The sequence below is a fragment of the Clostridioides sp. GD02367 genome, assembly GCF_045900275.1.
Lineage (GTDB): Bacteria > Bacillota > Clostridia > Peptostreptococcales > Peptostreptococcaceae > Clostridioides > Clostridioides difficile_A.
Genome location: NZ_JBJODK010000001.1, coordinates 57,672 through 173,014, shown reverse-complemented (window position 1 = coordinate 173,014; position 115,343 = coordinate 57,672). Strand labels below are relative to the sequence as shown.

The 115,343-nt window shown below is 29.5% G+C and carries 85 protein-coding genes and 3 riboswitches (2 of these 88 cut by a window edge); of the genes, 72 read left to right on the top strand and 13 right to left on the bottom strand.

The genetic code is table 11. The features are described 5' to 3' along the window. From Q3223_RS00665 to Q3223_RS00615, 11 genes are all read left to right on the top strand, one after another. Nucleotides 1-1,314, top strand: the 3' portion of a protein-coding gene (locus tag Q3223_RS00665; protein ID WP_054277422.1) for an AbgT family transporter. It extends 189 nt beyond the left edge of the window; only the last 1,314 of its 1,503 coding nucleotides appear in the window; its start codon lies off the left edge, out of view; the stop codon is at nucleotides 1,312-1,314. A gap of 72 nt (nucleotides 1,315-1,386) precedes the next feature. Continuing rightward, nucleotides 1,387-2,643 carry a serine hydroxymethyltransferase gene (gene glyA, locus Q3223_RS00660; RefSeq protein WP_231301506.1) on the top strand — a complete coding sequence of 419 codons (1,257 nt, stop codon included), beginning with the start codon at nucleotides 1,387-1,389 and terminating at the stop codon, nucleotides 2,641-2,643. 451 nt (nucleotides 2,644-3,094) lie between these two features. After that, a complete protein-coding gene (locus Q3223_RS00655; RefSeq protein ID WP_223152625.1) occupies nucleotides 3,095-4,696 on the top strand; it encodes a GGDEF domain-containing protein in 1,602 nt (533 codons plus the stop codon). Next, on the top strand, nucleotides 4,689-6,272 hold the full coding sequence (locus Q3223_RS00650; RefSeq protein WP_284182310.1) for a diguanylate cyclase: 1,584 nt from the start codon (nucleotides 4,689-4,691) through the stop codon (nucleotides 6,270-6,272). Before Q3223_RS00655 ends, Q3223_RS00650 begins: the two co-directional genes overlap by 8 nt. A 5-nt stretch (nucleotides 6,273-6,277) precedes the next feature. Then, nucleotides 6,278-7,546 (top strand): GGDEF domain-containing phosphodiesterase, encoded by a 1,269-nt coding sequence (locus tag Q3223_RS00645; protein ID WP_167640015.1) that lies wholly within the window; start codon nucleotides 6,278-6,280, stop codon nucleotides 7,544-7,546. Nucleotides 7,547-7,595: 49 nt separating this feature from the next. Then, a complete protein-coding gene (locus Q3223_RS00640; RefSeq protein ID WP_407811452.1) occupies nucleotides 7,596-9,242 on the top strand; it encodes a peptide ABC transporter substrate-binding protein in 1,647 nt (548 codons plus the stop codon). 26 nt (nucleotides 9,243-9,268) lie between these two features. Then, nucleotides 9,269-10,225 (top strand): ABC transporter permease, encoded by a 957-nt coding sequence (locus Q3223_RS00635; RefSeq protein ID WP_054271411.1) that lies wholly within the window; start codon nucleotides 9,269-9,271, stop codon nucleotides 10,223-10,225. Next, the gene (locus Q3223_RS00630; RefSeq protein WP_054271410.1) at nucleotides 10,209-11,204 is read left to right on the top strand and encodes an ABC transporter permease; all 996 of its coding nucleotides are present in this window, start codon (nucleotides 10,209-10,211) and stop codon (nucleotides 11,202-11,204) included. Before Q3223_RS00635 ends, Q3223_RS00630 begins: the two co-directional genes overlap by 17 nt. Next, on the top strand, nucleotides 11,182-12,186 hold the full coding sequence (locus Q3223_RS00625) for an ABC transporter ATP-binding protein (RefSeq protein WP_054271409.1): 1,005 nt from the start codon (nucleotides 11,182-11,184) through the stop codon (nucleotides 12,184-12,186). Before Q3223_RS00630 ends, Q3223_RS00625 begins: the two co-directional genes overlap by 23 nt. After that, nucleotides 12,170-13,129 (top strand): ABC transporter ATP-binding protein, encoded by a 960-nt coding sequence (locus Q3223_RS00620; protein WP_407811451.1) that lies wholly within the window; start codon nucleotides 12,170-12,172, stop codon nucleotides 13,127-13,129. Before Q3223_RS00625 ends, Q3223_RS00620 begins: the two co-directional genes overlap by 17 nt. 180 nt (nucleotides 13,130-13,309) lie before the next feature. Next, nucleotides 13,310-16,084 carry a calcium-translocating P-type ATPase, PMCA-type gene (locus Q3223_RS00615; RefSeq protein WP_054271407.1) on the top strand — a complete coding sequence of 925 codons (2,775 nt, stop codon included), beginning with the start codon at nucleotides 13,310-13,312 and terminating at the stop codon, nucleotides 16,082-16,084. An 84-nt stretch (nucleotides 16,085-16,168) separates the two neighbouring features. Here the strand turns inward: Q3223_RS00615 and Q3223_RS00610 are convergent, their stop codons facing one another. Beyond that, on the bottom strand, nucleotides 16,169-16,708 hold the full coding sequence (locus Q3223_RS00610; RefSeq protein ID WP_407811450.1) for a prolyl-tRNA synthetase associated domain-containing protein: 540 nt from the start codon (nucleotides 16,706-16,708) through the stop codon (nucleotides 16,169-16,171). A 544-nt stretch (nucleotides 16,709-17,252) separates the two neighbouring features. Between Q3223_RS00610 and Q3223_RS00605 the strand changes: the two genes are divergently transcribed. The 5 genes from Q3223_RS00605 (at nucleotide 17,253) to Q3223_RS00585 (ending at nucleotide 25,719) form a co-directional block, all read left to right on the top strand. After that, nucleotides 17,253-18,347: a polysaccharide deacetylase family protein gene (locus Q3223_RS00605; protein WP_407811449.1), complete on the top strand. Its 1,095-nt coding sequence runs from the start codon at nucleotides 17,253-17,255 to the stop codon at nucleotides 18,345-18,347. Between the two features lie 77 nt (nucleotides 18,348-18,424). Continuing rightward, the gene (locus Q3223_RS00600; RefSeq protein ID WP_407811448.1) at nucleotides 18,425-20,044 is read left to right on the top strand and encodes an alpha/beta hydrolase family protein; all 1,620 of its coding nucleotides are present in this window, start codon (nucleotides 18,425-18,427) and stop codon (nucleotides 20,042-20,044) included. A gap of 225 nt (nucleotides 20,045-20,269) precedes the next feature. After that, nucleotides 20,270-21,448, top strand: a complete 1,179-nt coding sequence (locus tag Q3223_RS00595; RefSeq protein WP_054271403.1) for a cation diffusion facilitator family transporter — start codon at nucleotides 20,270-20,272, stop codon at nucleotides 21,446-21,448. A gap of 125 nt (nucleotides 21,449-21,573) precedes the next feature. Beyond that, a riboswitch (cyclic di-GMP riboswitch) is annotated at nucleotides 21,574-21,659 on the top strand. A gap of 112 nt (nucleotides 21,660-21,771) precedes the next feature. After that, entirely contained in the window at nucleotides 21,772-24,687 is a 2,916-nt protein-coding gene (locus Q3223_RS00590; RefSeq protein WP_407811447.1) for an SrtB-anchored collagen-binding adhesin, read from the top strand. 184 nt (nucleotides 24,688-24,871) lie between these two features. Beyond that, nucleotides 24,872-24,957, top strand: a riboswitch (cyclic di-GMP riboswitch). Nucleotides 24,958-25,056: 99 nt separating this feature from the next. After that, nucleotides 25,057-25,719: an anthrax toxin lethal factor-related metalloendopeptidase gene (locus Q3223_RS00585; protein WP_407811446.1), complete on the top strand. Its 663-nt coding sequence runs from the start codon at nucleotides 25,057-25,059 to the stop codon at nucleotides 25,717-25,719. Nucleotides 25,720-25,836: 117 nt separating this feature from the next. Here Q3223_RS00585 and Q3223_RS00580 read toward each other — a convergent pair whose 3' ends face one another. Continuing rightward, nucleotides 25,837-26,799: a DMT family transporter gene (locus tag Q3223_RS00580; RefSeq protein ID WP_054271400.1), complete on the bottom strand. Its 963-nt coding sequence runs from the start codon at nucleotides 26,797-26,799 to the stop codon at nucleotides 25,837-25,839. Between the two features lie 166 nt (nucleotides 26,800-26,965). Continuing rightward, a complete protein-coding gene (locus Q3223_RS00575; RefSeq protein WP_167639998.1) occupies nucleotides 26,966-28,156 on the bottom strand; it encodes a pyridoxal phosphate-dependent aminotransferase in 1,191 nt (396 codons plus the stop codon). A gap of 304 nt (nucleotides 28,157-28,460) precedes the next feature. Between Q3223_RS00575 and bilQ the strand changes: the two genes are divergently transcribed. The 4 genes from bilQ to Q3223_RS00555 all read left to right on the top strand — a co-directional run bounded on the left by bilQ (nucleotide 28,461) and on the right by Q3223_RS00555 (nucleotide 31,763). Continuing rightward, nucleotides 28,461-28,907, top strand: coding sequence for a bilirubin utilization transcriptional regulator BilQ (bilQ, locus tag Q3223_RS00570; protein ID WP_054271398.1), 447 nt, complete (start codon nucleotides 28,461-28,463; stop codon nucleotides 28,905-28,907). 1 nt (nucleotide 28,908) lies between these two features. Continuing rightward, nucleotides 28,909-30,003, top strand: coding sequence for a bilirubin reductase (gene bilR / locus Q3223_RS00565; RefSeq protein ID WP_407811445.1), 1,095 nt, complete (start codon nucleotides 28,909-28,911; stop codon nucleotides 30,001-30,003). Nucleotides 30,004-30,093: 90 nt separating this feature from the next. After that, nucleotides 30,094-30,627, top strand: a complete 534-nt coding sequence (bilS, locus tag Q3223_RS00560) for a flavodoxin family protein BilS (RefSeq protein ID WP_407811444.1) — start codon at nucleotides 30,094-30,096, stop codon at nucleotides 30,625-30,627. A gap of 302 nt (nucleotides 30,628-30,929) precedes the next feature. Continuing rightward, nucleotides 30,930-31,763 carry a MerR family transcriptional regulator gene (locus Q3223_RS00555; RefSeq protein WP_407811443.1) on the top strand — a complete coding sequence of 278 codons (834 nt, stop codon included), beginning with the start codon at nucleotides 30,930-30,932 and terminating at the stop codon, nucleotides 31,761-31,763. Between the two features lie 92 nt (nucleotides 31,764-31,855). Here the strand turns inward: Q3223_RS00555 and Q3223_RS00550 are convergent, their stop codons facing one another. Then, nucleotides 31,856-33,217, bottom strand: coding sequence for a hypothetical protein (locus Q3223_RS00550; protein ID WP_219672881.1), 1,362 nt, complete (start codon nucleotides 33,215-33,217; stop codon nucleotides 31,856-31,858). A gap of 262 nt (nucleotides 33,218-33,479) precedes the next feature. On the opposite strand from Q3223_RS00550, the gene Q3223_RS00545 reads away from it, so the two are divergent. Genes Q3223_RS00545 through Q3223_RS00535 form a run of 3 tightly spaced genes read left to right on the top strand, consistent with a single transcriptional unit; the run spans nucleotide 33,480 to nucleotide 35,824 of the window. After that, entirely contained in the window at nucleotides 33,480-34,652 is a 1,173-nt protein-coding gene (locus Q3223_RS00545) for a M20 family metallopeptidase (RefSeq protein WP_074180148.1), read from the top strand. 13 nt (nucleotides 34,653-34,665) lie between these two features. Further along, entirely contained in the window at nucleotides 34,666-35,313 is a 648-nt protein-coding gene (locus Q3223_RS00540) for a nucleoside recognition domain-containing protein (RefSeq protein ID WP_054271393.1), read from the top strand. A 1-nt stretch (nucleotide 35,314) separates the two neighbouring features. After that, nucleotides 35,315-35,824, top strand: coding sequence for a nucleoside recognition domain-containing protein (locus Q3223_RS00535; protein ID WP_054271392.1), 510 nt, complete (start codon nucleotides 35,315-35,317; stop codon nucleotides 35,822-35,824). A gap of 221 nt (nucleotides 35,825-36,045) precedes the next feature. On the opposite strand, the gene Q3223_RS00530 is transcribed toward Q3223_RS00535, so the two are convergent. Beyond that, nucleotides 36,046-37,158, bottom strand: a complete 1,113-nt coding sequence (locus Q3223_RS00530) for an alanine racemase (RefSeq protein ID WP_231301223.1) — start codon at nucleotides 37,156-37,158, stop codon at nucleotides 36,046-36,048. Between the two features lie 315 nt (nucleotides 37,159-37,473). Between Q3223_RS00530 and Q3223_RS00525 the strand changes: the two genes are divergently transcribed. The 3 genes from Q3223_RS00525 to Q3223_RS00515 all read left to right on the top strand — a co-directional run bounded on the left by Q3223_RS00525 (nucleotide 37,474) and on the right by Q3223_RS00515 (nucleotide 41,775). Continuing rightward, nucleotides 37,474-38,007, top strand: coding sequence for a dihydrofolate reductase family protein (locus Q3223_RS00525; protein WP_054271390.1), 534 nt, complete (start codon nucleotides 37,474-37,476; stop codon nucleotides 38,005-38,007). 250 nt (nucleotides 38,008-38,257) lie between these two features. Then, a complete protein-coding gene (locus Q3223_RS00520) occupies nucleotides 38,258-39,985 on the top strand; it encodes an ABC transporter ATP-binding protein (RefSeq protein WP_054271389.1) in 1,728 nt (575 codons plus the stop codon). Further along, nucleotides 39,985-41,775 (top strand): ABC transporter ATP-binding protein, encoded by a 1,791-nt coding sequence (locus Q3223_RS00515; RefSeq protein WP_054277394.1) that lies wholly within the window; start codon nucleotides 39,985-39,987, stop codon nucleotides 41,773-41,775. The genes Q3223_RS00520 and Q3223_RS00515 overlap by 1 nt, the downstream gene beginning before the upstream one ends. 145 nt (nucleotides 41,776-41,920) lie before the next feature. Here Q3223_RS00515 and Q3223_RS00510 read toward each other — a convergent pair whose 3' ends face one another. From Q3223_RS00510 to Q3223_RS00500, 3 genes are all read right to left on the bottom strand, one after another. Continuing rightward, nucleotides 41,921-42,229: a hypothetical protein gene (locus Q3223_RS00510; protein ID WP_021385744.1), complete on the bottom strand. Its 309-nt coding sequence runs from the start codon at nucleotides 42,227-42,229 to the stop codon at nucleotides 41,921-41,923. 261 nt (nucleotides 42,230-42,490) lie between these two features. Then, a complete protein-coding gene (locus Q3223_RS00505) occupies nucleotides 42,491-43,039 on the bottom strand; it encodes a hypothetical protein (RefSeq protein WP_176702559.1) in 549 nt (182 codons plus the stop codon). A gap of 94 nt (nucleotides 43,040-43,133) precedes the next feature. Continuing rightward, complete coding sequence (locus Q3223_RS00500) at nucleotides 43,134-43,805, bottom strand: GntR family transcriptional regulator (RefSeq protein WP_054271386.1); 672 nt, start codon at nucleotides 43,803-43,805, stop codon at nucleotides 43,134-43,136. 391 nt (nucleotides 43,806-44,196) lie between these two features. Between Q3223_RS00500 and garR the strand changes: the two genes are divergently transcribed. From garR to Q3223_RS00485, 3 genes are all read left to right on the top strand, one after another. Further along, the gene (gene garR / locus Q3223_RS00495; RefSeq protein ID WP_054271385.1) at nucleotides 44,197-45,087 is read left to right on the top strand and encodes a 2-hydroxy-3-oxopropionate reductase; all 891 of its coding nucleotides are present in this window, start codon (nucleotides 44,197-44,199) and stop codon (nucleotides 45,085-45,087) included. A gap of 137 nt (nucleotides 45,088-45,224) precedes the next feature. After that, nucleotides 45,225-46,607 (top strand): GntP family permease, encoded by a 1,383-nt coding sequence (locus Q3223_RS00490; protein WP_054277391.1) that lies wholly within the window; start codon nucleotides 45,225-45,227, stop codon nucleotides 46,605-46,607. Nucleotides 46,608-46,678: 71 nt separating this feature from the next. Further along, the gene (locus Q3223_RS00485; protein WP_407811442.1) at nucleotides 46,679-48,115 is read left to right on the top strand and encodes a four-carbon acid sugar kinase family protein; all 1,437 of its coding nucleotides are present in this window, start codon (nucleotides 46,679-46,681) and stop codon (nucleotides 48,113-48,115) included. A gap of 96 nt (nucleotides 48,116-48,211) precedes the next feature. On the opposite strand, the gene Q3223_RS00480 is transcribed toward Q3223_RS00485, so the two are convergent. Both Q3223_RS00480 and Q3223_RS00475 read right to left on the bottom strand, forming a co-directional pair. Next, nucleotides 48,212-49,066, bottom strand: a complete 855-nt coding sequence (locus Q3223_RS00480; RefSeq protein WP_054271382.1) for a putative ABC transporter permease — start codon at nucleotides 49,064-49,066, stop codon at nucleotides 48,212-48,214. A gap of 271 nt (nucleotides 49,067-49,337) precedes the next feature. Further along, nucleotides 49,338-49,661 (bottom strand): DUF1540 domain-containing protein, encoded by a 324-nt coding sequence (locus Q3223_RS00475; protein WP_054271381.1) that lies wholly within the window; start codon nucleotides 49,659-49,661, stop codon nucleotides 49,338-49,340. Nucleotides 49,662-49,863: 202 nt separating this feature from the next. Here Q3223_RS00475 and Q3223_RS00470 point away from each other — a divergent pair, with 202 nt between their 5' ends. From Q3223_RS00470 to Q3223_RS00370, 21 genes are all read left to right on the top strand, one after another. Continuing rightward, nucleotides 49,864-50,493 (top strand): hypothetical protein, encoded by a 630-nt coding sequence (locus Q3223_RS00470; RefSeq protein ID WP_054271380.1) that lies wholly within the window; start codon nucleotides 49,864-49,866, stop codon nucleotides 50,491-50,493. A 252-nt stretch (nucleotides 50,494-50,745) separates the two neighbouring features. Continuing rightward, nucleotides 50,746-51,255: a crossover junction endodeoxyribonuclease RuvC gene (gene ruvC, locus Q3223_RS00465; RefSeq protein ID WP_074180156.1), complete on the top strand. Its 510-nt coding sequence runs from the start codon at nucleotides 50,746-50,748 to the stop codon at nucleotides 51,253-51,255. Next, nucleotides 51,248-51,850, top strand: a complete 603-nt coding sequence (ruvA, locus tag Q3223_RS00460) for a Holliday junction branch migration protein RuvA (protein ID WP_054271379.1) — start codon at nucleotides 51,248-51,250, stop codon at nucleotides 51,848-51,850. Before ruvC ends, ruvA begins: the two co-directional genes overlap by 8 nt. A gap of 89 nt (nucleotides 51,851-51,939) precedes the next feature. After that, on the top strand, nucleotides 51,940-52,959 hold the full coding sequence (gene ruvB, locus Q3223_RS00455; RefSeq protein WP_054277388.1) for a Holliday junction branch migration DNA helicase RuvB: 1,020 nt from the start codon (nucleotides 51,940-51,942) through the stop codon (nucleotides 52,957-52,959). A gap of 317 nt (nucleotides 52,960-53,276) precedes the next feature. Continuing rightward, the gene (gene queA, locus Q3223_RS00450; RefSeq protein WP_219672886.1) at nucleotides 53,277-54,302 is read left to right on the top strand and encodes a tRNA preQ1(34) S-adenosylmethionine ribosyltransferase-isomerase QueA; all 1,026 of its coding nucleotides are present in this window, start codon (nucleotides 53,277-53,279) and stop codon (nucleotides 54,300-54,302) included. Nucleotides 54,303-54,313: 11 nt separating this feature from the next. Beyond that, complete coding sequence (locus Q3223_RS00445; RefSeq protein ID WP_407811441.1) at nucleotides 54,314-54,799, top strand: phosphate-starvation-inducible PsiE family protein; 486 nt, start codon at nucleotides 54,314-54,316, stop codon at nucleotides 54,797-54,799. Between the two features lie 78 nt (nucleotides 54,800-54,877). Beyond that, nucleotides 54,878-55,999 carry a tRNA guanosine(34) transglycosylase Tgt gene (gene tgt, locus Q3223_RS00440; RefSeq protein ID WP_054271376.1) on the top strand — a complete coding sequence of 374 codons (1,122 nt, stop codon included), beginning with the start codon at nucleotides 54,878-54,880 and terminating at the stop codon, nucleotides 55,997-55,999. A gap of 132 nt (nucleotides 56,000-56,131) precedes the next feature. Further along, nucleotides 56,132-56,425, top strand: a complete 294-nt coding sequence (gene yajC, locus Q3223_RS00435; RefSeq protein WP_054271375.1) for a preprotein translocase subunit YajC — start codon at nucleotides 56,132-56,134, stop codon at nucleotides 56,423-56,425. Nucleotides 56,426-56,483: 58 nt separating this feature from the next. Then, nucleotides 56,484-56,846, top strand: a complete 363-nt coding sequence (locus tag Q3223_RS00430) for a TIGR04086 family membrane protein (protein ID WP_407811440.1) — start codon at nucleotides 56,484-56,486, stop codon at nucleotides 56,844-56,846. Between the two features lie 65 nt (nucleotides 56,847-56,911). Then, nucleotides 56,912-57,055 (top strand): six-cysteine ranthipeptide SCIFF, encoded by a 144-nt coding sequence (gene scfA, locus Q3223_RS00425; RefSeq protein ID WP_009891067.1) that lies wholly within the window; start codon nucleotides 56,912-56,914, stop codon nucleotides 57,053-57,055. Nucleotides 57,056-57,408: 353 nt separating this feature from the next. Then, nucleotides 57,409-59,304, top strand: a complete 1,896-nt coding sequence (locus Q3223_RS00420) for a cell wall-binding repeat-containing protein (RefSeq protein ID WP_054271373.1) — start codon at nucleotides 57,409-57,411, stop codon at nucleotides 59,302-59,304. A 484-nt stretch (nucleotides 59,305-59,788) separates the two neighbouring features. Next, a complete protein-coding gene (locus Q3223_RS00415; protein WP_167639976.1) occupies nucleotides 59,789-61,192 on the top strand; it encodes a cell wall-binding repeat-containing protein in 1,404 nt (467 codons plus the stop codon). 219 nt (nucleotides 61,193-61,411) lie between these two features. Then, nucleotides 61,412-61,497: riboswitch (cyclic di-GMP riboswitch) on the top strand. 121 nt (nucleotides 61,498-61,618) lie between these two features. After that, entirely contained in the window at nucleotides 61,619-67,546 is a 5,928-nt protein-coding gene (locus tag Q3223_RS00410; protein WP_407811439.1) for a M60 family metallopeptidase, read from the top strand. Between the two features lie 211 nt (nucleotides 67,547-67,757). After that, nucleotides 67,758-69,632 (top strand): cell wall-binding repeat-containing protein, encoded by a 1,875-nt coding sequence (locus Q3223_RS00405; RefSeq protein WP_407811438.1) that lies wholly within the window; start codon nucleotides 67,758-67,760, stop codon nucleotides 69,630-69,632. 369 nt (nucleotides 69,633-70,001) lie between these two features. Beyond that, nucleotides 70,002-71,591, top strand: coding sequence for a cell wall-binding repeat-containing protein (locus Q3223_RS00400; RefSeq protein ID WP_407811437.1), 1,590 nt, complete (start codon nucleotides 70,002-70,004; stop codon nucleotides 71,589-71,591). Nucleotides 71,592-71,820: 229 nt separating this feature from the next. Then, nucleotides 71,821-73,407 (top strand): cell wall-binding repeat-containing protein, encoded by a 1,587-nt coding sequence (locus Q3223_RS00395; protein ID WP_407811436.1) that lies wholly within the window; start codon nucleotides 71,821-71,823, stop codon nucleotides 73,405-73,407. A 209-nt stretch (nucleotides 73,408-73,616) separates the two neighbouring features. Beyond that, a complete protein-coding gene (gene slpA, locus Q3223_RS00390; RefSeq protein WP_407811435.1) occupies nucleotides 73,617-75,800 on the top strand; it encodes an S-layer protein SlpA in 2,184 nt (727 codons plus the stop codon). Nucleotides 75,801-76,049: 249 nt separating this feature from the next. Then, nucleotides 76,050-78,395, top strand: coding sequence for a preprotein translocase subunit SecA (secA, locus tag Q3223_RS00385; protein ID WP_407811434.1), 2,346 nt, complete (start codon nucleotides 76,050-76,052; stop codon nucleotides 78,393-78,395). Between the two features lie 425 nt (nucleotides 78,396-78,820). Continuing rightward, nucleotides 78,821-80,692, top strand: coding sequence for a cell wall-binding protein Cwp2 (locus Q3223_RS00380; RefSeq protein WP_167640336.1), 1,872 nt, complete (start codon nucleotides 78,821-78,823; stop codon nucleotides 80,690-80,692). 105 nt (nucleotides 80,693-80,797) lie between these two features. Further along, on the top strand, nucleotides 80,798-81,505 hold the full coding sequence (locus Q3223_RS00375; protein ID WP_167640335.1) for a PIG-L family deacetylase: 708 nt from the start codon (nucleotides 80,798-80,800) through the stop codon (nucleotides 81,503-81,505). A 32-nt stretch (nucleotides 81,506-81,537) separates the two neighbouring features. Further along, complete coding sequence (locus Q3223_RS00370; RefSeq protein WP_167640334.1) at nucleotides 81,538-83,370, top strand: cell wall-binding repeat-containing protein; 1,833 nt, start codon at nucleotides 81,538-81,540, stop codon at nucleotides 83,368-83,370. Nucleotides 83,371-83,421: 51 nt separating this feature from the next. Here Q3223_RS00370 and Q3223_RS00365 read toward each other — a convergent pair whose 3' ends face one another. Then, a complete protein-coding gene (locus tag Q3223_RS00365; protein ID WP_407811433.1) occupies nucleotides 83,422-83,817 on the bottom strand; it encodes a GtrA family protein in 396 nt (131 codons plus the stop codon). Between the two features lie 232 nt (nucleotides 83,818-84,049). On the opposite strand from Q3223_RS00365, the gene Q3223_RS00360 reads away from it, so the two are divergent. The 21 genes from Q3223_RS00360 (at nucleotide 84,050) to Q3223_RS00260 (ending at nucleotide 112,541) form a co-directional block, all read left to right on the top strand. Continuing rightward, nucleotides 84,050-86,461, top strand: coding sequence for a cell wall-binding cysteine protease Cwp84 (locus tag Q3223_RS00360; RefSeq protein WP_407811432.1), 2,412 nt, complete (start codon nucleotides 84,050-84,052; stop codon nucleotides 86,459-86,461). Nucleotides 86,462-86,669: 208 nt separating this feature from the next. Continuing rightward, complete coding sequence (locus Q3223_RS00355; RefSeq protein WP_407811431.1) at nucleotides 86,670-88,247, top strand: cell wall-binding repeat-containing protein; 1,578 nt, start codon at nucleotides 86,670-86,672, stop codon at nucleotides 88,245-88,247. Nucleotides 88,248-88,356: 109 nt separating this feature from the next. After that, a complete protein-coding gene (locus tag Q3223_RS00350; RefSeq protein ID WP_223152596.1) occupies nucleotides 88,357-89,508 on the top strand; it encodes a DUF5009 domain-containing protein in 1,152 nt (383 codons plus the stop codon). A 249-nt stretch (nucleotides 89,509-89,757) separates the two neighbouring features. Then, a complete protein-coding gene (locus tag Q3223_RS00345; RefSeq protein ID WP_054271360.1) occupies nucleotides 89,758-91,782 on the top strand; it encodes an N-acetylmuramoyl-L-alanine amidase in 2,025 nt (674 codons plus the stop codon). A gap of 219 nt (nucleotides 91,783-92,001) precedes the next feature. Further along, nucleotides 92,002-92,688, top strand: coding sequence for a sugar transferase (locus Q3223_RS00340; protein ID WP_021385677.1), 687 nt, complete (start codon nucleotides 92,002-92,004; stop codon nucleotides 92,686-92,688). A gap of 96 nt (nucleotides 92,689-92,784) precedes the next feature. Beyond that, complete coding sequence (locus Q3223_RS00335; protein ID WP_054271359.1) at nucleotides 92,785-93,840, top strand: cell wall-binding repeat-containing protein; 1,056 nt, start codon at nucleotides 92,785-92,787, stop codon at nucleotides 93,838-93,840. Nucleotides 93,841-93,953: 113 nt separating this feature from the next. After that, nucleotides 93,954-95,510, top strand: coding sequence for a murein biosynthesis integral membrane protein MurJ (gene murJ / locus Q3223_RS00330; RefSeq protein WP_054271358.1), 1,557 nt, complete (start codon nucleotides 93,954-93,956; stop codon nucleotides 95,508-95,510). A 45-nt stretch (nucleotides 95,511-95,555) separates the two neighbouring features. Next, entirely contained in the window at nucleotides 95,556-97,262 is a 1,707-nt protein-coding gene (locus Q3223_RS00325; RefSeq protein WP_284182283.1) for a phospho-sugar mutase, read from the top strand. Between the two features lie 21 nt (nucleotides 97,263-97,283). Further along, the gene (locus tag Q3223_RS00320) at nucleotides 97,284-98,357 is read left to right on the top strand and encodes a mannose-1-phosphate guanylyltransferase (protein WP_054271356.1); all 1,074 of its coding nucleotides are present in this window, start codon (nucleotides 97,284-97,286) and stop codon (nucleotides 98,355-98,357) included. An 11-nt stretch (nucleotides 98,358-98,368) separates the two neighbouring features. Next, nucleotides 98,369-99,091, top strand: coding sequence for a glycosyltransferase (locus Q3223_RS00315; RefSeq protein WP_284182282.1), 723 nt, complete (start codon nucleotides 98,369-98,371; stop codon nucleotides 99,089-99,091). Between the two features lie 15 nt (nucleotides 99,092-99,106). Next, nucleotides 99,107-100,264: a hypothetical protein gene (locus Q3223_RS00310; protein WP_054271354.1), complete on the top strand. Its 1,158-nt coding sequence runs from the start codon at nucleotides 99,107-99,109 to the stop codon at nucleotides 100,262-100,264. Nucleotides 100,265-100,266: 2 nt separating this feature from the next. Further along, nucleotides 100,267-101,106 (top strand): glycosyltransferase family 2 protein, encoded by an 840-nt coding sequence (locus Q3223_RS00305; protein ID WP_074178800.1) that lies wholly within the window; start codon nucleotides 100,267-100,269, stop codon nucleotides 101,104-101,106. 14 nt (nucleotides 101,107-101,120) lie between these two features. After that, on the top strand, nucleotides 101,121-102,296 hold the full coding sequence (locus Q3223_RS00300; RefSeq protein ID WP_054271352.1) for a CDP-glycerol glycerophosphotransferase family protein: 1,176 nt from the start codon (nucleotides 101,121-101,123) through the stop codon (nucleotides 102,294-102,296). A 28-nt stretch (nucleotides 102,297-102,324) separates the two neighbouring features. Further along, nucleotides 102,325-103,074 carry a glycosyltransferase family 2 protein gene (locus tag Q3223_RS00295; RefSeq protein WP_054271351.1) on the top strand — a complete coding sequence of 250 codons (750 nt, stop codon included), beginning with the start codon at nucleotides 102,325-102,327 and terminating at the stop codon, nucleotides 103,072-103,074. 21 nt (nucleotides 103,075-103,095) lie between these two features. Further along, nucleotides 103,096-104,004 (top strand): glycosyltransferase family A protein, encoded by a 909-nt coding sequence (locus Q3223_RS00290; RefSeq protein WP_284182281.1) that lies wholly within the window; start codon nucleotides 103,096-103,098, stop codon nucleotides 104,002-104,004. Between the two features lie 47 nt (nucleotides 104,005-104,051). Further along, nucleotides 104,052-104,804, top strand: a complete 753-nt coding sequence (locus tag Q3223_RS00285) for a glycosyltransferase family 2 protein (protein ID WP_054271349.1) — start codon at nucleotides 104,052-104,054, stop codon at nucleotides 104,802-104,804. A 26-nt stretch (nucleotides 104,805-104,830) separates the two neighbouring features. Then, on the top strand, nucleotides 104,831-106,126 hold the full coding sequence (locus Q3223_RS00280) for a UDP-glucose/GDP-mannose dehydrogenase family protein (RefSeq protein WP_054271348.1): 1,296 nt from the start codon (nucleotides 104,831-104,833) through the stop codon (nucleotides 106,124-106,126). 5 nt (nucleotides 106,127-106,131) lie between these two features. Next, a complete protein-coding gene (locus tag Q3223_RS00275) occupies nucleotides 106,132-107,223 on the top strand; it encodes a glycosyltransferase (RefSeq protein WP_219672929.1) in 1,092 nt (363 codons plus the stop codon). A gap of 83 nt (nucleotides 107,224-107,306) precedes the next feature. Continuing rightward, the gene (locus Q3223_RS00270; RefSeq protein WP_284182280.1) at nucleotides 107,307-109,220 is read left to right on the top strand and encodes a nucleoside-diphosphate sugar epimerase/dehydratase; all 1,914 of its coding nucleotides are present in this window, start codon (nucleotides 107,307-107,309) and stop codon (nucleotides 109,218-109,220) included. Between the two features lie 198 nt (nucleotides 109,221-109,418). Beyond that, nucleotides 109,419-110,126: a C40 family peptidase gene (locus Q3223_RS00265; RefSeq protein ID WP_054277358.1), complete on the top strand. Its 708-nt coding sequence runs from the start codon at nucleotides 109,419-109,421 to the stop codon at nucleotides 110,124-110,126. Nucleotides 110,127-110,426: 300 nt separating this feature from the next. Continuing rightward, nucleotides 110,427-112,541, top strand: a complete 2,115-nt coding sequence (locus tag Q3223_RS00260) for a cell wall-binding glycosyl-hydrolase Cwp19 (RefSeq protein WP_284182279.1) — start codon at nucleotides 110,427-110,429, stop codon at nucleotides 112,539-112,541. 191 nt (nucleotides 112,542-112,732) lie between these two features. Here the strand turns inward: Q3223_RS00260 and Q3223_RS00255 are convergent, their stop codons facing one another. Both Q3223_RS00255 and Q3223_RS00250 read right to left on the bottom strand, forming a co-directional pair. Then, nucleotides 112,733-113,698 (bottom strand): LCP family protein, encoded by a 966-nt coding sequence (locus Q3223_RS00255; protein WP_054271343.1) that lies wholly within the window; start codon nucleotides 113,696-113,698, stop codon nucleotides 112,733-112,735. Nucleotides 113,699-113,983: 285 nt separating this feature from the next. Further along, on the bottom strand, nucleotides 113,984-114,940 hold the full coding sequence (locus tag Q3223_RS00250; RefSeq protein ID WP_054271342.1) for an LCP family protein: 957 nt from the start codon (nucleotides 114,938-114,940) through the stop codon (nucleotides 113,984-113,986). 368 nt (nucleotides 114,941-115,308) lie between these two features. Between Q3223_RS00250 and Q3223_RS00245 the strand changes: the two genes are divergently transcribed. After that, nucleotides 115,309-115,343, top strand: partial view of an HAD family hydrolase gene (locus Q3223_RS00245; RefSeq protein WP_054271341.1) — the 5' end (the start) only. 754 nt of this gene lie beyond the right edge of the window; the window shows 35 of its 789 coding nt (coding positions 1-35); the start codon lies at nucleotides 115,309-115,311; its stop codon lies beyond the right edge, outside the window.

Below are 115,343 nucleotides of genomic sequence, written 5' to 3'. Positions count from 1 at the left end.
TCCTATTTAGGTAGTATAGTTACAAATTTCCAGTCATTTGCTCCATTAGGATTAGTATTGGTTACAATGCTTGGAGCAGGTGTTGCTGAGAAATCCGGATTTATGGAAGTGTTAATGAAAAAGGGGATAAGTAAAGTTCCACAAAAACTTGTAACTGTAGCAATTGTATTTGCAGGTATGTTATCACATACAGCAGCAGATGTAGGATTTATAATATTACCACCACTTGCAGCACTTGTGTTTTTAGGAATTGGAAGACATCCTCTTGTAGGTATGTTTGCAGCTTTTGCAGGTGTTGCAGGAGGATTTGCAGCAAATGTTATGCTTAGTACCACAGATGTATTGCTAGCTGGATTTACAATACCCGCAGCTCAGATGATGGATCCATCTTACCAAGGCAATCCAGCGATGAACCTTTATTTTGCTTTTATATCAGCAATAGTTTTAACTTTCGCAGGAGCATTTGTAACTGAGAAATTTATAGCTCCTCGTTTTTCAAAATATAATGATTTAACAAATAATAAGGATATACAAGAATTGAGTGAACTTGAAAATAAGGGTATAAAATACGCTTTATTGTCATTGTTAGTAGTAGTAGTAGTGATAGTTGTTTTATGTATAGGTGACAATGCATTTATGAAAGATCCAGAGACAGGTTCTATACTATCCAGTAATGCACCTTTAATGAAAGGCATAGTTCCTATAATCACTATCATATTTTTAACTCCAGGATTAGTATATGGAAAAGTAAGTAAGAAGATAAAAAACGACAAAGAATTAGTATCTATGATGGGTAGTAGCATGAGTGATATGGGTGGATATATAGTCCTAGCATTTATAGCATCCCAGTTTATTAATCTATTTAATCTTAGTAACTTAGGAACAATTTTATCAATCACAGGAGCAAAATTACTGGCAGAATCGGGGATACCTAGTTATGGATTGATAATAGGATTTATATTGTTATCCGGATTTATCAATTTATTTGTAGGAAGTGCTTCTGCAAAATGGGCTATTTTAGCACCTATATTTGTTCCAATGTTTATGCTACTAGATTTCAACCCAGCATTAACTCAAATAGCTTATCGTATTGGAGATGCTTCAACAAATCCAATAAGTCCACTTTTCCCATATTTCCCAGTTATATTAGCTTTTGCTAGAAAATATGACAAGGATATAGGTATAGGTACTGTCATATCGAATATGATTCCATACTCAGTAGTATTTACATTAATAGAAATAATAATATTATTGCTATTCATGGGTATTGGCATACCGTTAGGACCTGGTGGAGGAATATCTTACATTTTATAGACATTTATAATAAATTTATTAATAAAGATTAAACCAATAAAATATATTCTTTAATTAAGAAGGGGTGTTATTATGTTAAAAACAACAAAAATTTCAGACCCAGAGCTATATAACATTGTGGCTGGGGAATTAGTTAGACAAGAGCATAATATTGAAATGATAGCTTCTGAAAGCACAGCACCAACAGAAGTACTTGAATTAAGTGGATGTGTATTTACAAATAAAACTGAAGAAGGTTATCCAGGTGCTCGTTTTCAAGCAGGTTCTGAAGAAGCAGATAAACTTGAAACTCTAGCAATCAAACGTGCAAAAGAAGTATTTGGAGCAGAACATGTAAATGTACAGCCATATTCAGGCTCTACAGCCAATTATTGTGTATATTCATCAATATTAAAACCAAATGATACTGTTTTAAGTATGCGTCTTGACCAAGGTGGACACTTAACACATGGTAGTACAGTTAACTTTTTACATGATATTTATAAATATGAGTTTTATGGAGTAGACCCAAGTACTGGACGTATAGATTATGATGCTCTTGAAGCAAAGGCAAAAGGATGTAAACCAAAGCTGATAATTGCAGGAGCAAGTTCATATCCAAGATTAATAGACTATGAAAGAATATCAAAGGTTGCAAAAGAAGTAGGGGCTTACTTTATGGTAGATATGGCACATGTTGCAGGATTGGTAGCTGCAAAAGTAATTCCTAGCCCTGTACCTTATGCAGATTTTGTTTCTTCATCTACAACAAAAACTTTCTGTGGACCAAGAAGTGGTATTGTACTTTGCAAAGCTGAACATGCAAAGAAACTTGATAAAGGTGTTTTCCCAGGAACATTAGGTTCTATACATCTTAATACAGTTGCAGCGAAAGCCTTTTCGCTATTATACTTGAGTACAGATAAATTTAAACAAATAATGGAACAAGTGGTAGTAAATGCTCAAACATTAGCATCTGAACTTATTTCACATGGTTTTAGCATTGTAAGTGGAGGAACTGATAACCATATAGTTATGGTTGATTTAAGAAGCAAAAATCTTACAGGAAAACAATTTGAAAAAGCTCTTGAATATGTAGGAATAACAGTTAATAAAAATGTTATTCCTGATGACCCACAGTCACCATTTGTAACTAGTGGTGTTCGTATAGGTCTTACATCAATATCTCAAAGAGGCCTTAAAGAGAAAGAAGTTATACAGATAGCAGGAATAATGAATAAGGTAGCAGAAAATATTGATAATAAAGAAGTATTAGATGATTGTAAAGAGGAAGCTCAGGAGCTTATATCTAAGTTCCCATTATATCCAGAAGGGTATTTTGAAGATTAAGTATATTGATTTATATAACCCACAACTTATAAAGCCTATAACATAAAACCTAATAATATATAATTACTATAAGGGGATGCCTCAAAATAAAATTTGAATCATCTCCTTTTTTTGTATAAAATTTGTACAAAAAATAAAAACATGCTTATTGATTACTTTTAATTTATGTGATACTTGCTCTGTAAAAAAGCAAAACTAGATTATAATTGTGGCAAATAAAGGTATTATAAACACATGGTACTATAATTATAAACTAAAATAATTATTATACCAATACAGTTCTTATAAGAATCTATAAGTTATTGATATCTAAGGCAAAAAAGGTATATTAATTACTACAAGAGATAATCATATATCTGCTTAATACTTATGAGACACAAATTGATATCTCATTGTGGAAAGCTATACTTGCGTGTTATAATGTTATAAAAAATGAATTTGGAGTAATGTCATGATTGAAAACTATACTTTGTGTGAAATTGAGGAATTAAAGAGAAAAATACATGAAAACATTAATGTAAACGATGATGTTGTTTGTGGGCTTTGTGATAAACTGATTTCGCTTGCAAAAGAAAGTAAAGATTGGCAAAGTGTGGCTTTTGGATATATATGGCGTGCCGATTATTATTTCTATGTAGAATCAAATATGAAATGTGTATCAAAAGAATTGGAGTACGCACAAGAGTATATCAATGAAAAGAATCCAAGTGAGTTATTAGAAAAGTTTTATTCATTATATAGTTTACTTTTTTCAAATTCATATGATAAACAATCTGCATTTAAATACACTTTAAAAGCTCTGGATGTTTCTGAAAAATTAGATATCAAATACCGAATTGGTATGAATTATGGAAATATTAGTGCTTATTATTTGGACTATGAACTATATGATGAAGCATTGCTTTATTTAGATAAAGCGATGGAAGTATTACGTTCTTTGCCAAATACAAAACCGCGCTTTCTGAGAATACTATTAATTAATTTCATTAATGTATATTTAAAATTAGGTAAACTTGAATTTATGAAATCAACTATTGAAGAATTGAGTTCACTTCCCTTTGAAGATAAAGATTTAAAATTATATGTTGATTATGCATATTTGCTTTATTATTCAGAGATAAAGGATGAAGAAAAGAGTTTATATTATTTACAGGAAATGTTCAATGATGGAATTATGACTTTTCCAAATCGAATTTATATCATAGAGTTTTTGATGAATGCATTGGAATCAATGATACATATTAAAAATCAAATCAAATCAAGTGAATTGTTACAAGCCTTACGAGAGCTAATAAAAGAAGATGAGCCAGAGCCTTTATTGAAGTTGTGTAAGTTGAATATTCAGTACTCACAGAGGTTTGAGACAAAACAAGAACTATATTACCATTATCGTGAGTACTACGATTTATATTTAAAAGCACAGGCTCAAGTAAATCTATTAAAAATCGAAGGTTTAGTTGCAAAAATTGAATTAAATGATACCTATACTAAGTATAATCAATCAAAAAAAGTATTAAAAGAATTGTATGACCTTGTAAATTATGATGAATTGACTAATATATATAATCGTTATTATTTTAATATTAAGCAAGATGAAATTATCAATAGCAATAAATATACAAATATCGGTCTTGCAATATTTGATATTGATTACTTTAAAGAATACAATGATTATTATGGGCATTTAGCAGGAGATGAAATATTAAAACAAGTAGCTAGTACCTTAAAAGAGAAGGCAAATGAACAAATGGCAATCTTTCGCTATGGTGGTGACGAATTTATCTGCCTTAGTTGGGATTTGAACTTTGAACAAATGGATGAATATGTGAATCAAATAAAAGAAGCAATAAAAGAAAAAAATATTGAACATATACATTCACGATGTTCAAAAATAATAACATTGTCAATTGGCTATGGAAATAAGACCGTTTCAACTAAAGTGGATTTACTTAATTTATTTGATGAAGTGGACAAAGCACTATATGTTGTAAAGAATAATGGTAGAAATAACTCTAAATCAATAATTTCTATGGAAGGGGTGCATAATGAATAACTATAATGTACTATTTGAACAAATTCAATTGATAATTGAGCGAATTCAGCACCGTTTCGAACATAGTCTTAGATTTAATAAACATGATTGTGATAGATTATTGACGATATCAGAACAGTTAAACTGTTTCTATGGACAAGCATTAGCTCATGTGTATTTAGCACAATATTTTCAAATGAAATGGGATGTAGATGCTTATAATTTTCATTCAGAGAAGGCAAGAGAACTCGCTGAGAATAAAAACTATTTTGATGTTTTAATTGAATATTTTAAAATAGAGGGTTTGCGAAATATTACTATTTGTGACGAAATAGCAGCACTTACTATATATTTAAAAGGTATTCAAACTGCTTATAAAATTAAAGATAAAAAATCATGTGCTATTTTCTATAGCAATATTGCAGACATACTTTACACAAGTGGTGTATATACAGTTGCAGAACAATTCTATACAAGAGCATTAGATGTTATAAAAGAGGTTCCTATGAAAAATGTGGTCTTTTATTATAAATCTATACTTGTCAACCTATTACATCTTTATTGTGTCCAAGGGGAATTGGATAAAGCTAGAAAATATCATGAGGAATGTTTAAGTGTAAAATGTGAAGTTGGCATTTTACCTTTGTTATTTATGGAAGGGGAAATACGTCTCTTATTATTAGAAAATAAGGAAATAGAAGCATTACATAAAATAGATAATTTGATAAAAAAGTTGATTAAAAGTAAAGAGGATGCGTTTTTACTGAAATCTATTTATTTAAATCTGATGGAATTTTTACTTTTGTTGAAGAGAGAAGAAAATGCAGCATGGTGTTTAAAACAATTAGATACACTGTATAAAAATGCAGATCAGGATATAATGATAAAGATTCAAGAATTACATGTCCAATATGCAATTTTATTTGGTCATGAAACTGATGAACTTTATGAAACTTTTTACGAGACTATATTAAAAGGGGAAATGGCAAGTAAAATATCAACAAGAGAAAGCTTTAAAAGCCTTATTTCTCTATATGAAACAGAAAAAGAACAGAATCTCATGTTGAAAAAGCAAGCTAGTTTACAAGTAGTAGCAGATATAGATGAACTTACAAAAATTTATAATCGAAGATACAGCAGTAAAGTTATCAGTAAATTAATCCAAGATGATGGGACTTTATCTATTGGATATGTTATGGTTGATATAGATTTTTTTAAAGAATATAATGACTACTATGGTCATTCAAAAGGCGATGAGGTAATAAAAGAAGTTGCTAATTTATTAAAGAAGAACTTGCCAGACAATGCTTTTACTGCACGATATGGAGGAGATGAATTCACATGCATATTTGTAGATAGAAGTGATGATGAAATTATTACATTTGTTAAGTCAGTTCAAAAAGAACTGAAAGACAAAAACATTGTACATTTAAAAAGTAAAAATTCCAAACAACTTACTTTATCTTTTGGGATATATAATGAGATGCATGTGCATGGTTGTGATGAATTAACTCTTATTAAAAAAGCTGACTTAGCTTTATACCAATCTAAAAAGAAGGGAAGAAATGTATATACAATTTATAAACAAAGGAGTTAATCGTGATGGAAATGGAAAATAATATCACCTTAAAATATGATACTTCATATATTTTGGAAAAATATTGTGATATAAAAGGTAGCGAGGAAAAATATGCATTAATACAACTAAACATTAAAAATTTTCGTTATTTTAATACAAATTATGGAAGTAAAGCAGGAGATGAAATCCTGACATTGGTCTTTCAAAAAATAATGATGTTTTTGGAAGAAAAAGAATATACTGGATACCTATATGCAGATAACTTTGTTCTTTTGTTAAAGTGCGATGATTCTAATTATCTTATATATGAACGATTGATACCACTAATAGACATATTGTACCGCATAGATGATGAGCGAATTTATAGAAATCTTTTTATGTCTATGGGGGTTTATGTGATTGTTGACCCAAAAGTCACATTTTATGATGCATTAAATTATGCAAATCTGTGTAGAAAAGAAAGTGAAACTTTATTTAATAGAAGTTCCTGTGTAGAACTTTATGAGGAATCTTTTTATAAGAGTTATATGAATCGTATGAAACTGGAAATAGATACAGCCAATGCATATAAAGATTATGAATTTGTTACATATCTACAACCAAAAGTTAGTTTAATAAGTGGAGAAGTCATAGGTGCAGAGGCACTACTTCGTTGGTTTGATAAGGACGGAAATAGTATTCCATTATATAAATTTCTTCCTATTTTGAACCAAAATAGCTACATTATATTAATTGATATTGATACTTTTGAACAGATGTGTCAGTATCTGGATACAAGAATAAAAAACAATCAGAAGGTTGTGCCAATAAGTTTTAATATTTCAAAGTCACACTTTTATTATCCAGGAATTGTTCAAGACTACATTGATGTGTTTGAAAAATATAATATTCCAAAGAAATATATTGAAATCGAATTTATGGAGTCAATTTCTTTAAATGATACTGAGCGCTTGAAAAAAATAGTATCAGATTTCAAGGAATATGGGTTTACATGTTCACTAGATGATTTTGGAGATGGATATTCTTCTTTTAATGTATTGCTTAATGCTCGTTTTGATATTATCAAGATGGACCGTCAGTTTTTTTTAAACAACTTAAATGGTAATAGCAGTTTAGTAATAAAGACCATTATAGATTTAATTCATTCTTTAAATATGAAAGTGATTGCTGAAGGTGTAGAGTCTGAAGAACATATAGAGTGTTTAAAAGAATATGGGTGTGATATGGTTCAAGGCTATTATTACTATAAACCTATGTCAATTGATTCATTTAATATGATATTGGATTCATAGAGTGACTTTAAGGAATTATAAAAATTAATTATTTGTGAGGGGGAGAAATATGAGATTCAAAAAGATTATAACTCTATTAGTAGTAGCTATGCTTGCACTTAATTTGGCTGCGTGTGCTACATCTAAGCCAGGAGATACTACACAAGGTTCAGTGTTTCAGGGGACTCAAGGAAAGGATATGGTAACATTAAATGTTACATCAGAGCCTACAGAATTGAATCCAATGAGAATGAGTGATACTATTGCCCAAAGTATTCTCTATCATTGTATGTCTGGGTTTACAAAGTTGAATGATAAGGATGAACCAGTAGCTGATTTAGCAGAAAGTTGGGATATAAATGATACTGACACAACTTATACAATGCACTTGAAAAAAGATGCAAAATGGTCAAATGGAGACTCAGTAACTGCAAACGATTTTTACTATTCTTGGATTACACAGATGAAACCTTCTACTGGAAGCATATTTGCTGCATATCTATATAAGAATATTAAAAATGGAGAAGCTTTCTATAAAGGAGAGGTTGACGAATCACAGCTTGGATTAAAGGTGCTAGATGACTATACATTAGAAATTCAATGGTCTCATCCAATGCCTAATGGTTTGTTTTATTTGTCACAACCATACTTCTTGCCAATAAATCAAAAGGCATATGAGAAAATTGGTGATAAACAGTATGCTAAGGATGCTGATAAAATGGTGACAAATGGAGCATATAAAATAACAGAATGGGTACATGATGACCATATTACAATGGAAAAATCTGAGGAATATTATAATTCATCAAAAATTAATATTCCTAAAGTAAAATTGGTTATGATAGGAGATGCAAATACTAGTTTGAATGCATTTACTGCTGGAGAAATTGACCTTTGTAGCCTATATAATGAACAAATTAGACTTGTGAAAGAAAAAAGTAAAGATGCTATTCAATCATATATAGATGGAGGGTCTTGGTATTTAAGTTTTAATACACAAGATAAGTATCTCTCTAACATAAATTTAAGAAAAGCACTTTCATATTCTGTTGACGTGCAGAGTCTGCTTGATAATGTAATTAATGACGGTTCTATAGCAGCGGATGGTTTTGTACCAGATGTTATAAAAGGTGCTGAGGGCACAAGTTATGCAGAAAAACGTGGTAGCCTATTTAAATACAACAAAGGTAAAGCAAATGAATACCTTGATAAGGCATTACAAGAACTTGGTATAGATAAAAAAGATATTAAACTTGTATTTTGGGCATCAGATACAACATATAATCAGAATCAGGCTGCCTATCTGCAACAACAATGGAAGGAAAATCTTGGACTGGATGTAGAACTTAAATTTACAGCAGTGAAAGCTTTGTCTGAAGCAATGACAAATGGTGATTACAGCTTTGCGATGGATGGATGGGGACCTTCTGAAAATGATGCAATTACATTTTTGGAAAACTATACAACAGAAAATATGAATAATCATGTAAAGTATTCCAATCCAAAGTATGATAAGTTGATTGAGGATTCTATTAATGAGAGTGATTCTAAAAAACGTCAAGAGATATTGATACAGGCAGAAAAAATTCTAATAGATGATATGGTTATAGGACCAATGTATTTTACATGTACTACTTATGCTGTCTCTGATAAATTAGTTGGTCTAGTACGTACACCATTTCAATTCTTTAACGTTTTAAATGCACATATTAAATAAATAAAAACAGGACAGGAGTAGACAATATGTCTTCACAAATGAGATATATCGGTAAGCGCCTTCTTTATTCGGTACTTACTGTTTGGGTTTTGATTTCCATTACATTTTTACTGATGCAGATGCTTCCAGGAGACCCTTTCTCTGGTGTTAAGGTACTTAATCCTGATGTAAAAGCAGCTTTAGCCACAAAGTATGGTTTAGATAAGCCTATATTGGAGCAGTATGGAATATATGTGAACAACTTGATACATGGAGACCTTGGTTCCTCAATTGTATCTGGTCGTCAAGTAACAGATATCATAGCCCAGGCATTCCCAGTTTCTTTAGAACTGGGAATACGGGCTTTGATTTTTGCAATCATTTTGGGTATTTTGTCAGGGATAGTAGCAGCTTTGAAGCATAGAACAAAGTGGGACACATTGACGATGATTTTGGTACTTCTTGGAGTGTCTGTTCCATCATTTATTATGGGTGCGCTATTACAATATTTTTTTGGAATCGTATTATTTCAATTTACAGGTATTCGTTTTTTTGCAATTATAGGATGGGGAAGTGAAAATAGTAAGATTTTACCTGCATTTGCGCTAGCTTTTGGCTCTATGGCGAGTATTGGAAGATTAATGCGTTCTAGTATGCTTGATGTACTTAGTCAAGACTATATTCGTACAGCAAAGGTGAAAGGAATTAAGAAAAAAGACATTGTCCTTCATCATTGTTTACGTAATGCATTAATGCCAGTAATAACAGTTCTTGGTCCTATGACAGCAGTCCTATTGACTGGGACATTTGCTGTGGAGTATGTATTTTCTATTCCAGGTCTTGGAAAATACTTTGTAGACTCAGTGCAGGCCAATGACTATCCAGTAATTATAGGAACAACATTGTTCTTTGGTGTGTTTCTTGTGTTGTGTAACCTAATCGTGGATATTTTAAATAGTTATATAGACCCCCGTGTGAAATTAGGAGGTGAGGAAAATCGATAGTAATAAAAGAATACTTGTTAATGAAGATTTTGCTTTTGCTGATGGTTGCAATTCAGATATGTGTAATAACAAGCTAGTACGCCCATCTATGAGCTTTGCAAGAGAGACTATATTCATATTGTGTCACAATAAAATTGCAGTAGTATCGTTTATAATGATGCTTATTTTGATTATAGGTTCAGTGTGTATTCCGATATTTTGTAATTTTGATTTTGCATCTCAGAATGTGGCGTATGCAAATAAACCTTTTTTTAGCAAAGACCCAACTAGTGGTCTTACTCATATCTTTGGTACAGATAATCTCGGGCGTGATATTTTTGTACGTATTTGGTATGGGACACGAGTATCACTTTTAGTAGCAGGAGTTGTAGTTATTATAGATGGAATAGTAGGAGTAGTATATGGTAGTATTTCTGGATATATAGGTGGAACTGTTGATAATGTAATGATGCGTATATTGGAAATCATTAGTGGGATTCCATATCTTGTTGTTGTTCTTTTACTTATGGCAGTGCTTCCACAAGGAATTGGAACCTTGATTATAGCTTATACACTTGTGGGATGGACTAGTATGGCACGATTGGTGAGGGTGCAAGTAGTTTCTCTTATGGAGAGAGAATTTATAATTGCTGCAAAAACTATGGGAGCAAGTATGAGACGAATTATTTTCTGCCATCTAATTCCTAATATGTTGGGGATAATAATTGTCCACATGACATTGAGTATTCCAGAAATTATATTTACAGAAGCATTCTTATCAATGTTGGGAATGGGAGTTCCACCACCATATCCATCACTGGGAATCATGGCAAATGAAGGTGTTGCTGTTTTTCAGACTTATCCAGTAAGGTTTGCAGTGCCAGGACTCTTCATTTGTCTGATAATGCTTTCTTTTAATCTCTTAGGAGACCAACTTCAAGATGCCATAAATCCTAGATTAAGGAGATTTGCTGATTATGGACGATATTCTAAGAATTAGGAATTTAAATGTATCTTTTGAGATATATAATGGAACAGTAAGTGCAGTTCGAGGTGTTTCACTTACTATGAATAGAGGAGAGATTCTTGCATTGGTGGGTGAAAGTGGTTGTGGTAAGAGTGTAATGGCACAATCCATTTTGAAGTTGAATCCTTCACCACCAGCTAAGATTATGGGTGAAGAATTGAAACTTATGAACTTTGATATTTTGAATGCATCAGAAAAAGATATGGAGCAAATAAGAGGTAACTTAGCAAGTATGGTTTTTCAAGACCCTTTAACTTGTTTGAATCCTACTATGAAAGTAGGTAAGCAGATTACTGAATCTCTATACCGAAAAGAAAAAATGTCATTATCTGATTGCAAGCAAGAGGCAGTTAGATTACTTGAAATGGTACAGATACCAAATGCCGCTCTACAAGCAGAACAGTATCCTCATCAATTTTCAGGAGGAATGCGACAACGTGTGATGATTGCTATGGCTTTGGCATGTAATCCTAAACTACTTATCGCAGATGAACCTACAACAGCCCTTGATGTTACCACACAACTGCAAATCTTGAAACTTATTGCAAAAATTAGAAAAGAGATGGGAACAGCTGTGCTTTTGATTACTCATGACTTTGGAGTTGTGGCAAATTTAGCAGAACGTGTAGCAGTAATGTATGCTGGAAAGATTGTGGAAGAAGGTAATGTAAAAGATATTTTCAATAGAGCAACACATCCATATACACAGGCATTATTAAGAACACTTCCTACACCAGGCGATATAGGTAAAAGGATATCTATATTGGGAAGTCCACCTAATTTATCTGATTTGCCAGTAGGCTGTTCTTTTTCAAAGAGATGTCCATATTGTATGCAGATTTGTTTGAGAGAAGAGCCACCTTTGTTTAAAGTGTCAAATAGCCATAGTGCTTCTTGTTGGCGTCTGCATGAAAGTTTTCCAAAGGAGGTATTGGGTGATGGAAAAATTACTTGAATTAAATAATGTATCCAAGAGCTTCTCTTTAGGAAGAAAGCGCAAGAATATTGTTGTTAATCATGTGAACCTAACTATTTATAAAGGTGAGACTTTAGGTCTTGTTGGAGAATCTGGTTGTGGGAAATCAACTCTTGCAAGAATCATTATGGGCGTATATCCGTCAAGTGAAGGTAAAATATTATTTCAAGGCAAAAAGCTAGAACTACATCGACAGAGTGCAAGAAAAGAATTTGCACAACATACACAAATGATATTTCAAGACCCATACATGTCTTTAGACCCATATATGACCATAGAATCTATTATTGCAGAGAATTTGAAAGTTCATGGCATGCTGGATAAAAATGCAAGGACACAAAAAGTATATGAATTGTTAGAAATGACTGGGCTTTCACGAGAATATGCAGGACGTTTTCCACATGAATTTTCAGGAGGGCAAAGACAAAGGATTAGTATAGCACGTGCACTTGTAGTTCAGCCGAATTTCATTATATGTGATGAACCAGTGTCAGCGCTTGATAATTCTATTCAGAGTCAGATTATAAATCTTTTATATAAACTAAAGATGGAGCTTGGTCTTACTTATCTATTTATTTCACATGACTTGAGCATGGTACGTTATATTTCTGATAGGATTGCTGTGATGTATGCTGGTAGAATTGTGGAAATTGGAAATGCTGAGGAGGTTTACAATACACCTTTACATCCATATACACAGATGCTCTTGCGTGCAGTTTTGACTACGAATCCTAATAATAGAAATATACTAGAGGAAGAAATGGATGTACAAGATGAAGTTGAAAGTTTTTCAAGTTGTGAAAAAGGATGTCCTTTTGTGAAACGTTGTAAAGTATCAACAGAACGTTGTGGGAAAGAAATGCCAGAATTATTTGAACACAAGAAGAATCATCTAGTTGCTTGTCACATGACAAGTGAATGATTTAGCTATTATAAAGAAGCAATAAAGAATAACATATAAAAATTTAAAAGAGGAGTTGAACTTAAAATTTGATTAGAAAAAATCAATTTTAAGACAACTCCTTATTTTTTTTGAGAAGTAATATACAAGCTATCATAAGCATATAATTCTCTATAGATAATTAACAAGGGGGATAAAGTTATGAGGTATTATAATAAACCTACCAAAGAAGTATTAAAATACTTAAAGACAAATCCAGAAGTTGGACTTGATGATAATGAGGTAGAAGAGAGGAAGCTTAGATATGGATTAAATGAATTTACAATAAAGGAAGGCCGAACATTTTGGGACGAGTTGGGGGAAAGTCTGACAGAACCTATGATATTAATTCTTATAGGAGCAGCAGTGATAAGTTCATTTGTGGGAGAATTGCATGATGCATTAGGTATCTTAGGAGCTATCTTTATTGGTATTTCCATAGGTATAATAACTGAAGGGAAATCTAAAAAAGCTGCTCATGCTCTATCAAAATTAACAGAGAATATAGAGGTAAAGGTACTTAGAAATGGAAAGATAGTTAAAATATCAAAAAATGATTTAGTACCAGGAGATATTGTATATATAGAAACAGGAGATATGATACCAGCAGATGGAAGGCTTATACAATCTATAAATCTAAAACTTAGAGAAGATATGTTAACAGGAGAATCTGATGATGTAGCTAAAAATGCTGATGCTATATTGGATATGGAGGTAGTTTATTCTAAAACAGAAATAATCGAACAAGATACAATACCTGCAAAACAAATCAATATGGTATTTGGTGGAACTCTTGTAGCATATGGTAGAGGGATAATGGTTGTTACTCACATTGGTGATAAGACAGAAATGGGTAAGATAGCACAGAACTTATCAAATGATGACCAGCAAACTCCACTTCAAATTAAATTAGGCAAGTTAGGGGCTAAAATAGCAGGAATATCAGGAGTAATAGCTACTTTATTGTGTATGTTTATGATTATACAAATGCAAAGAAAAGGACTGTTAATTTTGGATACAAGCAGTATCTTGTCCTTTTTACAATCATTAGAACCTGCTAAGAATGCGTATATGGTTTGTATTGCTTTAATAGTTGCTACTGTTCCAGAGGGTCTGCCAACCATGATAAATATTACTTTAGCCATAACAATGCAAAAGATGGCAAAGATAAATGCTTTAGTAACTAAGAAAGAGGCTTGTGAAACTATAGGTTCTGTTTCCGTAATATGTTCTGATAAGACAGGTACTTTAACACAAAATAAGATGATGGTAGAAGTAGCATATGTTGATGGTAAATATATAAGTAGTGGAGAATATCAGAGCAATAGTTATTTTGAACAAAACTGTATAGTAAATTCAACAGCAGATATAGAAAAGGAAGACAATTCATTTAAATATATTGGAAGTGCAACAGAGTGTGCATTACTTTTATATCATAACGATAAAAACTATAATGAAATGAGAAAACAAACTTATTTAATATCACAAATCCCCTTTAGCTCAGAAGAAAAGAAAATGTCAACATTAATTCGTCAAGAGGATTCGGATATACTGCTTTCAAAAGGAGCTCCAGAAGTACTATTAAAGAGATGTTCTTATGTACAACAAGGAAAAAGTATTGTCCCAATAACTCCCAAAATAGAAAAAGGTATTCTCGATGAAATTAAAAAACTACAAATTAAATCTATGAGAACATTGGGGTTTGCTTATAAAAAGATGACTAAATCTAGAACAGAAGTTGCAATAACCTCAGAAGGAGAATTGAATTTAATCGGAAACCCAAGAGGGTATGAGAAGGAAGAAAATTTAGTGTTTAGTGGATTTGTAGGAATAGTAGACCCATTGAGAGCAGGAGTTAAAGAGTCTATTGATAAGGCATTTAATGCAGGTGTAGATGTAAAAATGCTTACAGGTGATAATATCAATACAGCAACTGCTATTGGAGATGAATTAGGATTATTGAATGATGGCAAGAAGGCAGTTGAAGCAACCTATATAGATGTGCTGACAGATGAAGAGTTAAGAGAAGAAATAAAAGGAATATCTATTGTAGCAAGAAGTAAACCAGATACAAAGATGAGAATAGTTTCTGCACTTCAAAAAAGTGGTGAGGTTGTAGCCGTAACAGGTGATGGTATAAATGATGCTCCAGCTCTTAGTCAAGCAGATGTTGGTATTGCTATGGGAATCTCAGGTACAGAAGTATCTAAAAATGCAGCAGATATAATATTGACTGATGATAGTTTTAGTACAATAGTAGAGGGAATAAAATGGGGAAGAGGTATTTATGAAAACTTCCAAAGATTTATACAGTTCCAGCTTACTGTAAATATAGTAGCATTTATAATTGCTATAATATCTCAACTTACTGGTAAAGATATGCCATTTACTACGATACAATTATTATGGGTAAATATAATAATGGATGGTCCTCCAGCTCTTGCATTAGGATTAGAACCTGTTAGAGATTATGTGTTGAAAAGAAAACCAATAAATAGACACTCTGGAATAATAGCCAGGTCTATGTCTATAAATATTATTATAAATGCTATCCTTATAATTACAATTGTATTTACACAATCAGCTTTTAATATATTGGGAGCCACACCAGATGAACAAGGTACTGTTATATTTTCTTTATTTGCATTCAGTGCCCTTTTTAATGCATTGAATTGTAGGGAGTTTGGCTTTAATAGTACAATACCTAATTTCTTTAAGAATAAGTTGGCATTACAAATAATAGTCGTTACAGGTATAATCCAGATAATATTTACACAAGTGTTCCAGAGTTTCTTTAACTCTGTTTCTTTAGATTTTAATATGTGGATAAAAATAATACTATTTGCATCAACTATTTTAATATCGAATGAATTTGTAAAACTAGTCCTTAGAACGCTAAAAAATAGCAGAACTAGGAATCTTAGTATCAAAAGTTAATTTTATAAGACCGCAAAGTATAATATATCATGACTTTGCGGTTTTGTGTTTTATACAAGTATCTTTCTTTAATGTTTCTTTATATTACAATTCAATTATAGATGGTGTATGACATACAAAAGGTAAAAAATCGTGAATGACTTGATTTGTTTTAATTTTCATATAACTAGTAGTAGTCCCATCACTACATCCATACCATTCTTCATTGACAACATCCTTATCAAAAACAATTTGTATACTATTATCATTGTCAAGTATAGCACTGAAAATAGTAGCTGCGCCAATTTTAGTACCTAACATCTTTTCCATCAATTCAGCAGGAGCAAAAGAAACTCTAGATACTCCTAATGCATTGCTAAAATTAGCTGACTTAAAGGGTTTATCACCTGGCATAATAAATAGATAAAAAGCTGTTTTTTGTCTATTGCAAAGAAATAGAGTCTTTACCATCTTCATATCTAATTTTTTATCAATCTGAACACAATCCTCCATTGTAATTGCTTCATCTGTGTCAACACGTTCAAATTCAATATTCAAATTTTGTAATATTTTATATACCTCTTTTTGTAATGGAGTATCAAATTTAATAGGTGCTTCTGTATAAATATCACTTACAAAAAACATGATTTATTTCATTCCTTTCCGTTTAAAATCCTATGTGCATAGTGTATCATAAGGTTATAAATTATAAAAGCGAATGTTTATCATATAAAATATGATAAAATCAAATGGATGTGAGATATACATAGTATGGATATGAATATTCAAAAATATATGACATTTGTTAAGACTTCCAACACTTCCAGAGTTTGAGACTATTTTTTTAGAACAAGATAAATTATCAGAATAAAATATAAAAACAATTAGTTGAAAAAATACTTATAAAAAGATACTTATTCAGAATTTTAAATTAAAATATATTATAAATAAAAATCATATTATAAATAATACTTGGGAAAAATAATACCATAATTCTAAATAGTATGTACAAAACTTGATATAAATGTATTAACTTGTTTATAAATACAAATTTAGATTAATGTTACTATTAATATAGTGTATAGTGATAAACAAATTAAACATAATAAATAAAAAGAATGTAAGTAATAGACTTTTATTTTAATATAATAAGCTTTATTATTTATAATCATGTTGAAGGAGAAATATTATGAAAAATTTGTTTATAATATTATCTATAGTTATAATTATGTCCATCAGTAATTTTTCATATGCTTTTTATGATACAAATTTAGAATATGAAAAAAATAATTCAAAAATAAGTGAAAATACAAGTAAATATTATGAAGGTAAAATTGAACATGTATTTGTACATCCATTAATCGTATATCCAGAAATGGCATTTGATGGTGATTATGAATCTAAAACATTTTCTAAATGGTTTGTTACTACAAAAGAATTTAAAAAAATATTGGATAACTTATATCAAAGGAACTTTATACTTGTATCATACAAAGATGTATATGAGGAAAAAGAAGTTGGTGGTAAGAAGTTAACAGTAAGAAAAAAATTATTGTTACCAGAAGGAAAAAAACCAATTATTATATCTATAGATGATATAAATTATAATCAATATATGTTAGGTAATGGAATAACAGAAAAAATTGTCCTAGATAGAAATAATGAGTTAGCAGGATATATTAAAAAACCAAATGGTAAATATCTTATTAGTACAGAAACAGAAATGGTTCCTTTAATTGAAGATTTTGTAAAACTACATCCTGATTTTTCTCATAATAATGCAAAGGGAGTTTTAGCAGTAACTGGATTTGAAGGTATTTTGGGTTATAGAATTCAAAGAGATTATCCAAATAGAAATGAAGAATTAAAACAATGTAAGAGAGTAGTCTATAAGCTAAAAGAAAATGGATGGGAATTTGCTAGCCATAGTTATGGACACCCAAATCTCAAAAAAATTTCTCTAGAAAAGCTTAGAGATGATACTATTAAATGGGAAAGAGAAGTTCAATCAGTCGTTGGAAAAACAAAAATATATATACCTCCATATGGTGAGTTTCCTAATGAGTCATCTAAAGGGTTGGAGTATCTTCAGTCAAAAGGATTTACGATTTTTGCAGGTGTAGGTCCAATATCATATGAAAAAATTTATAAGGATAAAAATTTAGTTATTACTGATAGAAGAAACATAGATGGTATTACTCTACTAAATAAGAAAGAAAAATTTTTAGATTTATACAATGCAGATAAGGTTATAGATTATAATGCTAGAAAGGTTAATAAATAAGTATGAAGGTAGAAAGAAAGTTTACTAGAAATCTAATAAATAGTATTTAAACAGATATGATAGAAAGGAATAAATTTATGAAATCGAAAAAATGGATTAGTATGATTTTATCTATAGCAGTAATAAGTGCTCTTTTTGTAGGTTGTACAAGTAATTCTAATTCTAGTGTAGTTTCAAATGAAAAAATAACATATGAGATAAAGTCAACAAAAAATAATGACAACGAAATTGAATCTAATAAATTTAGTTTGGGAACATCAGAAATGGTTGTAAGGGGGAAGACCATACCTTTTAAGATAGAAGGTATAATATCAGCTCCTAAAGATATAAAAGAAAAAGCACCTATAGTGTTAATTTTTCATGGGCAACATGGAGATGGAGAAAATGATTTTGAAAATGGATTTAAATATCTTACTGAAGATTTAGCTAAAAATGGTATTATAGGGGTGTCTATTGATACTTCAGTAAACTATACTTTTCAGTATGGAGAACCTGTAGAAAATGAGAGAATAACATATCTGACTCAAGCTTATATAAAAGCTTTTCAAGATGCATATGATGGCAGTAAAAATGGATTTGGAATATATCTTAAAGACAAAGTTGATTTAGATAATATTGGCCTTATAGGTCATTCTGTAGCTGGTTCTGGGGTATTAAAAATAGCACAAGACCAAATACAAAAAGGATTTAAAGGGATAAAAGGAATTATATCACTTACACCAGCCTATAATAGTCCAATAGAGAAGTTTCCAGATGTACCAACAGCAATAATAGTATCAGAGTATGATGGAGATGTTATCCATAGTGGGGATGATGTTTTTTATGATATATCCTTGGATAAAAATAGAAAAAGTCCACTAGGACTAACTTATTTAGTAGGTGGAAATCACAATGCATATAACTCAGTTTTAGGAGAAAAAGAATTTTCTCCACCACGAGATACAGATGGCACTTATCCTGAAAAATTAGGAAAAGAAGAACATAGAGAGTTCTTTTCTAATTATGCAGTTGACTATATGAAATCTATTTTTGATTTTGATGATAGTGAATCTCCTATTTTTAGTAAAAATGGATTGCCATCTAAAATGTATGGGTATCAGACATTAAATAAAGTTAAATATAGCGGTTCTTTAGAATTATTCAACAAAAAGTCATTTGAAAATATAGACTCAAGTAATGTTGATACAAAAGAGTTAGTTGAGTCAGAACGATTAGATAAAGATACTGCAAAACTTTTTAGTAATATAAGCTCAAGTGAAAATTTAGATTTATTGCAAGTTGATTGGAAATCTAAAGATGGAAAAATAGAATTGCCCTTAAATAATAAAAATTTAAAAGATTATTCTGCATTAAAATTTAGATGGGCGTTAAATTCTCCTAGTGAGTTAAATAGTAAAGATAAAATAGTTTCATTTAAACTTAGCTTAGTCGATTCTAAAGGAAAAGAAAGTAGTGTAACTTTGGATAATGATAAAGTGTCTGCTATGAAGTATTTTGAGGGTAAAGCTGTGAGAGACGAATATGTAGAAGGTAAATTTATGGAGTTTTGGTCAAGGTATACTCCAATAAGTGATACAATAATACCTATTGATAAGTTTAAAAATATAGATTTATCTAATATAAAGGGTGTTAAAATTGAATTTGAAAATCCAGAAACAGGTTCGATTATGTTAAATAAAATAGTTGGTATAAAATAGTAATACAAGTCCTAGATGAAATTATAAAATATCTAGGACTAGTTTTATTAGAAGTCAATAATTTAATCTAAGAATACATTGCATCTATAATAAATGTATAAAATTAGTAATATCTTATTGATATATATGAACTTTTAAGAATTTTATAGACGAATTATGTTATCATAAATAAAGATATAAATTCTAAAATTTGTCAGTAAAACAGAAGACAAGGAGGTAAATTTTATGTTTTCAAAAATCCTGGTCAAAACATTTATCAAAGATAGTGAGAACGTTCAAAATAAAGATGTTAGAAATAAGTATGGATATGTAGCTGGAGTAGTGGGTATATTATCTAATTTACTTTTATTTGTAGTAAAGGTGTCTATAGGTATGCTTACATCAAGTATAGCTATAATGGCTGATGCATTTAACAATCTTTCTGATATGGCATCCTCAGCGATAACTATGATAGGTTTTAAATTAGCAAGTAAGCCAGCTGATAAAGAGCATCCTTTTGGACATGGAAGAATAGAATATTTATCGGCGTTAATTGTGGCGTTCATGGTAATGTTGGTAGGACTTCAATTTATAAAGTCGTCTGTGGAAAGGATAGTAAATCCAGTACCTATAAAATTTGAAGTAATACCACTTATACTTTTAATTGCATCTATAATGATTAAAATTTGGTTAAGTAAATTTAATAAATTTATGGGAAATAAAATTGACTCCTCAGCCTTAAAAGCAGTTTCACTTGATGCTTTAGGAGATGTATTTACATCGAGTTGCGTAGTTATATCATTTGTCATAGCTAGATTTACTAGTTTACCTATAGATGGATATGTTGGTATTGTAGTATCACTAGTAATACTTTATGCTGGATTTTCTCTTGTAAAAGATACTATAAATCCTCTTCTAGGAGAAGCACCAGATGAAGAAATGGTAAAATCTATTATAGAATCATTATTATCTTATGAACATATTATAGGTACACATGATTTAATAATTCATAACTATGGAGTTGGACGATGTATAGCATCTATACATGCAGAAATTCCATCAAATATAGATATAATGGAGATTCATGAAATTATAGATAATGCTGAGAGAGAAATATCTGAAAAATTAGATATGTATTTAGTAATTCATATGGACCCTATATGTCTCGAAGATGAAGAAGTTATGTCAGCAAAAAAAGAACTTGAAGAAATACTTAAGAAAAATAGTCTTGTAAAATCTATGCATGATTTCAGAATAGTTGGAAAGGGAAGTAAGAAAAATTTAGTGTTTGATATAGTAGTTAATCCTTCTGAATTCTCTAAGAATATGTCAGAGGAAGAATTAAAAGAAGATATAACTAAATTGGTTAAGGAGATGAATCCTGAATATAATTGTGTAATTGTTGTAGATAAGGATTTTATTTAATGATTAATTAAAATTATTGTAAGGAAAAAAATGTAAAATATATAGACAGGAAGATGTTGGCATAATATAATATAGATATGTAATTGTATCTAGTATGAATATAGCAATTTTAATTGTTTTTTATAAAATATTATAGAGATGTTGATGTATGTTCTATCATTGGGCACCTTATGGACATACTGAGTCAGTGGTGCAACCGGCTATGGATATAAATTTATTTATTTTCATGGCTTTTTTTATATAATTTTTTGCTTAGAATTAATTTTAATGGGATATAAATAGAAGTTTATAAATTATAGATAGCGTAGAGGGGAGAAATCTATATGGGGAAGAAGAATAAAAAGGCATTATTAATAAGTTTAATTATGATTTTAAGTATGGTAGTATCTACAATCTATCCAACCTTATCTTATGCTTCAGAATTAGGAGATAACAGTCAGATTCAAAATAATTCAACTAGTTCATCAAGTGGAGAAGAGAAGCCATCAGATAACAAAAAACCAGAGCAGACTCCAGAAGGAGAGAAGCCATCAGACAACAAAAAACCAGAGCAGACTCCAGAAGAGGAGAAGCCATCAGACAACAAAAAACCAGAGCAGACTCCAGAAGAGGAGAAGCCATCAGACAACAAAAAACCAGAGCAGATTCCAGAAGAGGAGAAGCCATCAGACAACAAAAAACCAGAACAGACTCCAGAAGGAGAGAAGCCATCAGATAACAAAAAACCAGAGCAGACTCCAGAAGAGGAAAAGCCACTAGATAATAAAAATATAGAGCAGACTCCAAAAGAAGAAAAGCTGCTAGAAGATGAGAATTTGCTGAAAACGTTAGAAGAAGAACTTAATGAAGAGAATGAAGATTATGGATTTATTATAAAAATTAATAATAGTACAATAGAAACTGAATCAATGAAAAAGATATCATTTAATTTAACTTATACTCCAACATCAAAGGGAATACAAGCAGGTGATTCAATAACTTTCAAGGTGCCAGATGTATTTAATAAAGTTAATTTAGATTATACAAGTGAATGTTTCGACAAAACAGAAAGTAATGGAGAATATACACTTACATTTAGAGAACTTCCTAATGGTCAAAGTGTAATGCAAGGAAAAATAGGTCTAGAAGCATACGTTAAAAGGGTTGATGAAGAGACAAATACAAAAATTCATATTGAGACTACTGGAAAAATAGAAAGTGGAAGTGGAGATGTGGATGTAGAAATAAAGCCTGGAGATAAAGGCGAGGAAGAAGAGTCTAAAGGAACACTTAAGAAACTTGTTGAAGGAAAAAAATCAACTACAGTATTTATGCCAGTTAAAAATAAAGATATAAATTATAGCATACTAGTAAATGAGAAACAGGAAGAATTGAAAGATATTACTTTGTATGATGAGCTTCCTGAAGGATTGACACTAGTAAATGATTCTGTAAGTGTAGTAACAAGTGATGGGAAAGAAGTAAGTGATTTTAATATTGAACAAAGTGCAAATTCTATATCAGTTAATTTTGGAAATATAGATAAAGCATATACTGTTAAATACAAAGCTAGAATTAGTGATGAAAATGCAAAACATGATAATAAATATAAAAATGTAGCTAGGATAGAATCTGATGGTAAGAAGGTACAAGAAGATGATGCTACTGTAAGTATCTTTGATAGAGGTAGCGATTATCTTTTGACTAAAGGGCATTCAGGAGTAACAAATATTACTCAAGTTGGCCAAGTAATAAACTATCAGATTTCAGTAAATGATGATAAGTCGCCAATAAGTAATGTTGTTATAACAGATAATATACCAGAGGGTATGAGATTAACTACAGCAGGAGAAGCTGGACATGATTTTAGAGTAGTAGAAATTCCAATGAATGGTAACTGGACTCCTTGGAGTAAAGAAAAAATCGCAAACAATATTTCATATAAAATAGAAGAGAAAAGAAATGAAAGCGGTCAAGTAGATAAAGTTATAACTGGATTTACGATTAATCTTAGTAAAGAAGAAGTAGAATCAAAGTTTTATATAGCTTATACATTAAAGGTTATTAGTATTGAAGATAGTTATACAAATAGAGCTGTTCTTGATGCAAATAACAGTCAAGTTGATAAAAGCGATGAGATAAGTTTTAAGAAAAACTCTGGATTAATAAGTGCAAAAAAAGAAGTTGATAAAAAAGTTTTAAATAACAATGATAGTCAAATTGTTAAATACAAAATAAATATGTCAACTTATGGAGTTTATGATGCAGGGCAAGTAAATCTTTTAGATGAAGTAAACCCAGCTCTAAAAATATCTAATATAAAATATTCTGATAACCTTGAGCTTAAAAAAGAAGCTGGAGATGGAGAAAATACTATAAGATTAGTGAATAAATATGAATTTAAGCAGATAAAAGAAGGCGAACCTGTACAAAGTTGGGTTACATTCGATGCAGATTTTACAGATGTAAAAGTTGGAGAGACTATACAAAATGTAGCTCAGATTAATGGCTCAAGTCCTCCTGGAGTAGAAACTACTAAGCAAGGTTATGCTTTTGAAGCTAAAAAAGTAGATTCTTTAGATAAAAAGGCACTTTCAGGTGCTAAGTTTAATTTAGAAGATGTATATGGAAATGTAGTAGTTAAAGATTTAGTTAGTGATGAAGATGGTATAATTCAGTCTAGTGTAAAAAAACCAGGAACATATTATTTAGTGGAAATAATAGCTCCAAGTGGATATGAAAAACTAAAGGATAAAGTCAAAGTTAATATTGATAAGAAAGATATTGGTAGTATTGTGGATATTGGAAATATAGAAAATATAAAACAAGAAAATCCACCAGTAAATCCACCAACACCACCGAATCCAGATAAACCAGTAGTAAATCCACCAGTACCACCAAACACAGATAAACCAAAAAAACCATCAAAACCATCTGACACAGATGAAATAGTAGTAAATCCACCAGTACCACCATCAGATGAGGTAGTAAATCCTCCAATACCAGAGGTAGTAAATCCACCAATACCACCATCAGATGAGGTAATAGAAAATCCTGTTAAACCAATTGTTCCAATACCAGAAGTAGTAAAACCATCAGTATCAGAAGAAAAGAATAATAAAGTGAAAGATGACGCTGTAGTAAATCCTCCAGTACCACCAAAGACAGGAGATAACACTACAATTACTGGAGAAATACTATTAGGTCTAGGAGCTATTGTGGGACTTATTATATTAAGAAGAAACAAAAACACAAATTAGACCCTAACATTATTAAAATATAAGTAATATTAAAAAATATCTTCTAAAACAATATTTAAGAGTGAAAATATTGTTAGAAGATATTTTTTTTTGAAAAATTATGTAAAAAAATAATAATGTTTTAGAAAAAAAATCCAAAAAACTATAGACAATTAGAAATATATAAGCTATAATATAAATATAAAATTAAATGAGGCAAAACTAGGGAAACCTAGTCACGCAAAGCTATAGGGGCTAAAGTTTAGTAAACTACGCCAGCCAGTTGCCGAAAAGAGTAAAAATTTCTTTTTGTATATACAAAGATACTCTTGGGTATCTTTTTTATTTTGAAATTTATTACTCCCGGCCTAACTCAAAGGAGGGAATAATATGAAAACAAGTAAAAAGTTATTAATCGCTATAATGTCAATATTCTTAATAAGTTCAGTTCCAGTAAGTGCACATGCAGATAATGTAAATGTACAAAAAAATAAAGAAACACTTAATCAAATAGTGGTTCTTCCAGCTGGAAATTACAATAAAAATGAAGCTAACGCTATGGTAAGTAGATTAGCAAATATAGATGGAAAATATTTAAGTGCTTTAAAACAAGATAATTTAAAAATAAAATTATTAAGTGGAAAGTTAACAGATGAAAAAGAATACGCTTATTTAAAAGGTGTAGTTCCTAAGGGTTGGGAAGGCACTGGAAAAACTTGGGATGATGTTCCTGGTTTAGGTGGAAGTTCAGTAGCTCTTAGAATAGGATTTAGTAACAAAGGTAAAGGTCATGATGCAATAAACTTAGAATTACATGAAACAGCACATGCAGTAGACCATATAGCATTAAATGATATTTCTAAATCACCACAATTTAAACAAATATTTGCTAAAGAAGGACGTTCTTTAGGTAATGTAAATTACTTAGGTGTATATCCAGAAGAATTCTTCGCAGAAGCATTTGCATATTATTATTTAAATCAAGATACAAATAGTAAATTAAAAGCAGCTTGTCCACAAACTTATAGTTTTTTACAAAACTTAGCTAAATAGAGAATTTAAAAAATTTAAAATAAATATAAAAGAGATGCTATTATGATAGCATCTCTTTTATATTTCGTTTAAGACTAATAAATTTGTCTTATGTATATTATGATAGATTATAAGTTACTACTCCTTATACAAGGCTTCAACGTGCTTATTATGTGCTTGAGTAATTATCGTAGGTATAATAGAAATTATTGAACCAATTACTATCAACAAAATTCCTATAATCATGTTAATGGGGATAATTTCTTTAAGTATTAATAATGCTAGTATTGGAGAGATTACTGGCTTAAAGAAGAATACTAAAGACGTAAGACTAGTAGATGTAGCCTCCATTGCCATAAAGTAAAGTGCATAACCAACACCTGTGACGAATACAAATACATAAATCATAATAGGCATATTGTGTAAAGTATAGCCACTAAAAATAGGGATATTTGCAAATACATGGAGTTTATTTTTATTTAAAATATCTGTTATAAAATTAATTTTAGTAAGCAAAACTAATATTAACATTTCTAAACTTCCAAATATAAAACTAAAGCAAGTTACAACTATCCCACCAAATTTTAACGTTTTCCTTTTACCAAATACAGTATACATTGAAAAAATGATAGCAGAAGATAATGTCAGGAATATTCCACTAAGAGTTAATTTTGTATGCAATGGATTTATGATAACTATAATTCCAAGCACTTCTAATATAAGTGAAATTACATTGTGCCTATATATTTTTTCCTTTAAAATTAAGTAAGCTAAAAGCATTACAAATACTGGATTACAACTAAACAAAACAGCAACTACAGATGCTTTTGTGTTTAGAACAGCCAGCTGGTACAATGACATACTCACAACTACACACATAAAACCTAGAAATGCAAAGTATTTTAGGTCTGATTTTGTAATAGAAAGATTAAGAGATTTTAATCTTTTTATGGCAAAAGGTAGTAAGACTAAACCACCAACAAAAAATCTTGATAAAGTTATTTGTAAGGGATTAAAGTCATTAGTAACAGTTTTTAGACTAATTTCCATTGAACTAAAAAATAGGGTAGTCAGTATGATATAAACATAACCTTTTTTCAAGTCAAACACCTCCTTGTAATTTATATTAGTACTATAGATTACAATATTCAAGTATATTGGTATAATATGGTATATAAAATATAGTACATAAAATTATAAACTACCTTAGTATAGAATACTTAGATTCTAAACTAAGGTAGTTAATTATTTGAATTACCTTATTTAATTATTTTAAATTATAAAGTTTAGCTAATTTTTCAAATGCTGGCAAAGAGCTTTTAACTTTGTCATAAGACACACAATATGATACTCTAAAGTGGCCTGGACAACCAAAAGAAGAACCTGGTACTAATAATAAATTAAACTGTTTTGCATCATTGCAGAATTTTTTATCATCTTCAATTGGAGCTTTTGGGAATAAATAGAATGTACCACTAGGTTTAACACAAGAAAATCCCATATCTATTAAGCTATTATATAAAAGGTCAAAATTCTTTTTATAAATATTTACATCAACCTCAGCATCTAAACTTCTTGCAATAACTCTTTGGAAAAGAGAAGGAGCATTTACAAATCCAAGTATTCTATTTGCAACATTTAATGAAGACATAACATCATCAAAATCATCCATTTGTCCATTAGCAACGATATATCCAATACGTTCACCAGGTAGAGATAATGATTTACTATAAGAGTATCCTATAAATGAATTTCTATAGTATTTTAGTACACAAGGTACTTTAGCACCATCATAAATTATTTCTCTATATGGTTCATCAGAGATTAGATATATGTTTGTATTTAATTCTTTTTGCTTTGAGTCTAATAGTTCTCCAAGGTCTTTTAATAATTCTTCAGAATAGATAACACCAGTAGGATTATTTGGAGTGTTTATTATTAAAGCTCTTGTTTTTGAAGTAATGGCATTTTTCAACGCATCTAAATCTGGTTCAAAAGTTTCTATATTTGTAGGTACTTCTATTAATTTTCCATCATAGTTCTCTGTATAGTTTTTATACTCACCAAAATATGGAGCAAAAGCAATAACTTCATCATCAGGATTCAAAAGAGTTTTTAAAATAATATTTAGACCACCAGCAGCACCACAAGTCATAATTAAATTTTCTCTTGTAAGGTTTAACCCGTCTTTTTTATTTATATGTTCAGCAATAGCATCTCTTACATCTTCATATCCTGAATTATTCATGTATCCATGAACTAGATTTGGAGATTCTTCATTTAAAATATCATTTATAACTGCTTTAATAGTTTCTGGAGGTTCAACACTTGGATTTCCTATACTAAAATCAAAAACATTTTCTTCTCCATAAATATCAGAAAGTTTTTTTCCTTCTTCAAACATAGCTCTTATAACAGAGCTATTTGCAACTAAAGTTTGCATTTTATTAGATATCATATGTAACACTCCTTTTTATAGATTTATATTGCCTATGTATATAGTACCATATTTTTACAGAATTTAGACAATTTTCGAAAAATTATTTGTTTGAAAATATAAACTTTTATATAAAATATATTTATGTGTGCTAAGTATTAAAAATTCCAGTTTCAACTTAATCATAATTATTTAGCAAAAGAGTTTTATAAAAAATTAATAAAAGTTATGTTAATAAAGTAAAATATTCTTGACTAGATTAATTGTTTAATATAATATAGTTGATATAGTCAAATAAATTGAAATTATAGAGGGGAAATTTAAGATGGATTTTAGGAATTTACAGTATGAAAGTTTATCGTATGTTATATGTAATTTACAAAAAAACTTTAAACTTTATTGTGAGAAATGTTTAAAGCCATACAAACTTACGAATGGTTTGTATTTCTATTTAATTTATATCAATAAGAATAGAAACTGCTCTTTGAATGATATTTCAACAGAATTTGAAGTTGACAAAGCGCATACAACAAGAACTATATCTAGATTAGAGCAAGATGGATACATAGAAAAAATCCAAAATCCCAATGACAGCAGAGCTTTTCAGCTGAGAGTAACAGATAAGGGTGAGGAAGTCTTAGGAGATATAAAAAATATATTTTCAAAATGGGATAATAATATAAAAAAAGAATTTTCGGATGAAGAGTATAGAGAATTAGTTAAGAAATTACATATAGTAAAGGATATAAAGACAACAGTGGAGGAAGAATAGGATGTATTGCAATCTTTTAAAGCCAATTAAAATTGGAAATTTGGAATTAAAAAATAGAGTATCATTTGCACCTACAAGTATGAGTCTTAAATTTGAAGAAAAAATTAAAAAACTTTGTGATATTGCCAAATCAGGTGTAGCTCTGATTACTTTGGGAGATGTATCTGTTAGACCTAGCTTTCATAAGATGGCTTTGAGTTTATCAGATGAAGAAGGAGTAATGAAGTATAAGAAAATTGTGGATGAAATACACAATTCTGGTGCAAAGGTATCTGCACAGTTGTTTTGTTCAGATTATGATATTAATTTAATTAAAGATACTATGAAGACAGGAATTACTTCACATGATGATATTAAAAGAATAATGAGTGATGGAGTAAAAGATTACATAACAAATATGTCAAAAGAAGAAATTAAGAATATTATAGATTTGTTTAAAGTAGCAGCATTGAATGCAAAAAAAGCTGGTTTTGATATGATTCAGATTCATGGAGATAGATTGATAGGAAGTTTTTCTTCAAGTATATTTAATAATAGAAACGATGAATATGGTGGGACATGTGATAATAGAAGTAGACTTGCAAGTGAGATAATCAGGAGTATACGAAATGAGATTAAGGATATTCCAATAGACTACAAACTTGCAATAAGACAAGAAAGCCCTCATTATGGTAATGCAGGAGTGCTACTTTCAGAGGTTGAGTATTTTGTGAAGAAATTTGAATCATCAGGCGTAAATAGTTTTCATGTAACACTTGCAAATCATTCAAAATTAGAAGATACTATACCAACTAAGAATCATCCTTATTTTAAAGATGAAGGATGTTTTTTATATTTGACTGATGAAGTGAAAAAACACACAAATCTTCCAGTGTGTGGAGTTGGAAAATTATCTAGTCCAGATTTTATAGAAAATATTATTTTAAATGACAGGGTAGATATGGTTTCTATGTCAAGACAATTATTGGCAGATAGTAAGTGGTTACAAAAAGTAAAAGATGGAAGAGTCGAGGATATTAAAAAATGCTGTTATTGCAATAAGAAATGTGCAGATGCATTACAAACACGTTCCCAGTTTGGATGTATATTAGATTAGACTATGTTTATAGAAATTAAAAAACATATTCATAATTAATATGTTTTCGCTAAGATGAGATAAGTGTATAGATAAAGAGGAGGATATATCATGAAAAGTTTAATTTTATATTCAAGTTTAACTGGAAATACTAAAAAAATTGCTTATTCTATATATGATGTAATACAAGGAGAAAAAGACATTAAAAACATAAGTGAATTAGTTGATGATAGTATTAACTATGAAAATTATGATATAGTATTCCTAGGGTATTGGGTGGATAAAGGAATTTGTGATAAAAATTCAAAACAGGTACTTGAAAATATTCATAACAAAAAGATAGCTCTATTTGGAACAATGGGAGCTAGTACAAAGGGAAGTTATGGTGCTAGTATTATAGAAAAGGTTGAATCAATCGTTTCAAAAGATAATGAAAACTTAGGTTCATTTATATGCCAAGGGAAGATAGCAAAAGAGTTAAAAGTAAAATATGAAGAGCTGTTAAAGCTTCATCCTGAGAATGAGCATATTCGTGAACAGTTAAATAATGATGAAGAGTCTCAAAGTCATCCAGATGAGCAAGAGATAAGTGAAGCTATCATATTTGCAAAAGATGTGATGAGTAAGGTTAATACTATTATGTAATAGTTACACTCTAAGTTTATAGAATCTATAGTCTAATAAAAAAGCATGGCAAATGATTTGTTATGCTTTTTTTTATGAAATAAAAAAAATAATAAAAGTACTTGACTGTAAACCTTGTTTATAGAGTACTTTATAGAAAATAATATAGTTTTAAATATAGAAAAATAGAGTATTGTATGAAAATTTATAGTAGATAAGGAACTTGCTTTTAAGATATCATAAATACTTCTACATAAAAAATGAATGGATATAAAACTAGAGCATAGTTATAGTTTAGCAGAATGGGAAGGAGATGTTTAAAAATGACAATTAAAGAAGTTGAAGAAAAAACAGGATTGGCTCGTTCTAATATTCGTTTTTATGAGAAAGAGTTTTTAATTAAACCAATTCGTAATGAAAATAATGGATATAGGGAATATTCAGAGGAAAATGTGGAGGACATCAAAAAAATTGCATATTTACGTACATTGGGAATCTCTATTGAGGATATCCGTAATATTATATTACAGAAAGTATCTTTATATGAAGTTCTTGAAAAACAAGAGCAAGTTCTTAAAACTCAAATATCCGATTTAGAAAATGCTAAGAGTATGTGTGAGAAAATGTTAAAGTCTGAGGAATTAACTTATTTAAATTTAAAAGTAGAAGAATACATAACTAAGTTGCCAGAATACTGGAATAAAAACAGACCTATTTTCAAACTAGATTCTGTAAGCTTCTTATATATGTGGGGAGGAAAATTTACATGGGGAGTTATTACTCTTGCATGTTTGCTGATTGCAATAATAGTATTTCCAAAGTTGCCATCCCAGATTCCTGTTCAATGGAATAATGGAGTGGCTAATTATGTAGATAAAAAATTTATTTATGCATATCCTGTTATTTGTGTTGTGTTTAGATTTCTTTTACGTCCATTTATATGGAGATGGTTACAAATACATACTTTTCATATTGATATTATTGCAGATTATTTAACGAATTTTGTGTGTTTTGTAGCTTTGTCTGTAGAAGTATTCTCTATACTTTTTATATACAATATTGTCGAACATGTTACAGTAATTCTCTTTATAGATGCACTTGTATTTATTGTTCTACTGATAATAGGATGGTATAAACTGTTTAAAAAAAATAATTAAATTTAAAAAATTAGTAACAAGTAATGATATAAAAAATAGCCACTACAAATTATAGTTTGTAGTGGCTATTTTTTATTAACTAAATTAAATATCTACATATTATTTAAAAAAGACAAGAAGTCAATTTTATATATTTTTTTTGGTCTTCCTCTTTGGTTATCAAGTTTTGTATTTACAATAGTAGCAATTCCAGCTTTATATAAGATATTCAATATTCTATTTGCACTTCTAAGGGTTATATTCATATAGTCTGATAGTATTTCTGCTGAGACATTATTTGAATTTCTATCATTAATCATGCACATAATTTTAGATACATTAGTATTAGATAGAGGTATAAAAGAAGCAACCTTATTAGCTAATGAGCTTTCTTCAATATCATGATAATTCTTATTTGAATATAAAGGTCCTATTGTATTATTAGTATCATTTACTATAAAAGTACAGTTTCCACCTAAAGAAGAAGATTTACCATTAGCTTGACGAGCATTCTGTTCTGCATGAATATTTGTATTTCCAATACCCCAACCAATATTTAAGCTATACTTAATTTCTTTTAAATCTTCTGAAATAAAAAAGTCTGTATAATTATTGGTCATATTATTTAACATTTCTTTAGTGGTATGTATCTCTATTTTCATATCATTTTTTTTGACTTGAACACCGTAAAAACCATTTCTTGATAGCGAATCTAAGATAGTGTTATATATTTGGTTTTGTATCTCATCATTTTTAAATATCAAATCTTCATTTATATACTCTGAACTGTTTACTGTAACTATGCAAGTTGCAGATTTATTTTTGTCTAAGTTCTGTAATGTTATTTCGTTTACTAAAGATTTAAATGTATTTAAGATTGATTCTGTAGATGGAACCATATAAATACAATCGTGTCCAAGTTTATTAAGTTCACAACTAATGATGTAATTTCTAGTAAAAGAAAGGTTAATCTTATTATTTTTCAATAAATCCAAGTGTATCTCCAGTAACTTATCATTTAATTTCTTAAAGTCATACACAGGTTGAGGGATTTTAAAATCTTTAATTGTATATGGACATTTATTAGAATCTATTAATGAATAGATATCATAATAATTATTGTCTTCTCTTAAAAAATCCATGAATGATTTTGTAAAATCAATATCTTTATGGCTATTTAATAGCTTAAATAAGTATTTATAAAAATCTCTTTCATCAAGTTTTAAAAAGTTCAATGGTACTTTTATGTCCTTTATGTTTATTACAAGTTCACTATATGGAACTATACCACTACATACAAATCCATCGAAATTGTCTACTTGTTCATTGTATATATTAGGTAAATTACTAAAAGGATTTTCTCCTTTGAGTTCAATAAATGTAATTTCACAAATATTTTTTAGTTCTTTAAGAGCTTGTTTGTACTTGTCTGACATAAAATAAGATGTTGTTAAAAATCCAATTTTATATTTCATAAAACCTCCTTTAAGATTTCGAGAGTATTATAATCAATCAATTTATATCCTCATTTTATAATAGTAGATAAAACGCGTCAATTTATTTTACAAAACGAAAATTGAAAGAAAAATCAGAAAATATAAAAAATACAGAAAAAAATGTTGACTGATAAAAATAATTGTGATATTTTGTATTTAAGGACTAGTCTTTTAAAATTTCCTAAAATAAGCTTAGTTTTAGGAAATAAGTATATTTTATTAAAGAATGAAGGAGATTATTATGAATACATATTTAAATGAGATTTCTGAGTTTGTTGATGAGAATAAAGAAGAAATAGTTTCAATATGGAAAGAGATTGTCAATATGGAAAGCTATACACATTGCAAAGAAAGCGTAAATAAGTTGGCTGATAGATTAAAGCTTGAGTTTGAAAAGGAAGGTTTAGATTGTGAGCTAGTGGATGTTGGAGATAATGGTAGCACACTTATAGGAACACTTGGTTCTAATATAGATAAAAAGCCAATAATTTTTTCAGGACATATGGACACTGTGTTTGAAACAGGTACATTTGGTAAAAATCCATTTAAAATAATAGAGGGAAAAGCATATGGACCAGGTGTCTTAGATATGAAAGGTGGAATAATAATTGCTTTATATGTTATCAAAGCTTTAAATAAAATAGGGTATAAAGAAAGACCAATAAAAATAGTATTTTCTGGGGATGAAGAGATAGGACATAAGGATTCAACTGGTGGGGAAGTTATATTAAAAGAAGCAAAAGGTGGTCTTTGTGCTTTTAATATGGAAACTGGATTAGTAGACAATAGCTTGTGTGTAGGTAGAAAAGGAAGAATAGGATGTAATATACATGTAAAAGGTGTAGAGACACATGCAGGTAATGACTTTGAAGGTGGAAGAAATGCCATAGAAGAAATGGCAAATAAGATATTATGCATACAGAAATTGACCAATCTTGAGGTTGGAACTACAGCAAGTGTAAGTGTAATTAAAGGAGGAAGAGTATCAAACTCTATTCCAGAAGATTGTAATATAGAAGTAGACCTTAGATTTGAAAAAGTGGAAGAAATGGAGAATGTTAAAGAAAGAATTAGAGAAATATGTAAAGAAACTTATATAGATGGAACTTCTACAGAAGTTGACTTTATAAGCGAAATGATGGCATTTGAGACTACAGAAGATGTTATGAGATTTCATAAATTTGTAAATACAGTATCTAAAGAAAATGGGTTTGGAGAATTAAATGCTAAGAGACTTGGAGGTAGTTCAGATGCTAGTTATTTGACAATTGCAAACGTTCCCACAATCTGCTCTTTTGGTGTAAGAGGAGAATGGAATCATACATCAAGAGAATACGCATTAGTAAATTCGATGTTTGAGAGGGTGAAATTAATTTCTACAATTATTTTAAATTTAGATAAATTTGAGGTATAAAGGGGGATTTTATATGGATAAAACAACTGGAGATAATAAGGTAACATGGAAAGGGTATCTGTCTTTATTTATATTGATAGTATTATTTTCAGGAATATTTAAGGATAGTCAAGGATTTCTTAAAGCACTAGATTTTGCAAATCTTACAGGTTCATTTGGTACTATCTCAGATGGTGTAGATTTTATGGGGAAAGGAGGAACTGGAGCAAAAGATGGATTCTTATTTGCACTGACTTTAATACCAACTGTCTGTTTTGCTGTAGGTCTTATAGATGTAGTTGAATCTATGGGAGGAATGAAAGCAGCATCAAAAATATTCAATCCATTGCTTAGACCTATACTTGGTATACCTGGTATAGCAGGTATAGCATTTGTATCTTCATTTACTAGTTCAGATGTTGCTTCAATAATGACAAAAGAATTGTATGAAAGTGGAGAAATAACTGATGATGAAAGAACTATATTTGTAGCATATCAATATGCTGGTTCAGCTGTTATATTAAACACAATAAATACTCAAGCTCCACTTTTACCAATAGCATTATTGGCATTAGGCCCAATAATCCTTATAGAGATATTCTGTAAGATACTTGGTGCCAATCTAGTTAGATTAATTATAAGTATAAAAAATAAAAAGACTAAGACTAAGGAGGCTGTGTAGTATGAGTCAACAAACTAATGGAAATGCAATTGTAAATAGTAAACCTAAGAAAACTGCTGTTGAAACATTTATGGGGGGAGCAAAAAAAGGTTTCTACATAGGTGTTGAACAAATATTACCAGCTATGATAATGGGTTATGTAATAGTACAGTTTTTACAATTAACTGGACTAGTTGATATTTTAGGAAGTGTTTTTGGACCAGTAATGGGTATTTTTGGACTACCTGGAGAATCAGTTGTAGTTTTGATAGCAGCGTTCTTTGCTAAGGCAGCAGGAGCAGCTACAGCAGCAAACTTATTTGCACAAGGTCTAATTACTGCACCACAAGCAACTATATTAATTATGCCATGTATGTTAATGGGTACTCTAGTTGGTCATTATGCAAGAATAGTACTTGTAGCAAATGCTAGTACCAAGTATAGAGTGTTATTGCTGGCAGTTCCAATATTTGATGCAGTAGTGGGAATGTTGATAGTAAGAGTTTTACTTACTGTTATGGGATTAATGTAGATAAAATAAAATTATAACCTAATTATAAAGTATGTATGAGAATCTATATATGCAGAAATTGACAAATATAGTAATTATATACTAATTAAAAAAGAAGAGGTTATCTCAAAATAGAGATAAACCTCTTCTTCATTGTTGAAATGATGAAAACATATTTTCTTTTTACATTTTTAATGTCGATATTATAATAAATACATTTTGAAATTAATATAAATATGTTTTTAAAGTAGAATTTGTTGTGAATTTCCACGTATATCCACTTTGATAACTTTTTCTATTGTATCTCCTCTAAAACCTAACAAATTACTTGTCAAGTTTGCAGTAGAACAAGAATGATTAGGTATGATTCTTATTCTATCACCAATTTTTATATTAGTTTCACCATTTACTTTAATTTTTCCAACTTCTTCTGAAAGTGAATCAATAGTAAGTTCTGGATGTCCACAAACTCTGCCATAGCCAACAATACTACTATTTCCATGTGCACCTTTATCAAGTCCAAGACACTTGCTTCCACAATCTACTAAATAATATCCACTACTATTTTTTGAGATTACAGTGCACATAACAGTAAGAGCACACATATCTTCAGTAGCACAACCTAGACCTATTTGTATAGCATCGTAGTATACATAGTTTCCAGGTCTTACAGAAGTTATAGTTTTAGAAGCAGCTTCAGCTTCAACTGTTGGAGTACTACCAGAAGCTACAATTTCTACATTGAATCCATTATCAGTTAAAGCCTTGCATGCTTTCTCTAAAGAAGAATCTTCTTGAATACACACATCTGGAACTCCTTCTGGGGAACTACAACCATAGACTTGTCCTGGATGTGAGCTTATACCAACGATTTTTATGTTTTCTAGTTTTGAAATTGCAGTAGCAAGTTCAACTACTTTTTCTGGCTCAATTCCAAAACGATGTAAGCCACAATCTACAATGATAAGTAATTTACATTCAACTTTAGCCTTAGAAAAAGCTTCACTGTAAGCCTTAGCACACTCTAGATTATCTGTAGCACATATTAAATTTATTTTTGATGCCATAGATAAGATTCTATTTATATTTGCATCTCCCATGTAAGGGTAAGCCAACATAATATCTTCAAAGCCAGATTTCATTAAACATTCAGCCTCATCAAGTGTTCCAACTAGAAATCCAGTGGCTCCTGCATCTTTTTGAAGTTTTGCAATATAGGTACTTTTATGCGTCTTAAGCATAGGCCAAAGTTGCTTATTATTCTTTGAACAAATTTGTTGAACTGTATCAATATTCTTTTCTAACTGGTCTAAATCTAGTAAAAAACTTGGAGTAGCAATTTCTGAAATTTTCATGTCATTTACCACCTTTCAACAAAAGTAAAATTAACTATAAGTATTAAAGTCATTATGTTAAAATAATAGCTTTACAATATTAATAGCTTATAATTATATTATAGAACCAGTATTAAGTGAGAGCAATGTTTATTTAGACTAATTGGAATTTTCAATAAATTATTGTATTTTTAAATTATTTATATAATAATTTTTAAAATTAATGCCAACTTTATTTAAATTTGTTTTAGGAAATATTAATAGGGTATCATTGAATGAGTAAAAAAGTGATATTTACATAGAATAATCACACTATAAATATTGGAGGTATTAAATATGAGAAAAGTAGTACTTTACATTGCAATGAGTTTAGATGGATATATAGCTGAGGAAAATGGTAGTGTAGGTTTTTTAGATGAGATATATCCAGATTTTCAACAGGAGGAAGATTATAATACTTTCTACAATACAATTGATACTATTATTATGGGAAATTCAACATATACACAGATTGTAAATGAACTTAGTCCTGCTCAGTGGTATTATAAAGGTAAAGAATGTTATGTATACTCAAATACAGTTAATGGAACAACTGAAAATGTAAAGTATACAAATTTAGAACCCCAAAAACTAATTGAGCAACTTGGGAAAGAGAATAATAAAAAAGATATTTGGATAGTTGGAGGAAGTGACATAGTAAAATTATTTATGAAAGATAATCTAATTGATGATTATTATATCTATATAATGCCAATAATATTGGGTAAAGGGATTCCATTGTTTAAATCTGGTATAAACAAGACGAATTTAAACTTTAAGAGACTTAGTAATATTGGAGAACTTGTAAAATTAGAGTACAGTAAAAAATAAGAATAAAGTGCATGCCAATTTGTTATAACGTTATGAAATAAAGCATTTAAAAGACTTTTGGCTATATGAATTGACATTACTTGCCAAATGTGTTAACATATAAGCGACTTGTCGGAGGGTGTATTAAAAAGAATATGCTGGAGAAGAGAGTGCGTTAACTCTTTTCTCCTTTTTTTATAAAATTAAGTATTTATAAATTTGGTATTATTATGTAATTACATTACCTCAAAAACTAAGAAAGGAGAAAAATATGAAATTAATTTTAAGTTATTTAAAGAATTATAAGTTGTTAATAGTATTAAATATACTGGCTATATTTAGTTTTGCATTAGTTGAATTGGGTATTCCAACAATAATAGCTAAAATAATTGATAATGGTATAGCAAATCAAAATATAGCTTACATAAAACAAATGGGAATAGTGATTGTTATTATTTCTGTTATAGGAGTTGTGGGTAGTATATTGTTGGGTTATTGTTCTGCAAAGGTGTCAACAAGTGTAACTAGAGATATAAGAAATGACATATTTAAAAAATCACAAGAATTTTCACATACTGAATATAATAAGTTTGGAGTTTCTTCAATGATTACAAGAACGACAAACGATGCATTTCAAATTCAGCAATTTGTGAATATACTACTAAGAACCGCTTTATTAACACCAGTCATGTTTATTATAAGTATAATAATGACTATTAGAACAAGTGTAGAACTTTCAATGGTATTAGCTATATCAGTACCTTTTATAATTATTGGGGTAGCAATAATAGCAAAGGTATCTCAAGCTATATCTTTAAAACAACAAAAAGGATTGGATAAATTAAACCTTATATCAAGGGAAAATTTAACAGGAATAAGAGTAATTAGAGCTTTTGGAAATGATGATTATGAAACAGAAAGGTTTGAAAAAACAAATACATATTATGCTAATGTTTCTAAAAAATTATTCAAGCTTATGTCAATTACTCAACCAGCATTCTTTTTACTATTAAATATAGCCGTTTTGGTTGTATTTTGGATTTCAAGTGAGAAGATAAATATTGGAGAACTTCAAGTTGGACAATTGGTTGCATTTTTGGAATATCTTTTTCATGCTATGTTTTCAATTATGCTTTTCTCGATGGTATTTATTATGTATCCAAGAGCAGAAGTGTCTGCAAATAGAATAAAGGAACTTTTAAATGAGGAACCACTTATAAAAAATCCTGAAAATGGAATCAAAGATACTGAAAATAAAGGCATTATAGAATTTGATGATGTAACTTTTACTTATCCAGATGGAGAGGCTTCAGTACTTAAGGATATTTCATTTACTGCAAAAACAGGTGAAACAGTTGCTTTTATAGGAAGTACTGGTAGTGGAAAAAGTACTCTTATTAACTTGATACCTAGATTTTATGATGTAACAGAAGGTAGTATTAGGATAAATGGAGTAGATATAAGAGAATATGATTTGAAGGCTTTAAGAAAGAAGATAGGATTTATACCTCAAAAATCATTACTATTTACTGGTAGTATAGCAAACAATATTAGATTTGGTAAACATAAGGCAGGAGAATCAGAACTAGAATATTCAGCAAAAGTTGCGCAAGCATATGAATTTATATCAAAAAAACCTAGAAAATTCGATGAATTAATTAGTGAAGGTGGAGCAAATGTATCAGGAGGTCAAAAACAGAGACTTTCTATTGCAAGAGCTATTATAAGAAGACCTGAAATATATATTTTTGATGATAGTTTTTCTGCACTTGATTTTAAAACTGATGCAATACTTCGTTCTAAGTTAAAGAAAGAAACAAAAGAGGCAATTGTATTGATTGTTGCACAGAGAATCAGTTCTATTATTGATGCTGATAAGATTATAGTACTCAATGAGGGGCAAGTTGTCGGAATGGGAACTCATAAGGAACTATTAAAGAATTGTGAAATATACTATGAAATTGCAACATCTCAGTTGAAAAAGGAGGAATTGGAATAATGAAAAAGTCTAAAGGTTTTAAAAAAACAATTGGTAGACTTCTTCCATTTGTAAAACGATATAAATTTTCCTTTATTATAGCTATTATATGTATAATTTCAGCAGCCACTATGAATGCAATTGCTCCTAAAACAGAGGGATTAATAATAACACAATTAACTAAAGACGTAATTCGTATAGCGAAAGGAATACCTGGAGCATCTGTAAATTTTAATTATGTAATAAAAATATTGGTGCTTTTAGCATGTATATATGTTGCCAATGCAATTTTCACTTATGTTTCAAGTTTTTTACTTACAAATGCTATCCAAAATACGATGAGAGATTTAAGAAATGAAGTAGAAAATAAGATAAGAAGATTGCCAATTAGTTACTTTGATAGTAATAGCTTTGGAGATGTGTTAAGCCGTATATCAAACGACGTAGATACAATATCAAATGCCCTACAACAGAGCTTCATGCAAATTGTAAATTCAATCTTAGTAATAATCTTAGCACTTTCAATGATGTTTACAATTAACACATATATGGCAATTATAGCCCTTTTTATAATTCCAATTAGTTATTTTGTATCCAAGTTTATAGTAAAAAAATCACAAAATAGATTTTCATTACAGCAAAATGCTCTTGGAAAACTAAATGGAAAAGTACAAGAAATGTATACTGGGTTTAATGAGATAAAATTATATGGAAAAGAAGAAGACTCTATAAAAGAATTTAAAAAAGTAAATCAAGAACTTTGTGAAAATGGATTTAAGGCGCAATTTATATCAAGTATGATGAATCCAATGGTTTCATTAGTAACTTATTTTGGAATTGCAGCAGTAGCAGTTGTTGGTTCTATATATGCAGTAAGTGGAGGAATAACAGTCGGAAATTTACAGGCATTTGTACGTTATATATGGCAGATAAATCAGCCTCTTTCACAAATGACACAATTGTCAACTGTAATACAATCTTCTTTTGCAGCAATAGAGCGTGTGTTTGAAATCTTGGATGAAGAAGAGGAAATACCTGATGCTGAAAATTCAATTAAGATAGAAGATGTAAAAGGTAATGTTACATTTGAGCATGTCAATTTTGGTTATGGAGAAGATGCAACCTTAATAGAAGATTTAAATGCAGAAATAAAAAGTGGTCAGATGGTAGCTATTGTTGGACCTACTGGAGCAGGTAAAACAACATTAATAAACTTATTGATGAGGTTTTATGATGTTAAGAAGGGGGCTATTAAAATTGATGGGGTAGACATAAGGGATATGAAACGTAAAGATTTACGTTCGATGTTTGGTATGGTACTTCAAGATACATGGCTATTTAATGGAACCATTTTTGAAAATATAGAATATGGTAGATTTGGAGCTACTAAAGAAGAAATTATACAGGCAGCAAAAGTAGCAAATGTGCATCATTTTATAACGACTCTTCCAGATGGATATAATATGTTCTTAAATGAAGAAGCATCTAATATATCTTTGGGAGAAAAACAACTTTTAACCATAGCTAGAGCTTTTATATCAGACCCTTCAATATTGATACTTGATGAAGCTACTAGTTCTGTTGATACTAGATTAGAACTTATGCTTCAAAAAGCAATGAGAAATCTTATGAATGGTAGAACTAGTTTTGTTATAGCACATAGACTTTCTACGATTCGTAATGCTGACTTGATTTTAGTTATGAATAATGGAAGTATTATAGAGCAGGGGAATCATGAAGAACTTATGGAAAAAGGTGGATTTTATGAGAAGCTTTATAATAGTCAATTTGCAGATACAGAATCTGAATAGATAGCATAAAAATTTTTATAGAATTTTGTAATAAATTTAAATATTAATAATATAATTAAAAAGAGTATCAGTAAGTTATTTTGTAAATTTACTGATACTCTTTGGTTTTAAGACTAAAGGTACTTATAATTCACAACTAGTCTTGCTACATCTGATAACCAGAATTACAGTACTTTTCTTTTTTACCTTTTTGTTCTCTGACATATAATAATTCGCTTAACTTATCAATGTAATAACAATCATCACTTATGCGAATTAAACTAGTCAGATAATAACCATCTTTACTTCTAGGAATCTTTTTATTTATTGCTAAATCAATAGCTGTCTTTGCTGCTTCAAAATGCTTTAAATGTGTGTGACCTTCTTCAAAACTCTTTCTAGTATTATAAACTACATAACCTTTTTTAACTTGAAAAACTATAAATTCTTTCTTTTCATATATTTTATTAAACATTCAATCAGCCCTTCTCAAGATAGTTTTATAGCATAACATTAGAAGCTCCTAAAAAATTTTACAAAGAACATAAATATTTTATAAATTATAAAACTAAAACTATAATTTATAAAGATAATTTTCTTATTACCTATATGATAATACATATAGATTAAAATTAAATTATCTTTAAGTTAAACCAAAGTAAAATAAAAGACTAGTTATAATATTTATATGAAAAAGTACAAAATATAGTATAAGAATATAGAAAATTTAATTTATTTATTTACAATTTTTATTTCCATATGTGTACTTACCTTCAGATACCTTGTCATCATGGAAATATATTCTTTCACAGCTTTTATCTCCCCATAGAATGTTTTTTGTTATTTTGTGGGATGTATCTCCTGTAAATACTTCGGCGACAGTAGTATCTGTAACATCACAATAAAGAGATGCAAATTTTTTAAACCAAGGATTTTCCTCAAATCTTGAAAGCCAGGAAGCACCATAAGGGCAATGCAACTCTTCAAATTCAGGAACCCAGCCTAAGAATGGAACATCAGTTGTGCTAATAATATTGTCTGCAATTAATTCCTCTCCATTTTCATGAGCTCTTTCTCTCATAGCAATAGCTCTTTCTTCAGACCTTTCAAACAAAACTTTCTTTAATATTTCGCTAGTTTTATCTTCTCCAAGCTCTTCAAATAACACTTTGGAAAAATAAAAATATAAGTCACCAAAATGCTTACATGCCATACGAACTTCTTCAATGGCATAATCTTTGTCGATTGTTTCATTAGTTACAACATCTTCGTTCAAAAAAATCACTCCTTAAAATAATATTAGTTACACTATAATTATAGATTATTTTTTATAACTAGGAAATTAATTTAATATAAATATAATTTTACCAAAGATGATATTAAAATATTTTATTGTTGCAGAAATCTTCTAAATTAATGTATTTAGGAGTTTCCATATGAACGAGTGTCGTTCTGTAAACATCTTCAATACATCCATTCGCTATATTATTAAAAATATCTGTATGCTCTTTTAATGTTGTTTCAAGTCTTCCCTCATGTGACAATGAGTCAAGAGCTAGTTTTTTTATTCTGTACATATAACTGTTAAACATCTTATCAAATTCAGTATTTTGAGCATATGAGACTATTGTTGTGTGAAATAATGTATCGTATTCAGCAAATGAATTTAAGTTTTTATCACCTAATAAAATATCTTTTTGTTTATCTAGAAGAGATTTTAATTTACTTATAGTTTCAACTGCTCTAGGTTCTTTGTATTGACTTGTAATTAAAAAAGTGCAAAACCCTTCTATCGCAGAGCGTATTTGGAATATCTCTACAATTTCATTTGCTGTGATTTGATGAATTCTAAAACCTTTACTTGGAATTATATCTATAAATCCATCTTGGCTAAGTCTTTGAAGAGCATCTCTTATTGGCGTTCTGGAGATACCTATTTCACTAGCAAGCTTTGTCTCGGAATATATTTCATTTTCTACTATTTCTCCAGACAGTATCAATTCTTTTAAGTAGTCATATGCTTGTTCTTGTAATCTTTTAAATGTAGCCATATATAATACCCCCTAAACAATATAAAAATACAAAAACTTATATAATTTTAAGCATACAACATAGTAAAAATAAGGTCAATCTTTTGAAATCTAAATTACATATAAGATGACAAAATATGAAAAATTGTTGGATAGTGATATATGATTTATATTAGAACTAGAGTAATTTAAATGTATAAATTATATGAGAAGTAGAGTGTAGTATTTTTAATTAATAGTATGTATTAAATATTATATAGAATAACTAAATATAATATAAATGTATAAAAAATACAATTTATTGTTAAAATAAATACTTTTAGAATTTATATTGACCGGTATACTGGTGTGTAGTATACTCTAAATCATAAAAAACCGTTTTCAAAAATGTGAAGATATGGAGGAAGATAAAATGAAGTTAGGATTTATTGGATTAGGAATAATGGGAAAACCAATGGCAAAAAATTTATTGAAAGATGGATGTAATCTTTTTGTGTATGATATTAATAAATCTGCTGTGGATGAACTTATATCATGTGGAGCAAAATATGCAAGTGTTTTAGAAATGGGTAAAGAGTGTGAGATAGTATTTACAATTCTTCCAAATGGAGCCATTGTACAGGATGTATTATTTGGAGTAGATGGTTTGACAAAGTCTCTAAAAGAAGGAAGTATAATAGTGGATATGAGTTCAGTTACTCCTACAGAATCTGTTTTGTGTGCAAATAAGTTAAAAGAAATGAACTTCGAATTTATAGATTCTCCAGTAAGTGGAGGAGAGCCAAAAGCAATTGATGGTACACTTGCTTTTATGGCTGGTGGCAAGGAAGAAATCTATAAAAAAGTAGAGCCATTTTTTAATATAATGGGGAGTTCATCTATTTTAATTGGAGATAATGGAAGTGGAAGTGTTACAAAACTTACAAATCAAGTAATAGTTAATTTGACAATAGCAGCAGTATCTGAGGCATTTGTACTTGCAGCAAAAGCAGGAGCAGACCCAGAAAAAGTCTATAAGGCAATAAGAGGAGGTCTAGCTGGCAGTACAATATTGGATGCAAAGATACCAATGATTATGAATCGTGACTTTAAACCAGGTGGTAAAATATCTATTAATCTAAAAGATATTAAGAATGTAATGCAGACAGCACACAATTTAGATGTGCCACTACCTATGACAAGTCAACTATTAGAAATCATGCAGACACTAAAAGTACATGGGCATTTAGAAGATGACCATGGTGCAATAGCACAGTATTTTGAAAAATTAGCAGATGTTGAAATAAAGAAACATAATGATTAATTTTAAATACATTGATGTAGTAGTAAATACATATTATTAAGATTAGATTATATAAATACAGCAAAGTTAAGTTATCATAGTAAAGAAAAAATAAGATTGATAAAATAATAAAGTAGAATGATAGAGGGGTAAAAATTATGATTACAGGATATGGACTTTTGATAGCATTTGTTATATCTATAGGAATTTTACTTGTATCGATTATTAAGTTTAAAGTAAATCCATTTTTAGCATTACTTATAACATCGATAATTACAGGTTTTATGGTTAGAATGCCTATAAATGAAATTTCAACTACAATATCGACTGGGTTTGGAAATACATTAGGAAGTATAGGTATTGTAATTGGACTTGGAATAATATTTGGAAATATTCTTTCAGAGTCAAGAGCTACAGAATCTATCGCAAAAGGTTTGTTAGCTAAAACAGGAGAAAAAAATAGTGCATTAGCTGTAACTACAGCAGGATTTTTAATCTCAATTCCAGTTTTTATGGATGCAGCTTTCGTTATAATGATGCCTATAATTAAGTATGTTTCAAGGGTAACTAAGAAATCTCTAATGGTCTTTGTATGTGCATTAGGGGTTGGGACTATAGTAGGACATGCACTTGTAATACCTACACCAGGACCTTTGGCAGTTGCAGCAAATGTAAATGCGAATGTGGGTAGTTTTATACTTTATTCTATAATTGTTGCTTTTCCAGCTGCTCTTGTAGGTGGATGGCTTTATGGAAAACGTTTTGAGAAATATCCGTCCTATGCAATTGATGAGAATGATAGAGAAAAAAATTTAGAACAGGGAGAAGATAGCATTAAGCTTGAAAATGATAACTCTTCTGAAGTACCAGGTTTTGGAATTTCTATGTTCTCTTTATTATTTCCAATACTTCTTATACTTGTATCAAATGTATTTAGTATGTTTGTGGAAAAAGGTTCTAAAATTAGTGGAATACTTGCATTTATAGGAGATAAAAACATAGCAATACTTCTTGGGATATTAGTAGCAATAGTATTTTTAAAGAAATACATAAGTAAACCTATGGGAGACGTTGTTATCGAAGCTGCCGATTCAGCTGGTTTAATACTATTAATAACAGGCTCAGGGGGAGCATTTGGTAGTGTTATAAATGCAAGTGGTATAGGTAATTTCTTAGTTGATACTATGTCTGGTCTTAGTATATCAGTTATAGTACTTGGGTTCTTGTTAAGTGCACTACTTAGGATTTCTCAAGGTTCTGCTACTGTAGCCCTAGTAACGACATCGTCAATTTTAGGGCCTACGATTTTGGCAACTGGTATGTCACCAGTTTTAGTAGGGCTTGCTATATGTGCTGGAGGAGTTGGTTTTTCTCTTCCAAATGATTCTGGGTTCTGGGTACTCTCAAGATTTAGTGGGTTATCAGTTAAAGATACTTTAAATTCTTGGACAATTGGAGGAACTATTGCTGGTGTTGTAGCATTTATAATGGTTCTATTACTTAGTGTTATAAATGGAATTATACCACTTCCAGGATTATAAATAATAAACTATTGAGTTATATTATATAGGTTATATTCAGATTACATAAATTACATAAAGGGGCGTTTTAAATGAGAGAAGTAAAACCAATTAGCATAGATATACTTAATACTTTTAAAGAAGTAGATGAGGATAAATTAAATGAACTTCTTGCAACTGAACTTAAAAATTTAGATAGAAAGATAATCGTATTAGATGATGACCCAACAGGCGTGCAGACTGTTCATGATATTTCTGTTTATACTGATTGGGACAAAGATAGTATAAAACAAGGTTTTAATGAAGAAAATAGTATGTTTTTTATACTTACTAATTCAAGAGGATTTACTGTTAATCAAACAACAGAAGCACATAGAGAAATATCAAAAAATATTGTGGATGTATCTAAAAAAACTAATAAGGATTTTATAATTATAAGTCGTAGTGATTCTACAATGAGAGGACACTATCCTCTTGAAACCGATTTGTTAAAAAGTGAAGTAGAGAAATTATCAGGAAAGACATATGATGGTGAAATAATAATGCCATTTTTTAAAGAAGGTGGCAGATTCACTATAGATAATATACATTATGTTAAAGAAGAAGAAATGCTTATACCAGCAGGCATGACTGAATTTGCAAAAGACAAGTCTTTTGGTTATAAAGCTTCTGATATAGGTGAGTGGTGTGAAGAAAAGACAAATGGAAAGTACAAGTCTAATGATATGATATACATTTCTTCTGAAGAGCTTAGAGGACTAAAGATTGAAGCTATAACAGAAAAACTTAAAATGGTTAAAGATTTCAATAAAGTCATTGTAAATGCAACTGACTATGTAGACGTAAAGGTATTTGCAATTGCATTTATACGTGCAGTAAATAGTGGAAAAGAGTTTATGTTTAGAAGTGCTGCTGCTATAACAAAGGTTCTTGGAGGAGTGAGTGATAAGGCATTACTTACTAAAGATGAGTTAGTTTCAAAAGATAATACTAATGGAGGGATTATACTTGTTGGTTCACATGTAAATAAGACCACTCAGCAATTAGAAGAACTTAAAAATTGTAAATATCCGATAGAATTTATAGAGTTTAATCAACATTTAGTTCTACAGGAAAATGGTCTAAAAAATGAAGTAAAAAGAGTTATACAAGTAGTAGAAGAAAAAATAAGTAGTGGAAAAACTGTTGCTGTTTATACTAGGCGAGAGCGTTTTGATTTAGATACAAACGATAAAGATAAACAACTTATGATTTCTGTAGAGATATCAGATGCTGTTACTAGTATAATTGGTATGCTTAATGTAAGGCCTAACTTCATTATAGCTAAAGGTGGGATTACGTCTAGTGATGTTGGTACTAAAGCACTTAAAGTAAAAAAAGCTACAGTAATGGGGCAAATAAAACCTGGTATACCAGTATGGATGACAGGTAAAGAAAGTAAATTTCCTAATATGCCATATATAATTTTCCCTGGTAATGTTGGAGAAGTCAGTACACTTAAAGAATCTGTTGAGATACTGATGGATTAGAATATCAATGGATTAGAGTATTTTATAAAAAATACTCTAATCCTTACTATTATGTATTAATATTTTTATTATTGAATTTATATTATGTTTATTAAACTATTTATCTTTTTTTATTGATTTAATGTCTTCTTTGATTTTATTCAAAATATCTTTATGTTTATTAGAGCTAATATTAGGGAATGCTTTGATAATACGTCTATGAAGTAATTTGTGGTTAGACAATAAATTATTAAGTTTATTTTTAAGCTCATCAATACGGTTTCTAACATAACGATAGTTTTCTTTTTCCTTAAGTATTTCAAATCTATCTTCTAAAGTCTCAAGTCTATTTTCAATCAAAGACTCAAGTTTGTTTTCAATAGTTTCCTGTGTAATAAGTTTGTAGTATTCTTTTTTATCTTTTAATTCTTTAATTATAAGATTGATTTGTTTTAATTTGCCATTTAATTGTAAGATTGTATGTACTGTAATTACTAAATCTAAAACAAAATAAACTTCTATAGATATAGCCAGTATAGATAGTATATTTTTAGGGATAGAGTTAATTAAATCAACTACAATAGGATGTACTATAAGCATTACAATTAATGATAATACACCAAACATAAGTGAATTTTCTAGACAAACTCTGCCATGAATATTAAATTTGTGCTTAGAATAATCCCACCAGGTCATATTAAATATTTTTTCTAATGCAAAGCTTGTAAGATATTCCATTATACTAGTTATAATTATACTAAATAAAAACAACAAGGGAATATTGTGTACAAAAGGAGTTAATGTAGCAACTATCGCTAATGCTCCAAAGCCATATATAGGACAAAATGGTCCATTTAAAAAACCTCTATTTACAAATTTCTTTTGTAAAATTGAACAATATGTAGTCTCACAACACCATCCTATAAAACTATAAATTACAAAATAAAGAAATTGAATGTAAAATATACTCATAAGCACCTCATTTCTAGTTAATATAACACTATATACTCGATATTTTATTTTTATGACTAATTTATTTAAAATTCAATTTACATATTGATTATACCAATTTATAGAAATTTATCAAATTTAATTACAGTTATAATATTATATATGATTATAATAATGAGATTTTATTCAAAATAAATAAGGGTGTCAAGTATAATCAAACTAATAGTTGTAGATACTCTACACTATGTTAGTTTAGTCATATTTGACACCCTTATATTTATTTATATTGTGATTATTTGCATTTAAAGCTAGAGCAACATGTTTCAACATAAAGATTTACTCTATCAGTTTCAGGAGCAACCAATATATTGTCAAGTGTACATAAACTACCATCTTTATTGTATTCACAGTTTTTTACACTACAAACTAATTCTTCACAATTTCTATTATTAACATTGCTTGATAGATTGCTGTAAATAGACTCATCTAAAAATGAACTACAACAAGTATGTCTATCATTGTGAGCTTTTTCACCATTTATAAAAATTTTATCTGCATAACATATATGGCTATTATTATGTGAGCAGTTAGTTACATTACAATTTATTCTTTCCAAAGTTATTACCTCCTAAACGATTATTTATTATAAATTATGTCCATATAATTACAAGAATATAACCTTTAAGAGAAAACTCTCTTTTATAAAATATCTATTCTTAGAGTAATTTGAAATGTAAATATATTTTCTTCTAAAATTTACCTAAATTGTATAAAAACTTACAGCTTGGAGAAAATAATAGAAAAAGGAGGCGTAATCAATGTTTGAAAAGAAGAAAAAAGAATTATTTCCTTGGAAAATATCTGCCTTAATACTAGTAGGAGTATTTGTATTAAGTAGTGGAGTTTATATAGGGACAAGATTAAAACATAATGGAGTTCAAACTGGTGAAGTTGTAAGTACTAGTGCGAATATGAATGAAAAGTCAAAAGAAGCTTTTGGATTAAATAAAAATTGTGAAGTTTGGCTTCAAAGTGAAGGCGAAAATGAAACTAATTATAAGAGAACACTTACAATGGCTGGGATAGTTCCAGAATCATTATTAGATAAGACAAAATCAGAAATAGTATCATATTTTAAAAAAGAGTATCCAAGTAAAGAAATAAAGAGTATGGATAAAAATGAAATCGTACTAGTAGAATCTAAATATAGTGACACTAAAGATGTACAAGCAATGAATGCCACTATAAAAGGTAAATATACGATTGAAAATGATAATGGAAATATAGCATTATATAAATATGATAATAGTGGAAATAAAACCTTAGTAGAAAAAACAAAAATAAGAATAGATTCACTTCCTAAGACAGTTCAAGATGAAATCAAAAAAGGTGTAGTTATGGATACTGAAGAAGATGCTTATTCAAGATTGGAAGACTTTGCAAGTTAATACTAAGTAAGTTAATATTAAAATTGTAGTCACATTTAATTCCTATAAAATACCATAATTTATTTGTACTAAATATAAAAGTTATACTGAAGTAAAATCTTGCTTTGGTATAACTTTTTTACTTTATTTTATATTTTACATATACCATTTTATGATTTGTTAATATTATTTATGGTATAATAATTTAGAACATAAGTTTTTATGAGAAATACATTTTGGTATTTCTTTTATTTTTAGGGGGAATTTAAAAAAATGATAATATTGGGGATTGACCCAGGTATAGCTATAGTTGGATATGGTATAGTTGAATACAAAAATAGCAAGTTTAAGGTAATAGATTATGGAGCAGTGACAACACCTGCACACATGAATATATCGAGAAGATTGGAACTTGTATATAAAGGAATTGATACAATCGTAAAGAATTACAATATAGATGAAGTTGGAATGGAAGAATTATTCTTTAACAAGAATGTAAAAACAGCTATAACAGTTGCACAAGCTAGAGGTGTTACTATGCTTGCATGTGCTCATAATGGGAAACCAGTGTATGAATACACTCCACTTCAAGTAAAACAAGGTGTAGTTGGATATGGAAGAGCAGATAAGGCACAAGTTCAACAGATGGTAACCTCATTTTTGAATTTAAAAAAGGTTCCAAAACCAGATGATGTTGCAGATGCCTTAGCTGTGGCTATTTGCCATGCTCATTCAAATAAGCTTGAAAAAACTCTAAAGAATATAGGTGGTAAATATGTATAGTTATATAAAAGGTACAATAGAAGAGATTTATATAGATAATATAGTTATTGAAAATAATGGTATAGGATATAAGGTAAATGTATCATCCAATACAATCATGAATTTACAAGTGGGAGAAGCTACAAAAATATATACTAAACTAATTGTGAGAGAAGATGATATGAGCCTTTGTGGTTTTGTAAGTAGGGAGGAACTTAAGATGTTTGAGTTACTTACATCTGTATCTAAGATAGGGCCTAAGGTGGCACTTTCAATACTATCATTTGCATCACCAGCACAGTTAGGAGCGTATATTTTAAGTGAAGATATTGGAAAATTATCCAAAGCTCCTGGTGTTGGTAAAAAGACAGCAGAAAGAATTGTCTTAGAACTTAAAGACAAGGTAGACAAAAACAACATAGAATTTGAACCAACATTATTATCGCAAAAACCTACCTTAATATCTCAAGATGAGTCTGTGGATGCACTTGTAGCTTTAGGTTATACATTATCAGAGTCAAAAGATGCAGTTCAAAAGTGTAAAAAGGATGGTATGGATACAGAAGCCATTATAAAGAAAGCACTTACATATATAATGAGTAAATCTTTAAAATAACATTTAGACTTTAAAATAATATTTAAAGTATAGAGGTAGATTTCAAAATATCACAGTAGATTTCCAAAAGTACGAGAGGAGGGGTATAAATGCAAGGTTTTGAAGATGAAAATAGAATAATAACTTCTACAATGAAGACAGAAGATATAGATATAGAAAATAGTCTAAGACCAAAGACTCTAGAAGATTATTTAGGTCAAGAAAAATCCAAAGAGCAACTTAGCATATTTATAGAGGCAGCTAAATCAAGAAATGAGCAGTTAGACCATGTGCTTTTATATGGACCACCAGGTCTTGGAAAGACTACTCTAGCTAGCATAATAGCTAATGAGATGGGTGTAAATTTAAGGATTACATCAGGTCCTGCAATAGAAAGAGCTGGAGATTTGGCAGCCATACTTACAAACTTAAATGAAAATGATGTCTTGTTTATAGATGAGATACACAGAATCAACAGAAGTGTTGAAGAAGTTTTGTATCCAGCGATGGAAGACTTTTGTTTAGATATAATAATAGGAAAAGGGCCATCTGCAAGGAGTATAAGGCTTGACCTTCCTAAATTCACGCTTATTGGGGCTACAACAAGAGCTGGTATGCTTACAAATCCACTTAGAGATAGATTTGGTGTTATTTGTAAATTGGATTACTATACAGTTGATGAGCTTTCAAAAATAGTCCTTAGGTCATCACATATCTTAGATGCAGAAATACAATCTAATGGTGCTTTAGAGCTTGCAAAACGTTCAAGAGGGACTCCAAGAATAGCAAATAGATTATTAAAAAGAGTTAGGGATTTTGCACAAGTTAGAGCTGATGGAAAAATAACTGATGAGGTAGCAAAAGATGCACTAGAACTTTTAGGTGTTGATAATTTAGGGCTTGATTTTGTAGATGAGAAGCTTCTTATGACTATAATAGAAAAATTTAGAGGGGGACCAGTTGGTCTTGATACATTAGCAGCTTCTATTGGTGAAGATAGAAATACTATAGAAGATGTATATGAGCCATATTTGCTTCAGCTGGGCTTTATAAATAGAGGGCCTAGAGGGAGAGTAGCTATGCCATTAGCATATGAACACCTAAAAATTCCATATCCTAATGAAAAATAAAAATAGATTATATAAATACTTATAAAATAGAATAGTCATTAAATTTAAATATTTCTAAAATGGGTAAAAATTCAAATATATCCACAAAATGGTATTTACACCTGTAGATACTGTGGATAAATACACTGAAAATTGTGTGTACTGCATCTATATATTGTGGATAAGACGTGTATATCGTGGAAAAATATCTATATATTGTGGATATAATGTATGCTAAAAAGAGTAATTTCTTGATAGATTATGGTAATATTGTGGAAAATAAGTTGTTTTTTTGATATTATTGTAGCTAGAGAAATTTTAAGAGAGGAAGTTTAACATTGAAAACAAGTGATTTTAAATTTGACTTACCACAGGAACTTATAGCTCAAGTTCCTATAGAAGATAGAGCTAGTTCAAGATTGATGGTACTGGATAAAGAGACAGGAGATATTGAGCATAAAGTCTTTAGAGATGTAATAGAATATTTAAATCCAGGGGATTGTTTAGTTCTAAATAATACTAGAGTTATACCAGCTAGATTGATAGGTGAGAAGCTTGAAACTGGAGGAAAAATTGAGTTTCTATTATTAAAAAGAACTGAGGAAGATACTTGGCAAGCTCTAGTAAAACCAGGGAAAAGAGCAAAAGTAGGTACTAAGTTTTCTTTTGGAAATGGAAAGTTAATTGGAGAAGTTGTGGATTTATCAGATGAAGGCTCAAGAATTATAAAGTTCCATTATGATGGGATTTTTGAAGAAATCTTGGATGAACTTGGAAACATGCCACTACCTCCATATATAACTGCTAGATTGGATGAAAAAGAGAGATATCAAACTGTTTATTCAAAACATAATGGTTCAGCAGCAGCACCTACAGCAGGATTACACTTTACAGAAGAACTATTAAGCAAAATAAAAGAAAAAGGTGTGGATATAGCCTTTGTAACTTTACATGTTGGTTTAGGTACTTTTAGACCAGTAAAAGTAGATGATGTTTTAAATCATAAGATGCATTCAGAATATTATATGGTTAGTCAGGAAGCAGCTGACAAAATAAATAGAGCAAAAGAAAATGGAAATAATGTAATCTGTGTTGGAACTACTAGTTGTAGAACTATAGAGTCAGCCTGTAATGAAGATGGAAAGATGGAAGAAACTAGTGGATGGACAGAGATATTTATATATCCAGGTTATAAGTTTAAAGTTCTAGATAAGCTTATTACTAATTTTCATTTGCCAGAGTCTACATTGATAATGCTAGTAAGTGCTATTTGTGGAAAAGATAATGTTTTAAATGCATATAATGAGGCAGTAAAAGAAAGATATAGATTCTTCAGTTTTGGAGATGCTATGATTATAAAGTAGGGAGGTAATTGATGCATAGTTTACAAAAACAAAAAAAGAATAACCCTATATTAAAGATTGCTTTTATATTTGAACGTGTGTTAGCAGTGGTAGTTTTAATAGCTGTATTTCTAGGGACTGTAGATGTATTAAGACTTATGTGGGGAGCATATATAGTTGACTTTCAAAATCCGGTACAATACAGTCAGCTTAACGACTTCTTAGCACAAATATTACTTTTAGTGATAGGTGTTGAACTTGTAGTAATGCTATCACTTCATATACCAGGAGCATTTATTGAGGCACTACTTTATGCTATAGCTAGAAAAATGTTGTTACTTCCTAAAAATGAAGGAATGATAGATGTTTTAATAGGTGTTATAGCTATTGCAGGACTTTTTGCTATAAAAAAGTTTTTAGTAACAAAAGACAAGAGTGCTCTTAATATAACGAGTATACATGACGAAGAAGCAATTAAAGAACAACAAGAAAAAGAGGATAAAGATAAATCTATTTAGAAAATGTACTAGATAAATAGATTATTACAAGAATATATTAAAAAATAATGAGAAATAAATATTACTAAGGAGAACTTTATGTACGCAGTAAGATACGAATTGATAAAAACTTGCAAACAGAGTGGTGCAAGGTTAGGAAGATTACACACTCCACATGGAATAATAGAAACACCAATATTTATGCCAGTTGGAACTCAAGCAACTGTCAAATCTATGACACCAGAAGAGCTAAAAGAGATTGGCTCACAAATAATACTTAGTAACACATACCATTTATATATGAGACCAGGTCATGAGCTTATAAAAAGAGCAGGTGGACTTCATAAGTTTATGAACTGGGATAAGCCAATACTTACAGATAGTGGTGGGTTCCAAGTATTTAGTTTAGGGCCTCTAAGAAAGATAAAAGAAGAAGGGGTAGAATTTAGGTCGCATTTAGATGGTTCAAAACATTTTCTAACTCCAGAAAAGGCTATGGAAATACAAAATGCGTTGGGGTCAGATATAATGATGGCATTTGATGAGTGCGCACCATACCCAGCAGATAGAGAATATGTAAAAAATTCGTTAGAAAGAACAACAAGATGGTTAAAAAGATGTAAAGATGCCCATAATAATACAGATAAGCAAGCTTTATTTGGTATAATACAAGGTGGAATGTATAAAGATTTAAGAGAGCAATCAGCAAAGGAGATAACTAGCATTGATTTACCAGGATATGCTATTGGTGGACTTAGTGTTGGAGAGCCAAAGCCACTTATGTATGATGTACTAGAACATACAACTCCATTTATGCCAAAAGATAAACCAAGATATCTAATGGGAGTTGGTAGCCCAGATGATTTAGTGGAAGGTGTTATAAGAGGAGTAGACATGTTTGATTGTGTTTTACCTACTCGTATAGCTAGAAATGGGACTGCAATGACTAGTCAAGGTAAAGTAGTAGTAAGAAATGCAACTTATGCTGAAGACTTTACTCCACTTGACCCAGAGTGTGATTGTTATGCTTGTAAAAACTATTCAAGAGCTTATATAAGACATCTTATAAAAGCAAATGAAATATTAGGAGCTAGATTAATAACTACTCATAATCTTCATTTTTTACTAAATTTAATGAAGCAAATAAGACAAGCGATAATGGAAGATAGATTACTGGATTTTAGAAATGAATTTTTTGCAAAATATGGCTATGAAATATAGAGTTTGGACTATTAATTATAATCATTTTAATATATAATATTCAATAGTACTCAAAACTAAAAAAGTAAATACTTATATAGATATTTACAGTGTTTTACAAAAGAGTATAATTTATGAAGGAGTGAAAAATTAATGCCACAGCAACAAATAATGATGAGTATAGGTCTATGGGTAGTAGTAATAGCAATCTTTTATTTCCTAATGATTAGACCTCAAAAGAAAAAAGACAAACAATTAAAAGAAATGAGAAGTAGCCTAGGTGTAGGAGACAAGGTCGTTACAATAGGTGGAATAGTAGCTAATGTAGCTAAAGTTGAAGATGATGTTGTAATACTAGAGTTAGGACCAAATAGAACTAAAGTTCCATTTGAAAAATGGGCTATAGGTACAGTTAAATCTAAAAAAGAAGAAATAGAAGAAGAGTAAATTAGTAATTTAAAAGCCTTTTCTCGAATATATATTAATTTGAGAGGAGGTTTTTTTTATGGGAAAATCTAATTATATTTTTAAAGGTCTAGGGTATGCGTATATAATAACTTTGGCTGTTTTATTAGTGTATAACTTATTTTTGACATTTACAGATATTGGTGGGGATAATATAACCATGGTTTCATCATTTATAACTACCATTTCTGCAGCTATAGGTGGTTTTTATACTTCAAAACACATGAAAGAAAAAGGTCTTATATATGGACTTTTGGTTGGACTTTTGTACATAGTATGTATTTTTTTAACTGTGTTTTTAGCACAAGAAAAGTTTGTGTTTGAAGTAGTAATGATTTATAAGTTATTGTTAATATCAGCAGCGGGAGGTATTGGAGGCGTATTGGGTGTCAACTTTAAATAGAGTTTATATTAGAGTAGTTTTATGATATAATCAATAGGAAACAATTAGAAATGGAGGCGTTGAAAATGGAAAATAAACATGTAAAAACTTTATCTCAAGCTACTTTAAAGCAAAGTGCTGCAAAAGGTGGATGTGGAGAGTGTCAAACTTCTTGTCAATCAGCTTGTAAAACTTCTTGTACAGTTGCAAATCAAGAGTGTGAAAGATAGAAAATTATTGACTTAGTTATTTTCAAGAGGATACTTCAAAATGATTCTATTATCATTGAGAGGTATCCTCTTTTGTTTTACAATACGTCTTATAATAAATAGTAGTCTTAAACTTTGTAAAATAGTTTAAATTAGTGATGTATATTTAATTTAAATAAAGAGGATTAGTTAGTAAAAATTGATATGATAATGTGCTTAAAATACGGATTTTTATACAATTATTTTAAAACTTATACTAGTAAATTATGTAAACTTATAAAATGTATTGATAAATAATATTATATATAATATTATTTATATGTGGGAAATACGAATATAAAAAAATTAAAAAACAATATTCGGAGGACATAAATATGTTGAGCAACAAGAAGAGAAGTATGGCAATAGTAATGGCAGGAGCCACAGTTATGAGTGCAGCAGCACCAATATTCGCAGATAACACTGTGTCAGAAAATGTTGATAAAAGTTACACAGTAAGTGCGAAAGATTCTACTAAATTAATTGAAGAAGTTAGAAAAGCATTAGAAATTAAGTTTGAAGAGACAAAAGCAGGAGCAAATGTAAATGACAGAGTTTATGATATAAAAGTAGACAATGTAACTTTAACTAATGCAACTCAATTACAAAACAAAATAAACGCATTAGTAGAAGGACAAAGTTTAAAAGTTACAATACAAGACAAAGGTCATCAAACTCTAGGTGGAAAAGTAGTTGACTATAAAATCGAAAACTACAAAACAGCCCAAGAAATAGTAGATGCAGTTAATGCTTTCAATGCAACTTTAGCAGAAGATTCTGATAGTAAATTAACAGCAACAATAAAATCTACAAGCTCAGTTGAAGTAAAAAGAGCAAAAGATTCAAAAAATGTTATTACTATAAATGTGGGAGACCAACACTTAGATTTCTCAAAACAAATAATATCAGAAGAAAGTACTTTTGAAGGCTATGAAAAGAAATATAGTGATATAGAATCAAAAGAATTACATACAATAACAGTTAAAAATGCAGATTTACAAGATGTATCAGCAGAAGATTTATTCGATGGAGTTAGATTGACTACATCAGGAAGAGAAATAGTTAATAAAGTTAAAAATGGATATTCTTTAACATTTGAAAATGTAGCTATACTTACTCAAGAGCAAGAAGATAGTGATGATAAAGATAAGCCAGAAAAATCAAGCTTTGATATGATTTTAAGCAAGACAAATGAAAAGCCAGAAACAATAAGTATATCAAGTAAAAATCATAAGTTAGTAAGAGATTTACACAAAGTATTAACTGATGTTAAAGATGGAAAAGAATTAAAGGTAGAAGTTTTATCTGGAGATTCAAGATTTACAACAGCAGTAGAGGTTAGTAAAGAGAGATTTAATGATGGAGCAGCCGAAGCAATAATCTTAGTTGGAGAAGATGCTATAGTTGATGGATTGGCATCAGCACCACTTGCATCTCAAAAAAATGCACCAATACTATTATCAAAGAAAGATTCATTACCATCAGAAATAGAAGCTGAGATATTAAGAGTACTTGGAAGCAACTTATCTTCTAAGAAGATATATATAGTAGGTGGAGAATCTAAAATATCAAAAGAAACTGAAGAAAAACTTGCTAAGTTAGGTGTAAGTAAAGTTGAAAGAGTTTCTGGAGAAGATAGATTTGAGACTTCTTTAGAAATAGCAAAACAATTAAAAGATACATTTAAAACTGCTTTCGTAGTAGGTGGAAATGGAGAAGCAGATGCTATGAGTATATCTGCTAGAGCTGCTCAATTTGGTGCTCCAATAATAGTTACAGGTAACGAATTGGATGCTAAAGCTGAGAAGTTATTAAATGGAAAAGAATTAGAAATAGTTGGTGGAGAGAACTCTGTATCAAAAGACGTTGAAAACAAATTAGTTGAAATAGATTTAAATAATAAAGTTGAAAGATTAGCAGGAGAAAACAGAAAAGACACTAATGCTAAAGTAATCAACAAGTACTATGCAGGAGCAACTAAAGCATATGTTGCAAAAGATGGTTATGTAGGTGGAAATGGACAATTAGTTGATGCACTTACAGCAGCACCACTTGCAGCTAGTGCAAAGGCACCAATAATATTAACTACAGAAGAACTTTCTAAGTCACAAGAAGAAGTAGTTGAATTAAGACTTAAGAATGCTACTAAGTTAGTACAAATAGGTGAAGGAATAGCTAAAAATGCTATTGAGAAAATAGCAGAAAAAATAAACTTATTTACTAGAAACTAATAGCATATAAAATTTAAATTTGTAAGTTTATTTAGATAATGTTTAGCTAAGTAAGATATAATATAGATAATAAATAAGTATAAACAATTAAAATAGAAATAATGAAAAGATGGTATCTTAAAATAAGTTAGGATACCATCTTTTTATTGTTTTTGATTATTATATCTTGTGGTAGATGTTATCTTAAGATATTTATTTAAAAAACTTTATATATAAGAAAGGTTATAGAAAATAAATACTTATTAAACTATATTGTTTTAAGTGTATAACTTAATAAAACTTTTGAGCCTATCACTTAATTAAAGAAAATAAGTTATAATGTTTTGAATTTATGAATAATAAAAACTTTAATTATATTGTTTGAGTTAGATGGATAACTATGGTATCATATATAAAATATGGTAACAAAATTGTAACTTTTTATTAAGTCTAAGTAAAATCAATATAACAAAATTATAAAAACTAATATTGGGGGTAAAAAAATATGAAGAATAGTAGAAAGATATTTGCTATAGGACTTACACTATTTTTAGTAATGGTAAATACTCCTAGAGTAAATGCACTCACATCAGTTGAACAAATAAAAGGAATTGACAGATATGAGACAGCAGCAAAAATAGCAGACAAACAAAACTATAATACAGCAATACTAATCAATTCGGATAATAGCTTGTCAGATGGCTTGAGCGCAAGTGGTTTAGCAGGAGCATTAAACGCGCCTATTTTAATGACAAAACAAAATCAAATCCCAAATACTACAATGGAAAGATTAAATAAAGCAAAGAATGTATATATAATAGGTTCAGAATCAACTATCAGTAAAGGTATAGAAAATCAATTGATATCTAAAAATAAGGTTGTAGAGAGAATATTTGGTGAAAATAGATTTGATACAAGTGTAAAGATAGCTGAGAAAATCAAAGAAATTAAACCAATCGATAAAGTAATTATAGCTAATGGAATCACAGGAGAAGCAGATGCAATAAGTGCATCACCAGTAGCAGCAAGAGATGGAGTACCTATAATACTTACAGATGGAAGCAGTGTAGGATTTGATACAACAGGATTAAAGAGTTATGCACTTGGTTCTAGTGAGATAATAAGTGATGAACTGGTTAAAAGTACAAATTCTGTTAGATTGGGTGGAACGGATAGATTTGACACAAATAAAAGAGTTATACAAGAATTTTATAAAGACAGTAAAGAATTTTATTTAAGTAAAGGTATGCAACTAACTGATGCATTGGTAGCTTCTACAATAGCAAAAAATGCACCTGTGGTTTTAGTTGAAAATGGTAGCAATAAGAGTATTTTAAGTGGTGCAGATAAATTAACTGTACTAGGAGGAATAAATCAGAATGTCATCAAGCAATGTATAAATCAAGCCTCTCCAAATCAACAAGGATTATACTATAATCCAAATGATAAAGTATTTAAGGACAGAATAAAGGGAAAAATATATGCTCTTACAAAACAATACAGAAAAGAAAATGGAGTAAGAGAGTTATCTGTAGCAAGTAGATTAGAAGGTTTAGCAAATGACTGGTCTAATTTAATGGCAAATAAAAAGACTTTATCTCATACTATAAATGGTAAAAATTCGTATTCTACTTTTTTGAAATACTTAGATTGGAGTGAGATTAAGCCTGGATACATTTCTGTTCAAGGGGAAAATATAATTAAGTATAAAATCCAAGATAAGCCTGTATATACAAATAGGGATGCAGATGATATAGGAAACTTTATTTTTAATGAGTGGAAGACCAATCCTGAGGAAGGTACAAATATGTTGCATAAGGGATATGAGATAATGGGATTTGGATTAACTATGACAGGTGATAAGACTATATATGCAACACATGAGTTTTATGGAAGATATAAAGAATAAGTATTTACCAAGATTTAGATATTTTGATAAGAATAATATATAAGTGCTGGAAATATGTAATAAGATAATAATTAGAAAATAACGTATAAGTAATGTATTTATAATGAGAAAGAATATTTATATTAACATAATAATATAAATATTCTTTTTTTGGATTTTAACATAAAAAATTTGTATTAAAAAGTTTAAATATAGTATAAAATGGGTATAAAAGCATTGAAAATTAAATGGCAAAATTAGGGAAATCTAATGACGCAAAACTATAGGGATTAAAGCTTATAAAGCCATATCAGCCAGTTGCTAAAAAGAGCAAATTCTTTTTATTCATAATAAAGATTCTCTTTGAGTGTCTTTTTTTATTGTCTGAAACTATAGCATTTAAATTCATGGAAAATTAAAGATTTATTGAGGGAGGATTGTTATTTCATGAAAAAGGCAATATCTTGTGTACTAGCAGTATCTATGTGTAGTGCACCATTGAATGTTTTTGCAGAGCCTATATTAGAGGGAAAACTAAGAGCAGTTGAAAAATCAGTTACAGAAAAGCTAAAGGGGAATCTAGAAGTGGATTTAAATTTTTCACTTCCAATCAAAAATAATGAATCAGAAAGTATAACTGATATACAGCTACAATTAAAAGATGGTAATAATAATAGTGGGATAATAAAACTTGGAGGTAAAAATTTAGGAAGTATAAATATAGGAACAGATACTATAGACTATACTATCAAAAAATTATCTGCCAATAGAAGTGAAGTAAAAGATAAAGATGAAAATATATCATATTATAATATTATGTTCAGCAATTTACCTGTTGGAAAATACAAGGTAGAAGTCTCTGGAAGTGGATTTAAGAGTAAAGAAGTTAAAGATATTGATATATCAAATTATTCTCAAAGGGTTTTATTAAGTAATAGAGCAAGTGTAGATAATAAAAATAAACCTTTAAACTATGAACTATTCTTAATGGGTGATGTAAATGGAGACGGCAAAGTAGATAAAAATGATTATAATGAAGTTCTAGAAAATATAGATTCAAATAAAAAAGAATATGATTTAAATAGAGATGGAAAGGTAGATATTGCTGACCTAGACTATGTACATAAAAATCTAGGACAAAATGAAAATGCAAATAGTCTAGAAAGTATAGTACCTACCAATCCTATAGTAGATACAAGCAAAGTAATATTAGAAAAAAATACTGATACAGATATTCAAGGTACTGTAGAAGATTTATTTAGTGGAGAAAGTAGTGGAGTTACAATATCTCCAGCAAATAAAGAGGATAAGATATCAGAAGAAAAACCAGCAGTAATGGATATAGCTTTATCAGAAGCTCTTGATATGGAAGTTATAAATATTAAAGCTCCTGAAGGGAGTGCTCCAGCAAAAGGAATAGTTGAGGTTACAGATAAAGATGGTAATGTTCAAGAGATTCCTTATGAAAACAAAGAGTATGTAAAAACTTTAAAAGAGGAACAACAAGAAGAAGTAAATAATAAAGAAGAAAATACTGAGCAATCTGATAATAACTCAGATAATACTCAGGAAGAAAAGAATGATAAAGAAGAATCAAATTCTAATACAAATGAACAAGAAAACAATAATAAGGAAAGTAATGATAAAGAAAGTTCATCAACTGATAAATCTGATTTAGACAAAGATACACCAAAAGAAGATAATAATATTAGTAAAGATGACAACTCTACGACAGCTACATATAGTAGGTCAGCTTTAGAAACATATGCAGATGTTCAAAATAGCGATATAGTGATAAATCTTGGGAAACAAGTAGCAGTGAAAAAGATAACTATAAAAATAACAGCTACAACAGCTAATGATAGAAATCTTGCAGAAATATCTAAAGTTGAATTTTTAAATAATGTTTATAAAGAAATACCAAAGCCAGATATGAATATACCTAAAATTAATAAAATAGCAACTAGTACTGCTGTTGGAAATGAAAAGGTATCTTTTTATTGGAACAATGAAGTGAATGTGTCTGCATATGAACTTATATTAGATACAATTGATAGTAAAGGAAAAGTATTATCAACTAAAAAATTACAAACTAGTAAAAATTCTATAGAGGTTAGAGATATAGATGCGTATGGTCTATATAGAGTTAGCATACAGTCTTTAAATGGCGATTGGTCTAGTGGATACAAAGATGCAACATCAGAGAATTTAGATGGAGTACCAGAAAATGTGGACTCAAACTATAAGCCTATACAATTTAGCCCAGACAGTATAATAGAGTTTCAAGTTGTTCCAGATACAAGACCAGAGCCACCAGAAGGTATAAGTATTAAAGGAAGATTTAAAGCTCTTGATGTAAGTTGGAAAAATCATAAACAAGCTAAAGATTTTGACTTATATTACAGAGAAAAAGGTTCTAATGGTTCTTGGATAAAATACAATGATAAGCTTATTCGAGGAACAAGTTCAAAAATAGAAGGGCTTAAAGATAATACAACATATGAAGTTAGAATGACAGCTACTAATCACTTAGGTACTAGTGGAATGTCTAAGATATATCTAGGCACAACTGAAAGTGTAGATGCACCAACAACACCTAACTACAGATTGATTAATACTCCTAAAGAAAATGCTGGCTTTGGGATACCAACTAATCATATAGTTGATGTCACTTATCCTGCTAAATATGATACAAGTGAATATAGTGATAAAAATCCATTTAACAAATTTAATGTAGTTGATGGAGACTTTACAACACACTGGACATTCCCAAGTTATAATGCAGCTGAAGGAACAAATAGAGGACCAATCATAACTTTTGATAAAGTTTATACTATGGATACTTTTATGGCTACACCTAGATTTGATGTTTCTGATAAGACTATAAATGACTTTGAGATACAGTATTGGGATGAAAATGGTCAATTACATAATTTAGGCGATGCACCTTTTGAAACAAAGACAGACCCTGTAAATAATAATAAATACGTGATGATTAGATTAAAAGAACCAATAAATGCGACTAAGATACAAGTTAGTGTTTGCTCTTCTTATTCATATAAATCTAATATATCAGAGCTTAAATTCTATGAGTATGACAGTATAGAAAAAGAGGTAAGAGACTTATTTACAGACGATTTACAAGTTGAATTAAAAGAAGGTATAACTCAAGAAAAAATAACAGAACTAAAAGATAGACTTAATACTCCAGATACAGCAAGTGGAGAATATCATCCATATAAGACTGTTATAGAAAGAGAATTAAAATTAGCTCAAGACTTATATAATGATAGAGCAACACTTACTGATGTGACTACTGTTAATCAAGATATAAATGTATCAGGAAAATATAAAGATAAGAGTGGAAACTATACTGTTAAGTCGAATAACTTAGGTATGGGAAATGACTGGCAGGCATTGGGAGTAGCTGCTAGAGCTGGAGATGAAATCACGATATATGTTGGAAGTAAAAGTGGTAAGACTCCTAAGTTAATCTATACACAATATTATGGAGAGTCTGGAGCATATAAGAGTGGAGAAATAAACCTTAACACTGGTAAAAATGTAATTCAGTTGAGTAAGCTTCATAGCTTAGATGCAGAACGTGGAGGAAGCTTATATATAAGATACCCTTATGATACTCCGAGTGGTGGAGATATAAAAGTGCGTGTAGCAGGAGCTACTAAGATACCACATCTTAACTTAAATGGAATGATAAACGACAATAGCCCTGAGGGGGTTTCTAAATCTAAAGAAAAAATAAAAACTTATATAGAAGAATTAGCTAAATATAAGAATGAGATAAAAGGAGAACCATACTATCCAGGAACAAATATTGGTAATTCATATGGATATTCAGAAACAACAGGTGTATTAAATACTACTGACATTGAAAGTGACAAAGTAACATTAAACGTTCCAGCAACAGCTGTATATCAAGGAATATCAAAAGGAAATTCTGATTTAAACACACAAGTAGATAGACTATATAACAGTATGCTTGCATGGGAACAAATTATGGATTTAATATACTCTGAAAGAGGTGTATTTAAGACACAAGATTTAGATGGTAATGGAACTATAGACGATAATGAGTTTAATATAACTAAAAATGATATGGCTCCAAAATCTCGTATGAACATAAAATATCAAAGAATGTTTATTGGAGCATTTATGTATGCTTCTGGTCTACATGTAGGAGTGGAATACGGCTCAGTTCCAGGGCTTATGAATGGAGTACCTTTCCAAATAGATGCTAATGGAAAAGCTAGTGGAGGAAGTTTATTTGGATGGGGAATAGGTCATGAGATAGGGCATGTTACAGATATAGGTAAGATGACATACAGTGAGACTAGTAACAATGTACTTGCACTACTTGCTCAGACATTTGATGATGAGACACATTCAAGACTTGAAGGTTCTACAATGGATAAGATATATGAACATGTTACTTCAAATAGTTTGGGAATACCAAGTAACGTATTTGAAAGACTTGGAATGTTATGGCAATTACATTTAGCATATGACGATGATTTTACTGGTTCAATGTTAAAGAATAATTCAGATGCTGATTTAGGTAATGATTCATTCTATGCTAAAATTTCTAGAAAATACAGAGCACTTTCAAGTGATGACCCAATAAATAACTTGCCAAAAGACCAAATGCTAGTTGCTATGGCATCAAGTGTCGTTGAAAAAGATTTAAGAGATTACTTTAAGGCATGGGGAGTAGAGATTACACCAGAGCTAAACAGTATAATGGATAGTAAGAAGTTTGAAAAAGAGACTAGAAAGATACAGTATGTAAATGATGAGGCTAGAAGAAAGATTTTAAATGAAAACATATCTAACATGGCAGAAAATACTAAGGTAAGTGCTAGTTTTGCTGATGGAGTGCAAAGTGGCTCTTTAGTTAAATCTAATAAGATAGCTATAGATTTAGATGTTGATAAAGACAAAGATAAAATATTGGGATATGAAATAATAAGAAGTGATGGAAACTACTTAGATGGTGAAAATGGAACTCAAGTAAAATACAGAACAGTAGGTTTTGTGGATGCAAAAGGAAATAGTAAAGCTCAATTTATTGACAATATATCTCCTCTTAATAACAGAGCATTTACATATAAAGTAGTTGCATATGACTATCATTTAAATCCAACAGACGAGTTTGAAGTTGGTACTGTAAAATTATCTGATGAAGGGAAAATTAATAAGTCAGCATGGTCATTTATAACAAATACTGTTTCTGATGGTGACGTTAGAAGTGAAAATGACTCACATGGGCCACTACAAAATCCTGAAATTGATAATATAAAGGATAATGATGCAAGCACTACTTATAAAGGAAAGAGAATTAGTAAAGCTGAATGGAACAAAGACCCACAAAAAGACCCAGATATAAATGTAGAAGAAAATCCATATATAATAGTAGATATGAAAGAGACATTACCTATAGTTGGATTAAAGTATACAAAACCAAAGACAGAAGCTAGAAAGTTCTCACTAAAAGGACTGTTTAGTCTTAGAAAGGATACTAGCACAACATATAGTCCATTGACTACTTACAAGATACAAGTAAGTAATGATAAAAAGACTTGGGAAGATGTGAGTCAAGGAACTTTTGAATATGGACAAGACTTAGTTGGTGGAGGAAAAGACCAAGACAATGAAGCTAGAGTTACATTTAATAAAGATGGTAAGCTTTGGACATATCAAGCTAGATATGTAAAATTAATATCTAACAATAAGTCTAATATAGAAGTTGCAGAGTTAGATATAATAGGGCCTCCAGGCGACAATATAGAGATTGGAACAGTGAATAGTGTAGACCAAACTCGTACTAATGGAATTGGAAAGTTAGCAGAGGATTATATATATCAAAGTGATAACCCTGATACAAGTGAAGATGAAACAGCTAAGATTCCAGCAGGTTCAATAGTAATTACAGGGGAATATAGTGGAAATCCAGCATTTAACTTACCATTACTTATAGATAAAAACAATAAAACTATCTCTGGAGAAGCTCTTTTATTTGCAGAGGTGCCAAAAAATGGACAATTAGGTGAGATAAGTAAAGGCACATGGGTTTATTATATGCCAAAAGAAGATTTCAACTCTTTAAGTGATAAGGTTAAAGCAGAACTTTATAGATACAATGATCTTCAGGGAGATACACCAGTAGGTCAGAGATTTGTAAGTGATACAATGTATGTACCTGTGGGAGCTACAACTTATGATGAGTTAAAGATGATAAGTCTTACTGATAGTAATAGTAAAGCTAGAAAGGCTACAAGAAGTACTATTGATGTGAGTGATAAGAAGGTAATTACTGTGAATAATAAAGTAAAGAGTAATATTGTCAGAGATAAATAGTATGTGAAAGTCTGAAAAGACTAAGATATCAGTATGATATTGGGCATTTTGTGTGAGTAGTAGCTAAAAAAGTTTTGAAAAAGCAATTTGTCAAAAATAAAGCATATATAATGTAACTATAAATTTAGGGTAATTTATAAATTAAATATAAGAAGCTAGATGGATAAAGGATTTTATTCATCTAGCTGATGATAGATAAGGACGGGTGTTAATGAGTAAAGGAAAATCTTTTATAAGAACTATTGCAGTGTCGAGTATGGCAGTAGCTATAACTGGAAGTGCGACATGTGCATATGCTGCTCCAGTGTTGCAAGGAACAAAGACGTATGAAAAGGTAAATACTATAGATATTTCTGTGGAGTCAGTAGAGAATATAGTGTATTCGTTTCAAGCTAGTATAAAAGTGCAAGGTGAGGTTGAATTAATAGATAATGAACCAGGTCAAAAGATTAAGTGGTCTGATAATATATCAAAGCAGATAAAAAATGGAAATGCTAATGCTAGTTATGTACCAACATATGATAAAACAAGTAATACAACTACATTGGATATATATGTAACATCAAGTGAGAATCTTTTGGATGGAAATACATTAAATATAGGAAAAATATCAGTAAAGAAATCTAGTGGAAATACAAATATAACATATAAGATTGTAGGAAATGGTACAGATAGTAAACCTGCATTAAAAATTGTAACTTATAATAGTAAGACTATAGACTTTAAAAATATTACTTCTAGTGATGGAGAAAGTTTTAGTATTGTTGAAGAGAATGAAATTAAACCAACAGGAGGTAGTGGAGCTAGTAAAGTTGACCCAGAAAAGTATGAAATTAGTCAAGGAGATGCTTTAGAATATCTAATAAATAATTTTGGTACAAGTTATTATCTTGTAAATAGTACAATAGAAGAAAATAGTTCAGATTTAATCACAAAACTTGAACTATCTCAGAAAAGAACAAAACTTAGAAAAGCCATAGCAAATAAATATGTGGAAATTAAAACTCCTAAATCCTTAAAATCTATAGTTGAAAGTGAACTATCAAAACTAGATGCAAATTCGACTACATCTGGAGGTTCAAATAATACAGATAATAGTTCAGGTGGAACTTCTGGAGGAAATTCAGGTGGTGGAAGTTCGAGTAATTCTGCATCTAATGTAACAGTAAAAAAATTAAAAGGCTCAGATAGATTTGAGACAGCTGTTAAAATTTCTCAAAGTGGTTGGGAAAAATCAGATACAGTCATAATTGTAAATGGAGAAGACAAAAGTATGGTAGATGGGCTTACAGCTACGCCACTTGCTAGTGTAAAAAACTCACCAATTCTTTTATCTTCAAATGACAAGCTTCCTCAAAAAACAGTAGAAGAAATAAAAAGATTAAATCCATCAAAAGTGGTTGTAATAGGTGGAAATAATTCTATGCCAAATGCAGCAGTTGAAGCAATTAAAGCTATAAATTCAAAAATATCAGTACAAAGAATAGGTGGAGATACAAGATATCAGACTTCTATTAATATAGCAAAAGAAATTGATAAGACAAATAATGTAAGTAAGTTGTATATAGGAGCAGGAAATGGAGAAGCTGATTCATTATCAATAGCATCATTAGCTGGAAAGGAAAAAACTCCAATAATGCTTACACAAAAAGATGGTGTAGACAATGAAGCTGAACAGTTTATTAAATCAAATAAGGTGTCAAATATATACTTTATTGGTGGAGTGGAAAAAATATCTAATAAAGCCATTGAACAAGTTGGGAAAATAGTAGACAAAGATATATCAAAAAATAGAGTTGCAGGGCAAAGTAGACAAGAGACAAATGCAAAAGTAATAGATAAATTCTATTCTCAATCTAAACTTGATGGAGTTGTAGTTGCAAATCAAGACAAGCTTATAGATGCTTTAGCAGTTGGACCATTGGCAGCTAAAAATAATTCACCAGTTGTACTTGCTACAAACATGTTAGATAAATCACAAGAAATTTCATTGAAAAATAAAAATTCATCTAAGTTATTTGAGATAGGTGGAGGAATAGCTTCATCTGTAGTAGATAAGATTAAGAGTTTAATTGAATCAAAATAAGTATCAAAGTAAATGTAAATAAGTAAGCTTAAAATAAGAATGTATTTAGATATAAATCATATGTCTAAGTACATTCTTATTTTTATTTATATTGTCTTAATAATATTATAGTGGAATATGTATGATGATTTAAGTAGAATTAAAATTAATTTATAAAATAATGTAAATTATTTTTATTAATGAAATATATTTTATAAATATTTAAAAAACAACTAGAAATAATTTTGAAATTTTTAATAAAATAAAATATTAATATATAGACGGGATATATTTATATAAGATATACTTTATAATATACAAAAAATAACAAAATAATTAAAAAAAGGTAAAAATAATATAAATATAAAATATAAAAATCATCAGGGGGATATGAAAATGAATAAAAAAATATTATCATTAGGTCTAGCAATATCATTAATCTTGGTAAACTTCAAAAGTGTAAATGCATCATCAGTAGTAGAAAAAATATATGGTAAAGATAGATATGAAACAGCAGCAAAGATAGCTGATAGACAAACTTATGAAACAGTAATTTTAGTAAATACAGAAAAATCACTTGCAGATGGATTAAGTGCAAGTGGATTGTCAGGTGCCACAAAAGCACCAATATTATTTACACAAAAAAATAAGATACCAACAGAGACAAATAGATGTTTAAAAAATATCAAAAGAGCATACATAATAGGTACAGAAGATACTATAAGTAAATCAGTAGAAAAAGAACTGGATTCTAAAAATATAGAAGTCAAGAGAATTGGTGGAGAAGACAGACTAAAAACGAGTTATTTAGTAGCTAAAGAAATATCAACTATAAAAAAAATTGATAAAGTACTATTAACTAACGCATATAGTGGAGAAGCAGATGCAATGAGTGTATCATCAGTAGCTACTAGAGATGGAGTTCCAATAATACTCACAGATGGAAAGAGTGTACCTTTTGATGTAAAAGATGTTCTATCATATTGTATAGGCTCAGAAGAGATAATGAGTAACTCTCTAGTTAAAAATACAAACTCAGTAAGAATAGAAGGAACTGACCGATTTGAAACTAATAAAAAGGTAATAGACTACTTTTTTAAAAGTGCAGATGGATTTTATGTGTCAGATGGCTATCAATTAGTAGATGCTATAGCAGCTGCACCACTTACTAAAGACTATCCAATGGTATTAGTAAATGATGGTAGTGATAAGAATGTATTAGAAGGAGCTAAACATATAACTTCTATAGGTGAATTGAGTAATAAGGTAATACAACAATGTGTAAGTGCATCAGAATCAAATGGACAACCTCCAACAATCACAGTAGGGACTACAGAGATATACAAAGGTGAGAAGTTCGATGGTGGGAAATTGAATATAGTAGCTAAAGATAATACTGGGAAGGTATTGCCAATAAAAATTGATGGATTTATAGATACAAATAGAGTAGGTGCATACATATTGACATTAAAGGCTACAGATGAATGGGGAAAAAGCACAGAAAAAAGAGTAGAAATAAAAGTGCTAGATGATAAAACTCATGATTATAATAGCCCAGAATTTAAAACAATGGTGTCTAATGAAATCTATAACTTAATTAATTCCTATAGAAAAGAAAAAGGCAAAGAACCTTTGGTAGTGTCTAGTAAGCTAGAGGGTATGGCAAATGCGTGGTCTAAGTATATGATGGATAAAAAAGTTTTTGCACATTATATAGATGGTAAAAATGCTCCACAAGTATTTTCTGATTTTGGAATGAGAAGTGAGGAAAATATAGCATATATTTATATCAACTCTAAAAATGTCCAAACTACTCAAGATGCAAAAGATTTAGCAAAAGCTATATTTGAAGTATGGAAGAAGTCTCCTGAGTACAATGCAAATATGCTTAGTAATGAGTTCTATAGTACTGGATTTGGGCTTTATATATTATCTGATGGTCAGGTGCATGCTACTCAAGAGTTTTTAAATGGCAATTAAGTTGGCTTGTAAAAATTTCCATAAATCTTGTTTTTTTATTAATTTACTGATATCATAAAATGAAAATCACATCTAATGTACTTTTTATAATCTGCTTTGTTATCATCTTACAGATTATGGTATCTTAGATGTTTTTTATTTTAGTAATTTATAAATTTTGAGGGAATCACTACTGAGGGTGTAATTTATGATTAGCTGAATTATATAAAAAATTAGTAGGAGGGGTTCGATGAAAGCAAATAAGAGAATATTATCAATAGGATTGGCAGTATCATTAATAATGGCAGGAACACTAAACATTAATGCACTTTCAAGTATAGAAAAGATACAAGGGAAAGATAGATATGAGACAGCTGCAAAAATTGCGCAGAAGCAAACATATGAAAATGTAGTATTAGTAAACACAGACAATACTCTAGCAGATGGGCTTAGTGCAAGTGGATTAGCAGGGGCAGTTAAAGCACCTATATTATTATCTCAAAAAAATAACATACCATCAGATACAGAAAGTATGTTAAAAGATGTAAAGAAGGTCTACATAATAGGAACTGAAGATTCAATAGGGAAGTCAGTTGAAAATAAATTAAAGCAAAAAGGTATAGAAGTTAAAAGAATAGGTGGTAATGATAGAATAGAAACAAGTTATCTTATAGCAAAGGAAATAGCTTCAATAAAGACTATAGATAAGGTTTTTATAACTAATGGGTATAAAGGTGAAGCAGATGCAATGAGTGTATCATCAGTAGCATCAAGAGATGGTGCCCCTATAATTTTAACTGATGGGAAAAGTGTACCATTTGAGAAAAAAGAAGGTGTACAATGTTATGCACTTGGTTCAGAAGAAATAATAAGTAATGACCTAGTTAAGAAAACCAATGCAGTTAGATTAGCAGGAGAAGATAGATTTGAAACTAATAAAAAAGTTATAAAACATTTTTATAGTTCAGCAAAAGAGTTCTATCTTTCTAAAGGATTCCAATTAGTGGATGCAGTTGCTGGTTCTTCTATAGCTAAAAATGCACCAATTGTATTAGTTGATGGAAGTAGTGATAAGTCTGTACTTAGAAGTGCTGATAAAATCACAGCACTAGGAGGCATAGATGAGAAAACACTACAACAATGTTTAAGTGCATCATCATTGGATGCAAGTGCACCAACAATAACAGTTGGGAATCTAAATGTATATCAAGGAGATAAGTTTGATATAAGTAAACTAAATATAGTTGCAAGGGATAATAAGGGAAGTGAATTAAAACCAGAACTTATAGGTGAAGTTAATACTGATAAGGTTGGTAAATATAAAGTGACTATAAAGGCTACTGATATTGGTGGAAAAACTACATCAATAAGTGTAGAGATAAATGTACTTGAATATAAGACTAATGATATGAATAGTACTGATTTTAAAATGATGGTTTCTAGTGAAATGTACAATTTGGTAAATTCTTATAGAAAAGAAAAAGGGAAAGAGCCATTACAAGTATCTAAAAATTTACAAGGAATGGCAAATTATTGGTCTAAGTATATGGCTGATAAAGGAGAATTCGCACATGTAATAAATGGTAAAAATGCTGCTGAAGTATTTTCTGGTGGAATGAGAAGTGAAGAAAATATAGCTTTTGTTCCACTTACTACAAAGAGTACTTATACAACAAAAGATGCTAGAGAAGTGGCAAATGTAATATTTACAGTTTGGAAGAAGTCTGATAAATATAACGAAAACATGTTAAATAGCAACTTTGAGTACACTGGATTTGGATTATATATATTACCAGATGGACAAGTGTATGCTACTCAAGAATTTCTAAATAAATAAAATTAAATTTATTAGATTGTTACATCTTGAAGTTTTGGGTATAAAAGTTCATATATCTGGAGAAAATAATAATTTAAAAAAATAGCTTGCAAAAAGAATAAAAATGGATTATTATAGAGATGTGAGAAATATTAGGAATATATGGATGATTATTCTATGTACATAATAAAGAGATGTAATTTAATATAATGTTGGGAGGAATTTAAGAAATGAATAAGAAAAATATAGCAATAGCTATGTCAGGTTTAACAGTTTTAGCTTCGGCTGCTCCTGTTTTCGCTGCAGTTGGGACACCAAGTAAGGAATATATAACTGTTCAAAAAGATTACAAAGATACACTTAAAAAAATACAAGCAGGTATTATGAGTGGTGCAATAACTGATGTAAAAGTAACTTATGATAAAGATAAGGTAGTATCAGATATTGATTATAAAACTACTGCTACTACAGCAGTTTTAAGAAAAGAAGCTGCTGATAAGTTATACAATCTTGTTGATTCAAAATTAGACAACTTAGGTGATGGAGACTTAGTAACATTTACAGTAGCTTATGACGCTGCAGAAACAGTTCATACTGAAGAAGAAATTGATGCACTTCAAACTAAGATTGAAAATACAATAGTTGCTAAGCCAGCAACAGAAACTACAGCTGGTGTAGTAGTAGAAAATGCTACTAATACAAAAGCAGCAGATAGACCTATATATGTTAAAGATTTATTTGATTTTGTAAAAGCAGCTGATGGAGCAGGATTTAAATTAACTTTGACTCCAAAGACAGATATAACTGCTATAGATAGTTATAAATATGCAGATAATACAAAAGGGTTATGGAGTGCAGCTAAAGCTTTTGGTGCTGTTACACCAGCTACAGCTGTGGCTATTGAAAAAGGAACAGTATATAACGCTAAATCATCATTTAAAGTTGATGCATCAGGAGCATCTGTTGCTGTATCTACTGTAGTTGTTGATACACTTGACGAGGCAGCGACTGTAGATGTAAAAGTTATAAATGCAAAAGAAACAACTGTAGATATAGATTCTAGTACTAGCACAAGTGCTGAAGATTTAGCTAAAAAATATGTTTTTGATGAAGACTACTTAGATAAAGTATATGAAGAGTTAACTAGTGATGAGCAGTATGGAAATCTTGTACAATTAGTAAGTGGTAGATATCAAGTAGCTCTTTATCCAGAAGGAAAAAGATTAGAAACTAAAGGAGCATCAGATGTAGAAAATACTCCTGTTAAATTAGTTCTTAAATCAGATAAGATAAAAGATATGAAAGATTATATAGATGATTTAAGAACATATAATAATAGTTACTCAAATGTTGTAACTGTAGCTGGAGAAGATAGAATAGAAACAGCTATAGAGTTAAGTAACAAATACTATAATTCTGATGATAAGCATGCTATAACTGATTCAGCAACTGATACAGTAGTTTTAGTTGGTTCTCAAGCTATAGTTGATGGTCTTGTTGCATCACCTTTAGCATCAGAAAAACATGCTCCATTATTATTAACTTCAAAAGATAAATTAGATTCAAATGTTAAATCTGAAATAAAAAGAGTTATGGATTTAAAATCTACAAGTGGTATAAACACTTCTAAAAAAGTGTACTTAGCTGGTGGAGTTAATTCTATATCTAAAGAAGTAGAAAATGAATTAAAAGATATGGGACTTAAAGTTACAAGATTAGCTGGAGATGATAGATATGAAACTTCTTTAGCAATAGCTGATGAAGTAGGTCTTGATAATGATAAAGCATTTGTAGTTGGTGGTACTGGTTTAGCAGATGCTATGAGTATAGCTCCAGTTGCTTCTCAATTAAAGAAATCTAATGGAGATTTAGATGTTGTAGATGGAGATGCTACTCCAATCGTAGTTGTAGATGGAAAAGCTAAAACTATAAACAATGAAACAGAAGATTTCTTAAACAATGCACAAGTTGATATAATAGGTGGAGAAAATAGTGTATCTAAAGATATAGAAAAAGCTATAGATGATGCTACTGGAAAAGGGCCTAATAGAACAAGTGGAGATGATAGACAAGCTACTAATGCAGAAGTAATGAAAGAAACTGATTACTTCGAAAAAGGTAGTGTAATAAACTACTTCGTAGCAAAAGATGGTTCTACTAAAGAAGATCAATTAGTAGATGCTTTAGCAGCAGCTCCAGTTGCAGCTAACTTTGGTTCTACTTATAAAGGTAATGATACTACTACAACTCCTTCTCCAGCGCCAATAGTATTAGCTACTGATAGTTTATCTGCAGATCAAAATGTAGGTATAAGTAAATCAGTTCATGATGATGGTGGAAAGAACTTAGTTCAAGTTGGTAAAGGTATAGCTAGTTCAGTAATAAGCAAAATGAAAGATTTATTAGATATGTAATATAAGTTTTAATAAAACTTTAAATATAAAAAGACTTCTCTTATGAGGAGTCTTTTTTATCCTAAAAAAATAAAATACAAAATAAAATAGAGGCTATAAATAGCCTCTATTTTATGTGAGAAATACCTAAATAAAAAGATGTTTAATTTATTTAAGTAAAATCATTATACTATAAATCAAAATAATTGTCTACTATTACGGATTTTTAATGTATAATAGTAATTGGACAATAGAAAAGGAGGTACTTATATGTCAGTTATAGATGCAATACTTGACAAAGCAGATGAACAAGAAATAAAGAAATTAAATGTTATAGTAGATAAAATAGATGCTCTAGAAGACAGTATGAAAAACTCATCAGATGAAGAATTAAAAAATATGACAGAGTTATTTAAAAATAGACTTAAAAATGGAGAAACTTTGGATGATATACTTCCAGAAGCATTTGCTGTGGTTAGAGAAGTATCAAGAAGAAAACTTGGAATGCGTCAATATAGAGTACAGTTAATAGGTGGTATAGTAATACATCAAGGAAAGATAGCAGAGATGAGAACTGGTGAAGGTAAAACTTTAGTTGAAGTAGCACCAGTGTACTTAAATGCTCTTACAGGCAAAGGGGTACATGTAATCACAGTAAATGATTATCTAGCAGAACGTGATAAGGAGCTTATGCGACCAGTTTACGAATCTCTTGGTATGACAGTAGGAGTAATTATAGCTAACCAAGACCCAAATATAAGAAAACAACAGTATAAATGTGATATAACTTATGGTACAAATAGTGAATTTGGGTTTGACTATTTAAGAGATAATATGGTACCAGATTTATCTTATAAGGTACAAAGAGAACTAAACTTTGCCATAGTAGATGAGGTAGACTCAATATTAATAGACGAAGCTAGAACTCCACTTATAATTGCAGGAGATGGAGATGAAGATTTAAATCTTTATGAACTAGCAAATAGCTTTATAAAAACTGTCAGAGAAGAAGATTTTGAGATGGATAGGAAAGATAAAACCATAGCATTAACAGCAAGTGGTATAAGTAAGGCCGAGTCGTTTTTTGGTATAAAGAACATTACTGATATAAAGAATATAGAATTATATCATCATATAAATCAAGCTTTAAGAGGTCATAAGCTTATGGAAAAAGATGTTGACTATGTTATTTCAAATGGAGAAGTAATGATAGTTGATGAATTTACAGGAAGAGTAATGGATGGAAGAAGATTTACAGATGGACTTCATCAAGCTATAGAGGCTAAAGAAGGTGTTGAAATAAAAAATGAATCTAAAACCATGGCTACAGTTACTTATCAAAATTTCTTTAGATTATATGGAAAACTTTCAGGAATGACTGGTACTGCAAAGACAGAAGAAGGCGAATTTGAGTCAATTTATAAATTAAATGTTGTTCAAATCCCAACTAACAAACCAGTTATTAGAGCTGATTTACATGACAAAGTATTTAAAACAGAAGAAGAAAAATATAATGCTGTTGTAGAAGAAATAATAAGGATACATAAGACTAGACAGCCAATACTTGTTGGTACAGTTTCTGTTGAAAAGTCGGAGAAGTTATCTAAAATGCTTAAAAAACAAGGGATAAAACACCAAGTCTTAAATGCAAAACAACATGATAAAGAAGCAGAGATAATCTCTAAAGCTGGTAAATTGGATGCTATAACAATTGCCACAAATATGGCAGGTAGAGGAACTGATATATCTTTAGGAGCAGGAGATAAAGATGAAGAACAAGAAGTTAAAAATTTAGGTGGTCTTTACGTTATAGGAACAGAAAGACATGAATCAAGAAGAATTGATAACCAGCTTAGAGGTCGTTCTGGTCGTCAAGGAGACCCAGGTACATCAAGATTTTTTGTAAGTCTTGAAGATGATGTAATAAAACTTTATGGTGGAAAAACTATAGAGAAATTAATGAAGAGAACTAGTTCAAATGAAAATAAAGCTATTGAAAGCAAGGCACTTACAAGAGCTATAGAAAGAGCACAAAAAGGTGTAGAAGGAAAAAACTTTGAAATAAGAAAAAATGTCCTTAAATATGATGATACTATAAATGAACAAAGAAAAGTTATATACAATGAAAGAAATAAAGTTCTAAATGATGAGGATATTCAAGAAGATATTCAAAAAATGGTTAAGGATATTATACAAGAAGCAGGAGAAACTTATTTAATTGGAAGAAAAAGAGATTATTATGGATATTTTAAACATTTATACAGTACATTTATGCCAGCAGATACATTATTAATTCCTGGAGTAGATAAAAAAAGTGTTCAAGAAATAGTTGATAGCACTTATGAAATTTCAAAAAGAGTCTATGACTTGAAAAAGATGATGGTTGGTATTGAAAAGGTTGCAGAGTTGGAAAAGACAGTACTTTTAAAAGTAGTTGACCAATACTGGATAGACCATATAGATGCTATGGAACAATTGAGACAGTATGTAGGTCTAAAAACTTATGCTCAAAAAGATCCATTTAAGGAATATGCTTTAGAAGGATACGATATGTTTGAAGAACTAAATAAAAATATAAGGGAAACAACAGTACAATACCTATATAAATTTAATTAAAAATGATAACTTAGATTAACTTCATTAAAAATAGGTAATAATAAGTATTTTGATTTATATATGATAAGATTATAATTAAATTAGTAAATTCATATAAATGAAAAAGAAGCTGAAAATCAGCTTCTTTTTCTGTGTGAGAAATACGGAAAAAAGAGATGCTTGAAATTTCTTTCTTCCATTTAATATTATACTATAAAGAAGATGAAAAGTCTATTAGTTATAAACTGGATTATAAAAAAAAATTACAATTTTGTTACTTTTTTGTATACATAAATGTTTAAAAAATAAAGTATAAAAAACAATTTCATACTAAATGGTTAATTATTACAATATAGCCTATTTATTGAAATAATATCAAATATATATTATAATTGGTAAATAAGGAAAAAATGATGAAAAATTGAATTTTTTAGGGGGAAAATACTATGAATAGAAAAAATCTTTCTATAGTTATGGCAGCTGCAATGATAAGTACATCAGTAGCTCCAATTTTTGCTGCAGAAACTACACAGGTAAAAAAAGAAACAATAACTAAAAAAGAAGCTACAGAATTAGTTTCAAAAGTTAGAGACTTAATGTCTCAAAAGTACACTGGAGGTTCTCAAGTTGGACAACCAATATATGAAATAAAAGTTGGTGAAACTTCATCACAGTTAAAAATAATAACTAATATAGATGAATTAGAAAAATTAGTAAATGCATTAGGAGAAAATAAAGAACTCCTTGTAACTATAACAGATAAAGGACATATAACAAATAGTGCTAATGAAGTAGTTGCAGAAGCAATTGAAAAATATGAAAACTCAGCAGACCTTTCAGCTGAAGCTAATTCTATAACAGAAAAAGCTAAAACTGAAACTAATGGAATTTATGGAGTTGCAGATGTAAAGGCTTCATATGATAGTACTAAAGACAAACTAGTTATAACTTTAAGGGATAAAAAAGAAACAATAACTTCTAAAACTATAGAGGTAAGTATTGGCGATGAAAAAATTGATTTAGTAGCAAATCCAGTTGATTCAACTGGAACAAACTTAGACCCATCTGTAGAAGGATTTAAAGTAAATAAAATAAATAAGTTAGGTTTAGCAGGAACTAAAGACATAGCTGATGTTAAATTAGCTGAAATAACTATAAAAAATAGTGACCTAAATACAGTTTCACCACAAGATTTATATGATGGATATAGATTAACTGTTAAAGGTAATATGGTAGTAAATGGAACATCAAAATCAATTAGTGATATTTCAGCAAAAGATTCAGAAACAGGAAAATATAAATTTACTGTTAAGTATACTGATGCATCTGGAAAAGCTATAGAGCTTACTGTAGAAAGTACTAATGAGAAGGATTTAAAAGATGCTAAATCTGCATTAGAAGGAAATTCAAAAGTTAAATTGATAGCTGGAGATGATAGATATGCAACTGCTGTAGCTATAGCAAAACAAACAAAATATACTGACAATGTAGTTATAGTTAATTCAAATAAACTAGTTGATGGATTAGCAGCTACACCACTAGCTCAATCTAAAAAGGCACCTATATTATTAGCATCTGATAATGAAATACCAAAAGTAACTTTAGACTATATAAAAGATATAATTAAGAAAAGTCCATCAGCTAAAATATATATAGTTGGAGGAGAATCAGCAGTATCAAATACAGCTAAAAAGCAATTAGAATCAGTAACTAAAAATGTTGAAAGACTAGCTGGAGATGATAGACATACAACTTCTGTAGCAGTAGCAAAAGCTATGGGTTCTTTTAAAGATGCATTTGTAGTAGGTGCGAAAGGTGAAGCTGATGCTATGAGTATAGCTGCAAAAGCTGCTGAACTTAAGGCTCCTATAATAGTAAATGGCTGGAATGATCTCTCAGCAGAAGCTATCAAATTGATGGATGGAAAAGAGATTGATATAGTTGGTGGTTCTAACAATGTATCTAGCCAAATTGAAAATCAACTTATTGATATTGATAAAGATAGAAAGGTTCAAAGAGTTGAAGGAGAAACAAGACACGATACTAATGCCAAAGTCATAGAAACATATTATGATAAATTAGATAAACTATATATAGCAAAAGATGGATATGGAAATAATGGTATGCTAGTGGATGCATTAGCAGCAGGTCCTTTAGCAGCAGGAAAAGGACCAATACTTCTAGCTAAAAATGACATAACAGATTCACAAAAAAGTGCTCTTGATAAAAAATTAAATCTTGGTGCAGAAGTAACTCAAATAGGTAATGGGGTTGAATTGACAGTAATACAAAAGATAGCTAAAATACTAGGTTGGTAATAAATCTATACTGTGGAGAAGATTCCTTAATATATAGGAATCTTTTTCTACAGTTTAGCTATTTATTGTAGATTATAACATTTTATGAAATAGGAGGATATAGTAGTGGTAGATGCAACTTTATTTTTTACACCACATCAAGACGATGAAACTTTAAGTATGGGTAGTGCCATAATTGAGCATGTTGAAAAAAGTGATACACACGTAATTTTGTGTACAGATGGTAGTAAATCAATAATAAGGAAAGTTTTAGATGATGGAGGTACATGTTCCTATCATATTAAAGATGTGCATAAGTATTCTCTATCAGAAAGTGAATTTTCAAAAAATAGAGATGAAGAATTCAAAGATAGTTGTGAAGCAATGGGTGTAAAAGAAAGCAATATACATATAGAAGATAATAGAGCACATGATGGTGAGTTAAATAAAGAAAAAGCAAGAGAAATAATTCTTAAGTATCTAAAAGAATATCCAGATGCGAAAGTAAAAACAGTTACTCCATTTAAAGCTAGTGGAATACATGAAGACCATAGAGCATTAGGTGAAGCAGCTTTAGAATTGTATAAAGAAGGTAAAATAAAAGACTTAAGATTTTATGTAGAACCATATGACTACATTGATTTTAAAAAAGTTAATCCAAATGTAGAAGTATGGGAGGTATTACCTAGCCAAGAAGAGAAGTTATTAAGTGCAATGAATTCATATAAGAAATGGAATCCAGAAAGTGGTCATTACGCTATAGGGTACCATTCAGTAAAATCCCACTTTGATGAACTAGCTACAAGTAAAATACAGTATGTTCATGCTCCATAAAATATTATTAAAGAATTAGGAGGTAATAATTAATGAAAATATCAAAAAAGATAGTGTCATTATTAACTATAACATTTTTATCTGTTACATTGTATGGAAATACATCTAATGCGTCGACCAAGGATACGCTAACAGGTTCTGGTAGATGGGAAACTGCTATAAAGATAAGTCAAGCTGGATGGACAAAGTCTGATAATGCTATATTAGTAAATGATAATTCAATAGCAGATGCTTTATCAGCTACTCCATTTGCAAAAGCAAAAAATGCACCTATATTATTAACTCAAAGCAATAAACTGGATAGTAGAACAAAAGCAGAATTAAAAAGACTTGGTGTAAAAAATGTATATTTGATAGGTGGTTCAATTGCAATAGGTTCAAATGTTGAAAAGCAATTAGATGCAGATAATATAAACTTTGAAAGAATATCTGGGAGTAGTAGATATGAAACTTCTTTAAAGTTAGCAGAAAAATTAGATAAGGAAAATTCTATATCTAAAATAGTTGTGGTAAATGGAGAAAAAGGACTTGCTGATGCTGTAAGTGTTGGAGCTATAGCAGCTCAAGAAAATATGCCAATAATACTTTCTGATTCAAATGATGGAATTGAAGTAGCAAATAATTTTATAGATAGTAAAGATATCAAAAATTCATATGTAATAGGTGGGACATATTCTATTTCTAATTCTGTAGAAAGAAGTTTACCAAATGCTACAAGAATAGCAGGAGAGAGTAGAAGTGAGACAAATGCAAAGATTATAGAAGAATTCTATAAAAATACTGATATAAAAAATATTTATGTTACAAAAGATGGTACAAAGAATAAGAATGATTTAATAGATTCTTTGGCAGTAGGAGTATTAGCTGCAAAAAATAGTTCTCCGATAATTTTAGCTGGAAATAAACTTGATACTACACAAAAAGAGATTTTAAATACTAAGATTATAGATAAAGTTACTCAAATTGGTGGTTTAGGGAATGAAGATGCTGTAAAAAGCATAATAGACATGCAAGAGAAGACTAAATATACTGTAGAAACTATTGATGAGTTAAATGTTGCTATTAAAAAGACTGATGCAAATGATGTAATAATATTTGAGCCAGAGAAAGATACTAGTATAAGTGATTCATTTAAGATAGAAACAAATAAGGCTATAACTATAGAATTTGATGGAGTATTCAAAAAATCTATAACTATAGACATGCCTAATGGAGATGTAAAGAATTTTGGAGAAATCTCAGATGATATTAGAATAGATAATATAAAGAAAGGTACTTTAATTAATGAAGGTAGTATACAAGGTATAGATATTTATTCTAAAAATGGATGTAAAATAGAGAATACAAGTGATGGGGATATATGGATTATAACTATAGACTCTGATGCTAAAGATGTATATATAGAAAATGATGGAGATATAACGAAAATATCAAATAATGCACCAGGTGTTGTAGTAAAAAATTCTGGAAAAATTGATTTAGTAAATGGTAATGAACAACCTGCAATTAGTGGAAAGAAACCAACAACTAATGATACTGAATATAATGATGAAAGAGCACGTGGATTGTCTGTTAGTACAAAACCTTGTTCAATACCTGAAAAAGACCATGTTAGGGTGACAATATCTAGTGAGCCTAAGAATTCAAGATATAAGATTTATTATAGAGTTGTAGAAGATAAACCTTCTGCTATGTATGTAGGAGAAAAAATTAGTGTGAGAAATTGGGACTTGGCATCAAGATCAGATGGTTCATTTGTAGAAAAGGCTAAAAATGGGTCATATATAGAAGTAGTTGAAATAAATACTTCAACTAATAAAGTTACTAGATGGGGAAGATCAAATGTAACTGATGATGGATTTTAAGGTGTAAATAAAATTTTTAAAAGTAGATTACTATTTATAGTAGTCTACTTTTTACTTTCTAAAAATTATCATCTTACTAAATAAATAATTTAGAATTATAACAACTATATTAGTAAAAATCTTCACTATAACATCATTTACAAAAAGTAAATCAATCATTATATACATAATAACCATTTCTATAATACCAGAAATCAACCTAAAACTAACAAAAGACAAAAACTCCTTAAATAAAAATTTTAACTCAACTCTTCTGCTTTCAAACACAAAAAACTTATTAGTAACATAAGCAAATAAAACAGCAAGAATCCATGCTAGAGCATTTGCAATCATAAAATTAAATAAAATAACTCTAGTAAAAAATAAATAAGAAACTATATTTACAAGGGTAGTAAATGCTCCAAAAAATAAATATAATATTGTCTCTTTATGTTTTTTTAAAATCAAATATAACCCTCCCAAACTAATCAGATATAACCATTCTTTAAGATTCTAACATACTTTAGTATAACATATCCATTAATTAATAAAATCAATACATTATAAAATATCATAAAAAACAAAATTATAGCGCTATACAATTAATATGCATTTATAATCCATATTTTATCAAAATAAAATATGACCTCGATTTAGAAATCTGATATAATAAAAATTAAATACATACAAGGGGGTAAATATGAGAAAGTACAAATCAAAAAAATTGTCAAAGCTACTGGCATTGTTGACAGTTTGCTTTTTAATAGTGTCAACAGTACCTGTATCAGCAGAAAACAATAAAACACTAGATGGAGTAGAAACTGCAGAATACTCTGAAGCGTATCTTCAATATCTAGAAGATGTCAAAAATGGAGACACAGCAAAATATAATGGAGTAATACCAGTTCCACATGAAATGGAAGGTACAATACTTCAAAATAAGGGAAGAAGTACTCTCCCATCATCATACAAAGCGAGTGCATCATACAATCCAATAAACTTGGGATTGACTACACCAGCAAAAAACCAAGGAAATCTTAATACATGTTGGGCATTTTCTAGTATGTCAACTTTAGAATCATACTTAAAGTTAAAAGGTTATGGAACTTATGACCTTTCAGAAGAACACTTTAGATGGTGGTCAACTGGTGGAACATATGGATGGAATTTAGACGATATGTCAGGTAGCTCAAATGTAACAGCTATAGGATATTTGACTGCATGGGCAGGACCTAAATTAGAAAAAGATATACCATATAATCTTAAATCTGAAGAACAAGGTGCAACTAGACCTTCAAATATGGATACTGCACCAACTCAATTTAATGTAACAGATGTTATTCGTCTTGGCAAAGATAAAGAAACTGTAAAAAATGCTATAATGCAATACGGTTCTGTTACATCAGGATATGCACATTATTCAACATATTTTAATAAAGATGAAACAGCATATAATTGTACAAATAAGAGAGCACCTTTAAATCATGCTGTAGCTATAGTAGGATGGGATGATAATTATTCAAAGGACAACTTTGCTTCTGATGTTAAGCCAGAATCAAATGGAGCTTGGTTAGTAAAAAGTAGCTGGGGAGAATTCAACTCTATGAAAGGATTCTTCTGGATTTCTTATGAAGACAAAACTATTTTAACAGATACAGATAACTATGCAATGAAATCAGTATCAAAACCAGACAGTGACAAAAAAATGTATCAACATGAATATGCTGGTCTTAGTAAGATAATGTCAAATAAAGTAACAGCAGCAAATGTATTTGATTTCAGCAGAGACTCTGAAAAACTTGACTCAGTTATGTTTGAAACAGACTCTGTAGGAGCAAAATACGAAGTATATTATGCACCAGTAGTAAATGGAGTTCCTCAAAACAACTCAATGACAAAACTTGCAAATGGAACAGTATCATACTCTGGATACATAAATGTATCTACTAACTCTTATAACCTCCCAAAAGGGAAAGGTGCAATAGTAGTAGTTATAGATAACACAGCAAATCCTAATAGAGAAAAATCAACTTTAGCATATGAAACTAACATAGATGGATACTATCTATATGAAGCTAAAGCAAACTTAGGTGAAAGTTACATACTTCAAAACAATAAATTTGAAGATATAAATACATACAGTGAATTTTCTCCTTGCAACTTTGTTATAAAAGCTATAACAAAAACATCTTCTGGACAGGCTACTTCAGGAGAATCTTTAACTGGAGCAGACAGATATGAAACAGCAGTTAAAGTTAGTCAAAAAGGATGGACTTCTTCTCAAAATGCAGTACTAGTAAATGGAAATGCAATAGTGGATGCTTTAACAGCTACACCATTTACAGCAGCAATTGATTCTCCAATCCTTTTAACAGGAAAAGATAACTTAGATTCAAAAACTAAATCAGAATTACAAAGATTAGGAACTAAAAAGGTTTATCTAATAGGTGGAGAGAATTCTTTAAGTAAGAATGTACAAACTCAACTTAGCAATATGGGTATATCAGTAGAAAGAATTTCAGGTAGTGATAGATACAAGACTAGTATATCTTTAGCTGAAAAACTAAACAGTATAAAATCTGTTTCACAAGTTGCAGTGGCAAATGGTGTCAATGGACTTGCAGATGCAATAAGTGTTGGCGCAGCAGCAGCTGATAACAATATGCCAATAATACTTACTAATGAAAAGAGTGAGTTACAAGGTGCTGATGAGTTTTTAAATTCATCAAAAATAACTAAGTCTTATATAATTGGTGGTACAGCTACTTTATCATCAAACTTAGAAAGCAAGCTTTCAAATCCAACAAGACTTGCAGGAAGCAATAGAAATGAAACTAATGCTAAGATAATAGACAAATTCTATACTAATTCAGATTTAAAATATGCTTTTGTTGTTAAAGATGGTTCAAAAAGTCAAGGTGACTTAATAGATGGACTAGCAGTAGGAGCATTAGGTGCTAAAACTGATTCACCAGTAGTTCTAGTTGGAAATAAATTAGATGAAAGTCAAAAGAATGTTCTTAAATCTAAGAAAATAGAAACTCCTATTAGAGTTGGTGGAAATGGAAATGAAAGTGCTTTTAATGAATTAAATAGTCTTTTAGGAAAATAGTAAATAGAAAAATAGCAAATCTATATATTTTATTATTAAAAAATATTTAATAGAACTTTATAAATATGAAACAGTAGAAAGCCTTGACCTAAATATGGTCAAGGCTTTTATTTATGAAAATGTAATAAATTTAAACTGTAAAATAGTGTAAAGATATTTTATAATATAAATATAGTAAGATTTTAAACAAAATAAGGGGGTAATAATAATGAAAGCACCAAAAACCATTTTAACAACATTGACAATAGCGCTTACTTTAAGTAGCATTTCTATAACTTCATCATATGCACTTACAGAGGAAAAAATAATAGGTAATGGAAGATATGAAACTGCTGTAAAGATAAGTCAAAAGGCTTACAGCTCTAGCACTAATGTAGTACTAGTTAATGATAAGTCGTTAGCAGATGCTCTTTCAGCCACACCATTTGCGAAAGTTAAAGGAGCACCAATACTTTTAACAGAAAATAATAAATTGGATGATAGAACTAAAGCAGAGATAAAACGTCTAGGAGCTAAAGACATTTATTTGATAGGTGGTACTACTGTTTTAAGTAAAGATATAGAAAATCAATTGAAAAGTGAAGGATTCAATGTAGAAAGAATTAGTGGTAATGATAGATATGAAACTTCATTGATTTTGGCTAATAAATTGAAAGACATAAAAGATGTTAAGGAAGTAGCTGTTGTAAATGGAGAAAAAGGTCTAAGTGATGCTGTTAGTGTTGGAGCACCATCTGCTCAAAACAACATGCCTATAATATTATCTAGTCCCAAAGATGGAGTAGAACCATTTGAAAAATTTATAAAAGATGAGAAAGTTATTAAGGCATATGTAATAGGAGGTACAAATTCTGTATCAAGAGCTGTAGAAAAGAGTCTTCCTAATGCAGAAAGATTGAGTGGAAAAGATAGAAATGAAACTAATGCCAAAGTAGTAGAAAAGTTTTATACGGATACAAGTTTAAGTAATCTATATGTTACCAAGGATGGAAGTAAAAATGAAAATCAGCTTATAGATTCATTAGCCGTTGGAGTATTAGCAGCTAGAAATGAGTCACCAGTCGTTTTAGTTGGAGATAAACTAAATACAAAGCAGAGAGATGTACTTAGTACGAAAAAATTAAGTACAGTAACACAAGTTGGTGGAAATGGAAATGAAGAAGCTTTTGATGAGATTAAGAGTCTACAAGATAAGACTGTTTTTGAGGCAAAAACTGTTGAAGAATTAACTGATATGATAAATATTGCAAGCCCTAACGATATTATAAACTTTAATCCAAAAGAGGATACTGTAAATGAAGCTTTTAGAATGGTAACAAATAAGCCAATAACTATTAATATAAAAGGCGATTGCTCAAAAACGGTTACAGTAGATATGCCTAATGGTGAAGTAAATAACTATGCTACTTTAGTAAATGTTATAGTTAGAAATATTGGAGAAGGTGGATTTAATAATCATGATACAATAACTATATTGTCAGTTCGTGATAAAAATGGTAGAGTTATAGAAAATACTAGAAATTCAGATATAGAAACAATGATGATATTGGCATCTGCTAATGATACAAAATTAATTAATGATGGTTATATAGGAAAGCTTATAGACAACTCATCTAATAGTGACATCACTAATCATGGAACTATAGATAAAAAAGTAAATCAGGTTGAGGATTTAGAAGCTAAGGTTGATTCAATAGAAAAAACTATAGATTCTATAAGTCAGAAAATTAATAAGATACAAGATATATTAGATAAACTTGGATTTCTAAAGAAGTTTCTTAATTAAAAAGATGTATATTTAAGAAAGCTACATTTTAGACTTATATTTGAAGATATATAGTTAGATAGATTCATAGCTAAAGCTAAATATACAGTTAAATCTTGGGGGAGGTAATATGGAGAGTGGATTTGAAGGTAAATTAGATACAAAAATTATGAAAAATAGAGTTAAATCAATAGATATAATAAGAGGGCTATCAATAGCCCTCATGATAGTTTGCAATAATCCTGGAACTTGGATGAGAATGTATCCTCAGCTAAGACATGCTATATGGCATGGTGTAACACTTGCAGATTTTGCATTTCCTTTTTTTGTTATATCTTTAGGGGTTACAATTCCAATATCAATAAATAGTAAACTAAAAAACAATAAGTCTACATTAAGCATAGTACTCAGTATATTTAAGAGAAGTATTTTACTTATATTATTTGGATTTTTCTTAAATTACCTAGGAAATCACGACTTAAGTACTGTGAGAATACTTGGAGTACTTCAACGTATGGGACTAGTTTATTTTGTAACTAGTTTAGTATACTTACTACTAAAAAAATTAAATGTAGGAAGTACTATGACAATAATTATATTCTTATGTATATCTGCATTTATAATAATAGGTTATTATGTAGTTGCAAAACCATATGGGTTCGAGTTAGAAGGTTCTCTTGCACAATTGGTGGATTTCCATTTTTTTAAAGGTCATTTATACAAACCAGATTTTGAACCAGATGGATTCCTAACTAGTATAGTAGCAATTTCTTCAGGTATGTTGGGTTGTATTATGGGATGTGTACTTTTAAAAGAAAACATAGGAGAATACAAAAAATTCTTTAAAATATTAGTTATGAGTATTATTTTGCTAATATGTGCTTTTATCTTTAATCAATATTTTCCATTTAATAAGAGATTATGGTCTAGCTCATTTGTACTTTTAATGGCTGGAAGTTATGGTATATTACTGGCAATATTTTATTTTATATGCGACATCAAAAATAAGAGTAAAATATTCACACCAATAATAGCACTTGGTAGTAGCCCGATTTTTACATATATGTGTCTTGAGATATTAAGCCATGTTTTTTGGAATCTTCCAAAACTTACAGATAAAGTCGATTATCCAACTACTTTGGTAGAGTGGGTTACATATGAACTTATAACACCTTGGGCAGGTACAACTTGGGATTCGCTAGTATTTTCTTTATTGTATGTCTTATTCTGGGTTATAGTAATGTCCATTATGTATAAGAAAAAAATATTTATCAAAATTTAGTGTGATGTTTTTTTAGACAAGAATTTCTTTGTTTTTGTTTAAATATACAGAAAGTATTGGATATAATACAAGTTTCCTCTAGATAAAATTTAAAAATCATGCCATAAAAGATTACAAAAAGATTACAATTTGTAATCTTTTGTGCTATAATGAAAAAAGATTTACATAATATTGCATTTATGTAATATAAAACAAGTTCAAGACGAATTTAAACAAGATTTAAAGGTTTAAAAATCTAGGGGGGATATAATGAAAAAGAGTACAAAATTATTAGCAACAGGAATGTTGTCTATAGCAATGGTGGCACCAAACGTGGCTTTAGCAGCGGAAAATACTACTGCAAATACAGAATCTAATTCAGATATTAATATAAATTTACAAAGAAAAAGTGTAGTGTTAGGAAGTAAATCGAATGCAAGTGTAAAGTTTAAAGAAAAATTAAATGCTGATTCAATAACATTAAACTTTATGTGTTATGATATGCCACTTGAAGCTACTTTAAATTACAATGAAAAGACAGATACATATGAAGGTGTAATAAACTATAATAAAGACCCAGAATACTTAAATGTATGGGAACTTCAAAGCATAAAAGTAAATGGTAAAGATGAGCAAAAAGTTTTAAACAAAGAAGACTTAGAGTCTATGGGATTAAATCTTAAAGATTATGATGTTACACAAGAATTTATAATAAGTGATGCAAATTCAACAAAAGCAGTAAATGAATATATGAGAAAAACTTCTGCACCAGTAAAAAAACTTGCAGGAGCTACTAGATTTGAAACTGCTGTTGAGATAAGTAAACAAGGTTGGAAAGATGGAGCTAATAAGGTTGTAATAGTTAATGGAGAACTGGCAGCAGACGGAATAACAGCTACTCCACTTGCTTCTACTTATGATGCACCAATATTACTTGCAAATAAAGATGATATACCAGAAAGTACAAAGGCAGAATTAAAACGTCTAAATCCAAGTGATGTAATAATCATTGGTGATGATGGTTCAGTTTCACAAAAGGCAGTATCTCAAATTAAATCTGCTGTAGATGTGAATGTAACTCGTATTGGTGGTGTTGATAGACACGAAACATCTTTACTTATAGCAAAAGAAATAGATAAATACCATGATGTTAATAAAATATACATAGCAAATGGTTATGCTGGTGAATATGATGCTCTTAACATTTCACCAAAAGCAGGTGAAGACCAACAACCTATAATATTATCTAATAAAGATTCTGTACCACAAAGTACATATGATTGGTTATCTTCACAAGGTCTAGAGGAAGCTTATTATATAGGTGGTAGCCAAAGCTTATCATCAAAACTTATAGACCAAATATCTAAAATAGCAAAAAATGGAGCTTCAAAAAATAGAGTTTCTGGTGCAGATAGACATGAAACAAATGCAAATGTAATTAAGACTTTCTATCCAGACCAAGAGTTGAGTGCAATGTTAGTTGCAAAATCTGACATAATAGTTGACTCAATAACGGCTGGACCTTTAGCGGCTAAATTAAAAGCTCCTATACTTATAACTCCAAAAACTTATGTTTCTGCATACCATACTACAAATTTATCAGAAAAAACAGCAGGAACAGTATATCAAATAGGTGATGGAATGAAAGATAGTGTTATAAGTTCTATAGCATCTAGTCTATCAAAACATAATTCACCTACAGAGCCAGAAAATCCAGGAGATGCTACAGGAAAAACTGTAGTGATTGACCCAGGTCATGGGGGTTCTGATTCAGGAGCAACAAGTGGATTAAATGGTGGAGCACAAGAAAAGAAATATACTCTTGATACAGCGTTAGCAACTACTGAATATCTACGTTCAAAAGGTGTAAATGTTGTTATGACTAGAGATACAGATAAAACAATGGCTCTAGGAGAAAGAACAACTTTATCAAATACTATAAAACCAGATTTATTTACAAGTATACATTACAATGCATCTAATGGTGCAGGTAATGGTGTAGAAATTTTTTATAAAGTAAAAGATAAAAATGGTGGGAAAACTAAGACTGCTGCATCAAATATATTAAAAAGAATATTAGAAAAATTTAACATGCAAAATAGAGGAATTAAAACAAGAACACTTGCAAATGGAAATGATTACCTATATGTTTTAAGAAACAATAATTACCCAGCAATACTTGTCGAATGTGCATTTATAGACAATAAGAGCGATATGGATAAGTTAAATACTTCTGAAAAAGTAAAAACAATGGGAACTCAAATTGGAATAGGAATAGAAGAATCTGTAAAATAAAACAAAAAATATTAAAGCAAAATATATCATCTCCTGTTATAATGTAAAATATAACAAGGGATGATATATTTTTGTAAAGAATCAAATTGTTTACAATGACGTTTATTGTATTGATAATCTGCTCATTATTGAGTATAATATAGAAATAAGTCAAAAATAAGATAGAAATAAGTTGAAATTAAGAATTAAAAAAATTTTTATTCCAATATGGAGGTAACTATGTCTGGATATACTAATGATGAATGTGAAATACCTAAAGTTAAAAGCTATCCAGGGGCAGATAAGGAAATTGCAAGCGAGATTGACTATAGCATAGTAAAAGGAACAGTTTTATTTGACTTGTACCAGAGAATTATGGATTTAGTTTTATCTATAATAGGACTTGTGATAGGTTTACCTTTAATAGCAATATTTGGAATTCTTATTAAAATAGAGGACAAAGGACCAATAACTTATAAGCAAGAAAGACTAGGAAAATGCGGAAGAAGATTCTATATATATAAATTAAGATCTATGAGAACAGACGCAGAAAAATTTGGCGCACAATGGGCTGAAAAAGATGATCCTAGAATAACTAAGGTTGGAAAGTTTATTAGGAAAACTAGAATTGATGAGATTCCACAGTTGTTTAATATATTAAAGGGGGATATGGGCTTAATAGGTCCTAGACCAGAAAGACCAAACTTTACTGTTCAATTTAATGAGGAAATACCTGGATTTATCAACAGGCTTGCTATAAAACCTGGACTTACAGGTTGGGCACAAGTAAATGGTGGATACGAAATCACTCCTGAAGAAAAACTTAAAGAAGATATTTACTATATAAAAAATAGGAGTATATTACTTGACTTTAAGATACTCTTTAAAACTGTTAAAGTAGTATTGACAGGAGATGGAGCTAGATAATTTTAAAATATTAGATTACTAATCAATGAAAAAGCTCTTTAAAAAAGAGCTTTTTTATTGTCAAAAAATACAAAAAAAGAAAAGGAATGAGAACTTATGATTAAAAAAATTTCTACTATATTATCGTTAGTTTTATTAATCTCTATTTCTAGTACGATAGGAGTATTTGCAGATGCAAATCCTAAGGAAGAGTTAATAGAAGGAAGTATACCAGAGATTTCTACAGAGTTAAATAAAAGAGTATTTAAGAGTTCTAAGGAAGTAATTCTTGTAAATGAAGATTCAATTGTAGATAGTATAAGTGCAACACCTTTAGCCTATTTAAAAAATGCCCCAATAGTTGTAACTAAGAGTAAAAATCTTGGGAGAGTAACAAGAAATTATCTAAAAGAACTAGGTACAGAGAAAGTTACAATAATAGGTGGTTTAAAAGCAGTATCTAAAGATGCTGAGCGTACTATAGAAAGAATGGGAATGAAAGTTGAAAGAATAAGAGGAAAAGACAGATATGATACATCCTTAAAGATAGCTAGAGAAATGTATAGAACTGTAGGGTTCGATAAGGTATTTTTACTTAGCTCAACTGTAGGATTAGAGAATGCCATATCTGTATATTCTTATGCCGCTAAAAATGGAATGCCAATAATATGGGCTAAAGATGAAGGTTTTGAAGAACAAATTGATTTCCTAAAAGGTAAAGACCTTGAAACAATATATGCACTAGGTGATTCAAAAGAGTTTATTGCAGAAGTTGATTCTAGCTTAAAGAATATAGAAGGTATAAAGCAAATAAATAAATCAAGTACAAATATCGATTTAATAAAGAAGTTTTATAATGAAAAAGATATAAAGAAAATATATACTGCTAGTTTAGACTTTGGTAGTAGGTCTGATGTAAATGAATATATTTCTTTGGGAGTAGTATCAGCTAAAGAAAATATGCCAATACTGATTTGTAGTGATAACTTAAGTAGTACACAAGATAAATTCTTAAAAAGTAACAATATAAATGAGGTAGTTGAAGTTGGATATGCAGTAGGGGATTATAGTCTATTAAAGAGTATATTTAATCTAACATCCTTATCTTGTATAATATTAATACTATTATTGCTATTGATTACATTTAGGGCACTTAGATATGATTCAATATAGTCTTTAATTTATAAGGAAGCTTTTCATAGGTTAGATTTATTTAATCAGAATAATGTTTATAAGCAGTTTTAAAAGTTCTACTTTTAGAGTTTAAATAGATAAGGAGAAAGAAAATGTCAAAAACAGCTAAAGCAGCATTGTGGATTATGGCAGCCACTATGTTTTCAAAAGTATTAGGTTTCCTTAGAGAACTTGTACTTGCAAATTTCTATGGGACAGGTATGTATGCAGACGTATTTGTATTAACATTAAATATACCTGGTTTAATCATAGCAGTCATAGGCTCTGCAATTGCTACAACTTATATACCTATGTACTTTGAAACAAAGAAAAGACTTGGAGATGAAGGTGCTTTAAAATTTACTAATAATGTTTTAAATATATGCTATATAATGGCTATAATAATAGCTATTCTTGGGCTTTTATTTACAGAGCAATTTGTTACAGTATTTGCAGCAGGATTTAGAAATGACCCTGCTAAGTTCCAAGCAGCAATACTATTTACTAAAATAATGATTTCAGGAGTTCTGTTCCTGAGTGGAAGTAAAATATTTAGTTCATTTTTACAGGTGAATGACAGTTTTGTAATTCCTGGTCTTATAGGAATTCCATATAATATTATAATAATAGCAGCAATAGCATTAAGTGCAGGTAAAAATGTATGGATACTACCAGCGGGAGCACTGATTGCTATGGCAAGTCAACTATTATTTCAGTTGCCATTTGCGTTTAAGAAGTCCTACAAGTATAAGCCATATATAAATTTTAAGGATGAGTCTATAAAAGAATTAGTTAATCTAGTATTACCTATGTTAATAGGGGTAGCTGTTGGACAGTTAAATATATTTGTCGACAGGTTATTGGCAACGACTTTAGGGGATGGAAAGTTGTCAGCTCTTAACTATGCAAATAGACTAAATGAATTTGTTATGGCATTATTCGTAACATCAATAATAACAGTTATATATCCTAAGCTAGCAAAGATGTCAGGTAAAGATAATAAAGAAGGATTTATAAGTACTATTGTAAAATCATCTAACTGTATCATATTGGTGGTGCTTCCTATATCTATTGGAGCTATCATATTAGCAGAACCTTTAGTTAGAATCTTATTCCAAAGAGGTAAATTCGACGCATTATCAACAGACCTTACATCTATAGCACTTAGATTATATTCACTAGGTTTATTAGCGTGTGGAGTAAGAGATGTTTTATATAGGGCATTTTACTCTCTTGCAGATACAAAGACACCAATGATAAATGGAAGTATAGCTTTAATAATAAATATAGTTCTTAATTTAATATTGATAAGACCACTTGGTCATGCAGGTATTGCTATATCAACTAGTACTTCAAATATAATTACAGTTATATTATTGTTTATATCTCTTAAAAAGAAAAATGGATATTTTGGAGGAGATAAAATTATAAAGACTGGTCTAAAAAGTTTGGTAGCATCAGGAGTAATGGCAGTAGTCACTTTATTGATATATAATAACCTATATGCATTTATGGGTGCAGGAACAATTAAAGAAATCATATCAGTTGGAGTAGGAGTATTAGGTGGAGCTTCTGTATATACGATATTGATAGTTTTATTTAAAGTAGAAGAGATGGACTTAGCTTTTGAATTTTTAAGAAAAGGAAAACAAAAACTACTTAAAAGATAGACCCTTACATTAGAAAATTAAAATAAAGTCAGAAAGGATGAAAATATGGATTATAAGAATAATTATGAAATGTGGTTAAATTCTCCTTATTTTGATGAACAAACGAAAAATGAGCTATTAAGCATAAAAGATGATGAAAAAGAAATACAAGATAGATTCTACAAAAACTTAGAGTTTGGAACAGGTGGTTTAAGAGGTATAATAGGAGCGGGAACTAATAGAATCAATATTTATACTGTTAGACGTGCGACACTTGGAGTTTTAAATTATATCATAAAGACTCAAGGAGAAGAAGGAAAACAAAAGGGAATAGTTATAGCACATGATAGTAGATACATGTCGAGAGAGTTTTGTATAGAAGTAGCAAAGACTCTAAGTGCTTATGGTGTAAAGGCTTATATTTTTGAAGAATTAAAGCCTACACCAGAACTTTCTTTTGCTGTTAGATACTTAAAGTGTGCTATGGGCGTAGTAATAACAGCAAGTCACAATCCTAAAGAGTACAATGGATATAAGGTATATGACTCAGAGGGGGGTCAAATCTGTATAGATATGGCAAATGATATAATAGCAGAAGTTAATAAGATTGATGATTACAGTGTTATTAAGAGTTTAGATTTTAAAGAAGCTTTATCTAAAGATTTAATAACTATATTAGATAATGAAGTAGATGACGAATTTATAAAAGCTGTTAAGAAGCAAGCGTTAAGACAAAATATAATAAATGAATATGGTAAAAAATTAAAAATAATATATACACCTATTCATGGAACTGGAAATAAGCCAGTAAGAAGAGTCTTAAATGAATGTGGATTTGAAAATGTGATGGTGGTTAAGGAACAAGAATTACCAGATTCTAATTTTTCAACAGTTAAGTATCCTAATCCTGAGGAAAAGTCAGTATTTAATATAGCTATTGAAATGGCAAAGAGTAATAATACTGATTTGGTAATAGGAACAGACCCTGATTGTGATAGAGTAGGGGTTGTTGTAAAAGATTCAAGTGGTGAATATATAGTCTTAAATGGAAATCAAGTTGGCTCACTTTTAGTTAGATATATAATAGAGAGTTTAGTTGAAGAAAATAAACTTCCTAAAAACAATCCTACAATAATAAAAACTATAGTTACATCAGAGTTAGGTGCAAAAATAGCGAAGGCTTATAATGTAGATTGTTTAAATACTTTAACGGGATTTAAATTTATAGGAGAAAAAATAAAAGAATTTGAAGAAAGTAATGATAGAAGCTTTATAATGGGATATGAGGAAAGCTATGGTTACTTAATTGGAACTCATGCTAGAGATAAAGATGGTGTTGTATCTTCACTTATGATATGTGAAATGGCAGCATATTATTCTTCAAAAGGTATGAACCTGTATGAAGCTATGATAGATACATATAATAAATTTGGATATTATAAGGAAGAATTAAAGTCAGTGACTTTAAAAGGTATAGATGGAATAAAAAAAATAAAAGAGATGATGCTTTACTTTAGAAGTGTTAAAATAGATAATGTGGCTGATGTAAAAGTAGATAAGATTTTGGATTATAAGGATGGAGTAGATGATTTACCTAAATCAGATGTACTTAAATTTTTACTTGAAGATGGCTCTTGGATAGCTATAAGACCTTCAGGTACAGAACCTAAAATTAAATTTTACTTTGGAGCAAACTCAGACAACCAAGAAGATGTAGAATTAAAATTGAAAAATTTAATATCTTATATATTAAATGTAGTGGATTCTATATAAAAAGCTAAGGGGAGATAAACAATGAAAGTATACAATGTCATAATGGCTGGAGGAGGAGGAACTCGTTTCTGGCCACTTAGTAGACAAGAAGTACCTAAACAGCTTATAAATTTAAGTGGAGAAGATGCTTTAATAAATGAAACTATAAACAGAATAGATTCTCTAGCAAAAAAAGACGATTTATTTATAGTAACTAATGAGAAGCAATTGGAAGCTTTAAAGGATACAGTAAAAGATAAATGTTTAGATGGCAACATATTGCCAGAACCATGTGCCAGAAATACAGCAGCAGCTATAGGTTTTGCAGCTTTTAACATAATGAAAAAATATGGTGATGGTGTTATGTGTGTATATCCAGCTGACCATTATATAAAAGATGAAAAAGAATTTAAATCTATATTAGAAAAAGCTATCTATATAGCGGAAAACAATGATAAACTAGTAACTATTGGTATAACGCCTACATTTCCATCAACAGGATATGGATACATAAATTTTAATAGAGAAAACACAATAGAAAATGTTGCATATGAAGTAGTGGAGTTTGTAGAAAAGCCAAATTATGAAATTGCTAAAGAATATGTAAACTCTAAAAAATATGTATGGAATAGTGGAATGTTTGTATGGAAGGTATCTAAAATATTAGAAGATTTTAAGAGGTACTTACCTAAAGTATATGAAAAATTAGAAGAAATCAGCAATTACTTAGGTACAAAGGAAGAAATAGAAAAAATAAAAGAAATATATCCAACAATACAATCAATTTCCATAGATTATGGTATTATGGAAAGAAGTAATGATGTTATAGTAGTTCCTGGCGATTTTGGGTGGAATGATGTTGGGTCTTGGGATTCTCTAGGTGCAATATATCCAACTGATAATGAAGGTAACATCAAAAGAGGTGAAAATATTACTATAGACACTAAAAATTCAATTATATATTCAGATGACAAATTAATATCGACAATAGGTATTAGTGATTTGATAGTAGTATCTACAAATGATGCAGTTATGGTTTGTAGAAAAGATAAAGCTCAAGATGTCAAAAAGATAGTAGAGCAATTAAAAGAAGAAGATAGACAAGAATATATGTAGGAGGTGCTCATTTGATTCCTAAAAAAATACATTATGTATGGTTTGGTGGTCCAAAAGGAAATATAGAAAATATATGTATAAATTCTTGGAAAGAAAAGCTTCCAGAATATGAGATAGTAGAGTGGAATGAAAAAAACTTTGATATAGAGAAGGAAATAAAAGGAAATAAGTTTTTGGAAGAATGTTATAAAAGAAAGCTTTGGGCATTCATATCTGATTATACAAGAATAAAAGTACTCTATGAACAAGGTGGAGTTTATATGGATACAGATATGCAAATATTAAAGGATATAACTCCTCTTTTAGAAAATAATAAGCTAATCTGTGGGTATGAAGATGATAGAGAATATATAAATGGTGCTATAATAGGTGTAGAAAAAGGACATCCTTTTTTAAAAGACTTATTGGAGTATTATGAAAAAGAAGTACTTACTTCTTCATTGTTTACAATACCAAAGATAATGACTCACCTTATGGAAAAAAATTATAAGAAGATTGACCCAAATAATTATGAAGAAGGCATTCGTGTCTATGATAAAGAATATTTTTATCCTTTTGGATTTAAAGAAGACTTTACACCAGAATGTATAACAGAAAACACTTTTGGTATACATTGGTGGGGAAAAAGTTGGGCTAAAAAGAGAAATTATTTCTTAGAAAGCAAACATTTAACAGGTGCAAATAAGATATGGAAGTGTTGTAAAATATTTGCAAGTAATACTTTACGAAACTAAAAGGGAGAAAGTAAAATGAAGACTTTAAACGATGATAGAAATATTATGATGAAAAAATATCTTTATATATTTGTTTTGTTTATCATAGTACTTAGAAAGTATATGATATCATTTATTGACCCAAATATAAATCTAGGGATGATTAAATCAGCGTTATTTTATTCTTCAATAGGAATACTAATGCTACTTTTTTTATTTGATAAGAGAAAAAGTATAACAGAAATGTTTCTAGTTGGAGCTTGTGTCTTACTTTATGTATTAAATAGAGAAGGAGCTATATTATTAATTGTATTACTAGCTGTATCAGCTAAACAAATAGATGATAAATATATAGTTAAAAGTTACTTAATAATATCTGCATGTTTTTTAATAGCAGCTATATTATTATTTAATTTATTTCCTTCGTTAGTATTTAATCAAGAAGTCCACTATAGATATATAGAAAATATAGATATGCTTGTTACAAGAATGGATTTTGGGCTTGGTAATCCAAATAGTGTATTTTATCATATGGTTACTATATATGCAGCATATATATTCTTAAGATATAAAAACTATAATAAATGGGATAGAATAATTTTATTTGGTTCTGCATTTTTTGTTTATCAAACGACATATAGTAGAACAGGCTTTTTTACTATATTAGCAGGATTAATATTTGTAGAAATAATAAGATTGATAAACATAAAAAAAATAAAAGGTCTACCAACACTTGTAAAGATGTTGCCAATAATACTTACTTTATCCAGTGTAGCTATTGGTATAATGTTTTCTAAGAGTAGTATATTAAATAGATTATTAGCAAGTAGACCTAAGTATTGGCATGTATACTTAGCTGAAGCAGGAAATTTTATGAAACCTTTTGGAAATTCATATAGCGCAGCTATAAAAGCGACTAATCCATTAGACAGTTCTTATATATATATAATTAGTGTATTAGGAGTAATTGCTTGCATATTATTTATGTATTTGATGTATAAAGGCATAGGAAGTTTTATAGAGAAAGATAAGAAAGAGTATTTAGTAGCTTTATTCATATTTTTATTATACTCTTTTGCAGAAAACTTACTATTAGAGGCTTCATTTAGTTTTGCAATAGTATTACTAATAAAAGAAGTAATATTAAATGATAAAAGAAATGTAGAACTGTGGAAAATGAAAAGTAGGAGGTAGTAATGTTAATATCATTAATAATGCCAACATTAAATAGATATGATGATATATACTTACTTATGGACAGCTTAGAAAGTCAAACTTACAAAAACTTTGAACTTATAGTAGTGGATCAAAACGATAATAACAAAGTTAAGGAGATAGTTGACAAATACATTGATAAGTTAGATATAAAGTATATAAAAAGCGATAAGCTGGGATTAAGTTATAACAGAAATGTAGGAATAAATAACGCTAAAGGTCAAATTATAGGTTTCCCTGATGATGACTGTGTTTATGAAAATAATACATTAGAAAAAGTTATAAACTTCTTTAATCAAAATAAAGACTATAAAATATACAGTTGCAAGACTATGGATGCAAATAAAATTGATGCATTTAAAAAAATGGCGGATGGAACTTGTGATATTACAAGTTCCAACGTTTTAAATACTATAACATCTATAACTTTTTTTGTTGACTTTGAAGAGAAAGAATATACAAGATTTGATGAAAAATTAGGTGTTGGTGGAGAATTTGGTGCTGGTGAAGAGATAGATTATGTTTTAAATTTATTGAGCTTAGGATTTAAAGGAAAATACTTTGGAGATGATATAATTTACCATCCTGCAAAAAAACATTCTAAATCTAAAGAAAAGTATCAAAAAGATTATAACTATGGAAGAGGTTTTGGAGCACTTTGTAAAAAAGAAATAGTCTATAGAAAGAATTATAAGTTTGTAAAGGTTATGGCATCAAAACTTGTAAGAAATATAGGTGGTCTTATATTGAGTTCCAACAGAGATTATCATAGTGCCACTATAAAAGGAAGAATTAATGGATTTAGACAGTATAAGTTATAATGAGGATGGTGTTTATGGACAAGGTTAAATTTTTAATAAATATGCTTTTGGCTTTTTTTATGTATCCATTTAGTAAGCATAAGTTTAATGGTAGAAATATCTGGCTTATAGGTGGACATTCAGGAGATATATACAATGATAATGCGAAGTTCTTTTATGAGTATATGTTGAAGGAGCATAATGATGTAGAGACTTATTGGGTGGTAAATAAAGACAGTAAAGTATTTGATAAAATTCCAGGTAAAAAATTAATAAGAGGAAGTGTAGAAAACTATCTATATTATTACAATTCAAAAGCCATAGTATTTTCACATGCGCCATCAGCAGATATAGCACCATATAACTTTGCTGTACCTGTTCTTAATTATTTTCATAAAAAGACAGTAAAAGTATTCTTAAATCATGGGACTATAAGTTTTAAAAAGAGAAAACCAATGAATAAAAAATTCAAAAATATTATAGACAATCTATATAAAAGCTATAATATAGTTACAGCAAGTTCTGAGTTTGAAAGAAATGTTATGGTAGATGATTGGGGAATGTTAGATGACTCAGTTTATATAATTGGAAATGCAAGATATGACAATTTACCAACAAATGAAGTTGCACAAACACGAGATATATTATATACTCCTACATGGAGAGATTGGATAAAATTTAGTTCAGGAAAATTTACAGATACAGATTATTTTAAAAGTATAATGAATTTTTTGAATGATGATAAGTTAAATAAAATACTAGATGAGAAAGATATAAATGTAAAAATTTATATGCATCATCTTATGCATGAGTTTATAGATGACATAAAAGAAAATATAACGGGAAAACGAATTGTGTTTTTAGACAAAGGGGTAACTCTAGCAAATGAAATTAGAAAATCAGCTGCAAATATAACTGATTATTCAAGTGTAGCTATAGACTTTTTATATATGAATAGACCTATACTGTTTTACCAATTTGATTTGGAGGAATATATGGAAAAAGTTGATTCATATATAGATTTGAAAGGTGAAATGTTTGGGTCTTTAGCTTATAATAATGATGAAGCTGTGAATAAACTTATTGATATTATTGAAAATAATTTTGAGGTTATGGGTAACCAAAAAAATGAGAGAAATAAGTTTTTCAGATATAATGACAATAAGAACTGCAAGAGGATATATGATTGTGTAATAAGTAAAATTAAATAAATATTTTATAAATGATGAGGAAGGTAATATGAAGAAGAATTTAGTATCTATAATTACTCCCATGTATAATTCTGAAAAATTTATTGAAGCAACCATAAAATCAGTATTAAACCAAACTTATCAAGAATGGGAAATGTTAATTATTGATGATTGCTCAACAGATAATAGTCCTAATATAGTCAAATCTTATATGCAACAGGATAGCAGAATAAAATGTATAAAGACTGAGACTAATAAGGGTGTCTCTAATGCTAGAAATTTAGCACTAAGTAAGGCAACAGGACAATTTATAGCTTTTTTAGATAGTGATGACCAATGGAATAGTAGTAAGTTAGAAAAACAAGTAAACTTTATGTTAGAAAATGATTATGTAATATCATTTACTTCATATGAACTGATGGATGAAAATGACAAAAAATTAAACAAGGTAATAAAAGTACCACCTAATGTAGATTATAGGAGATTATTGAAAGGAAATATCTTAGGATGTCTTACTGTTGTAATTGATAAGTCTAAACTAGATTTTGAAATAAAAATGAGTGGTGTAAGACATGAAGATTATGTTTTATGGTTATCTATATTGAAAAGAGGGCATATTGCCCACGGAATAAACGAAGTTTTAGCATTATATAGAAAGTCTAGTAATTCACTAAGTGGTAATAAAATAAAAGCTGCCATGTGGACTTGGAATATATATAGAAATATAGAAAAAATACCTCTATACAAAGCTGTATACTACTTTATTAATTATGGAATAAATGGAATCAAAAAAAGTTAGATAGAGAGGAAGATTTAATTAATGTATAAATATAAATTTACTGTATTTACTCCAACATATAATAGAGCTCATTTACTTGAAAATTTGTACGATGATTTAAAAGCTCAAACTTATGGCTTCAATGATTTTGAATGGCTGATTGTTGATGATGGAAGTGAAGATGGTACTAAAGAATTAGTTGAAAAATTTATATCAGAAAATAAATTAAATATAAGATATATATACAAAGAAAATGGAGGAAAACATACTGCAATAAATCTAGGTGTAAAAAATGCAGATGGAGAACTATTTTTCATTGTAGATAGTGATGATGGTTTAATTAAAGATTCTCTTGAAATTGCTAATGATGAATGGAATTCTGTAGAGAATAAAGAAGGATTTAGTGGAGTTGTTGGACTTTGTGTATACCCAAGTGGAGATTTAATAGGGACAGAAATGCCTGAAGATAAGAAAATATGTCACTTTGCAGACCTATATTTTAAGTACGGTGTTAAGGGAGATAAAAGTATAGTATTTGTAACTGATGAACTTATAAAATTTCCTTTTCCAGAAAGAAAAGAAGTGAGATTTTTACCAGAAAGTGTAGTATGGAATGAAATGTCTAAATACTATAAAGTTAAATGTGTAAACAAGCCTATGATAATAAGAGATTATTTGGATGATGGTTTAACAAAAAATATCTTAAGTAAAAATTCGTTAAGAGGTAGAGCATTAGAATTTTTATATTTGATAAATCAAAATACATATCCTTTAGGTAGATATCCATATATGTGGATAAAAAATTACATAAATTTAGCTAGATATTCGTTATTGTCTGATAGCCATTATTTTGGAGAAATCAATAAAATATCTGATAAATTGTTGTATTTAGTATTATTCCCATTAGGATATTACAAATATATTGGACAAAGAAAATTAGTATCTAAGTAAACTTGTTGGTATAGTACTGCTAGTTGCTATATAAGGAGAGTAAAAATATGAATGAGCCTTTAGTATCGATAATTACTCCTGTATATAATTCAGAAGAGTTTTTATCAGAGACAATAAAGTCAATCCAAAATCAAACTTATAAAAATTGGCAGCTTTTATTAGTGGATGATTGTTCTAAGGACAATTCAAGTGAAATTATAAAAAGTTTTCAAAAAGAAGATGCTAGAATAAAATATATAAAGCTTGAAAAAAATTCTGGAGCTGCAGTATCTAGGAATGTAGGAATTAAAAATGCGGAAGGTCGATTTATTGCATTTATAGATAGTGATGATTTATGGGATAGTAAAAAGTTAGAAATTCAGATAGGATATATGTTAAAAGAAAATATCGGATTTTCTTTTACATCTTATAGATATATGAGAGAAGATGGAACAAAAACAAGTAAAGTTGCAAGAGCTCCTAAAAAGATTGACTATGAAGGACTACTTAGAAATACTATAATAGGGTGCTCTACCGTAGTCATTGATAAGAATATCGTAGGCGAATTTAATATGCCTTTGGTAAGAAGAGGACAAGATACTGCAACTTGGTTACAATTACTTAAAAAAGAAGAGTATGCGTATGGTATTTATGAAGATTTAGTAAATTACAGATTAGTTGGAAATTCTATATCTAGTAATAAAATAAAAGCATTAAAAAGAACTTGGAATACTTATAGAAATGTTGAAAATTTAAGTTTGCCAAAAAGTCTATATGTATTTTGTTTTTATGTCTTTAATGCTATCAAGAAGAGAGTATAAGTTTTATATACTTGGAGGTAAAAATAATGAAAATAGCTATAGCTGGGACTGGATATGTAGGATTGGTTACAGGCGTTTGTCTAGCAGAAGTAGGTAATGAGAATATAATTTGTGTTGATGTAGACGAACAAAAGGTTAAATCAATGAAGCTAGGAATAGCTCCTATATATGAAGAAGGCCTAGAAGAACTTATGGTTAAAAATTACAATAGAGGAAGAATAGATTACACTACTGACTATAAAAAAGCTTATGAAGATGTAGATGTAATATTAATAGCTGTAGGTACACCAGAGAGAAGTGATGGTTCAGCTAATTTAGATTATATAAAGGCAGTTGCAAAGCAAATAGCTGAAACTGTAACGAAAGATACTCTAGTGGTAATAAAATCTACAGTGCCAATTGGTACAAATGAAGAAATAGAAGATTATATAAGTAGAAATTTAAAAAATGATGTAAAAATAGAACTGGCATCTAATCCAGAGTTTTTGTCACAAGGAACAGCAGTAAGAGATACTTTACATGCCTCAAGAATCGTTATAGGTGTAGAAAGTGAATGGGCTAGAGACATATTACAGAAAATTTATGAGCCTTTTAATCAACCTATAATAGTTACAAATAGAAATAGTGCTGAAATGATAAAGTATGCATCAAATAATTTCTTGGCACTTAAAATATCATTTATGAATGATATTGCAAATCTTTGTGAAATAGCTGGAGCTAATGTAGAAGATGTGGCTTTAGGAATGAGTTATGATGATAGAATTGGAAGTAAGTTTTTAAAGGCAGGTATCGGGTATGGAGGTTCTTGTTTTCCAAAAGATACAAAAGCACTTCATTGGTTATCTGAACATAATGGCTATGAACTAAAAACAGTAAAGGCTGCAATCGAAGTTAATGAAAGTCAGAAGCTTAAATTAGTTAGAAAAGCATCAAAGTTAGTTGAGAGTTTTCAAGATATGAAGGTTGCTGTACTAGGTCTTACTTTTAAACCTGATACTGATGATATAAGAGAAGCACCATCTATACCAAATATAAAATATTTGCTTGAAAGAGGAGCAAGAGTAACAGTATATGACCCAATTGGTGTCAGCAATACTAAGAAAATATTTGGCGATTCTATACTTTATGCCAATTCTATAGATGATACAATAGAAGATGCAGAGATATGTTTTATAATGACAGAATGGAAAGATGTCTTAAATTATGATATACATAAGTATAAGGAAAAGATGAAAAATCCTTTAGTTCTTGATGGAAGAAACTGCTATAAGGTTAAAGATATGGAAGAACTTGGGATTGAGTATTATTCGATAGGAAGGTAAAGATTATGAAGACTGTTTGTTATTTAGCTGATGGGTCAAATCCTCATACTTTAAAATGGTGTAGTTTTTTTAAAAATAAAGGATATGATATTCATGTAATCTCTCTAAATGGAGGTCACATGGAAGGGATAAAAATTTATGACTTTGGTTCTAATGTAGAAGAACTAAAGAATGAAAAAATTTCTAAAAAAACAGGATATTTAGGCTCAATAAAAAAAATAAAGAAGTTAGTGAATGAAATAAAGCCAGATATATTGCATGCACAATATGCAAGTAGTTATGGATTTATAGGAAGTTTACTTGGGTATCATCCATATATTATTTCTGTTTGGGGTACTGATATTTACGATTTCCCTAACAATGGTTTTATACAAAAACAAATTATAAAGCATAACTTTAGAAAAGCAGACTATATTTTTTCAAATAGTAGAGATATGGCTAAAGAGGCTAATAAATATACAGCAAAACATGTAGATGTAACCTTTTTCGGAGTAGATATGGATAGATTTAAACCTATGGAAGTAGAAAAAGAAGATGCTTTTGTAATAGGAATTATAAAAAGTTTAGAAAAAAAATATGGAATAGAATATTTAATACAAGCTTTTAAGATGTTGAAAGATGAATATAAAGATAAGAGAATAATTCTTAAAATAGGTGGCTCTGGGAGCCAGATGGACAACCTAATAAATTTAACTAAGGAATTAGGTGTAGAAGAAGATGTTCAATTCTTAGGAAGAATATCTCCAGAGAATGTCAGCAAGACTTTTAATTCTTTTGATGTAACTGTGTTTCCTTCTTTAAGAGAGGGATTTGGTGTGGCAGCTATAGAATCAGAAGCCTGTCAAGTACCTGTAATAGTTACGAATGTAGGTGGACATCCAGAATCTGTATGGGAAAATGAAACTGGCTTAATTGTAGAACCAAAACAACCAGAAGAAATAAAAAATGCGATAGTAAAATTAATGGAAGATGATGAACTTAGACTTAGTATGGGTACAAAAGGACGTCAGTTTGTTAAAGAAAATTATGAAGTTAATCTAAACTTTAATGATATAGAAAAAATTTATGACTCTATATTAGATAAACATAAAAAATAAAATTAAAAAATACAGCAAAAGATAGATGTTGTTGGCTATGCTTAGGTGCGTAGCTTTTGCTGTTTAATGGAGGGCTTCTAGTTATGCGAGAAGGTATAGATTTAGAGAAAGAAAGCTTTTTTAATAAGCTTTTTAAGAAATATAAATTTAGACAATTAACATTATTAATTCTAGATATTTGTAGCGTGCTAGTAGCATTTCGAATGTCTTTAAGTCTTACAGGTAATTTAAATGTATTTACTATTAATGATGTAATAATTTCAGTTTGTATATATATTGTACTTCATATAGTATCATTTAGATTATTTAAGTGTTATAACACATTATGGAGATATGCAGGCGAAGAAGAAATTGTCTCTATTTTTATTGCAACTTTAGCCTATTTAATACCAGCTTATATAATCAATAAATTATTGGGCTTTGACTATCCCATAATGTTTTATGTATTAAATACAATATTTATTATAATGTTTACAAGTGGTGCAAGAATAGCGTATAGAGCTATAAGAATAGTCATGAATAAGACTTATTCTAGAGGAAAGGTTTCAAATATCCTTATAATTGGTGCAGGGGATGCTGGAGAAATGGTTATACAGGAGTTAAAAAGAAATCCAGAACTTAAAAAAGTAGCAGTGGCTATAATAGATGATGATGAAAATAAGGTTGGAAGAATAATTCATAATGTAAAGATTGTAGGGGCAACTTCAAATATAAAAGATGTAGTTGAAAAATACAATATAGATGAAATAATCTTTTCAATTGCAAATATAGAAAAATATAGAAAAAAAGAAATTATTGATATATGTAAGAATACTAATTGTAAAATAAAGACAATACCAGGAATTTACGAAATTATAGACGGAAAAGTAGATATAAAACAGATTAGAGAAGTAGATATAGAAGATTTATTGGGGAGAGAGCCAATAAAAACAAATTTAAGAGAGATAAGCAATTATATTGAAGGAAAAGTAATTCTAATAACTGGAGGTGGAGGCTCAATTGGTTCAGAGCTTTGCAGACAGATTGCAGGATTTAATCCTAAAGAGCTTATTATAGTTGATAATTATGAAAATAATGCTTATGCGATACAACAAGAATTGATTAGAAAATATAGAAATAAATTGGACTTAAAGACAATAATAGCATCAATAAGAGAAGAAAAAAGAATGGATGAGATATTTAATAAATATAAGCCAGAAGTAGTATTTCATGCAGCAGCACATAAACATGTTCCTCTTATGGAATCAAGTCCTGGTGAAGCTATAAAGAATAACATATTTGGGACTTTAAACATAGCAGGCTTATCCTCAAAATATAGAGCTAAGAAATTTGTTCTTATATCTACAGATAAGGCTGTAAATCCTACTAACATAATGGGAGCTACTAAAAGGGCAGCTGAAATGATTATACAGACTATTAATGCTGAAAGTGAGACTGAATTTGTTGCTGTTAGATTTGGAAACGTACTTGGAAGTAATGGAAGTGTAATTCCACTCTTTAAAAAGCAAATAGAAGATGGTGGGCCAGTTACAGTTACACATCCAGATATCATTAGATATTTTATGACAATACCAGAAGCAGTAGGATTGGTTATACAAGCTGGAGCTATGGCTAAAGGTGGAGAAATATTTGTGCTTGATATGGGAGAGCCTGTAAAGATATTGGATTTAGCGAAAAATTTGATTAAATTCAGTGGATTTGAGCCAGATGTTGATATAAAAATTGAATTTTCTGGTCTTAGACCAGGAGAAAAATTATATGAAGAACTACTTATGTCAGAAGAAGGTCTATTGGATACAGAGCATAAAAAGATTTTTATTGGGAGACCAATAGATGTTGATAGAGAAAAAATAACAAAATACTTAAAACTTTTAAGAGAAATTACTAACAATGAAGAAATTGAAAAAATAGATAGTGTTATGAGAAAATTAGTGCCAACTTACATTAAACCAGAAGATGCTAATGTCAAGGAAATTGCAATAACTCGGGAGAAGTAGAATATATTTCTAATTTGTAACCAGGGGGAGCAAAAAGAAACAAATATATAAGAAAAAGAAACAAAAGATTACAAAAAGATTACAAAAAGATTACAAAAAAGGTTGCAATTTATTTTGATGTAAGTTAGAATGTTAATTAGGAATTGGAAACGAAGGAACAAAATGTTAAATTTTCGAAAGGATTAGGTATTTGAGATTATGATGAATATTAAAAATAAAAAACATATATTAAAAAAATTTATAGCTATGGTGTTAATAGCAGGAGTTGTCACAGTAGAAGCAGGAGCAATAACAGCTAGTGCGGCAGAGCTAACTAATTCACCTATGACTGCAACAGTAGACCAATGTGATTTCTTAAATATGAGAAGTGGAGCTAGTGCAAATGACTCAGTAGTAGGAAAGATAAACACAGGAGACAAAGTTGAGGTTTTAGAATTACATTCAAATGGATGGCTTAAAATAAAAACAGTTGACAATGTTACAGGATGGGTAAATGGAGACTATTTAACTATTGAAGGTGGAAATGTAGATGCAAAGGTACAAAATGTTTTAAACTTAGCATTTAAGCAACAAGGTAAGCCATATAGATGGGGAGCAACTGGACCAAACTCTTTTGATTGTTCTGGGTTCACTTCTTATGTCTATAAAAATGGAGCAGGAGTTAATTTACCAAGAGTATCAAGATCACAAGCAACAGTAGGAAAGAAAGTATCAAGAGCAGAATTAAAACCAGGAGATTTAGTTTTCTTTGGTTCAGGTGGTTCAATTAATCATGTTGGATTGTATGTAGGAGATTCTAAATTCATACATTCACCACAAACAGGAGATGTAGTAAAAGTTACTAGCATGGCTCCAGGAACAAATTATGGAAGAAGACTTATAACTGCTACACGTGTTTTACAATAATAATATAGATTTACATAGGATTGAATATTAACATTAAGTATGTAGAGTTACATTTAATGTTTTACATAAATATTGAAACGGTTAGTAATATTAAAATAGCAATGAACGTTATAAAAACAGCAAAGAAGATAAATTTCTTTGCTGTTTTTTTTATAATAAATTATCTCATATTATAATCAAATATTAAATATAAATTTTAACTATATTATTCAATATTTGACAGATAATATGAATTTTAGATATACTTAGTAAGGAGTATATTGTAAAAAAAAATAAATTTTAGAAATTAAGGGGGATGAAATGAAAAAAATAAGTATATTAGTATTATCACTTATAATGACACTTACAATGTGTAGTGTAAGTTCATTTGCTGATTCATCAAATGACAAGGAAATGAGAGCTGCTTGGATATCTACAGTTTATAACTTAGACTGGCCTAAGACTAAAAATAATGAAGCCAAGCAAAAAAAGGAATACACAGATTTATTAGACAAATTAAAAAGTTCAGGGATAAATACAGCAGTGGTTCAAGTAAGACCAAAATCAGATGCTTTATATAAATCAAATATAAATCCATGGTCTGAATATCTTACAGGGACACAAGGTAAAGACCCTGGATATGACCCATTACCATTTTTAATAGAAGAAGCACATAAAAGAGGTATGGAATTTCATGCATGGTTTAATCCATACAGAATAACTATGGCAGATGAGAGTATTGATAAATTACCAGCTAACCATCCAGCAAAGAAAAATCCAAGTTGGGTAATTAAACATGGAAATAAGTATTACTATGACCCAGGTTTGCCAGAAGTTAGAAAGTACATAGTTGATAGTATAGCAGAAGTTGTTCAGAATTATGACATAGATGGTGTTCATTTTGATGATTACTTCTATCCAGGAGTAAGTTTCGATGATAATGCAACATATCAAAAATATGGAAATGGACAGAATAAAGACAATTGGAGAAGAGAAAATGTAAATACTCTACTTAGAGATGTAAAAGCATCTATAAAGAGTATAAAATCTAATGTTGTATTTGGTGTAAGTCCAGCTGGGATATGGAGAAATAAGAGTAGTGACCCAACAGGTTCAGATACATCAGGTAATGAAAGTTATGTAGGTACATATGCAGATACAAGAGCTTGGATAAAACAAGGATTAGTTGATTATGTAGTTCCACAACTTTATTGGCCAATTGGTCTTAAAGCTGCAGATTACTCTAAATTAGTGGCATGGTGGGCTAATGAAGTAAAAGGAACAAACGTAGACTTATACATAGGACAAGGTATATATAAGCAAGGTCAATCAAGTTATAATGGACAAAATATAGCAAAAGAAATAGTACAACAAGTAACATTAAATAGAAAATATAGTGAAATAAAAGGTAGTATGTATTTTTCAGCTAAAGATATAGCAAATAGTACCTCTATACAAAATGATTTAAAGAGTTTATATTCTAGTAGTAATGAAGAACCAGTTACTCCACCATCAAATGTTAAAGTGGAAAAGTTAAGAGGTAATGAAAGATATGATACAGCAGTAGCAATAAGTAAAAAAGGTTGGGCTACAAATTCAGATACAGTGGTATTAGTAAATGGATATTCTATAGTTGATGGTATAACATCAACACCACTTGCTACAGCAAATGATGCTCCTATATTATTAGTAAATAAGGATAATATACCAACATCTACTAAGGATGAGATAAAAAGACTTAATCCAAGCAAAGTTGTTCTAATAGGAGGAAATAACTCTATTGGAGATAAAGTTGAGAATGAAATAAAGGATACACTATCAAATGTGTCAATAAATAGAGTTGGCGGTTCAGATAGATATAGTACATCTTTATTAATAGCAAAGGAATTAGTAAAAACTAATCCAGTAGAAAAATTATATATAACAAGTGGTACAGGTGAAGCCGATTCTCTTTCTATAGCTTCAAAAGCAGGAGAGGAAAAGCAACCAATAGTATTAGTATCAAAAGATAATGTAAGTGATGATGTTTACAACTGGATATCAGACTTAAAAGTAAAGGATGCTTATTTTATAGGTGGTAATCTAAGTATATCTGATTCAGTAATAAATAAATTAGATAAGGTTATTACAAATGATGTATCTAAAAATAGAATAGCTGGAGAAAATAGAGAAGAAACAAATGGAAAAGTAATACAAAAATTCTATCCAAATGCTGAATATCCATCAATGTTTGTAAGTAAAAGTAATCAGTTAGTAGATGCTTTAACATCAGGTCCTTTAGCAGCTAAATTGAAATCACCAGTAGTTATGCTTGGAAATAGTGTAACATCTGCTCAGAAAACTGCCTTAGAGCCTAAGAAAACGACTCTAGTATATGAAGCGGGTGATGGTATAAATCAAACTTCATTAAATACTTTCTTAAACTTAGTTAAGTAATAGAAAAATTTGTTTGAAATACAGACTATTTTTATCAAGATAAAATGAGGATTATAGATATAAACTAGAAAATAAAAAAGAACTATATACACTTTATAATCAAGTATCATAATAACTTGAAGATAATTATGTGATATAGTTCTTTTTTAATGTTTAATCTTATATTTACAATAAACTTTATGTTAAATTTCTTATTCTTTAAATTCTATGTCATTAAATATAAAATCATGTAATATGTCTAATGTATCTGGGTCAAATCTCAGAACCCATCCAGCTTTTCCATATATACCACCTGTACTGTGAATTTCATCATCAATAGGGAATTCAAATTGCTTAACATTCAAGTCGCCCATTTTTAAAACTTGAGCTCCTAAAGAAAGTATCGCATTAGGTTTCATGTTAGTTTTAACATATGGAAGAACAGCATCTAATAAACCTGGATATTTAGTGACAGGTAAAGTTTCTGTTTTCTTGATTATAGCCTGTATAATCTGTCTCTGTCTGCCATCTCTAGCAAAAGCTGTATCGTTGTGTCTGATACGTGCAAAAGATAATGCTTGGTATCCATTTAAAGTTTGTTCTCCTGATTTTTTAATGTATTGTATGCTACCTTTATCATCACTCTTATTCCAACCATAAGTTTCAGGAATAAATTTATTTAATTCTTGTATTTCACCTTTTTCAATGGTAACTTCAACGCCACCAATAGCATCAATTATATACATAAATGATTCGAAATTAACACAAGCATAATTCTGAATATCGATATTAAAATTCTCTTCAATTGTTTGTATTAATAAATCAGCTTGTCCATAAGCATAAGCATGAGTAAGTTTTTGTTTACCATGACCAGGGATGTCTACATAACTATCACGAGCTAATGATGTAAGTTTTATATCATTGTGTTTGTTATCAATAGTAAGTATCATCATAGCATCTGACCTTGAAGAATCTTCGTTTGGTCTAGCATCTGTTCCCATAAGTAGTATGTTAGTTATTCCATTTTCATTTTTATGGTCATTATTATTTAACAAATTACTATCTATGCTCGAGTCATGAATAGCAGATAATTTATAATAAAAATATCCATAGACGCTTATAGGGAATATTACTACCAAGAAAGCCAGTAGTATAACAAATTTCTTTAATTTTGACAAAAGTACCCCTTCTTTCTTCTTTTTCCTGTATATTTTTTAATAGCATACACTTAATTATATTAAAGTATTGAGATATATTCAATACTTGTTTCAGTTACAAAAAAAAGACAAAGATATAATTTATAAGAAAATTTGTCAATTTATATATAATTAAAAGTATATGTAATATATTAAAAAAATTTAATTTATATTTTAAAATAAAAACACACCTCACAATTGCAAAGAAACTTGCATTTGAGAGGTATGTACTTACTATAAAATTATTGATTTGTTTTAGATAAATACTTATTCTTCCAACATAATGTCCTCAAATATAAAATCATGCATTGCGTCTAATTCATATTCTTCAAAAGGAATTACATAGCCTGCATCACCTATTTTTCTACCATTTTCAGTAGAAAGAGGGAATTCCATAGATTTAAGGTTTAAATTTCCTATGCTCAACAAATCTTTTCCTAAAGATATTATTTCATTAGGATTCATATTAGTTTTTACATATGGAAGTATTGTATTAACTAGATTAGGATATTTAGTAACTGGTAAATCCTTAACACCATTTATTAAGCTTTGTATAACACTTCTTTGTCTTCTATCTCTTTGGTCTGTACTATCATTTTTTCTTATACGAGAAAATGCAAGTGTTTGGTATCCATTTAGTTTTTGCTCACCTGAGTTTCTTATATATTTAAGAGAACCTTTGTCATCACTTTTATTCCACTTATAAGTTTCAGGTATAAACTTGTTTAATTCTCTTATTTCACTCTTATCAACAGTAACAGTTACTCCACCTAAAGCATCGACTATATCCATAAAAGAGAAAAAGTCAACTACAGCATAGTTTTGTATGTCAATTTCGAAGTTCTCCTCTATAGTTTCTATCAATAAGTTAGCTTGTCCATATACATAAGCATGTGTTAATTTTTGCTCTCCATGTCCTGGTATATTAACATAAGTATCTCTATTTAATGAAGTCAATTTAAGGCTTTTATTTTTATTATCAATAGTCAGTATCATCATGGCATCTGAACGAGAAACTTCTTCTCCTGGTCTTGCATCTGTACCTAATAATAATATATTTGTGATACTTTCTTCATTTTTATAGTCATTACTACTAAGCGCCTCTGTATTTATACTATCATCTTGGATAGTTTTTAGTTTAGTAAAAACATATCCATATATGCTAACAGGAAATGCTATAACTAAAAGGGCTAGAAATATAACGAACTTTTTGAGTCCTGACAATAATATCCCCTACTTTCTAAATTTTTTAATTACACACAGTTAATTATATTAAAAATTTGTTACATAAGCAATAAAAAACACAATAAATTAGCATAAGTTTGTCATAATATAATTATTTTTATAATGTTTTAAAGAAGAAAGTGTGTAGTTATTATTAATTTCCTTGGAATATAATTATATTATGACTTAAATTTTTATAAATGGATGTACATATTGAAAAAAATATTTTCCTAGATGTACTTATATCAACTTACAAAATGAGCAAATTGTAATTTAAAATTTTTAGTGTATAATAGGAATTGAAAATTTAAACTGATAAAAAATAATAAAAAATAATCATAAATTATATAATTTGGGGGAGGAAATGTATGATAAAATTAATAGCAACAGACTTAGATGGAAC

Coding starts and splice junctions, on each gene's coding strand:
- Q3223_RS00470 (WP_054271380.1), top strand. CDS start 49,864: ATGTTTGAAAAGAAGAAAAAAGAATTATTTCCTTGGAAAATATCTGCC.
- Q3223_RS00590 (WP_407811447.1), top strand. CDS start 21,772: ATGGGGAAGAAGAATAAAAAGGCATTATTAATAAGTTTAATTATGATT.
- ruvA (WP_054271379.1), top strand. CDS start 51,248: ATGTATAGTTATATAAAAGGTACAATAGAAGAGATTTATATAGATAAT.
- Q3223_RS00395 (WP_407811436.1), top strand. CDS start 71,821: ATGAAAGCAAATAAGAGAATATTATCAATAGGATTGGCAGTATCATTA.
- garR (WP_054271385.1), top strand. CDS start 44,197: ATGAAGTTAGGATTTATTGGATTAGGAATAATGGGAAAACCAATGGCA.
- Q3223_RS00485 (WP_407811442.1), top strand. CDS start 46,679: ATGAGAGAAGTAAAACCAATTAGCATAGATATACTTAATACTTTTAAA.
- slpA (WP_407811435.1), top strand. CDS start 73,617: ATGAATAAGAAAAATATAGCAATAGCTATGTCAGGTTTAACAGTTTTA.
- Q3223_RS00305 (WP_074178800.1), top strand. CDS start 100,267: ATGTTAATATCATTAATAATGCCAACATTAAATAGATATGATGATATA.
- Q3223_RS00320 (WP_054271356.1), top strand. CDS start 97,284: ATGAAAGTATACAATGTCATAATGGCTGGAGGAGGAGGAACTCGTTTC.
- Q3223_RS00525 (WP_054271390.1), top strand. CDS start 37,474: ATGAGAAAAGTAGTACTTTACATTGCAATGAGTTTAGATGGATATATA.
- Q3223_RS00415 (WP_167639976.1), top strand. CDS start 59,789: ATGAAGAATAGTAGAAAGATATTTGCTATAGGACTTACACTATTTTTA.
- yajC (WP_054271375.1), top strand. CDS start 56,132: ATGCCACAGCAACAAATAATGATGAGTATAGGTCTATGGGTAGTAGTA.
- ruvC (WP_074180156.1), top strand. CDS start 50,746: ATGATAATATTGGGGATTGACCCAGGTATAGCTATAGTTGGATATGGT.
- Q3223_RS00650 (WP_284182310.1), top strand. CDS start 4,689: ATGAATAACTATAATGTACTATTTGAACAAATTCAATTGATAATTGAG.
- Q3223_RS00430 (WP_407811440.1), top strand. CDS start 56,484: ATGGGAAAATCTAATTATATTTTTAAAGGTCTAGGGTATGCGTATATA.
- Q3223_RS00310 (WP_054271354.1), top strand. CDS start 99,107: ATGAAGACTTTAAACGATGATAGAAATATTATGATGAAAAAATATCTT.
- ruvB (WP_054277388.1), top strand. CDS start 51,940: ATGCAAGGTTTTGAAGATGAAAATAGAATAATAACTTCTACAATGAAG.
- Q3223_RS00585 (WP_407811446.1), top strand. CDS start 25,057: ATGAAAACAAGTAAAAAGTTATTAATCGCTATAATGTCAATATTCTTA.
- Q3223_RS00260 (WP_284182279.1), top strand. CDS start 110,427: ATGAAAAAAATAAGTATATTAGTATTATCACTTATAATGACACTTACA.
- Q3223_RS00360 (WP_407811432.1), top strand. CDS start 84,050: ATGAGAAAGTACAAATCAAAAAAATTGTCAAAGCTACTGGCATTGTTG.
- tgt (WP_054271376.1), top strand. CDS start 54,878: ATGTACGCAGTAAGATACGAATTGATAAAAACTTGCAAACAGAGTGGT.
- Q3223_RS00420 (WP_054271373.1), top strand. CDS start 57,409: ATGTTGAGCAACAAGAAGAGAAGTATGGCAATAGTAATGGCAGGAGCC.
- Q3223_RS00370 (WP_167640334.1), top strand. CDS start 81,538: ATGAAAATATCAAAAAAGATAGTGTCATTATTAACTATAACATTTTTA.
- Q3223_RS00545 (WP_074180148.1), top strand. CDS start 33,480: ATGAATACATATTTAAATGAGATTTCTGAGTTTGTTGATGAGAATAAA.
- Q3223_RS00345 (WP_054271360.1), top strand. CDS start 89,758: ATGAAAAAGAGTACAAAATTATTAGCAACAGGAATGTTGTCTATAGCA.
- Q3223_RS00640 (WP_407811452.1), top strand. CDS start 7,596: ATGAGATTCAAAAAGATTATAACTCTATTAGTAGTAGCTATGCTTGCA.
- Q3223_RS00270 (WP_284182280.1), top strand. CDS start 107,307: ATGCGAGAAGGTATAGATTTAGAGAAAGAAAGCTTTTTTAATAAGCTT.
- Q3223_RS00340 (WP_021385677.1), top strand. CDS start 92,002: ATGTCTGGATATACTAATGATGAATGTGAAATACCTAAAGTTAAAAGC.
- scfA (WP_009891067.1), top strand. CDS start 56,912: ATGGAAAATAAACATGTAAAAACTTTATCTCAAGCTACTTTAAAGCAA.
- Q3223_RS00380 (WP_167640336.1), top strand. CDS start 78,821: ATGAATAGAAAAAATCTTTCTATAGTTATGGCAGCTGCAATGATAAGT.
- Q3223_RS00620 (WP_407811451.1), top strand. CDS start 12,170: ATGGAAAAATTACTTGAATTAAATAATGTATCCAAGAGCTTCTCTTTA.
- Q3223_RS00405 (WP_407811438.1), top strand. CDS start 67,758: ATGAGTAAAGGAAAATCTTTTATAAGAACTATTGCAGTGTCGAGTATG.
- Q3223_RS00275 (WP_219672929.1), top strand. CDS start 106,132: ATGAAGACTGTTTGTTATTTAGCTGATGGGTCAAATCCTCATACTTTA.
- Q3223_RS00295 (WP_054271351.1), top strand. CDS start 102,325: ATGAAGAAGAATTTAGTATCTATAATTACTCCCATGTATAATTCTGAA.
- Q3223_RS00265 (WP_054277358.1), top strand. CDS start 109,419: ATGATGAATATTAAAAATAAAAAACATATATTAAAAAAATTTATAGCT.
- Q3223_RS00325 (WP_284182283.1), top strand. CDS start 95,556: ATGGATTATAAGAATAATTATGAAATGTGGTTAAATTCTCCTTATTTT.
- bilQ (WP_054271398.1), top strand. CDS start 28,461: ATGGATTTTAGGAATTTACAGTATGAAAGTTTATCGTATGTTATATGT.
- Q3223_RS00550 (WP_219672881.1), bottom strand. CDS start 33,217: ATGAAATATAAAATTGGATTTTTAACAACATCTTATTTTATGTCAGAC.
- Q3223_RS00355 (WP_407811431.1), top strand. CDS start 86,670: ATGAAAGCACCAAAAACCATTTTAACAACATTGACAATAGCGCTTACT.
- Q3223_RS00595 (WP_054271403.1), top strand. CDS start 20,270: ATGTTTTCAAAAATCCTGGTCAAAACATTTATCAAAGATAGTGAGAAC.
- Q3223_RS00645 (WP_167640015.1), top strand. CDS start 6,278: ATGGAAATGGAAAATAATATCACCTTAAAATATGATACTTCATATATT.
- Q3223_RS00510 (WP_021385744.1), bottom strand. CDS start 42,229: ATGTTTAATAAAATATATGAAAAGAAAGAATTTATAGTTTTTCAAGTT.
- Q3223_RS00625 (WP_054271409.1), top strand. CDS start 11,182: ATGGACGATATTCTAAGAATTAGGAATTTAAATGTATCTTTTGAGATA.
- Q3223_RS00300 (WP_054271352.1), top strand. CDS start 101,121: ATGGACAAGGTTAAATTTTTAATAAATATGCTTTTGGCTTTTTTTATG.
- bilS (WP_407811444.1), top strand. CDS start 30,094: ATGAAAAGTTTAATTTTATATTCAAGTTTAACTGGAAATACTAAAAAA.
- Q3223_RS00600 (WP_407811448.1), top strand. CDS start 18,425: ATGAAATCGAAAAAATGGATTAGTATGATTTTATCTATAGCAGTAATA.
- secA (WP_407811434.1), top strand. CDS start 76,050: ATGTCAGTTATAGATGCAATACTTGACAAAGCAGATGAACAAGAAATA.
- Q3223_RS00410 (WP_407811439.1), top strand. CDS start 61,619: ATGAAAAAGGCAATATCTTGTGTACTAGCAGTATCTATGTGTAGTGCA.
- Q3223_RS00635 (WP_054271411.1), top strand. CDS start 9,269: ATGTCTTCACAAATGAGATATATCGGTAAGCGCCTTCTTTATTCGGTA.
- Q3223_RS00490 (WP_054277391.1), top strand. CDS start 45,225: ATGATTACAGGATATGGACTTTTGATAGCATTTGTTATATCTATAGGA.
- glyA (WP_231301506.1), top strand. CDS start 1,387: ATGTTAAAAACAACAAAAATTTCAGACCCAGAGCTATATAACATTGTG.
- Q3223_RS00575 (WP_167639998.1), bottom strand. CDS start 28,156: ATGATATCTAATAAAATGCAAACTTTAGTTGCAAATAGCTCTGTTATA.
- Q3223_RS00280 (WP_054271348.1), top strand. CDS start 104,831: ATGAAAATAGCTATAGCTGGGACTGGATATGTAGGATTGGTTACAGGC.
- bilR (WP_407811445.1), top strand. CDS start 28,909: ATGTATTGCAATCTTTTAAAGCCAATTAAAATTGGAAATTTGGAATTA.
- Q3223_RS00480 (WP_054271382.1), bottom strand. CDS start 49,066: ATGAGTATATTTTACATTCAATTTCTTTATTTTGTAATTTATAGTTTT.
- Q3223_RS00400 (WP_407811437.1), top strand. CDS start 70,002: ATGAAAATGAATAAAAAAATATTATCATTAGGTCTAGCAATATCATTA.
- Q3223_RS00350 (WP_223152596.1), top strand. CDS start 88,357: ATGGAGAGTGGATTTGAAGGTAAATTAGATACAAAAATTATGAAAAAT.
- Q3223_RS00535 (WP_054271392.1), top strand. CDS start 35,315: ATGAGTCAACAAACTAATGGAAATGCAATTGTAAATAGTAAACCTAAG.
- Q3223_RS00540 (WP_054271393.1), top strand. CDS start 34,666: ATGGATAAAACAACTGGAGATAATAAGGTAACATGGAAAGGGTATCTG.
- murJ (WP_054271358.1), top strand. CDS start 93,954: ATGTCAAAAACAGCTAAAGCAGCATTGTGGATTATGGCAGCCACTATG.
- Q3223_RS00555 (WP_407811443.1), top strand. CDS start 30,930: ATGACAATTAAAGAAGTTGAAGAAAAAACAGGATTGGCTCGTTCTAAT.
- Q3223_RS00515 (WP_054277394.1), top strand. CDS start 39,985: ATGAAAAAGTCTAAAGGTTTTAAAAAAACAATTGGTAGACTTCTTCCA.
- Q3223_RS00655 (WP_223152625.1), top strand. CDS start 3,095: ATGATTGAAAACTATACTTTGTGTGAAATTGAGGAATTAAAGAGAAAA.
- Q3223_RS00290 (WP_284182281.1), top strand. CDS start 103,096: ATGTATAAATATAAATTTACTGTATTTACTCCAACATATAATAGAGCT.
- Q3223_RS00615 (WP_054271407.1), top strand. CDS start 13,310: ATGAGGTATTATAATAAACCTACCAAAGAAGTATTAAAATACTTAAAG.
- Q3223_RS00500 (WP_054271386.1), bottom strand. CDS start 43,805: ATGGCTACATTTAAAAGATTACAAGAACAAGCATATGACTACTTAAAA.
- Q3223_RS00445 (WP_407811441.1), top strand. CDS start 54,314: ATGCATAGTTTACAAAAACAAAAAAAGAATAACCCTATATTAAAGATT.
- Q3223_RS00530 (WP_231301223.1), bottom strand. CDS start 37,158: ATGAAAATTTCAGAAATTGCTACTCCAAGTTTTTTACTAGATTTAGAC.
- Q3223_RS00335 (WP_054271359.1), top strand. CDS start 92,785: ATGATTAAAAAAATTTCTACTATATTATCGTTAGTTTTATTAATCTCT.
- Q3223_RS00605 (WP_407811449.1), top strand. CDS start 17,253: ATGAAAAATTTGTTTATAATATTATCTATAGTTATAATTATGTCCATC.
- Q3223_RS00610 (WP_407811450.1), bottom strand. CDS start 16,708: ATGTTTTTTGTAAGTGATATTTATACAGAAGCACCTATTAAATTTGAT.
- Q3223_RS00285 (WP_054271349.1), top strand. CDS start 104,052: ATGAATGAGCCTTTAGTATCGATAATTACTCCTGTATATAATTCAGAA.
- Q3223_RS00520 (WP_054271389.1), top strand. CDS start 38,258: ATGAAATTAATTTTAAGTTATTTAAAGAATTATAAGTTGTTAATAGTA.